The organism is Rhodococcus sp. IEGM1339 (assembly GCF_050321925.1).
Lineage (GTDB): Bacteria > Actinomycetota > Actinomycetes > Mycobacteriales > Mycobacteriaceae > Rhodococcus > Rhodococcus pyridinivorans.
Window position 1 is genome coordinate 1 of record NZ_JBNQFT010000017.1, and the last position, 109,924, is coordinate 109,924.

Consider the following 109,924-nt stretch of genomic DNA (forward strand, 5'->3'; position numbering starts at 1 on the left):
GCGGAACTCTTTCGGATAGGGCTTGGGCACGGGGTCCATCCTTCCAGCAGTGCCTCACGGCACCACAGTTCAGATGTCACCTATCCGTGCAGCAGTCCCGCTGCGGTGATCAGGGTTGCGGTGTCGGTGGGGACCGGGATGATGCGGGTGAGATGTTCCTCGGCGCGGGCGACGGCGGTGATGTCCTGGGCGAGGCGGTCGAGGCGTTGGGTGGCGGCACGCAGGATTTGCAGAGTGTCCTCGTCCAGGCTGCGGACGCCGTCTTCGAGGGCTTCGAGGTAGGAGTCGAAAGTGGCGATCGGGGTGCGCATCTCGTGACCGAGGTCGGCGAGCATCCGGCGCCGGGTGGTTTCGGTGGCTTCGAGGCGGCGGGCGACTTCGTTGACGGTGACGGTGAGATCGTCGAATTCGCGGCCAAGTCCGGGGCTGTGCATGCGGGTGTCGTAGCGGCCGGCGGCGATCTGGGCGGTGGAGGTGGTCACCGCCGTCAGCGACCGTTGAACGCGCCGGGCGATGTACCAGCTCACCGCCAGGGACAGCAGCACCGCGATGGCGATGGCCAGTCCCCAGGCGAGGATGATCGCCCAGGTGAAGGCCTCTTCGACGTGATGGGCCTGGTTGGAGTTGTGGTCGATGCCGGCTTGACCGAGGTGATCGTGGAAGATGCCGGGTGCGAGCGCCGAGGCCACGATCCAGGCGCTGACGGCGCAGCCGAGCACCACCACGGTCAGGGCGAGGAACAGTCGGGTGCCGAAACTCGCGGTGTTGATGGTGCGGCGCAGGGACCCGCCTGGTGTGGACGATCGGGCGGTCATGATCCGGTGCCCATTCGGTAGCCGACACCGCGGATGGTGCGCACGTAGCGGCCGCGGGTGGCGTCGTCGCCGAGTTTGCGGCGCAGGTGCCCGATGTGCACGTCGACCAGGTGTTCGTCACCGACCCAGCTCGGCCCCCATACCGCTTCGATCAGCTGGGTGCGGGTGAGCACCACTCCGGGATCGCGTGCCAGGGCGGCAAGGATGTCGAATTCGGTGCGGGTCAGGGCGATCGGCCGCCCGGCGACGGTGGCCTCGCGGCCGTCGACGTCGAGGGCCAGGTCCCCGAAGCGGTGTGGCTGCGCAACGGTCGCGGCGATGGTGGTGCGGGGACGGCGCAGCATGGCCTGGATGCGCGCTGTCAGCTCGCGGGGGCTGAACGGTTTGGTCATGTAGTCGTCGGCGCCGACGGACAGCCCGATCAGGGTGTCGATCTCCTCGGTGCGGGCGGTGAGCATCACGACGTAGGCGTCGGAGAAGGTCCGCAGTTGCCGGCACACCTCCACCCCGTCCAGGCCCGGCAGTCCGAGGTCGAGGACCACCACATCGGGATCGACCTGCCGGGCGAGGGGAACGGCCTCGGCGCCGTCGCCGGTGACCGCGACCTCGAAACCGTCCCGCTCGAGATAGGAGCCCACCAGATCCGCCAGTGACGGTTCGTCCTCGACGACCATCGCCCGCAAGCCGGTGGAGGGACGCGCCGGCGTCGCCGGGTCGCTGCCGGGTGCGGGTGGTCGAGCAGAGGAGGTCATGGGGTCCATCATCGCCAGCACCGTCGCGGTGCCGGTATCGCGGCGACGCGACAGGGAGTTTCTTGAGCAAATCTTCATACGACCTCCATCGAACCTGTGGGGTGGGAACCCGATGCTGAAGCTACGAAACCGAGGGATGGAGACGATCATGATGGGCTGGGTCGGTGACATCGGTTGGGCGGGATGGACCGTCATGGCCGTGTGCATGCTCGCGTTCTGGACGGTGGTGATCTATCTGGTGGCCGTCATGTTCCGCGCCGACCGTACGAGCGGTCCTGCTGGCATCGAGCATGAGGGTGATCCGCTGCGGATGCTCGAAGAGCGGTTCGCCCGAGGCGACATCGACTCCGATGAGTTCGTCGCCCGGCGGCAGGTATTGACGCAGACCGGCAACCTCGCTGCGATTGCTGATCGGCGAGGGCAGGTCCGTGGGTAGATTGACCCGCCGAGCCTTCCTGATCGGCTCGATGCTGACCGGTGCCGGAGTCCTGGCGGCCTGTTCCGGGGCGGGGGCGGCGACCGGCGTGCCGGTGGCCGCCACGTCACCGGTGGTGCGTCGTCTCGAGCAGCAGCGACGTGTCCCGGGCCAGCAGGTGGTCTCGGCCCGGTTGACGCCGCGTCCGGTCGAGGTGGACCTCGGGGGACGCATCGTGTCCACCTGGGCCTATGACGATCAGGTGCCGGGACCGCTGATCCGTGCCCGAGCCGGGGATCTCCTGCGGGTGGAGGTCGACAACCAGCTACCAGCGGAGACGAGTGTGCACTGGCACGGGCTGGCGTTGAGCAACGACATGGACGGTGTTCCCGGGCTGACCCAGGACCCGATCGCCACCGCAGACCGATTCGTCTACGAGTTCACCGTCCCTCATGCGGGCACGTACTTCTATCACTCGCATTCGGGTCTGCAACTCGACCGCGGGCTCTACGGTGCGCTGATCATCGATGATCCGGCCGAGCCGGGCGACTACGACCACGAATGGATCGTGGTGCTCGACGACTGGCTCGACGGCACCGGCCGCACCCCCGACCAGGTGGCCCGCGAGCTCGGCATCGGCAGCGGAGCAGGAAACGGTGACGGCGCCGCGATGGGCACGATGGACCACGACGCCACGGATATGGACATGGGTGGGGAAACGATGCTCTCCCCGCTGCTCGGGGGCGCCGGGGACGTGCGCTATCCCCACTTCCTGCTCGGCGGGCGCGTGCCCGAAGATCCGATGGTCTGGACCGCCGCACCCGGACAACGAGCACGGATCCGGTTCGTCAACGCCGCCGCCGACACCGCCTTCCGGGTCGCGTTGGGTGGACACCGGATGACGGTCACCCACACCGACGGTTTCCCGGTCGTACCGCAGGACACCGACGCAGTGCTCATCGGCATGGGTGAGCGTGTCGACGTACTCGTCACCCTCGACGACGGGGTGTTCCCGCTGTTCGCTCAGGCCGAGGGCAAGACCGGGCACGGGCAGGCCGTGGTGCGCACCGCCTCTGGCGAGCTGCCACCACAACCCCGTCCCGACGAGCTCGATCGGCGGGTACTGCTCGGCACCGACCTTGCGCCACGGGAGTACGTGCGGCTGACCGAACGTGATCACGATCTGTACCACAGCGTGGACATGGGCGGCACCATGTCGCCGTACCGCTGGACCCTCAACGGTCGCGCCCACCCCGACAGTGCACCGCTGACCGTCAACGAAGGGCAACGGGTGCGCATGCGGATGCGCAACATGTCGGACATGTTCCACCCCATGCACCTGCACGGACACACCTTCGCGCTCACCGATACCGGACTGCGCAAGGACACCGTCACCATCGGGCCCATGCGCACCGTCGAGATCGAATTCGACACCGACAACCCCGGTCAATGGGCGTTGCACTGCCACAACGCCTATCACCAGGAAGCCGGAATGATGACCACCGTGTCCTACCTGGCGTGACCTGGGTCCTGCCGACCGGCGAGGCCGAACTGGGCCATCACGATGCCTGTGCTCGTTCGAGAAAGGAACACACCCTGATGAACAAGAAGACCCTTGCTGCCGGCGTCACCGCCCTGGCGGTGGTGTTCACCGCCGCTGCCTGCAGCGACTCCGACACCGGCACCACGGCCGCGACCTCGACCTCGCCAGCTTCGGCGAGCACGCCCACCGAACAGACCGCGGCACACAACGATGCCGATGTGATGTTCGCGCAGATGATGATCCCGCACCACAGTCAGGCCATCGAGATGAGCGACATGATCTTGGCCAAGGACAACATCCCCGCCGAGGTCAGTGCCTTGGCCGAGCAGATCAAGGCCGCGCAGGGTCCGGAGATCGACCAACTCGAGTCCTGGCTCGATCAGTGGGGTGCACCCACCTCGATGCCCGACGGGGCTCACGACATGCCCAGCATGGACGAGGACATGGGCATGGATGGGATGAGCGACGGCATGAGCGGGATGGACGGGATGATGAGCGACGAGGACATGCAGGCACTATCGGATGCCCAGGGCACCGACGCGGCCCGCCTGTTCCTCAAGCAGATGATCACCCACCACGAAGGCGCCGTCGAGATGGCACGGACCGAGATCGCCGAGGGACAGTTCCCCGAGGCGGTGGTGATGGCCCGCAGCATCGTCGAGACCCAGCAGCAGGAAATCGAGACGATGCGCCAACTGCTCGACACCCTCTAACGCACCCCGCTCACCCCCGTCGGCCGCCCCAGACAGGAGCTTTTCGATGTCGCACCCGGAACACCGACACTCCCATCCGGCGCCGGCCGGACACGATCACGGCACCTCCACACAGAGCCCGCCGCCCGACGCGGAAGATGCGCATGCCGGGCACGGCGAACACCTCGCCCACCTCGGCGGGTCCGCCGAACACACCGGGCACGGCGGCCACGACCGGCACGCCGGGCACGGCGCGCACGGGGAGATGTTCCGCCGCCGCTTCTGGGTGTCGCTGATCCTGTCGATCCCGGTCGTGGGGTTCAGCCACATGGTCGCCGAGCTGCTCGGCTATCCCATGCCGGACTTCCCCGGGGCCATGTGGATTCCGCCGGTGCTGGGCACGGTGATCTTCGCCTACGGCGGCATGCCGTTCCTCACCGGCGGCTGGGCCGAACTGCGTTCGCGCCGCCCGGGAATGATGCTGCTGATCGCGATGGCCATCAGCGTCGCCTTCGCCGCCTCGTGGATCACCACGCTCGGCCTGGGCGGCTTCGACCTGGACTTCTGGTGGGAGCTGGCGCTGCTGATCGTGATCATGCTGCTCGGGCACTGGCTCGAGATGCGTGCCCTCGGTTCGGCCTCGGGAGCGCTCGACGCGCTGGCGGCGATGCTGCCCGACACCGCCGAGAAGATCACCGACGACGGCACCGAGGAGGTGCCGCTGTCGGAGTTGACCCTCGACGACGTGGTGCTCGTGCGGGCCGGGGCCCGCGTCCCGGCCGACGGCACGGTCGTCGACGGGCGCGCAGAGGTCGACGAGTCGATGATCACCGGCGAATCGAAGACCGTTACCCGCGAGAGCGGTGACACGGTGGTCGCCGGCACCGTCGCCACCGACAGCGCCCTGCGCGTACGGATCACTGCCATCGGTGAGGACACCGCCCTGGCCGGCATCCAACGCATGGTCGCCGACGCTCAGGCCTCCTCCTCGCGGGCACAGGCGCTGGCGGACAAGGCCGCGGCGTTCTTGTTCTACTTTGCCGCCATCACCGGGCTGCTCACCTTCGTGGTGTGGGCGTTGCTCGGCAACGTCGACGAAGCGGTGGTGCGCACGGTCACCGTGCTGGTCATCGCCTGTCCCCACGCCCTGGGGTTGGCGATCCCGCTGGTGATCGCGATCTCCACCGAACGCGCCGCCAAGGCCGGGGTGCTGGTCAAGGACCGTCTCGCCCTCGAACGCATGCGCACCGTCGAGGTGGTGCTGTTCGACAAGACCGGCACCCTGACCCAGGGCCAGCACCAGGTCACCGGCGTCGCGACCGCCGATGGGATCGGCGAGTCGTATCTGCTGGCCCGCGCCGCCGCGGTCGAAGCCGACAGTGAACATCCCGTCGCGCGTGCGATCGTGGCCGCAGCGGACACCGGTGTCCCGACGGGCGAGAAGATCACCGCCACCGACTTCCGGTCGTTGCCCGGCCGTGGCGTGCGCGCGGTCGTCGACGGCACCGAGGTCACCGTCGGCGGCCCCGCGATGCTCACCGACCTGGCGTTGTCGGTACCCGAGGAGGTCACCGCCGTCACCGAACAGTGGGTGCAGCGCGGAGCGTCGGTGCTGCACATCGCCGAAGGTGATCGGGTGCTCGGTGCCGTGGCGCTCGAGGACGCGGTCCGGGAGGAGTCCCGCCAGGCGATCGACGCCCTGCACGCCCGCGGAGTCAAGGTCGCGATGATCACCGGTGATGCCCGGCAGGTCGCCGACGCCGTCGCCGCCGATCTCGGCATCGACGAGGTGTTCGCCGAGGTGTTGCCCGAGCACAAGGACGCGAAGGTCACCGAACTGCAGCAGCGCGGGCACAAGGTCGCCATGGTCGGCGACGGGGTGAACGACGCCCCGGCCCTGGCCCGCGCCGACGTGGGGGTGGCGATCGGTGCCGGTACCGATGTGGCGATCGAATCCGCCGGGGTGGTGCTGGCGGCGAACGATCCGCGGGCGGTGCTGTCGATCATCGAGCTCTCCCACGCCAGTTACCGGAAGATGTGGCAGAACCTGGTGTGGGCGACCGGCTACAACATCATCGCTGTGCCCCTGGCCGCCGGTGTGCTCGCCTTCGTCGGGGTGGCGATCTCCCCGGCGGTGGCCGCGGTGCTCATGTCGGTTTCGACCATCGTCGTTGCCCTCAACGCACAACTGTTGCGCCGCCTCGACCTCGACCCCGCCCACTTAGCCCGCACCTGACCTGCGTGGCCCTGCCCCAGAGAGAAAGTTCTTCTGCGTCCATGTGGATATCGTTCGCGCGCCCCTGCCGGGGTGTGCTCGTCGCCGCTGCCCTGACCGTGCTCGTCGGATGCTCGACCCAGCAGCCCGCTACGACACCGACCCGATCGGGGTCTGTCCCGACCGCGGAGGTGCCCGCGGTGGCATTGACCCCCGCCCTCGATCACCTGCACGGGTTACACCTCGGTGCCGACGGCACGATCCTGGCCGGCACTCACACCGGCCTGGTCACCCTCGGCGTCGACGGGCGCACCACCCGGGTCGGCACCTCCGACGACGACTTCATGGGACTGACCGGGGTGCCCGGCACCGATCGGCTCTTCGCCTCCGGACATCCCGGACCGTCGAGTTCGGCACCGAACCCGCTCGGACTGATCGACAGCATCGACGGCGGACGGACATGGACCCCGAAATCCCTGACCGGAGAGGTGGACTTCCACGCCCTGGCCACCGACGGGACGGTGCTCGTCGGCTTCGACGGAACCACCGGACTGCTGGTCTCCACCGACGCCGGCACCACGTGGAGTTCGGGAGCCCCGCTGGCCGCCGCAGCACTGGCTGTCACCGACAGCGGTGTCTGGGCGGCCACCGCCGAGGGGCTGCAGCACAGCACCGATACCGCCCGCACCTTCACCACCATTCCCGAGGCCCCCACACTGGTATTGCTCTCCGCCGCCGGTGACGGATCCCTGTGGGGTGTCGACACCGACGGTGTCGCCTGGCGCAGCCACACCGGTCGAAATTGGGAACAGAAGGCAATGGTCGGTCCGGTCGAGGCGTTGCTGGCCGTCGATGCCGACACCGCCTATGCCGCCACCGCGCACGATCTCTACACCCTCGAGTGACCCGATACTGCCGAGCGCGGTCCCACCACTCGGCGCCGCCGACCGAGGGGACCGGTACCAAGTGCACCTCGCCTCGGCATCGGTCGCGGGAGGGGCTCAGCCGGCGGTTTCGGGTTGATCGGACAATCCCAGGCGCAGGTGCTCGCTGTGGTAGACGGCCTCGTCGAGAAGTTGGGCGACGTGGTTGTCGTAGAGGCTGTAGACGATGGAACGGCCCGCTCGGGTGCCGACAACCAAGCCGAGATTGCGGAGCAGGCGAAGCTGGTGGGAGACCGCGGACTGCTCCATTCCGACGGCCTCGGCCAGTTCGGTGACCGGGCGCGGGCCGTGGCGCAGTTCGGTGAGGATCAACAATCGGCTCGGCGTCGCCAAGGCCTGCAAGGTGGTGGCGACATGGGCGGCGGACTCGGCGTCCAGCCGGGCGGCCGGGCGGTCGCGGCCCTCGATTCCGTGTCCCATGACCGCGGAGCCTACCCCGAAATCAATACATGAAGACCTCTTCATTTGTTCTGTTGTCTGTCGCCCTGGAGGTGACCTGTGGTCGCACCGACCGCCACATCCACCCATCCGCATCCGACGCCCCCGTCGACAGCGGTACGCCGTACGACCCTGTTCGAACTCACCGAGGTCCGCTGGGCCGGCGCAGCCCTCGTCCTGTTCCTCCTCGGTCTGATCGCCCAGTTCGCCGGTGCGCCGACCTGGACATGGTGGGCGCTGTATCTGGCCTGCTACGCCGCCGGCGGCTGGGAACCCGGCGCGGCCGGGATCCGGGCGCTGCGGGACAAGACCTTGGATGTGGATCTGCTGATGGTCCTCGCCGCGATCGGCGCGGCGGCCATCGGGCAGATCACCGACGGCGCACTGCTGATCGTCATCTTCGCTACCTCCGGCGCGTTGGAAGCATGGGCGACCGCCCGCACCGAGGACTCGGTGCGCGGACTACTGGAGCTCGCCCCGGAGACCGCCACCCGCCTCGATGCCGACGGCCGGGAACACTCGGTTGCCGCGGCCGAACTCGAGGTCGACGACCTGGTGCTGGTGCGCCCCGGGGAGCGGATCCCGGCCGATGCGACGGTCATCGGCGGGGGCAGCGAGGTCGATCAGGCCAGCATCACCGGCGAGCCCCTGCCGGTGGACAAGACCGCCGGGGACGAGGTGTTCGCCGGGACCGTCAACGGCACCGGTGTCCTGCGGTTGCGGGTGGTTCGCCGGGCCGCCGATTCGGTGATCGCCCGCATCGCCACTTTGGTCGAGGAGGCCGGCCGCACCAAGGCCACCACGCAGTTGTTCATCGAGAAGATCGAGCAGCGCTACTCGGTGGGCATGGTCGCGGTGACCCTCGCGGTGTTCACCATCCCACTGCTGTTCGGCGAACCGCTCGAACGTGCACTGGTGCGGGCGATGACATTCATGATCGTCGCGTCCCCGTGTGCGGTGGTGCTGGCAACGATGCCACCGCTGCTGGCTGCCATCGCCAACGCCGGCCGCCACGGGGTGCTGGTCAAATCCGCCGTGGTGATGGAACAGCTCGGCACCGCCACCCGCCTCGCATTCGACAAGACCGGCACCCTGACCCACGGCACCCCCGAACTCGTCCGGATCGAGGCGGTGGACCCGCGAGTCGACCCCGACGAAGTGCTGCGGTGGGCGGCCGCTGCCGAACACCCCAGCGAGCATCCGCTCGCCGCGGCGATCATGCGCGCCGCACATACCCGCACCCTGACCTGGCCGGCAGCACAGCAATTCACCGCACTGCCGGGCCGCGGGGTCTCCGCCCTGATCGACGACCACATCGTCACTGTCGGCGCCCCGGCCGCGCTGCTCGAACGACACAGCACCCACACCCCCGCCGTTACCGTGGTCGAGGACTTCCAGAACCAGGGTTACACCGCGGTGGTCGTCACCCGCGACGATCATCCCGTCGGGGTGCTGGGCCTGACCGACACACTGCGCCCGCAGGCAGCGATCGCCGTGGCCGCCACTCGGGCGCTCATCGGCACCGCCCCCACGCTGCTGACCGGCGACAATCCGGTCGTCGCCGCACGGCTCGCCGCCGAGGTCGGCATCAGCGAGGTACAGGCCGGGCTGCTGCCCGACGACAAGGTCGCCGCCGTACGCGCGCTGCAGGCCGACGGAGAAAAAGTTGTCGTCGTCGGCGACGGCATCAACGACGCCCCCGCGCTGGCCGCTGCGCATGTCGGTATCGCCATGGGCGGCGCCGGATCGGACCTGACCTTGCAGACCGCCGACGCGGTCGTCGTCCGCGACGACCTCACCACCATCCCCACGGTGATCCACCTGGCACGGCGGGCCCGACGCGTGGTCATCGCCAACCTCGCCATCGCCGCCTCGGTCATCGCGGCCCTGGTGACCTGGGACCTGGTCGGCACCCTGCCGTTGCCGCTGGCGGTGGCCGGCCATGAAGGCTCCACCATCCTCGTCGGCCTCAACGGACTGCGGCTGCTGCGAGAGACCGCATGGCGCCGTGCTGTCCGCACAGGCTGACACGGTCCCGCGGCACACGTGTGACCTCGCCACCGGTGGTGATCTGGCCGAATCCACCTTCGGCGCTCACCCAACCCGGCCGTGCGGGACAGCACGGTCGAACCCGAACGCCGCGGAACGATCAGCCCTTCGCTGCGTCGGCGCTCGCACAGTTCATTACGGGCGAAGCGTTTCCGCAGGGCGTGACTGCCGGACTGTGGTCACCCCACCTCTACTGCAAATGCCGATACAGCGTCGTACGACCAACCCCAAGAATCTCCGCGATCTCGACCTGACTCATTCCGTTGTCGCGCATCAACTTCGCCTGCTTGATCTTCTTCGCCGTCATCTTCGGCGGCCGGCCCCCGACCCGGCCCCGAGCTCGGGCCGCTGCAAGTCCGGCCGAGGTGCGTTCACGGATGAGGTTGCGCTCGAACTCGGCGAGCGCACCGAAGATCGAGAAGATCAGCTTGCCGCCGGCCGTGGTGGTGTCGATCGACTCGGTCACCGACCGGAACCCGATGCCCCGTTCCTCGAGATCGGTGACCACCTGAAGCAGATGCGGCAGGGAGCGGCCGAGCCGATCGAGCCGCCACACCACCAGGGTGTCGCCAGCCCGCAGGTGCGAGAACAGGTCGTCGAGTTGCGGCCGGGCGGTCGTGGCACCGCTGGCGGTCTCGGTCCAGATCCGCGAACACCCCGCCGCCCTCAGCGCGTCGCTCTGCAGATCGAGGGTCTGATCGGTCGTCGAGACCCTCGCATAGCCCAAAAGTTCGCTCACAAGCTCGCAGTGTTCCATAACTCGCCGACAAGGCTGGTTTTGAACCAGAGGTTTTAGACATGGGTTTCGGAACAGTTGTCGCGCCTAGTCGGTCGATTCGGTCGCGGACGTTTCATATACGTTCGTTTTCGGGACGAGCACGATTCCTCGGGCCGATCCTCAAACAGCACACCCCGACACGGTCCGGCACTCGATCGCGTCCTGCGGAAGACCGTCGTACGACCGTCCTGCTTAACCGTCCTGCATGTCGGTCTCGAATAGCTGACCCAAACAGCACTTTCGTCGCCTCATGGATGGAATCCTGATCGGCTATTCCCGATGCAGCACCGCGGGCCAAGATCTGCGAGCGCAACGCACAGCCCTCAAAGGCCGGAGTCCGCGACGACCGGATCTATACGGACAAGGGCGCTCTATACGGACAAGGGCTACGCGGGAGTCAAGCGACATCGGCCCGGTCTGTGCGAAGCGCTCGCCGTCTGCCGCAGTCGTCAGCGCGGCAAACGCCGCCACATCGCCCGCGGCAGCAGGCGCATCCCGAAGAACACCGGGCGCAGCACCGCCGGCACCCACACCTCCCCGCGCCCGCGGTGCAGCGCCTGCACCGTCGCGCCGGCGACCTGCGGTGGGGTGCTCGACAACGGTGCAGGGCTCATGCCCTCCGTCATCCGGCCGATCACGAAACCGGGGCGCACCAGCAGCAACGACACCCGGCTGCCGTGCAAGGCATCCGCCAGGCCGGACGCGAAACCGTCGAGGCCGGCTTTCGCCGACCCGTACACATAGTTGGCGCGGCGCACCCGCCACCCGGCCACGGAGGAGAACACCACCAGCCGCCCCGAGCCCTGCGCGCGCAGCCGCTGGGCCAGGTCGGTGAGCAGCGCGACCTGCGCGAGATAGTCGGTGTGCACGATCGACACCGCATGGGCCGCATCGGTTTCCGCGTGGGCCTGGTCGCCGAGGATGCCGAAGGCCAGCACCGCCACATCGATCGGCCCGAAGGCGGCGATCCGGTCGAGCACCGCGGTGTGTGTGTCGAGGGCGTCGGCGTCGAACTCGACCGGGTGCACCGCCGTCGCGCCTGCTACCCGCACGGCGGCGCACTCGTCGGCCAGGTCGTCGGCGCGACGGGCGGCGAGGATCACGGTGCGGCCCGGCGCGAGTCGGGTGGCGACCTCGACGCCGATCTCGCTGCGTCCCCCGAAGATGACGACGGTTCCCTGCGCGGTGTGGTTCATGCGGCCAGTGTCCCGGGTCGAGCTCCGGGATGCAGTGGCGGGGTTCTACTCTCTGCGGGATGGACAGTGACCGCACCCCGAGCATCGACGTCTCCCTCGCCGACAAGCTGCTCGCCCTGCTCGACGAGCGGTGAACCCGGCCGGGTGTCAGCCCGGCAGCACCGTCAATCCGTGCGGGCGCAGGTTCATCGACTCGCAGCCGTCCTCGGTGACGACGACGATGTCCTCGATCCGCGCACCCCACTCACCGCGGAAGTAGATGCCCGGTTCGATGCTGAACGCCATGCAGGGCTGCAGGATGTCGTCGTTGCCGGAGACGATGTACGGCTCCTCGTGCACCGACAGGCCGATGCCGTGCCCGGTGCGGTGCACGAACGCCTCCCCGTAGCCGGCGGCGGCAAGCAGGTTGCGGGCGGCGGCGTCGACGTCCTCGGCGCGCACGCCGGGCCGCACCGCATCCACTGCGGTCTGTTGTGCCTTCTCGAGCACCGCAATCTTCGTCGCGATCTCCGGGTCCGGTTCGCCGATGCTGTAGGTGCGGGTCGAATCCGAGTAGTAGCCAGGTTCGACGGGACCACCGATGTCGACGACGACGATGTCGCCGGATTCGATGACCCGCTCGGACACCTCGTGGTGCGGGTCGGCGCCGTGCGGGCCGGAACCGACGATGACGAACGCCGCCGCGGTGTGTCCCTCTTCGAGGATCGCGGCGGTGATGTCCGCGGCCACCTCGGCTTCGGTGCGTCCCGCGCGCAACCATTCACCCATGCGGGCGTGCACCCGGTCGATGGCGGCACCAGCGCGGCGCAACGCCTCGACCTCGTCGGTGTCCTTGACCATCCGCAGCTGCCGGATCACCGACGTCGCAAGCGTCGGGGCGTTGCCGAACCGGGCGGTCAGCGGCACCAGGTGCAGCGCCGGCATCGCCTCGGCCACCGCGAACGCCCCCGCCGTCGCGACGAGTTCGCGCACGAGCGCGTAAGGATCCTGACCGTCCACCCAGTCCCGCACCGGCAGACCGAGCTCACCGATCGCGGAGTCGTTCAGCGACGCCAACTCCAGCCGCGGCACCACCACGGTGGCGCCGGAGCCGTCGGTGGGGATCACCAGGCAGGTCAGGCGCTCGAACGACTCGGCGCGTGAACCGGTGAGATACCGCAGGTCCGGTCCGGGGGTGATGAGCAGCGCGTCGAAGCCGGCGACGGCACCGAGTTCGGCGGCGCGGGCCAGGCGGGCCGCGTAACGGTCGGCGGGGAATCGGGGGGCGGCAGTGGTCATGTCTTCGAGCCTAGTGGCCGCGGCCGGATGGCAGGATGTGGTCCGTGACCGCACCGGAGAACCCCACGCCCGCACCGGACCCCACGCTGATGTTGCTCGACGGCGCGAGCCTGTGGTTCCGCGCCTTCCACGCCATCCCGGAGAAGGTCACCGCCCCCGACGGCAGCCCGGTCAACGCGGTGCGCGGCTTCGTGGACATGGTGGCCTCGCTGATCCGCACCCACCGCCCCACCCGGCTGGTGGTGTGCCTGGATCTGGACTGGCGGCCGGCCTTCCGTGTCGCGGCGATCCCCAGTTACAAGGCGCACCGGGTCGCCACCGGGTCGGACGGCACCGTCGAGGAGGTCCCACCCGCGCTGCTGCCGCAGGTGCCGGTGATCCTCGACGTGCTCGCCGCCGCCGGCATCGCCACCGGCGGGGCGGCCGGTTTCGAGGCCGACGACGTGCTCGGCACCCTCGCCGCCCGCGAGACCATCGACCGGGTGATCGTGGTCAGCGGCGACCGCGACCTGCTGCAGGTCGTCGCCGACAGTCCGGTGCCGGTGCGGGTGCTCTACGCCGGGCGCGGATTGGCCAAGGCCGAGTTGTTCGATCCGGCGTTGGTCGCCGAACGCTACGGGGTGCCCGGCGAGCGGGCCGGCGCCGCCTACGCCGAACTCGCGGTGCTGCGCGGCGACCCGTCGGACGGACTGCCCGGCGTCAAGGGGGTCGGGGAAAAGACCGCCGCGTCGTTGCTGCAGCAGTACGGCTCTCTCGACGCGGTGCGCGCGGCCGCGGTCGACGAGTCGTCGTCGATGGCGAAGGGCATGCGGGTCAAACTCGCCGCTGCGGCGGACTATCTGGATGCGGCGCTGCCGGTGGTGCGGGTCGCCACCGACGCGGACGTGGACCTGTCCCGCTCGGACGTGTTGCCGGCGGCACCGGCCGCTCCGGAGCAGCTCACCGCGCTGGCACAGCGGTGGGGTCTGGAACGGCCGGTGTCCGCGCTGGTCGCGGCCCTGGCCGACCGATGACCGCTTCCGGTCAGTTGGGGCGGCCGACCTCGTAGGTGCCGTTGTCGTCGGTGACGGTGACGGTCACCTCCCGGAACTGGTCGTCCACGGTGACCGCGCAGGTGAAGCTGTGGCCGGCCTCGACCTTCTGATCGCTCGGGCACTGCACGTCGCCGACCTGCCCGGCCCCGTAGGACTCGGTGAGCACCTTCGCGATGCCCGCCTGGGTGGATTCGGTGTCGAGGACCTTCCCACCGAATATCGTCGTGGCGAGGATCCCGACGATGGCGAGCGCCACGACGAGCCCGGCGCCGCCGAGGATCCACGGCAGCTTCGACTTGCTGTTCTGCTGAGGCGCGCCGCCGGGCTGCTGCCAGGTGTTCGCGGGCGCTCCCCAGGGCTGCGCCCCGGCGGGCTGCTGCCCACCCCACCCGGGGACGGGCTGCGTCGGTTGCTGACCGGGCGCGCCCCACGGCTGCTGTGCGCCCGGTTGCTGACCCCAGCCCGGTGCCTGTCCTGGTGCCTGCTGACCGGGTGCCGGCTGCCCCCAGCCGGGGGCGGGCGGCTGCGGGGCCGGACCCCAGCCCTGTTGCGGCGCACCGGTCGGCGCACCCCACGGATTCTGATGCCCGGCACCGGGCTGCGCGGGAGTCTGCTGGCCGGCGGGCGGCGCCCACCCGGGCTGCGGAGCGTTCCCGCCCGCACCGGTGTCGGGTTGCCACGGCGACTGCCCGGCGGTCGACTGTCCCCAGCCGGTGCCGCTGCCCTGCCCCCACTGCTGCTGGCCGGCGGGCGGCGCCCACGGTGATCCGGGCTGCTCACCGCCCCCGGAGGTCGGGTTGGGTGCCCATGGATCCGTCGATTCCGGCGGCTTCTGCCCCGGCGAGTCCTGCGGTTCGTTCGGCCCGGTCATCGTCGTCTCCACTCACCCTTCCCGTTGTGTGCCCATACGGTAGCGTCCACCCGCCGCGCGGGCATCCACGCCTACCGGGCGTCCCGGACACCCCGCAGGGGCCGGGTCATTCGGCGGTGGGATCGACGGCGACGACCCCGCGACGCACCGCCCCGACCGCCTTGCCGGCGGTGCGGGCGAGTTCCGGATCGTCCGCGCAGGTGCGGATCTGGTCGAGCAGATCGATCAGCTGCCGGCACCACCGCACGAAATCTCCGGGTGAAAGTTCCTTGCCGGCGGCCTCCGCGGCGACGAGCGCCTCGGTCAGCGACGCGGTCGACGCCCAGGTGTAGGCGGCGGTGACGAAACCCAGATCCGGTTCGCGGGTCGGGGGCAGCCGGTGCCGGATCTCGTCGGCCCGCAAGCCGTCGCAGATCCGGGTGGTTTCGGCCAGCGCGTGCCGGATCGGGCCGGTCGGCCCGACGACGGTGACCGGTTCGTCGGTGCGCGACTCGTAGATCACCGCCGAGGCGACCGCCGCGAGTTCGGCGGCGGACAGTCCCGCCCAGGCACGGCGACGCACGCATTCGGCGACCAGCAGATCCGATTCGGTGTAGATGCGGGCGAGCCGCTCCCCCGCCTCGGTGGTCGCCGGATCGTCACCCTCGGTGAGATAGCCGCGTTCGGTGAGCAGCGCGACGATCCGCTCGAAGGTGCGCGCCAGCGAATCCGTCGCCGCGGCGGCCTTGCGGCGCTGCTGCTGGGTTTCGCGCAGCAACCGGTGGTAGCGCTCCCCGGCACGCGCCAGCGAGTCCAGATCGGGGTGCTTGCGGGCCGGATGGTGCTTGAGTTCGCGGCGCAACGCGTCGATCTCGCGGGTGTCGCCCTTGGACGTGCTGCGCTTGGGACTGCGCGGCGGCACGAGGCCCTTCGACCGCAACGCCGACGCGATGTCGCGGCGCCCACGGCCGGTGCGGTGATCGACGTGCCGCGGCAGCCGCAGCGTGCCCAGCACCGTCGCCGGGGTCGGGAAGTCCCCGGCGGAGAGGCGACCGGACCACGCGTCGGCGGTGACGACCTGCGGCCGCGGATCGCCGGCGTCGGTGTCCGGCAGCACCACCACGGCCAGGCCGGTGTGTTTACCGGCGGGCACGGCGATGATGTCACCGCGCCGCAGTGTCACCAGCGACGCCACCGCCGCGGCCCGGCGATCCTGCTTGCCGCGCCGCTCGTGGGCGCGTTCGGCGTCGGTCAGTTCGGCGCGCAACCGCAGATAGTCGAGGATCTCGCTGCCCTCACCGCCGAGTTGGTCGCGCAGCTGTGCGAGGGTGGCCTCGTTGCGGTCGATGCCGCGTTTGAGACCGACCACCGACTTGTCGGCCTGGAACTGGGCGAAGGACATCTCCAGCAGCGCCCGCGACCGCTCCACCCCGACGGCGTCGATGAGGTTGACCGCCATGTTGTAGGACGGGCGGAACGAGCTGCGCAGCGGGAAGGTGCGGGTGGAGGCGAGCCCGGCGACCGCCGCCGGTTCGATGCCCGGCTGCCACAGCACCACCGCGTGGCCCTCGACGTCGATGCCGCGCCGCCCGGCCCGGCCGGTCAGCTGCGTGTACTCGCCGGGGGTCAGCTCGGCGTGGGTGTCGCCGTTGAACTTGACGAGCTTTTCGAGCACCACGGTGCGGGCCGGCATGTTGATGCCCAGCGCGAGGGTCTCGGTGGCGAACACCGCCCGCACCAGCCCCCGCACGAAGAGCTCTTCGACGGTGTGCCGGAAAGCCGGCAACATCCCGGCGTGGTGGGCGGCGATGCCGCGTTCGAGGGCGGTGCGCCACGACGCGTAGCCGAGGACCTCGAGGTCGCCGCGCGGCAGATCCCGGGTGTGCTCGTCGACGATCCGGCGGATCTCGGCGGCTTCGGTCTCGTCGGTCAGGTGCAGACCCGAGCGCAGGCACTGCTGCACCGCGGCGTCGCAACCGGCGCGGCTGAACACGAAGGTAATCGCCGGCAACAGACCGTCGCGGTCGAGACGGACGATGACCTCCGGGCGCGGCGGCGGCCGGAAGCGGGGGCCGCGTTCACCCCAGCGGTCCATCCCGGACAGACTCTGCCGTTGCCGCACCGCCGACGCCAGCTCCGGGTTGACGACGATGTCGCGGCGCCGCCGGGTCGGGGCGGTGTCGGTGTCGGCGCGGCGGTCGAACAGGTCGTAGATACGGGAGCCGAGCATCATGTGCTGGTGCAGCGGGATGGGCCGCACCTCGTCGACGACGACGGTGGTGTCGCCGCGCACCGTGGTCATCCAGTCGCCGAACTCCTCGGCGTTCGACACGGTCGCCGACAGCGACGCCAGCCGCACGTCCTCCGGCAGGTGCAGGATCACCTCTTCCCACACGGCGCCGCGGAACCGGTCGGCGAGGAAGTGCACTTCGTCCATCACCACGTGGGTGAGCCCGATCAGGGCGGTGGACGACGCGTAGATCATGTTGCGCAGTACCTCGGTGGTCATCACCACCACCGGCGCATCGGAGTTGATGGACTGGTCGCCGGTGAGCAGACCCACCGAGTCCCGGCCGTGCCGGGCACACAGATCGGCGTACTTCTGGTTGCTCAGCGCCTTGATCGGGGTGGTGTAGAAGCACTTGGAACCGCCCTGCAGCGCCAGATACACCGCGAACTCGCCGACGACGGTCTTGCCGGCGCCGGTGGGGGCGCACACCAGCACCGAATGCCCACCCTCGAGGGCGCGGCACGCCTCGATCTGGAACGGATCGAGCGGGAACCCGAGGCCGGTGGCGAACTCCGCGAGCTGCGGGGTGGGGACGAGCGGCGCGGTGCCGGTCTCGTCGTTACCGGCAGGGCCGGGAGTGGGGTCGCCGGTCACAGGGTGTCGGAGTAGTCGGTGCGGGCCGGATCGGTCCGTACGGTGTCGGTGGGCGCCGTCGGCGCTGCCGGCTCCACCGGGCTCGGGGCCGGGATCGTCGAACCCTCGTCGTCGTCGAGATCGGCCCAGCCCTCGGCGCGGGCCTTGCGGGCGCGGCGCCGGTCGGTCAGCCGGGCGATCTGGATGGCGAACTCCACGAGCAGCGTGAGCGCCAACGCCAGGGCGAGCATGGAGAACGGATCCTGGCCGGGGGTGGCGATGGCGGCGAAGACGAACACCGCCATGATCAGCCCGCGCCGCCACGCCTTGAGCTTGGCGTAGGGCAGCACCCCGACGCCGTTGAGCGCGACGATCACCAGCGGGATCTCGAAGGACACCCCGAAGATCACCAGCAGGTTGATGAGGAACCCGAAGTATTCGGCGCCCGACAGGGCGGTGACCTGCACGTCGTTGCCGACGGACAGCAGGAACGACAACGCGTGGGAGATCACCAGATAGGCCAGTACCGCGCCGGTGACGAACAGCGCCGCCCCGCAGGTGACGAAGCCGATCGCGTAGCGGCGTTCCTTGCGGTACAGGCCGGGGGTGACGAACGCCCACAGTTGGTACAGCCAGATCGGGCACGCCATGACGATGCCGGCGGTCGCGGCGACCTTCAGGCGCAGCATGAACTGCTCGAACGGTCCGGTGGCGAGCAGTCGGCACGAGCCGTCGTTGCTCAGGTCGGCGCGGGCCGAGGCGGGTAGGTCGCAGTAGGGGCCGCGCAGGATCTCCCCGAGGCTGTCGAGGCCGAACAGGCTGCGGCTGTACCAGACGAATCCGAGGATGGTGGTGAGCACGATCGCAGCGAGAGCGATCAGCAGACGCGTGCGCAATTCGTAGAGGTGCTCGACCAGCGACATGGTGCCGTCGGGATTGGTCTTGCGCCGGCTTCGGCGCGGATCGAACGGGATGCGCACGGTGCGGTTCTCAGCTCCTGTCGAGACCACCGGCGTGCAGGCGTGCCGGGGTCAGCGGAACGCCGGGACACCCGTGGTGGGCGCCCCGGCAGGATGAACGTCGGTCAGGCAGACCGCGGTTCGGTGTGCGTGTTCGGCGCGGCGGGATCGGCTGTCGGCTGCGCGGCCGGCAACGGATTCGGCGCCGGCTGCGGCGTGGACGCCCGGGCGTCGTCGTTCTGCATCTCCTTGACCTCGCTCTTGAAGATCCGGAGCGAACGACCGAGACCGCGCGCGGCGTCGGGCAGCTTCTTCGAACCGAAGAGAATCACGACCACCAGCGCCACGATGGCCCAGTGCCAGGGGCTCATTGCACCCATTTACAACAACCTCCACTGATCGGCTCCGATCGATGCTACCGGACCTCGAGCACAGCCCGAGGCTTCGCGCCGGTGTATCCACCCACAATTCGCGGAGGGTTCACACAGATGTTTCACAACGCCACCCTCAGGGTGTCGGACCCGCGCCGCGGGTCGCGTTCTCCCCGTCGAGCTCGGCGTAGGCGGCCAGCGCCGCCTCGGCCCGCGCCCGCACCGCCGCCCGCAACTCCGGTGGGTCGAGCACCTGCACCCCGGCGCCGAGACCGACGAGCAGCCGCGCCATCCACCCCGGCGACGCGTACCGCATCGACGCCTCGCACCTGCCGTCGGAAAGCACCTGCACGTCGGTGAGCGGGTAGTAGTCGAGCAGCCAGGTATACGACGGGGCGATGCGCAACCGCGCGGCGGGCAGCGACGGGTCGCCCTCGAACAGTTCGAGGTGCTCGTCGTCGGTGATCGCCCGGTGCGGCGGTCGCGTCGGCTCGTCGAGCACGGTGGCGGCGTCGATGCGGTCGAAGCGGAAAAGCCGCACTCCTTCGGCGCTGCGGCACCACGCCTGCAGGTAGGCGTGTTCGTCGATGATGACGATGCGGATCGGGTCGACGTCGCGTTCGGAGACGGTGTCGCGGGAAGCCGAATAGTAGGTCAGGTGCACGGCGCGCCCGTCGCGCACCGCGGCCCGCACCTGTCCGGCGGCGTCGGAGTCCCCGGCTGCCTCCGGATCAGGCTCGGCAGTCGCCGCGGTGGCGGTGTCGGTGGTGGCGGTGTCGGCGGGCAGCGCGGCGGTCCCGGCGGCCGCCTCGATCTTCGCGATCGCCGACTGCGCCGCGGACGGGTCGACGACGCCGGGCATCTCCTGCAGCGACCGCAGCGCCACGAGCAGCGCGGTGGCCTCGGTGGAGGTCAGCCGCAGGGGTCGTTCGATGCCGGCGGTGAAGGTCACCACGATGCTGTCCTCGGAGAACGACAGGTCGATCAGATCACCGGGTCCGTAGCCGGGCAGGCCGCACACCCACAGCTGGTTCAGATCGTCCATCACCTGCTTGGGGGTGACCCCGAGATCGCGGGCGGCCTCGGCCGCGCTGATCCCCGGGTGCGCCAGGAAGTAGGGCACGAGATTGAGCAGTCGTCCCAGTCGCGCCGACAGTCGTGTGCTCATCGCTCCTCCTCCCCCGCATCCGTGACCGCCTGTTCGAGGATGCGGTGCACCTCGGCCCGTAACTCCGGTGGGTCGAGCACCAACGCGTCCGCGCCCTGCCCGGCGACGATCCGGGCGATCCATTCCCACGAGCGCACCGGCACCTCGAGTTCCACCCCGTCGCGGTCTCCGATCCGCCGTGCCGCGCCGGTCCGTCCGAGCCGGCGTAGCTCCCACGCGCGTCCATCGGCCACCCACAGGCGTGCCGATCCGCTGACCTCCGCCGGGGAGGTCGCGGCGAGCACCCGCCCCCGCAGATCCACGCCCTCCGGGATCTGCACCGCCCCCTCTGGGCCGATCGCGGTGATCTCGTCGCCGATGCGCGAGAGCCGGAAGGTGCGCACGGCGTCGCGGTCGCGGTCGTGGCCGACGAGATACCAGCGGCCGTGCACGGTGACCACACCCCACGGTTCGACGGTGCGCGTCGACCACGGCTCGGTGGGGGAACTGCGGTGGGTGAACCGCACCGCGCGGCGCGCGTCGATCGCGGCGAGCAACGCCGTCAACGCGGGTTCGGAACCGCGGGCGCGCGGCGGCAGCGGCGCGACGACCTCCCCGCCGTCGGAGTCGACACGGATCCCGGCGGCGCGCAGCTTGAGCACCGCGCCCTGCGCGGCGGCGGTCAGCTCCGGCGATTCCCACAGCGCGGCGGCGACGGCCACGGCGGCGGTCTCCTCGCGGGTGAGGTCGATCTCGGGCAGTTCGTAGGCGTCGCGGTTGATGCGGTAGCCCTCCACCGTCGACGACCGCGACGGCCGGCCCGTCTCGAGGGGCACCCCGAGATCGCGCAGTTCGTTCTTGTCCCGCTCGAACATGCGGCTGAACGCCTCGTCGCTCGCGCATTCGGAGTAGCCGGCCACCGAGGCACGGATCTTCTCCGCGGTCACGAACTGTCGGGTGGACAGCAGCGCGATGACCAGGTTCACCAGCCGTTCGACTTTCGAGATCGCCACGCGCCAACCCTAGTGCCCGCGCGCCGCCGGCACCGCATCACCGTCCATCGGAGCGGACCGGACGGTCCGCTCCGATGGACGGCGGTACTCACATGGAGGCGATGAGCCGTTCGACGCGTTCGTCCACGGACCGGAACGGGTCCTTGCACAACACGGTGCGCTGCGCCTGGTCGTTGAGCTTCAGATGCACCCAGTCGACGGTGAAATCGCGGCCCGCGGCCTGCGCGGCGGCGATGAAATCACCGCGCAGCTTCGCGCGGGTGGTCTGCGGCGGGGTGTTCACCGCGGCGTCGACGGACTCGTCGTCGGTCACCCGCGCCGCCAGTCCCTTGCGTTGCAGCAGGTCGAACACACCGCGTCCGCGTTTGATGTCGTGATAGGCCAGGTCGAGCTGGGCGATCTTCGGGTCGGACAGCTCCATGTTGTAGCGGTCCTGGTAGCGCTGGAACAGCTTGCGCTTGATCACCCAGTCGATCTCGGTGTCGACCTTCGCGAAGTCCTGCGATTCGACGGCGTCGAGGACGCGGCCCCACAGGTCCACCACCTGCGCGACGTGCGGGTCGGGTTCGCGCTGGTGCAGATATTCCACCGCCCGCGCGTGGTATTCGCGCTGGATGTCCAGGGCGCTGGCCTGCCGGCCGCCGGCCAGGCGCACCGGGCGCCGGCCCGTCAGGTCGTGGGAGACCTCGCGGATGGCGCGGATCGGGTTGTCGAGCGCGAAGTCCCGGAACGGCACCCCGGCCTCGATCATCTCGAGCACCAGCGCCGCCGACCCCACCTTGAGCATGGTGGTGGTCTCGGACATGTTCGAGTCCCCGACGATCACGTGCAGGCGCCGGTACTTCTCGGCGTCGGCGTGCGGTTCGTCGCGGGTGTTGATGATCGGCCGCGACCGGGTGGTCGCCGACGAGACGCCCTCCCAGATGTGCTCGGCGCGTTGCGACAGGCAGAAGGTGGCGGCCTTGGGGGTCTGCAGCACCTTCCCGGCGCCGCAGATCAGCTGGCGGGTCACCAGGAAGGGCAGCAGCACATCGGAGATGCGGGAGAACTCGCCGACGCGGGCGACGAGATAGTTCTCGTGGCAGCCGTAGGAGTTGCCCGCCGAGTCGGTGTTGTTCTTGAACAGGAAGATGTCGCCGCCGATGCCTTCCTCGGCCAGACGCTGCTCGGCGTCGATGAGCAGTTCCTCGAGGACCCGCTCACCGGCATGGTCGTGCTCGACGAGCTGGAGCAGGTCGTCGCACTCGGCGGTGGCGTACTCGGGGTGCGAGCCGACATCGAGATACAGTCGCGCCCCGTTCCGCAGGAAGACGTTCGAACTGCGCCCCCAGGACACCACCCGGCGGAACAGATAGCGGGCCACCTCGTCGGGGCTCAACCGACGATGCCCGTGGAAGGTACACGTGACGCCGAACTCCGTCTCGATACCCATGATTCGTCGCTGCACACTTCGACAGTACCGCGCGAACCCGACCCCCATGGGTCGCAACGACATCTACGGTCGAGGTGTGATCGTTCCCGAGCGTTACCGCACCGCCGACCGGGCCCTGTTCGAGCGCTCCGGGGCGCTGCGCGCGTCCCCCGCCGACCCGCTGCTGCGCGACCTCGGACGCGCCGCCAACCACAGTGTGCTGTGGGTGGCGTGCGCCGCGGTGTGCGCCACCGCCGGCGGTCACGCCCGCCGCGGGGCGGTGCGGGGTCTGCTGTCGGTGGCCGGGGCCAGCGCCTTGACCAACGGGCTGCTCAAACCGCTGTTGCCGCGCCGCCGGCCCCCGGCGCGCACCGACCCGAAGTTTCGGCGCCGCACGGTGCCGATCCCCCGCTCGTCGTCGTTCCCGTCCGGGCACGCCGCGTCGGCGGCGGCGTTCGCGACCGGGGTGGTGCTCGAATCCCCTGCGACTGGGGCGGTTCTGGCGCCGCTGGCCGCGGCGGTGGCCTATTCGCGGGTGCACACCGGCGTGCACTGGCCCGGCGACGTCGTCGTCGGCGCCGCGGTCGGGGCGACGGTGGCGTGGTCGACGCGCCGCTGGTGGGCGGTGCGCAGCCGCGAACCGGCGACCGTGCAGGTCGCGGCGGCCGCGCCCGCCCTGCCCGGCGGCGACGGAATGCTGCTGGTGGTCAACCGCGATGCCGGGACCGCCGAGGAGATCGCCGCGCGGGTCACCGCCGCGCTGCCGAGGGTGCGTCGCGTCGATCTGGATCCCGACGGTGATCCGGCGGAGCAGTCGGAACGTCTGCTGACCGAATATCGGCCGCAGGCGGTGGGGGTGTGCGGCGGGGACGGCACCGTCGCGGCGGTGCTCGACGTCGCCGTCGACGCGCGGCTGCCGGTGGCGGTGTTCCCCGGCGGCACCCTCAACCATTTCGCGCTCGATCTCGGCGTGGTGGATCTGGAGGAGACGGTGCGGGCGGTCACCGCCGGGCAGGCGGTGGCCGTCGGGCTCGGGCAGGTGACGGTGACCGGGCCGGACGGGCGCACGGTGCGGCGGTTCGTCAACACCGCCAGCCTCGGTGGCTATCCGGATGCGGTGCGGTTGCGGCAGCACTGGGAACCGCGGATCGGCAAGTGGCCGGCGGCGGGGTTGGCGATGCTCGCGGTGCTGCGCACGGCGAGCCCGATGCCGGTCCGCATCGACGGGGCGGGGCGGGCGGTGTGGTTGCTGTTCGTCGGCAACGGCCGCTACACCCCGGCAGATCAGGTGCCGATGTCCCGGGCGCATCTGGATCCCGGCACCCTCGACGTGCGGTATCTGCCGGCCGAGAGCCGGTTCTCGCGGTTGCGGCTGCTCCTCGCTGCGGCGACCGGCACCCTCGGCGCGTCACCGATGTATCGGCAGCGGCACAGCCCGGGCCTGACGGTGGAGGTCATCGGGGATCCGGTGGCGTTGGCCACCGACGGGGAGGTCCTCGCCGACGGCACCGGTTTCGCGTTCGAGGTGGTGCCGTCGGCGTTGACGGTCTATCGGCTCGCGGTGGATCAGCCCGCGTCGGGACCGGACTCGGTCTCCGAACCGGTCGCGGTGTCGGACCCGGAAGCGGTGTCGGACCCCGACTCGGGCGCCTCCGACGGCGCCGCCTGAGCAGAACTGCTGGGCAGCAGCGCGTCGAGCGCCGCCCCCGAGATGCGCCGGAAGGCACGGCGCGGCCGCTGCTTCTCGAGCACCGCGACCTCGAGTTCCCCGCGGCCGAGCACCCGCGGCGCCGCGTCGGCGGTGGCGGGCTGCTGCAGCGCGGTCACCGCCACGGCGACCGCCTCGTCGAGCGGCAGACCCGGCTTGTACGACGAGCGCAGCGCGGTGATGATCGGTTCGGTGTTGCCGCCCATCACCACGAACTGCGGTTCGTCGACGATCGAGCCGTCGTAGGTGATGCGGTACAGCTGCGGGCCGTCGTCGGTGTCGGCGCGCCCGACCTCGGCGACGCAGATCTCCACCTCGTACGGCTTGGGCTGCTCGGTGAAGATGGTGCCGAGGGTCTGCGCGTAGGCGTTCGCCAGTGCCCGCCCGGTCACGTCCCGCCGGTCGTAGGAGTAGCCGCGCATGTCGGCGTGCATGATCCCGGCGCGCCGCAGATTCTCGAACTCGTTGTACTTGCCGACGGCCGCGAAACCGACCCGGTCGTACAGTTCGCTGATCTTGTGCAGCGCCTTCGACGGATTCTCCGCCACCAGCAGCACACCGTCGGCGTAGGTCAACGCGATCACCGACCGGCCGCGGGCGATGCCCTTACGGGCCAGCTCCGAGCGATCGCGCATGATCTGCTCGGCGGACGCATAGTACGGAAGTGTCACCGGGCATCTCCTGCGGTGCGGTCGGCCACGATGGTGCGGGCCAGCTCGGACAGGGTTTCCTCCGCGACGGCCACGGCCCCGGCCGCGGTGATCACCACTGCCGTCGGGTAGATCCCGCGGGTGGTGTCGGGACCGCCGGTGGCGGTGTCGTCGTCGGCCGCGTCGTACAGCGCCTCGACGGCGCTGCGCAGCGCGCTCTGCTCGTCGGCATCGGCGCGGTAGAGCTTCTTGAGCGACGAGCGGGCGAACAACGATCCGGAGCCGACCGCGTGATAGCCGGCGCGTTCCTCGTAGCGGCCCCCGACCACGTCGTAGGACACGATCCGCCCGGCGCGGTGCGCATCGGACGCGTCGAGGTCGAAACCGACCAGCAACGGCACCACGGCCAAGCCCTGCATGGCCGCACCGAGATTGCCGCGCACCATCGACGACAGCCGATTGGCCTTGCCGTCGAAGGTCAGCGGCACACCTTCGATCTTCTCGTAGTGCTCGAGTTCGACCGCGAACAGTCGCACGAGCTCGATCGCCAGACCCGCGGTGCCGGCGATGCCGGCCGCCGAATAGTTGTCGGTGATGAACACCTTGTCGACATCGCGGGAGGCGATCAGGTTGCCCATGGTCGCGCGCCGGTCGCCGGCGATGAGCACACCCCCGTCGAAGGTCAGCGCCACGATGGTGGTGCCGTGCGGGGCGAGGTCCACGTGGTCACCTCGTTCGAATCGGAACCGGTTCTCCGGCAGCATCTCCGGGGCGTGCATCCGCAGGTGGTCGGAGAACGACGACAAGGGCGACGCGAGGTGCAGCTTCGGCTGCACCTCGCGGTAGGGAAGAGAGGATCGTTCGGCTGTCACTGGCCACCTTTCTGCACATATGCCCGCACGAAGTCCTCTGCGTTCTCCTCGAGCACGTCGTCGATCTCGTCGAGAAGATCGTCGGTGTCCGAGGCGAGCTTCTCGCGACGCTCCTGACCGGCACCGCCGTCACCGACGACCTCGTCGTCGTCTCCGCCGCCACCGCGTGTGGTCTGCTCCTGTGCCATAGCCGCCGACCTCCTCCTGTACTCGGCGCGGAACCGTCACCGGTCGACGATCGGTGTGGTCACCGCTGCTTCGAACTCCTACCCTACCCAGCGAACCAGTCCACCGGTGGCGACACGCGTACTCGCGGCCTGTGATCCGGCCACCGCCCTCCGCCGGGAGGGGTGGTCAGTGAGTGAGCTGATCGACCAGTTCCGCCGCCGACTGCGCAGTCTCGAGCAGCTCCCCGACATGCGCGCGGCTGCCACGCAGCGGCTCGAGCGTCGGGATGCGCACCAACGATTCGCGACCGAGATCGAAGATCACCGAATCCCAGCTCGCCGCCGCGATATCGGCACCGAAACGGCGCAGGCACTCACCGCGGAAGTAGGCGCGGGTGTCCGAAGGCGGGGTGTGCACCGCATCGAGGACCTGCTGCTCGGACACCAGCCGCTGCATCGACCCGCGGGCCACGAGGCGGTTGTACAGGCCCTTGTCCAGGCGCACATCCGAGTACTGCAGGTCGACCATGTGCAGGCGCGGCGCCGACCAGGACAGTCCCTCGCGGTTGCGGAAGCCCTCGAGCAGCCGCAGCTTCGCGGGCCAGTCCAGCAGGTCGGCGCATTCCATCGGGTCGCGTTCGAGCAGATCGAGCACCATCGCCCACTTGTCGAGGATGTCGAGGATCCGCTTGTCCTCGGTGCCGTCGTGGAACTTCGCGACCCGCTCGTGGTAGATCCGCTGCAGCGCCAGACCTGTCAGCTCCCGGCCGTCGGCGAGCGCGACGGTCTTGCGCAGCGACGGGTCGTGGCTGATGTGGTGCACCGCGGTGACCGGGCGGGCGAGCTGCAGATCCGACAGGTCGATGCCGGCCTCGATCAGGTCGAGCACGAGCGCGGTGGTGCCGACCTTGAGGTAGGTGGACATCTCCGCCAGATTCGCATCGCCGATGATCACGTGCAGGCGCCGGTACTTGTCGGCGTCGGCGTGCGGCTCGTCGCGGGTGTTGATGATGCCGCGCTTGAGGGTGGTCTCGAGACCGACCTCGACCTCGATGTAGTCGGCGCGCTGCGAGAGCTGGAAACCGGGCTCGTCACCGGACTGGCCGATCCCGACCCGGCCGGAGCCGGTGATGACCTGCCGGGAGACGAAGAACGGGGTCAGGCCCGCGACCACCGCGGAGAACGGGGTCTCGCGGTCCATCAGGTAGTTCTCGTGGGTGCCGTAGGAGGCGCCCTTGCCGTCGACATTGTTCTTGTACAGCTGCAGTCGCGGCGCGCCGGGCACACTCGACGCGTGCCGGGCGGCGGCCTCCATCACCCGTTCCCCGGCCTTGTCCCAGATCACCGCGTCGAGGGGGTCGGCGACCTCCGGGGCGGAGTATTCGGGGTGGGCGTGGTCGACGTACAGGCGCGCCCCGTTGGTGAGGATCATGTTCGCGGCACCGACCTCGTCGGCGTCGATGACCGGGGCCGGGCCGTTGAACCGCCCCAGATCGAAGCCCCGCGCGTCGCGCAGGGGCGATTCGACCTCGTAGTCCCAGCGGGTGCGGCGGGCGCGCGGCACCCCTTCGGCGGCCGCGTAGGCCAGCACCGCCTGCGTGGAGGTCAGGATCGGGTTCGCCGATGGCTCGTTGGGTGAGGAGATCCCGTACTCGACCTCGATACCGATGATCCGCTGCATGCCCTCGAGCCTAGGCGATCCGGACGCTCACGGTCGTGACCAGCCTCGCCACCGGTCAGCGGTGCGGCTGCGGGGTGCAGTCCAGATAGCCGTGCGCCCCGATCGCCTGCAGCGCCACCCGGCCCGAGCGGCGCCCGCGATGCTCGACCACCGCGGTGCCCGGCAGCAGCTGCGCGAACGGGGTGGTGACCCGGTTGGTGACGATCTTGTTGAACCGGGCCAGGGTGCGCGGCAACGGCACGGTCGGTCCTCCCCCTGGATAGGCCGCGACGGCCGGACCTTCCGGAGGAGGGAAGGCGCGGCCGTCGCGGATCGATTGTCGCGGGTCGATTCCTACAGGTACTGGCCGGTGTTCGACTCGGTGTCGATCGCGCGGCTCGCGCTGGCGTTCTTGCCGGTGACCAGGGTGCGGATGTACACGATCCGCTCGCCCTTCTTCCCCGAGATCCGGGCCCAGTCGTCCGGATTCGTGGTGTTGGGCAGGTCCTCGTTCTCGGCGAACTCGTCGACGATCGAATCGAGCAGGTGCTGCACCCGCAGACCGGGCGCCCCGGTCTCGAGCACCGACTTGATCGCATACTTCTTCGCCCGGTCGACGATGTTCTGGATCATCGCGCCGGAGTTGAAGTCCTTGAAGTACAGGACCTCCTTGTCGCCGTTGGCGTAGGTGACCTCGAGGAAACGGTTGTCCTCGGACTCGGCGTACATCCGCTCGACGACCCGCTCGATCATCGCCCGCACGCACGCGACCCGATCGCCGCCGAATTCGGCGAGATCGTCGGCGTGCACCGGCAGGCTCTCGGTCAGGTACTTCGAGAAGATGTCCTGCGCGGCCTCCGCGTCCGGACGCTCGATCTTGATCTTCACGTCGAGGCGGCCGGGCCGCAGGATCGCCGGGTCGATCATGTCCTCACGGTTCGACGCGCCGATGACGATGACGTTCTCGAGCCCTTCGACACCGTCGATCTCGGCGAGCAGCTGCGGCACCACCGTGGTCTCCACATCGGAGGACACACCGGAACCGCGGGTGCGGAAGATCGAATCCATCTCGTCGAAGAACACGATCACCGGGGTGCCCTCGGACGCCTTCTCCCGGGCCCGCTGGAAGATCAACCGGATGTGCCGTTCGGTCTCACCGACGAACTTGTTCAGCAGCTCCGGGCCCTTGATGTTCAGGAAGAACGACTTCGCTTCCTTCGAATCGTCCCCGCGGGCCTCGGCGATCTTCTTCGCCAGCGAGTTCGCGACCGCCTTCGCGATCAGGGTCTTACCGCAACCGGGCGGGCCGTACAGCAGCACACCCTTCGGCGGGCGCAGCGAGTACTCGCGGAACAGGTCCTTGTGCAGGAAGGGCAGCTCCACCGCGTCGCGGATCTGCTCGATCTGCCGGCCCAGACCGCCGATGTCGCTGTAGCCGACGTCCGGGACCTCCTCGAGCACGAGATCCTCGACCTCGGCCTTGGGGATCCGTTCGAAGGCGTAGCCGGCCTTGCTGTCGACCAGCAACGAATCACCGGGGCGCAGCGTGAACGAGTTCTCGTCGTCGACGAGCAGATCGGTCTTGTCGTCGGCGGCGGCCGCGGCGAGCGGGGCGGCCAGCCACACGATGCGTTCCTCGTCGGCGTGCCCGACCACCAGCGCGCGGGTGCCGTCGGCGAGCACCTCCCGCAGGGTGGTGATCTCGCCGACGCGTTCGAAACCACCGACCTCCACGACGGTCAACGCCTCGTTCAGCCGCACCGTCTGACCGGGCCGGAAGGTGTCGAGTTCGAGATTCGGGGACACCGCGACCCGCATCTTGCGGCCCGAGGTGAACACGTCGACGGTCTGATCGTCGAACGTCTCGAGCAGCACCCCGTAGCCGCTCGGCGGCTGGGCCAGCCGGTCGACCTCCTCGCGCAGCGTGATCAGCTGCTGGCGCGCATCCTTGAGGGTCTCGAGCAGTTTGCCGTTGCGGACCGTGAGGGACTTGAGCCGGGCTTCGAGGTCGCGTACCTGATCGGACGGTTCGCCGAGCCGACGACGCAAGGTCGCCACCTCTGCGCGCAACTCTTCGATTTCGCGTGCCGCCGCAACCGCATCCGGCTTCTCTGACGAGCTCATAGCGACTCCCTCCACTGTCGGTCATTCCACGCTACCGGGACATCGCCCCACATGGGGGAGGACACGAAACAGTCGTGTTCCGAACATGTGTCGCGCGTGGGGCGCGCCATGGCGCCGCACCTCCGGCACGCTGTTAGGCTCCCCTAAATATCGTGCGTCGACCGTTTCTCTCGAAAGGTACTCCTCCGTGACCCCACGTCCAGTTCGCACACTCTGCGCCGCCACCGCGATCGCCGCCCTCACCGCCCTGACCGGCTGCAGCTCCGACGACGCCGGCGACGACACCGCTGCCACGACCAGCGCAACGACGACCACCAGCACCACCGTGACCGCCGCGGTCACCGTCGAGCAACTGCAGGAACAGATCGACGTGTTCTTCGACCCGGCCGCCACCACCGAGGACCGTGCCGCGGTCGTGGAGAACGGCACCGCGCGCACCGCCGTGCTCGATCAGTTCACCGGTGTGCTCGCCGGCTACCCGCTCACCGGCACCGTCGGCGAGATCACCACGGTCGACGCCGACACCGTCACCGCGACCACCGAGGTCGCCGGCCCGCACGGCGGCGCCCCGATGCCGCTGACCTTCGAGCAGATCGACGGCACCTGGGTCATCGCCGACGAGAGCGCCTGCTCGATCCTGGCCGCGGGCACGCTCAGCTGCGAATAACCCCTGTGGGTCGGCGTCGGCTCAGCCCTTGCTGGGCCGGCGCTGCGGCTTCGGGGTCTGCACCCCGTCCTGCAGGCGCCGGGCACTGACCAGGAACGCCGTGTGCCCCTGCATCCGATGCTCCGGCCGCACCGCCAGCCCCACCACGTGCCAGCCGCGCACCATCGACTCCCACGAACGCGGCTCGGTCCAGCAGGTCTGCTCCCGCATCGCCTCGACCACCCGCGACAGCTGCGTCGTCGTCGCCACATAGACGATGAGCACCCCGCCGGGCACCAGCGCCTTCTTCACCGTCTCGAGCACATCCCAGGGGGCGAGCATGTCCAGCACCACCCGGTCGACGCGGCCGTACTTCTCGACGTCGTAGTCCGCCAGATCCCCGAGCACCGTCGCCCAGTTCGCCGGGCGCTGCCCGAAGAAGGTGTCGACATTGCGCTCGGCGTATTCGAGATGGTCCTCGCGCACCTCGTAGGAGATCACCCGGCCGCTCTCGCCGACGGCGCGCAGCAGCGAACACGTCAGCGCGCCGGAACCGGCGCCGGCCTCGAGCACCGTCGCGCCGGGAAAGATGTCGCCCTCCTGCACGATCTGCGCGGCGTCCTTCGGGTAGATCACCTGCGCACCGCGCGGCATCGACATCACATAGTCGACGAGCAGCGGACGCAACGCCAGATAGGGGGTGCCGTTGGTGGAGGTGACCACCACACCCTCGTCGGTGCCGATCAGATCGTCGTGCAGGATCCCGCCGCGATGGGTGTGGAACTCCTTGCCCGGTTCGAGCACCACGGTGTACTTGCGGCCCTTGGCGTCGGTCAACTGCACCCGGTCCCCCACCTGGAAGGGTCCGCTGCGCCCGAGTCCGCCTACTGCCATCGCCGTGTCCACCTTCGTTCCAGCCCGCACCCGGGATCGGGCACGTGGGTCCGGCACCGTGTCGGACCCGCGTCCTAGCCTGCCAGGTGTGACCACAGCTGCGCCCACACCCCCCACCGACACGACGCGGCCGGTCGCCCTGTCCCCCTCCCGGGCCGCCGACTTCACCCGCTGCCCGCTGCTCTACCGCTTCAAGGCCGTCGACCGGCTCACCGCACCCCCGACCCGCGCCCAGGCACGCGGCACCGTCGTGCACGCCGCCCTCGAAGCGTTGTTCGGCCTCGACGGACCGGCCCGCACCGCCACCGCCGCGCAGACCCTGCTGCCCGACGCCCTGGCCCGGGTCCTCGCCGCCACCCCCGATCTGGGCGTGGACACCGACGACGCGGGGTTCCTCGCCGAGGCCGCCGCGCTGCTGGACACCTACTTCACCGTCGAGGACCCCACCGCGGTCACCGCCGACGGCTGCGAACTGCGGGTGGAGACCACCCTCGACGGCGACGTCCCGCTGCGCGGCATCATCGACCGCCTCGATGTCGACGCCACCGGTGCGGTGCATGTCGTCGACTACAAGACCGGCCGCGCCCCGTCCCCGCGCGGCGAGCGGGCGGCGCTGTTCCAGCTGAAGTTCTACGCGCTGATCGTGTGGCGGCAACGCGGCATCGTCCCGGCCTCGCTGCGGCTGCTGTATCTCGGCGACGGTCAGGTGCTGCACTACCGGCCCGACCCCGAGGAACTGCGCCGCTTCGAACGGATCGTGCGGGCGATGTGGGCGACGATCCGGCAGTTGCGCGCCAGCGGCGACTTCCGCCCCAATCCCGGTCCCGGCTGCCGGTGGTGCGATCATCGGGCATTGTGCCCGGCGTTCGGCGGTACCCCACCGCCGTATCCCGCCGACGGCGTTGCGACGCAATCGACACCGGGCGCGCCCCACCGCATCGAGCAGCAGGAGAATCCCGAGTGAGCGACGCCGCCTACTACGTGCCGGTCCCCCGGCCGACCACCCCCACCGGCCCGGTCGACGACGTCGAGATCGCGGTGTTCCGCCCCACCGAACACACCGTCAGCACCTGGGGACCGCACCTGCAGCACGGCGCCCCACCCTCGGCGCTGCTCGCCCGCGCCATCGACCGGCACCGGCCCCGCCCCGACACCCGCCTGAGCCGGCTCACCGTCGAACTGCTAGGCCCCGTCCCCCTCACCGACCTCGAGGTGCGCACCCACATCGAACGACCCGGTCGCCGCATCGAACTGGTCGTCGCCGAATTGTGGACCACCGCCCCCGACGGCACCGACCGCCCGGTGGCGCGCGGCACCGGCTGGCGCCTCGAAACCATCGACCTGCCGCAGGTCGCGCGGACCTCCGAAACCCCGCTGCCCGCCCCCGACCACTTCGAAGCCACCGCCCCGCACGTCTTCTGGAAGGGCGGCTACATCGACACCGTCGAATGGCGCATCATCGTCCCCTTCGGCGCTCCCGGCCTGTCGTCGGCGTGGGTGCGCAGCGAGATCGCCCTCGTGGAAGGCGAAACCCCCAGCGGGCTCGACCGGTTGATGAGCGTCGCCGACGTCGCCAACGGTGTCGGATCCAAACTCGACCCCCGCGAGTACACCTTCCTCAACACCGAACTGACCGTGCACCTGTTCCGCGCCCCCGAGTTCCGCGAACAGGACTGGGTGGGGATCGCCGCGGAGATGTCCGTCGGACCCGACGGGGTCGGCATGACCGCCGGTCTGCTCTACGACGAGACCGGCGCGCTCGGCCGCATCGCCCAGAACGTGCAGGTGCGGTCCCGCTGATCAGCGGGACCGCACCGGAAGATGGCGGGATCGGTGCGCGTCTATTCGGGGGCGCGCATCGCCCGGCACGAGCGGATGTTCGACGCGAGGATCGCGCGGGCACCGATCTCGGCGAGCCGGTCCATCACCGCGTTGTGGCCCTTGCGCGGCACCATCGCCCGCACCGCCACCGAATTCTCGTTCGCCAACGGCGAGATCGTCGGCGACTCGAGACCGGGCGTGACCTGCACGGCCTGCTCGAGCAGGTGCTTCGGGCAGTCGTAATCGATCATCACGTACTGCTGCGCGAAGACCACACCCTCGAGACGGGCGATCAGCTGGTTGCGGGCCCGATCCGAGCGATCCGAATCCTCCCGCTCGATCAGCACACCCTCCGAATCGCACAACGACTCGCCGAAGGCGACGAGATCGTGCTGCCGCAACGTCCGGCCCGAGCCGACCACATCGGCGATCGCGTCGGCGACCCCGAGCTGGATGGAGATTTCCACCGCACCGTCGAGCCGGATCACCTCGGCCTCGATGCCGCGGGCGGCGAGATCACGACGCACCAGATTCGCGTACGAGGTGGCGATGCGCAGACCCTGCAGATCCTCGACCGACCAGTCGCGGCCCTTCGGCGCGGCGTACCGGAAACGCGAGGACCCGAAGCCCAGCGACAACCGCTCGGTGACCGGAGCCCCCGAATCCATCGCCAGGTCGCGGCCGGTGATCCCCAGATCCAGCTCGCCGGAACCGACGTAGATCGCGATGTCCTTCGGCCGCAGGAAGAAGAACTCGACGTCGTTGACCGGGTCGATGACCGTCAGATCCCGCGAGTCGGTGCGCCGACGGTAGCCGGCCTCCTGCAGGATCTCGGCGGCGGACTCGGACAGCGAACCTTTGTTGGGGACTGCGACGCGCAGCATGACGGATTGGGTCCTTTCGAACGACGAGCAGAAGCGAGGAAGGGATCTACAGGGGGCACGGACGGCGGCACCGGCACAGCGGGCCACCGGCCGTCACAGATGCTTGTAGACGTCCTCGAGCTTCAGACCCCGCCCCACCATCAGCACCTGCACCCAGTACAGCAGCTGCGAAATCTCCTCGGACAGTTCCTCGTCGGACTGGTACTCGGCGGCGATCCACACCTCACCGGCCTCTTCGAGTACCTTCTTGCCCTGGAAATGCACGCCGGCGTCCAGGGCGGCGACGGTGCCGGAGCCCTCGGGGCGGGTCGCGGCGCGTTCGGACAGCTCGGCGAACAGGGAATCGAAGGTCTTCACAGGGGTCGATTGTTTCATGCCCCGCCACCGGCCCCACAGCCAGGACACCAACCCTCGCTCAGAACTCGAGTTCCCGCCCGCTGACGAACCGCCGCTCCACCCCGCTGATCGGATCGGTGAACTCCAGCGACCGCGCCAGCAACCGCAGCGGATCGGTGAAATCGTCCGCGGCGCGCCGCCGGAACCACGGATAGAAGTTGTCCCCCACGATCGGCACCCCCAACGACGCCAGATGCAGCCGCAGCTGGTGGGTGCGACCGGTGCGCGGGAACAACCGGTAACGGGCCAGCTCCCCACGCCGCTCGACCAGCTCGATGCGCGTCTCCGAATTCGGTTCGTCGGCGAACTGCTCGGCCGTCGGCTCCCCGTGCCGCTTGACGATCCGCGTGCGCACCACCTGCGGGAACGACAGGTCGGACCGATAACCGGCGACCGCCTCGTACACCTTGCGCACCCGCTGACGCTCGAACAGCTCCTGATAGGGCCGCCGCCATGCCGGATCCGTCGTGCACAGCAGCACCCCGGCGGTCATCCGGTCGAGCCGGTGCACCGGCACCAGATGCGGCAACTCCAGCTCGCGCCGCAACCGCACCACCACCGACTCGCGGATGTGCGCTCCGCGCGGGATCGTCGCCAGGAAATGCGGCTTGTCCACCACCACGAGACCGTCCTCCCGATGCAACACGCGCACCGGGAACGGCACCGGCACCTCCGGCGGCGGATCGCGGTAGAAGTACACGAACCGCGTCGGCTGATACGGCGTGCACGCATCGACGCGGCGGCCGTGCTCGTCGACCAACTCTCCCGCCCCCATGTGCGCCGCCCAGTCCTCCTCGGGGTGGCCGGCCTGCAGGAACTCGACGATCGTGGCCGCGTCGGCATCGGCGGGCATCCGGATGCGGTCGGGGCCGAGCCCGTCGCGCACCGGCAGCGGTGCAGCACGCACCGGTCTACGCCTCCACGAGGTCCGGGACGCAGCCCTCGCACACCAGAGTCAACTCCCGGCCGTGGAGATCCGGATGATTCCGGTACCGCGAGGTCGGCGTCCCGCACAGGGTGCAGCGGCCGATCACCGGCGCCTCGGCGCTGAACTCGACGTTCATCCGCCCGTCGAAGACGTACAGCGAACCCTCCCACAGGCCCTCGTCTCCGAAGGTCTCGCCGTAGCGGACGATGCCTCCGTCGAGCTGGTAGACCTCTTCGAACCCGCGATTGCGCATCAACGCCGACAGCACCTCACAGCGCACCCCACCGGTGCAGTAGGTGACCACCGGGCGGTTCTTGAGATGGTCGTAGCGTCCGCTGTCGAGCTCGGCGACGAAATCGCGGGTCGTGGCGACATCCGGCACGATCGCATCCCGGAACCGGCCGATCTGCGCCTCGAAGCGGTTGCGGCCGTCGAAGAACACCACCTCGTCGCCGCGCTCGGCGACCAGCTCGTGCACGCCGTGCGGCGACAGATGGGTGCCGCCGTCGACGATGCCGTTCTCGTCGACCTTCACCTCGTCGGGCACCCCGAACGTCACGATCTCCGGACGTACCTTCACCGACAGCCGCGGAAAGTCGTCGCCGGTGCCGTCGGACCACTTGATATCGGTGTCCTTGAAGGCCGCATAACCGCGCAAGCCACGCACGTACTTCTTCACGTCGGCGATGTCACCGCCGACGGTGCCGTTGATGCCGTGCTCCGAGATGAGAATCCGCCCGGTCAACCTCAGCGACGACGCGAGGGTGTGCTGCCACAACCGGATCGCCTCCGGGTCGGGCAACGGGGTGAACTTGTAGAACAGCACGATCTTCGGGACCGCCACCTCAGGGCACCCCCGCACCGTGCAGCTCGTGCAGATCCTCGGCGCTCAACCCCTCGAGTGTGGACCGGAACACCCGCCGCTCCGAGCCGGGCACATCCACCAGTGACGGCACCACCAGCACCGTGCACCCGGCCGCATCCGCCGCGGCCGCCCCGGTCGGGGAATCCTCCACCGCCAGACACTGCGCCGGATCCAGACCGAGCAACTCCGCAGCCCGACGGTAGGGCGCCGGATCGGGTTTGCCGGCCGGCACCTCGTCGCCACACACCGAATGATCGAAATGCTCACGGCCCAGGGTCGCGAGGGCCACCTCACACAACGCCCGCTCGGTGTTGGTCACCAGCACCGACCGCAGTCCCGCCTCGCGGACGGTGCGCAGCGCGGCCTGCGCGCCGGGCCGCCACGTGAGCCCGTCGGCGAACAACCGGCCCATGTAGTCGGTCAGCCACGCCGCCGCAGCCGCCGCCTCGTCCGGGGTCGGTTCCAGACCCAACCCGGCGAAGGTGCGCAGCACCGCCAGATCCATCGGCCCCCCGATCGTGGAGATGCGGGTCTCGTCGCTCATCGGCCCACCGAGATGCAACGACAACTCGTGCATCCCGATGTCCCACAAGCGTTCCGATTCGAGCAGGGTGCCGTCCATGTCCCACAGCACCGCCCGCAGCGCACCGGTCTGCACCGCGAGCGGCGCCTCCACCCGATCAGACATTGAAGTACTTCGCCTCCGGGTGGTGCAGCACGAACGCATCGGTGGACTGCTCGGGATGCAACTGCAGCTCCTCCGACAGCTCCACCCCGATCCGCTCGGGTTCGAGCAGCTCGACCAGTTTGATGCGGTCCTCGAGATTCGGGCACGCGCCGTAACCGAACGCGAACCGGGCACCGCGGTAGGCAAGCTTGAAGTACTCCGCGACCTCCTCCGGATCCTCGTCCGCGGCCGTGCCGCCCTCGGCGAACGCCAGCTCCTGCCGCACCCGCCGATGCCAGTACTCGGCCAGCGCCTCGGTCAGCTGCACACCGATGCCGTGCACCTCGAGATAGTCGCGGTACGAATTCGACGCGAACAACTCGTTCGCGAAGTCCGCGATCGGCTGCCCCATCGTCACCAACTGGAACGGCCACACATCCACCTGGCCCGACGCGAGCGCATCCTCCCGCGACCGCACGAAATCGGCGATGCACAGGAACCGCGAACGCTGCTGCCGCGGGAAGGTGAACCGGTAACGCTCGGGAGCATCCGGGCGCGGCTCGGTCAGCACCACCACGTCGTCACCCTCGGACACCGCCGGGAAGTAGCCGTACACCACCGCCGCGTGCTGCAGGATGCCCTCGGTCGCCAACCGGTCCAGCCAGTACCGCAACCGCGGCCGGCCCTCGGTCTCCACGAGCTCCTCGTAGCTCGGGCCGTCGCCACCGCGCTGCCCGCGCAGGCCCCACTGCCCCAGGAACAGCGCACGCTCGTCGACCAGCGCCGCATAGTCGGCCAGCGGGATGCCCTTGATCACCCGGGTGCCCCAGAACGGCGGCGTCGGCACCGGCAGATCCTTCGCGACGTCACTGCGCTCGGGGATCTCCGCCGGCGTTTCCGCGGCCTTGCGCTTCTCCGCGATCCGCTTGCTGCGCTCGTGCCGCTCCTTGCGCTCGGCGGCCTTGCGGGCGGCCTCGATCGCCTCCGGACTGTCCGGCGCCGGACCCTCACCGCGCTTCTCGGCCATGACCCGGTCCATCAGCGACAGACCCTCGAACGCATCGCGCGCGTAGGACACCTTGCCCTCGTAGACCTCCGCCAGATCGTTCTCGACGTAACTGCGGGTCAGCGCCGCACCACCGAGCAACACCGGGAACTGCTCCGCGACCCCGCGGGAGTTGAGCTCCTCGAGGTTCTCCTTCATCACCACCGTCGACTTCACCAGCAGACCCGACATGCCGATCACATCGGCGCGCTTGTCCACCGCCGCGTCGAGGATCGTCGCGATCGGCTGCTTGATGCCGAGGTTGACCACCTCGTAGCCGTTGTTCGACAGGATGATGTCCACGAGGTTCTTGCCGATGTCGTGCACATCGCCCTTGACCGTCGCCAGCACGATCCGGCCCTTGCCCTCGTCGCCCGTCGACTCCATGTGCGGCTCGAGGAACGCCACCGCGGTCTTCATCACTTCGGCGGACTGCAGCACGAACGGCAACTGCATCTGACCCGACCCGAACAGCTCACCGACAGTCTTCATGCCCGACAGCAGCGTGTCGTTGATGATCGCCAGCGGCGGGGTGGTCCTCATCGCCTCGGTCAGATCGTCCTCGAGACCGTTGCGCTCGCCGTCGACGATGCGCCGCTCGAGCCGCTCGAACAGCGGCAACGCCGCCAGCTCCTGCGCCCGCGACTCGCGTGCCGACGCCGCCGACACCCCCTCGAACAGCTCCATCAGCTTCTGCAGCGGGTCGTAACCCTCGCTGCGCCGGTCGTACACCAGATCCAGCGCGACCTGCCGCTGTTCCTCCGGGATCCGCGCCATCGGCAGAATCTTCGACGCGTGCACGATCGCCGTATCCAGACCCGCCGCGGTGCACTCGTTCAGGAACACCGAGTTCAACACCTGCCGCGCCGCCGGATTCAGACCGAACGACACATTCGAGATGCCCAGCGTGAAGTGCACCTCCGGATGCGTCTCGTGGAGGCGGCGGATCGCCTCGATCGTCTCGATCGCATCGCGCCGCACCTCCTCCTGACCCGTCGAGATCGGGAAGGTCAACGCATCGACGATGATGTCCTGCGGCGACAACCCCCACCGACCGGTCAGATCCGCGATCAACCGCTCGGCGATGCGCACCTTGTGCTCGGCGGTGCGGGCCTGGCCCTCCTCGTCGATCGTCAACGCGACCACCGCCGCGCCGTGCTCGACGACGTGCTCCATGATCCGCTCGAACCGCGAACCCGGACCGTCGCCGTCCTCGTAGTTCACCGAGTTCACCGCACACCGACCACCGAGATGCTCGAGACCCGCCTTGATCACGTCCGGCTCCGTCGAGTCGATCATGATCGGCAACGTCGACGACGTCGCGAACCGCGACGCCAGCTCCGCCATGTCCGCCGCCCCGTCACGCCCGACATAGTCGACGTTCAGATCAAGCATGTGCGCACCGTCGCGGATCTGATCCTTCGCGATGTCCAGGCACTTCTGCCAGTCCGCGGCGAGCATCGCCTCCCGGAACGCCTTCGACCCGTTCGTGTTGGTCCGCTCACCGATCATCAGGATCGACGCGTCCTGCTCGAACGGCACCGAGGTATACAGCGACGACACACCCGGCTCCGGCTGCGCGGCGCGCGGCGCCGGCTGCACCCCCCGCACCGCCGCCGCAACCTGCCGGATGTGCTCGGGGGTGGTGCCGCAGCAGCCACCGACGAAGGTCAACCCGTACTCGGAGACGAAACCTGCCAGGGCCTCGGCGAGCTCCTCCGGCTGCAGCGGGTACTCGGCGCCGTTCGCGCCCAGCACCGGCAGACCCGCATTCGGCATCACCGACACCGGGATCGTCGCGTGCTGCGACAGATACCGCAGGTGCTCGCTCATCTCCGCCGGACCGGTCGCGCAGTTCAACCCGATCAGGTCGATGCCGAGCGGCTCGAGGGCGGTCAGCGCGGCACCGATCTCGGAACCGAGCAGCATCGTGCCGGTGGTCTCCACTGTCACGTGGGTAACGATCGGGATCCGGCGACCGGCCTGCTCCATCGCCCGCTTGCTACCGATGATCGCGGCCTTCGCCTGCAACAGGTCCTGACAGGTCTCCACCAGGATCGCGTCGGCACCACCGTCGAGCATGCCCAGCGCCGCCTCACCGTAGGCGTCGCGCAGCGCAGCGAACGGCGCGTGGCCGAGGGTGGGCAGCTTCGTACCCGGACCCATCGACCCGATCACCATCCGGGCCATGCCGTCGGCGCCGGGACCCATCTCGTCGGCGACCTCGCGGGCGAGGCGGGTACCGAGCTCGGACAGCTCACGGATGCGGTCGGCGATGTCGTAGTCGGCGAGGTTGGGCAGGTTGCAGCCGAAGGTGTTCGTCGAGACGACATCGGCGCCGGCCTCGAAGTACGCCCGGTGGATCCCCCGGATCACATCGGGACGAGATTCGTTGAGGATCTCGTTGCACCCCTCCAAACCGCGGAAGTCGTCGAGCGACAGATCCGCGGCCTGCAACATGGTGCCCATCGCCCCGTCTCCGATGACAACGCGCTGGCTCAGCGCATCGAGCAGGACAGAATGAAGTGGGGTGGACATGCCCTTCAGACTAGTGGGCGCCCGGATCGGGCCGGGTCGTAGGCTGGACGAGTGAGTACACCAGAGTTTCCCGAGACCCCGGACCAGGACGTCCCCGTCCTGCGCGATCCGGTGCTCGTCGCCGCCTTCGAAGGGTGGAACGACGCCGGCGACGCCGCCAGCGGCGCCGTCGAACACCTCGAGTTGATCTGGGACGCCGAGCCGTTCGCGGAGCTGGACTCCGAGGAGTACTACGACTACCAGGTCAACCGGCCGCAGGTGCGGCTCGTCGACGGGGTCACCCGCGAGATCGACTGGCCCACCACCCGGCTGTCGCTGTGCTCCCCGCCCGGCAGCGACCGCGACATCGTCCTCCTGCACGGCATCGAGCCGAGCATGCGCTGGCGCAGCTTCTGCGACGCCATCATCGAACTCGTCGACGAGTTCGAGGTCCACACCGTCGTCCTGCTCGGCGCACTACTCGCCGACACCCCGCACACCCGCCCGGTCCCGGTGACCGGCACCGCCTACAGCTCCGAGGCCGCCGAACGCTTCAAGCTGCAGACCTCCCGCTACGAAGGACCCACCGGGATCACCGGCGTGCTGCAGGACGCCTTCGTCCGCGCGGGCATCCCCGCGGTGTCGTTCTGGGCGGCGATCCCCCACTATGTGTCCAACCCGCCGAACCCCAAGGCCACCGTGGCGCTGCTGCGCCGCGTCGAGGACGTCCTCGACCTCGAGGTGCCCCTTGGCGAACTCCCCCTCCTCGCCGAGGAGTGGGAACAGACCGTCACCGACATGATCGAGGACGACGAGGAGATCGCCGAGTACGTGCGCACCCTCGAGGAGCGCGGCGACGCCGAGGCCGAGGAGGACATCTCCGAGGTCATCGCCAAGATCGACGGCGACGCCCTCGCCGCCGAGTTCGAACGCTATCTGCGGCGACGGGGCCCCGGCGGCTTCAACAAGTGAGGGATCTGCGCGAACCGCTGCAGCGCACGGCGCTGTACGCGGGCGGCTTCCTCGGTCCCTTCGGCGGCAGTGTCGTCGTGTCGATGCTGCCGGAGATCGGCGCCGACACCGGTGTGTCCACCGGCACAGCCGCGACGACGGTCACCGCCTATCTCGGTGTGTTCGCCGCCGCGATGCTGTTCTCCGGCACGCTCGGCGCACGGTGGGGACGCGTCCGCACCGTGCGCACCGCCTATCTCGTCTACGCGGCGGTCTCGATCGCCGCGGCGCTGGCGCCGACCTTCTCGGTGCTCATCGGCACCCGCATGCTGCAGGGCGCGGCCAACGCGTTCACCACTCCGCTGCTGCTCGCGGCGCTGGCCGTTATCACCCCGAAGGACAGGCTCGGCCGCGCTCTCGGATTGTTCGGGGCGATGCAGGCCGCCGGCCAAACCGTCGCCCCACTGATCGGCGGTCTCGCCGCCGAGGTGAGCTGGAGATGGGCGTTCGTCGTGCTTGCCGGCGCCGCGCTGCTCCTGGCGCTCGCCGGCCTGCCCGAATCGGTGCGCGACGACCCGTCCGGTACCACTCGGGTCCGACTGCGCGACGCGCTGACCCCGCGCGTCCTGCGTATCGGGCTGGTCGCATTGCTCGGTTGGGGTGCGCTCGGCGGACTCGGATTCCTCCTCGCCTTCCGGGTCGAGGACGACTTCGGGTTGTCCCCGTCCGAACGCGGCGTGGTACTCACCGTGTTCGGACTCGCCGGCATCCTCAGTTCCCGGCCGGTCGGGATGCTCATCGACCGCGTCGGTGCCCGCGCGATCGTGCTCATCGGCACGGTGAGCGGCGCAGCGCTGGTGGTGGTCGTCGGTACCGTCCCGTGGCTCGTCGTGCTCGGCGTCGCGTGGTTCCTGGCAGGTATCGCTTCGCAGTTCATCCTCGTCGGGGTCAACGCCGCGGTGCTCGGTGGGCCGGGCGGCAACCGCGGTGGCGCGGTGTCCGTCGTGCAGGCCTTCCGCTTCGGCGGTGCGGCCTTCTCCCCTCTCCTGCTGACGCCGGTGTACGGCGCCGACCCGGTCCTCGCGTTTCTGCTGCCTGCCGCGCTGCTCGGTGTGCTCGTTCCCCTGGCCATGACTCGACGCCCTGAGGCATCGAGCCGCTGACACCGACGTTCTCCTGGCAAGTTTGGTGGTTGGTAGCTGGTGCCCCGCTGTGTGGTGAGTAGGTCCTGAAGGAGGATAGATTCTGATTTTCTATGATTTCCGTATTACTCAGAATATCTCCAAGAGCTCCCGAACCGGTCCCGCAGTCGCCTCAGACCGAGCGTCTCTCCCATCCTCGCCCACCCGGCGTCCGGCCGGTCCACCGCTGGAACGCCACCGAGAAGCTCGACGCATCGGCGTAGCCCAGACGGTGCGCCACCCTCTCCACCGGCAGGCCCGCATCCAGCAGCTCCCCCGCCATCGTCCCCCAGCGTCTCGGCCACGATCGCCCGGTACGAGGCCCCCCTCCTCCCCCAGCGTCTCGGCCACCTGGTCCTGCGTGGGGCCCTCCGCGGCCCGGCGCAGCAGCACTTCCCGCACGCGGGCGCCGAGCTCGCCGTGGTTCTGTCTGCGCTGCAGCAGCACTTCCCGCACGCGGGCGCCGAGCTCGCCGTGGTTCTGTCTGCGCTGCAGCAGTTCCGCGCACTCCCGCAGCAGTACGGCGGCGGCCTCCGGGCTCGTGGTCGGCATGGGCCGGTCCAACGCCCGCGCGTCCACTACCACCGCATGCGTCGACGCCGTCGTCTTCACCAGGAACCCCCGGTCGCGAAACACCGGCGCGATCCGCTCACCGAGCGATTCGGCCACCTCGATGCGACGGATCTCGGACGGCTGCCCCCACAGCGCACCCCAATGGGCGAGGATCCCCGGGACGTCGCGCTCCAGCAGGAAGCCCCGCAGCTGCGCCGGCACGTGCCGGTCGTCGAGGCAGAAGCGGACTTCGTCGCCCGCATACTCCAGGGCGGCGCGCGAGAAGGCGAAGGTGAGATCGAAGAAACGGGTGCCCACCTCGATGCCGTCGCGCACCGTCGCACAGCTCATCAGGGCGTAACCGAAGATCCCGTGCACCGCCGCCCGGATCGATGCGCGCTTCGGCACCACGGTGTTCCGGTGGCCTCTGGACGTCACCGACCGAGGATCCTTCGACGAATTCCTCAGCCTGGCCCACATGGAGTTCGGCGGGATCGACGTGCTCGTCAACAACGCCGGCATCATGCCCACCGGCGCGTTCCTCGAGGAGACCGACACGGTCACCGACCGGCAGATCGACATCAACGTCCGCGGTGTGATCTTCGGTTCGAAGCCGGCCGCGGCGCGGTTCACCGAACAGGGCTACGGACACATCGTCAATCTCGGCTCCGTCGTGGGCATCGAAGGCGCCCCCGGCCTCACGGTGTACTCCGCGACCGAGCACGCCGTGATCGGCCCGGACGAGGTCGCCGCCGCGATCGTGCAGGTGATCGCGACGGCTCGTCCCGGCCTGCGGTACGTGCCCCGCACGGCGGGCGCGATCCTCGGAGCGCGGAAGGCGGTGCCGGAAGCGACCCGTCACCGCATCACCGCGGCATTCGGTCTGCAGTCGCTGGCACTGAACACCGACGAGACCGCGCGGGCGGCCTACCGTCGGCGCACCGAGGCTCCGAACCAGGCAGCGGCCGGCGAGGACTCGGCGGCGAAGAATCCCTCCGGCAGCGCACGCTGATCCGACGCGCGCTGCCGACCGGGGCTCAGTCTCCGGTCGGCAGCGCGCGCAGCGAGCGCACCGTGGCGTCGACGGCGCGAGCCGCCTCGGCGCCCTTCTTGACGAAGTGCCGCGTGAAGTACTCGACGTGCTCGTCGTGCTCGTGGAAGTTGTGCGGGGTGAGCACGACGGAGAAGACCGGCACATCGGTGTCGAGCTGGACGCGCATCAGGCCGTCGATCACCGCGGTGGCGACGAAGTCGTGCCGGTAGATGCCGCCGTCGACGACCAGCCCCGCCGCGACGATCGCATCGTAGCGCCCGGTCTTCGCCAGTCGCTTGGCGTGCAGCGGGATCTCGAAGGCGCCGGGGACCTCGAAGAAGTCCAGGGCGTCCTGCGAGACGCCGAGGCGGGTGATCTCCTCGGTGAAGCCTGTACGTGCCTGCTCGACGATGGTGCGGTGCCAGGTCGCCTGAACGAACGCGATGCGCCCGGTGATGTCGGTCATGGTCACGAAACTAGCGCATGCCGCGTCATAGTTTGCGGTGCGGGAGAGGGGCTGTTCCGCCCTATGGGATTTCGATTATTTCTCTTTTCCGTCATGCACAGAGTGACTACGGTGATGAATGTGACACAGTCGGCTCCCGCCCCCGAGAACACCATCGGTCCCCGCCCCGAGCGGTACATCGACATCTACCGTCGCGCCACCGCCCGACTCGAGGCGTGCCTGCCGCTCGGCTGGTCGCTGTCGAGCGACCGCCCCCGCTCCCCCGAGGCACCCACCCGGATGCTCGTCTCCGCCCCCGACGGCGACACCGTGTCCTTCTCCGTGGTCGCCTCCCGAGGTGTGCTCTCCGGCGACGTCGCGCGCATCGCCGCCGACCTGTCCGACTCCGACCGCGGCTTCGTGTGCGCCCACTATCTGTCCGATCCGGTGCGCCGCCAGCTCGACCGGCACGGCATCTCCTACGCCGACGCGACCGGCAACCTCTCGCTCGTCGCCGACCGCCCGGCGGTGTGGGTCCGCGACCGCGGCGCCGACGCCGACCCGTGGCGCGGCCCGGGCCGCCCGTCCGGGGTGCTCACCGGCGAACCGTCCGACCGCGTGGTGCGCGCACTCGCCGATCACGTCGGGGAGATCTCCGTCCCGGAACTGATCAAGCTGTCCGGCGCGTCCACCGGCGCGACCTACCGCGTCGTCGAGGTGCTCGTCGAACGTGAGCTCGTGCGCCGGGTCCCGCGCGGCCCGATCGTCGAGGTGCGCTGGGAACCGATGCTGCGGGCCTGGGCCGCCGAACGGAAGGTGTGCGCGGTCCGCCGGTTCACCGCCCCCGAGGGCGTCACCGCGACCCGCGCGCGACTGGCCGAACGCATCGACATCCCCTACGCGCTGACCGGCGTCGGCGCCACCGACTACGCGGCCCCGACGCTGCTCGAGGTCTACGCCGATGACCCCGACGACTTCGCCGACAGTCTCGGACTGCGCCCGGTCGAGCACGGCGGCGACGTCGTGGTGGCGATCCCCTGGTCGCCGGTGGTCTTCGAACGGATGGACCGTCGCAGCGGACTGCGCCGTGCCGCCGTCTCACACGTCTACGCCGACCTGCTGACCGGCCCGTTCCGCAACGACGATGCCGCCGAACACGTCCGCTCCCGGCTCACCGCGGACGAGCACTGGCGACGCCCGGTCCGCTGACCGCTGCATCCGGCCGATCCCCCTCCCCGGATCCACGGCCGAGCCTTTCGATCTTTGTGTACGGTGCGAACCATGACGGGTCGCCGCGACGACAGGAGTACCGATCAGATGACCGCGCCGCGCACCGTGGAGGACCTACCGTCGGCACTCGACGGCGCCGCTCTGTCCGATCGTCTCGCGGGCCGCCGGCCCGCGGTCTTCCTCGACTACGACGGTGTGCTCACCCCGATCGTCGCCCGTCCCGAGGACGCGGTGTGGTCGGATGCCATGCGCCGCACCGTCCGTGAACTCGCCGACCGCGTGTCGGTGTGCATCGTCACCGGCCGCGACCGCGACGTCGTCCAGCAGCTCATGGGGGTCGACGATCTCGTCGTCGCCGGCAGCCACGGTTTCGACATCTGGAGCCCCACCCACGGGCAGATCGCCCACGACGTCCTCACCGACTTCACCGATCTGATCACCGAGACCACCGAGACCCTGCGCACCCGCCTGGACGGTCTCGACGGTGTCGGCATCGAACCGAAGCGCGCGTCGGTTGCCGTGCACTACCGGCAGGCCTCCCCCGAGGTGCACGACCGGGTGGGTGCGATCGTCGAGACGCTGTTGCAGGAGAACCCCGACCGGCTCGCCGTGGTGCCGGGAAAGATGGTCTACGAACTCAAACCGGCCGTGGACTGGAACAAGGGCAAGGCGGTCCTGCACCTGATCGAGGTCCTCGGTCTCGCCTCCGACGACGTCGTGCCGCTCTATCTCGGCGACGACATCACCGACGAGGACGCCTTCCGGGCGTTGCGGGGTCGCGGCATCGGGATCCTCGTCGGCAGCCCCGACGACCCGGAGATGGCCGGACGCCGCACCGACGCCGAGTTCGTCCTCGCGTCGGTCGACGACGTCGAACGTTTCCTGTCGGCCCTGGGCAGATGACAGCGCCGCCGGGTGACAGCACCGCCGGACAGTTCGTGTCGAGTACGACCCGCCAGGAGGTTCGCGTGTACGACCCGGAGTTCACCCTCGACTACGACGGTTTCGATCCAGACGACGAACCCCTGCGCGAAGCCCTGACCTCGACGGGCAACGGCTACTTCTGTTCACGCGGCACCGCCGAGTGGGAAGACATGGGCGAGGTCCATTATCCGGGGACCTACGCGCATCGTTGCTACAACCGCGAGACCACCATCATGGGTGGCAGCCCGGTCCTGAACGAGGATCTGGTCAACCTCCCGAACTGGCTCGTGCTGAAGCTGCGCATCGACGGCGCCGAGGCGATCCGCCTGGCACAGGTGGAGATCCTCGACTACCGGCACGTCTACGACATCCGCACCGCCACCGTGGTCCGCGAACTGCGGTTCCGGGATCGGCACGGCCGCGAGACGTCGCTGTGCAGCAGGCGGTTCGTGAGCATGGAGCATCCGAACCAGGGGGCGCTCGAATGGTCGCTGACCCCGGAGAACTGGTCGGGGCGGGTCGAGATCGTCACCGCCCTCGACGGCCGGGTCTCCAACCGCGCCGTGGCCCGCTACCGCGATCTCGAGGCACGGCACCTCGATCCGGTCTCGCCGCGCACCTACGGCCCCGAGACGATCGCGCTGAAGGTGCAGATCCGCCAGTCCGACACCTACATCGCCCAGGCCGCCCGCACCCGGGTGTTCCGGGAGGGCTCGTGCGGGGCGATGCTCGTCGACCGCGATCTGTACCAGATGGAGGACTACATCCAGCAGGTCCTCTCCTTCGACATCGCCGAGGGCTCGACGGTGCGCATCGAGAAGATGGTGGCGATGTTCACCTCCCGCGACGACGCGATCACCGAGCCCCTCGCGTCGGCGGGCCGGCACGTGTTGCGCTATCCGGATTTCGCCGAGGCGTACGACGAGCACGTCGCGGCCTGGGACGAGTTGTGGGACATCTGCGACATCCGGCTGCCGCGGGAGCCGCGCGCGCAGTTGCTGTTGCGTCTGCACGTCTCGCACGTGCTGCAGGTCTGCTCACGGCACACCGCGCGCCTCGACGCGGGAGTGCCGGCGCGCGGACTCAACGGCGAGGCTTATCGCGGGCACGTGTTCTGGGACGAGATGTTCGTCTATCCCTTCCTGAACATGCGGGTCCCCGAGATCACCAAGGGACTGATCCTCTACCGTTACCGCCGGTTGGGCGAGGCGCAGGCCGCGGCGAGCGAGGCCGGTTACCGCGGCGCGATGTTCCCCTGGCAGAGCGGCAGCGACGGCACGGAGGAGACCCAGACGGTGCATCTCAATCCGATGTCGGGGCAATGGGATCCGGACTTGAGCCGGAACCAGCGTCACGTCAGCGCCGCGATCTTCTACAACGTGTGGCACTACTACCAGGCCACCGACGACGTCGACTTCCTCGCCGACTACGGCGCCGAGATGATGCTCGAGATCGCGCGGTTCTGGGCGTCGATCGCGCACTACAACCCCGACCGGGACCGCTACGAGATCCACGGCGTGATGGGCCCGGACGAATTCCACGAACGGTATCCGGGAGCCACCGAGGGCGGTCTGCGCAACAACGCGTACACCAACGTGATGGTCGCGTGGATCGCGGCGCGCGCCCTGGACGTCTTCGAGGTGCTGTCGAAGAGCCGGCGCACGGCCCTGCGGGCCCGGTTGCGAGTCACGGACGAGGAACTGCGCACCTGGTCGGAGATGAGCCGGAGAATGTTCGTGCCCTACCACGACGGGGTGATCAGCCAGTTCGAGGGCTACGAGGATCTCGAGGAACTCGACTGGGAGCACTACCGCACGAAGTACGGCAACATCGGTCGGATGGACCGCATCCTGCGCGCCGAGGGCCGCGACCCGGATGCCTACAAGGTCGCCAAGCAGGCCGACACGGTGATGCTGTTCTTCCTGTTCGACGATGCCGAGTTGCGCCAGGTGTTCGAGCAGCTCGGTTATCCCTACGATCGCGACCTCGTGCGCCGCACCGTCGACTACTACGACCAGCGCACCTCGCACGGCTCGACGCTCAGTCACGTGACGTTCGCCGGTGTGCTCGCCACCTTCGACCCGCAGTCGTCGTGGCTGCGGTTCAAGCTCGCGCTCGAGAGCGATGTCAGCGACCTGCAGGGCGGCACCACCAAGGAAGGCATCCACATGGGGGTCATGGGCGGCACCCTCGATCTGGTGCAGCGCTACTACGTCGGTGCCCGCGCGTACGGCGACGTGCTCGTCTTCCGGCCCAAGCTCGTCTCGCACCTCGACGGGGTGTCGTTCTCCATGCGGTACCGCGGCACTCCCCTGCGGGTGCGGATCGACGGCGACAAGCTGTCGGTGCGCGCCGAGACCGAGGGCTTCCGGGTGCCGGTGCAGGTCGCGGTGGACGGCGAACTCGTCGAGCTCGGCGCCGGCGAGTCGCACGAGTTCCGGCTCGCCGCCGTCCCTGCCTGACCGCGAGGAGGACATCGTGCCCGAGACGCAGTCGCGGTTCCGTGCGGTGATCTTCGACGTCGACGGGGTGCTCGTCGATTCACCGCACGAGACGGCGTGGCGGGAAGCGCTGGCGGAGTTGATGACCGGCGACTGGCGCGACCTGCAACCCGAGACCTCCTGGACCGACGACGCGTTCACCGCGGCGGTGTACCGGCAGGTGCTGTCGGGTCGGCCGCGGATGGACGGCGCCCGCGCCGCGCTCGAATACTTCGCGGTGCCCGACGCCGAGCGCCGCGCGGTGGACTACGCCCAGCGCAAGCAGGCCCGGTTGCTGCGGTTGATCGACGAGCGCCGGTTCCGCGCCTACGACGACGGGGTGCGCTTCGTCGCGGCGGTGCAGGCGGCGGGGATCGCGGTGGCCGCGGCGTCCTCGTCGAAGAATGCCGGGCTGTTCCTGCGGGCGGTCCCCGCCCACGACCGTCCTGGCGAGACGCTGCTCGACCGGTTCGACGCGGATCTGTCCGGCCGCCCGGTCGCCCACGGCAAACCCGACCCGGAACTGTTCCTCACCGCCGCCGACGAACTCGAGGTGCCCGCCCAGGCGTGCGTGGTCGTCGAGGACGCGATCAGCGGGATCCGGGCGGCGAAGGCCGGCGGCATGTGGGCGCTCGGTGTCGCCCGTTTCGACGACGCCGCCGACCTCGAGGACGCGGGCGCCGATCTGGTGGTGACCTCCCTCAACGAGGTCGACGTCGACGCCTTCACCGCCGGGCGACTGGCCCGCCGCGGATCGGTTTGACGCTCAGTCAATTCCGACGCCCTGCCAGTGCCAGTCGGTGATCACCGGCATGTCCTCGCCGTGGGTACGCACGTAGCGGGTGTGTTCGGCGAGGATGTTCTCGAGTTCCTCGCGGGCGTGCCCGGCGATCGGCCGGATCCGCTCGACGCGGTCGAGGACGTCGAGCGCGAGGTGGTAGCGGTCGATGCGGTTGAGCACGCACATGTCGAACGGTGTGGTGGTCGTGCCCTCCTCGATGTAGCCGTGGACGTGGAAGTTCTCGTGGTTGGTGCGCCGGTAGACGAGACGGTGGATCAGCCACGGATAGCCGTGGTAGGCGAAGACCACCGGCTTGTCGGTGGTGAACAGCGCGTCGAAGTGCGCGCCCGGCAGCCCGTGCGGGTGCGCCCGGTCGTCCTGCAGCCGCATGAGGTCGACGACGTTGACCACCCGGATCCGCAGGTCGGGGAAGCGGCGGTGCAGGATGTCGACGGCTGCGAGGGTTTCCATCGTGGGGATGTCGCCGGCGCAGGCGAGCACCACATCCGGTTCGACGTCGCGGTCGGTCGAGGCCCACTGCCAGATCCCGATGCCCTTGCGGCAGTGGGTCATCGCGTCGTCGATATCGAGGAACTGTACGGCCGGTTGCTTCCCGGCGACGATCACGTTGATGTACTGGCGGGTGCGCAAGCAATGATCGGCCACCGAAAGCAGGGTGTTGGCGTCCGGCGGCAGGTAGACGCGCACGACCTCGGGTTTCTTGTTGACGACGTGGTCGATGAATCCGGGATCCTGGTGCGAGAAGCCGTTGTGGTCCTGCCGCCACACGTGGGAGGTGAGCAGGTAGTTCAGCGACGGGATGGGGCGGCGCCAGCGGATCCGGTTCGTGGTGAGCAGCCATTTGGCGTGCTGGTTCACCATCGAGTCGACCAGGTGCGCGAAAGCCTCGTAGCTGGAGAACAATCCGTGCCGGCCGGTGAGCAGATACCCCTCGAGCCAGCCCTGGCAGGTGTGTTCGGACAGGATCTCCATGACGCGGCCGTCGGGGGCGACCCGGTCGTCACCCGGCTCGATGCGCGCGTTCCAGGTGCGGTCGGTGGCGTCGAGGACCGCGTCGAGGCGGTTGGAGTTGTTCTCGTCGGGCGCGAACATCCGGAAGTTCGTGGCGTTGCGCCGCATGACGTCGCGCAGGAAGGTGCCGAGGATGCGGGTGGCCTCGCCGGTGGCGGTGGCCGGTTCGGGAACGTCGACGGCGTAGTCGCGGAAGTCGGGCAAGATCAGATCCCGCAGCACCGCTCCCCCGTTGGCGTGCGGGTTGGCGCTCATCCGCCGGGTGCCACGGGGCGCGAGGTCGCGCAGGGCCGCGACGGGAACGCCGTCGTCGTCGAACAACTCCTTCGGCCGGTAGCTGCGCAGCCACTCCTCGAGGAGGCGGCGGTGCTCGTCGTTCCTGCGCGGATCACCGATCGGCACCTGGTGGGCGCGCCACGTGCCCTCGACCGGGGCGTCGTCGACCTCCACCGGGCCGGTCCAGCCCTTCGGGGACCGGAGCACGATCATCGGCCACGCCGGGCGGGTCGCGTTTCCCGAGCTGCGGGCGGTCTGCTGGATCTCGGAGATGCGGTCGAGCGCCGCGTCGAGGGCGGCGGCGAAGCGCCGATGCATGTCGGCGGGATGGTCGCCGGCGACGACGATCGGTTCGTGCCCGTAGCCACGCAGCAGCGAGATCAGTTCGTCCTCGCCGATGCGCGCGAGCACCGTCGGGTTGGCGATCTTGAAACCGTTGAGGTGCAGGATCGGCAGTACCGCGCCGTCGCGGCGCGGGTCGACGAATTTCGTCGAATGCCAGCTCGCGGCCAGCGGCCCCGTTTCGGCTTCGCCGTCGCCGACGATCGCGGCGACGATCAGATCGGGATTGTCGAAGGCGGCGCCGTAGGCATGCGAGAGGGAGTAGCCGAGTTCACCGCCCTCGTGGATCGATCCGGGGGTCTCGGGGGCGACGTGGCTGGGAATGCCGCCGGGGAACGAGAACTGGCGGAACAGGCGCCGCATGCCGTCCTCGTCGCGGGAGATATCCGGGTAGACCTCGCTGTAGGTGCCTTCGAGCCACGCCGCGGCCACCGGTCCGGGTCCGCCGTGACCGGGACCCATGACGTACATCATGTCCAGGTCGCGGGTGGTGATGGCGCGGTTGAGGTGCGCGTAGACGAAGTTCAATCCCGGTGTGGTGCCCCAGTGTCCGAGCAGCCGCGGTTTGATGTGTTCGGGCCGCAGCGGTTCGCGCAGCAGCGGATTGTCCATGAGGTAGATTTGGCCGACGGACAGATAGTTCGCGGCCCGCCACCACGCGTCGAGGGTGCCGAAGTCGGTGTCGGTGGTGGGGAGCTGCATCGTTCTCCTCGTCGTCGCTGATATCCGGCGCCGGCCAGGGCTTTCCCGCGAATGCGCATGCGGGGCCCGGCCTGCCGCGTACCCTCGCTCGGAACGGTACCCAATCGGGGAGGTACCCACTCCCGGTACCGACCGGAACGATCCGACACCGGAAGTCGAATGCGAATGCCCTGGGCCAGGACCGCACAGGAACGCACAGTCGATTACGAAGCACCGCAGCGGCGGGTGATCCATCCCGTTCGCAGGCCGCGCGGTGGGGGTGATCGGGCGCTCGTGGCGTTCGCACACCTGGTCACGGCGGTGGCCGGTGGCCGCGGATACTGGTTCGACGAGATGTACATGCTGGCCGTGGGCCGCAATCACCTCGACTGGGGGTCGGCCGACCAGCCGCCGGTCGCGCCGCTGATCGCATGGGTCGCCGAGGTGGTCGTGCCCGGGTCGGTCCTCGTGCTGCGGATACCGGCGATCGTGGCGACGGTGGCTGCGGTCGTGGTCGTCGCGCTGATCGCCCGCGAGCTGGGTGGTGATCGGCGTGGCGCTCGCCGCGCTCGTGCCGTCCGTCTCGGTGCCGATGTCCAACAGCGACGTCGGGGAACGGATCGCCGCGAGCACCGCGGGCGCGTACGAGGATCTGTCGGCGCACAGCCCAACCGCGCGTACGGCTATTTCCCTCTTCCCGACGAGTCGAGCACCGATGTGCTGTTCACCGGTGCCGACCCGTTCGACCTCGAACCGTATTTCACCGAGATCCGTGAGGTGCGCGGACCTGTGAGCGACGACATCGACGCCCGGGTGCGGCTGCTGACGGGAAGGACCACCGGGTGGCACGAGATCCGGCAGCAGATCCGCACACTCGACGTGGCGTGAGCTACGGCTGGGTGGCCTTCGCCTCGTTCTTCCGTTGCACCATCTCGCCGATCCAGGCCGGCGCGTACGGTGACGTGCAGCCCGGTGACGTCGGATAGTCCTTCAGCACCTCGAGGCGTTCGCCGATGTCGAGCGCGCGGGCCCGGTGGTCGGGGTGTTCGATGCCGACCTGCGCCAGGCACGTGTTCATCGCCCACTGCAATCGTTCGGGGGCGTCGCGCATCTGAGCGTCGATGATGTCGAGCAGGCCGGACAGGTCGAGGCCGTCGGCGTTCTTGACGACACGCTCGGCGGTGAGTGCCCAGCCTGCGCTCGCGACGATCGGATCTGGATCGGTCATCCATCGCCCGCGCAGCTCCTCCGCGTGCGGGTTCTTCTTCACGACGTAGTTCACGAACCAGTCGTGCACCTTCGGGGTGCCGGTCTCACGGACCATCGTGTCGAGTTCGTCGGCGGTGAACGCCTTCGGGCGGCAGATCAGCAGCGCGAGCAGCCGGGCGGCGGTGTCGCCGGTGGCCCAGAGTTGCTGCGCGAGCTCGTGCTGCGTCTTCACCCGCTTGGCGACGGCGCGCAGGGCGCTGAGGTTCACGCCGTGGTCGTCGCCGTGTTTCTCGTTCACCGCGCGGATCTTCGGATCGTCGAGTGCAGCGAGTTCGGTGAGCAACTCGTCGATGGTCGGAGCGTCCGTTTTCGTCTGTGCCACCGCGATCTCCTGTCCGTATGTCGGTCGCGCCTCAGCCTACGAGCGTCGGGCAACGGCCTGGGCTGGTTCCATCGTCGATTCGGGTGGGTTCGGCGTCGCTGAGTGGGATCGGATCCACCCGGATCCGTTCACAGGCCGAGTTGGGTGACCGCGTTGCCGACGAGACCGGCGTGGTGGCGGCTGTACAGCGCGACCATCCGTTCGTCCGCGTGTCCGGTCTGCGTCATGATCGTCTGTGTGGTCGCGCCGCCGCGCACCGCCTGGGTGACGAACCCGGCCCGCAGGCTGTGCCCGCCCAGGGTGGCGACGAGGTCGTCGCTGAATCCGGCGCGGCGGGCGCGGCGCTGGATCATCGAGTGCACGGACTGCCCCGACAGCGCGGTCGTCCCCACCGCGCCGCTGTGGTGCACCGGCCGGAACAGGGGCCGGTCGCCGTCCTGCGTGCGCCCGGCCGCCAGACCACGGCAGCAGTGCTCGGCCGGTTCGGCCGCGGCGGTACCGAGCAGGTCGACGACGGCCTCGCGTCCGGACTCGTCCCACGCGTCGAGCACCTCCCGCCAGCGTCGATAGGCACACACCGGACAGGTGTGCGGATCGGACCCGTACGGCAGGGTGACCGTGCGGCCGCGCGCACTGCGGTCGGTCTTGGACCGGCGGACCGTCACGTAGAGCCCGTCGGCGCGGTGCGGGACGACGTCGGAGACGACGAGCCCGGTGAGCTCCGAGCGGCGCAGCGCCCCGGCCAATCCCATGAGCAGCAGCGCCGCGTCGCGACGTTCGGCGACGCGTTCGGCCCACCCGCCGTCGGCCGCCTCGACGCGCATCGCGGAGAGGATGGTGCGGATGTCGTCGGTGAGCAGCGGGGTCCGGCGCGCCGGCGGGGTGGCCCGGTCGCGTCGGATGCCGCGCAGCAGGTCCCGGACCGATTCGTGCCCACCGGGTTTCGGTAGGCCCGCCAGGGCGTGCATCTTGTTGATGGTCGACACCCAGCGCGACAGCGTCGACGGCGCGTACGCCCAGCGTCCATCGGGGCGCACTTCGGCGGCCTTCTCGGTGAGGAACCAGCTCAGTTGCTCGGCGGTGGCCGGCATCGGACTGTGCCCGGTGCGTTCGCACCAGCGGGTGAAGATCGTCCAGTCGCCGATCTGGGCGGCGCGGGTGTTCTCCGAAGTCGCCTTCTCCCGCAGCCGCCGCATCGCGGTGGCGACCGTGTCCGGGACCGCGGGCCCCTCGGGACGGGGCAGATCCGGGCTGGTCACGGCGTGTTGATCCTCTGGACACGCAGGTCGCGGGCGAGATGATCGCGCTGTTCGATGACCAGGCGCCGCAGCGCGGCCGGGGCATCGGTGTGGGCCTCGAGCCAGGTGTCGACGGGTTCGAGGCTGTCGGCCGCGGGAAACAATCCGACGACGATGCGGCGGGCGATCTCGATGCTGCGGCTCGTCCACGTCTCACAGAGCACCGCGAAGTAATCGGTGTCGTAGGCGGAGATCAGGTCGCGGCGCTCCCCGGCGCGGAACCCGGCGATGGTCGCGTCGAGGTGGTCGTTGGTGAGGCTGTGGTCGGCGAGGATCGTCGCCCACGCGTGCGCCTTGACCTCGGCGCGCGGGCGAGAAGCGAGCGCGCGCAGGTGCGCGGTGCGTCCCGAGGCGGTGTCGTCGTTGCGCAGTTCCTCGTCGAGGTCGGCCTCGTCGGCGTCGCCGGTCGTGGTCAGCGCTGCCCACCAGCTCCATCGCAGGTCGGGGTCGAGGCGCAGGCCCTCCGGCGGTGCGAGGTTGCCGCACAGGATCGCTCGCAGGTCGGCGGCGTGCCGGTCGTCCACGCTCGCCGCGACACCGAGCGCGCGGGCGAATGCCAGCTGGGCGTCGCTGCCGGGTGCGACACCGTGCATTCCGTCCCAGACCGCGTCGAGCCAGCGACGCCGCGCATCGGTGCGCGCCGAGTCCGGCACATAGTGTTCGACGGCCTGGGCCGCGTTGGCAAGCACCGCGGTGAGCAGCGCGATGTCCGCCTCGTACGGGGCGAACCCGGCGGCCATCGACAGATAGCGGTCGACGGCGAGTTCCCCGTCGCGGGTCGCGTTCCACAGCGCCGACCACAGCAGTCCGCGCGCGAGCGGTTCGCGGACGCGGTCCAGGGAGGACTCGACCGTGTCGAGCGACCGCGTGTCGAGGCGAACCTTGGCGTAGGTGAGGTCGTCGTCGTTGAGCAGCACCAGCGCCGCCTCGGGCAGGTCGACGGGGGTGCGTTCGTCGGCGAGGTCGACCTCGACGCGGTGGGTGCGGACGAGGTCGCCGGAGTCGTCGGAGTCGTAGCAGCCGACGGCGAGGCGATGCGGGCGCGGATCGCCCTGCACGATCTCGTACCCGGTCCCGGACTCCTCGAGATGCAGGGTTGATACGCCGGTGGTCTGCAGCCACGCCTGCGCCCACGACGTCAGGTCGCGGCCGGAGGTGCTCGACAGTTCGACGAGCAGATCGTCGAGGGTGGTGTTGCCGAAGGCGTGCTTGCGGAAGTACCGGCGGGCACCTTCGAAGAAGGCGTCGCGGCCGACATAGGCCACGAGCTGCTTGAGCACGCTCGCGCCCTTGGCGTAGGTGATGCCGTCGAAGTTCAGCTTCGCGGCCTCGAGGTCGACGATGTCGGCGACGATCGGATGCGTCGTGGGCAGCTGGTCCTGCAGATACGCCCAGGCCTTGCGGCGGTTCGCGAAGGCCACCCACGCGTCGGTGAACTTGGTGGCCTCAGCGCTGGTGAAGGCGCCCATGAAATCGGCGAACGACTCCTTCAGCCACAGGTCGTCCCACCACTTCATGGTCACCAGATCGCCGAACCACATGTGGGCCATCTCGTGGAGGATCGTGTTCGCGCGACCCTGATGCTGGGCGGCGGTGGCGGCACCGCGGAAAACGTACGCCTCGGTGAAGGTGACGCAGCCGGGGTTCTCCATCGCGCCGAGGTTGTATTCGGGCACGAACACCTGGTCGTACTTGCCGAACGGATACGGATAGTCGAAGTGCTCGGTGTAGAAGTCCATGCCCTGCCGGGTGACCTCGACGATCTCGTCGGCGTCGAGATGCTCGGCGAGCGACGCGCGGCACAGCACTCCCAGTGGCACCGTCAGCTCGTCGCGGCTCCACGACGCGTCGACCCGGTGGTACGGGCCGGCGACGATCGCGGTGATGTAGGTGGAGATCGGCTGGGTCGGCGCGAACGTCACGGTCTGGGTGTCGTCGCGCTGCACCGTGCGCTCGGCGGCCTCGTTCGAGAGCACCTGCCAGCGGCGCGGGGCGGTGACCACGAAGGTGAACGGCGCCTTGAGATCCGGCTGTTCGAAGCACGCGAACACGCGACGGGCGTCGGCCGGTTCGTACTGGGTGTAGAGATAGGTTTCGCCGTCGACGGGGTCGACGAAGCGGTGCAGCCCCTCCCCCGACCGGCTGTACCGGCCGGTCGCGACGACGGTGACGACGTTGATCTCCTTCAGACCACCGATGGTGATCCGCGCGCCGTCGTAGACGACGGGCACGAGCTCACCGTTGATCGTCACCGACTCGACGGAGTCGCCGATGAAATCGAGCCAGGCCTCGTCGGTGGAGGCGGTGAATTCGAGCGTCGTGACCGTGGGGAATCCGGTGCGTCGGGCGTCGACGGCACCCCGCAGGTCGAGTTCGACGCGGTAGGAGTGCACGTCGAGTGCGCGGGCGCGCGCGGCGGTTTCGGCACGGGTCAGATTCGCGGAGCTCACGAGTCCCGATCCTGCCATCACGCGCCCGGACCCGACGGGATTAGCGGGTGTCAGGCACCGATCGCTTCGGCTGCCGGCGTGGCGGGGCGCCCGATGAGGCGTTCGAGATCTCCGCTGTCGGTGTCGAGCGCGCCGACGGCGATGCCCGCGTCGGAGTCGGCGAGCACGGCGGCGAACTGTGCGGGCACACCGGCGTTCTCGAGGATCGTCGCGTACCCCTCCTTCGGCAGATCCTTGTAGGTCACGGGTACGCCGACGATGTCGGAGAGGACCTCCGCCAGTTCGGTGTAGGTCAGTCGCTGACCGCCGAGTTCGTAGACGGCACCGGCGTGTCCCTCGGTCGTGAGGACCACGGCGGACGCTTCGGCGAAGTCCTTGCGGGCGGCCCCGGCGACGCGGCCTGTGCCGGCCGAACCGAACAGCGCCCCGGTGGCAGCGGCAGCGGCGACCGAGCTGTCGTAGTTCTCCCAGTACCAGCCGTTGCGCAGCAGGGCGTGGTCGATACCGGAGGCGGCGAGCAGTTCCTCGGTGGCCTTGTGTTCGCCGGCGAGGATCAGCGGGCTCGTCGCCGCGTTCAGGATCGAGGTGTAGGCGATGAACGCGACGCCGGTGGCCTGGGCGGCGTCGATGATGTTGGTGTGCTGGGGCAGTCGCTGCCCCACTTCGCTGCCGGAGACGAGAAGCAGCTTGTCGACACCGGCCAGCGCGTCGCGCAGGGACGCCGCATCGGCGTAGTCCGCAACACGGACCTGCACCCCGTCGGCCGCCAGGTCTGCGGCCTTCGCGGCGTCGCGCACGACGGCGACGATGTCGCCGGCGGCGATACCGCGGGTGCGGAGAGCGGTGATGGTCAGGCGGCCGAGGTGGCCGGCAGCTCCGGTGACAGCGATGGTCATGGGACTCCTCGAAGTGGTCGAGCGGGATCGGGAACGCCACCATTCCATCACTTACTTTTCGTAAGTGCAACCATTGGAGCCGGTACCCATCGTTCGCATAGCCGCCGTATACTCGGCATTCATGAGCACCGATCGCCTCCCCGAAGCCGACGTCTTCGCGCGCGAGTGCCCGTCGCGTCCGGTGCTGCAGAACATCACCGGGCGTTGGGGTGTGCTGGTGCTGGCGGCCCTCGTCGACGACACGCGCCGGTTCTCGGAACTGCGTCGCCGGGTCGACGGCGTGAGCGAACGCATGCTGTCGCAGACCCTGCAGACCCTCGAACGCGACGGCCTGATCCACCGCGCCGTCCTGGGGACGATCCCTCCGCATGTCGAGTACTCGCTCACCGACCTCGGACGCCGCATCACCGCGCCCCTGCTGACGCTCATCGACGTCGTGGAGGAGTCGATGCCCGAGATCGTCGCCGCGCAGGACGAGCACGACCGCACCCACTGATCCGGCGGCGCGAACCACACCCACCGGCATGGATGCGGCTGACAGAATGAAGCGGCCGGTCGCTCCGGCCGATGTCGCCCGCTGGAAGGACATCCACAATGGCGCACATCAATCTCGGTAAGCAGCACCCGGCCGCCTACAAGAACGTTCTGGCGTTGAACAAGGAGGTCGAGGAGGCCGTCTCGCAGGCCGGTCTCGATGCGAAGCTCGCCGAACTGGTGAAGATCCGCACGTCGCAGCTCAACGGATGCGCGTTCTGCCTGCGTATGCATACGCGCGACGCCCTGGAGAAGGGCGAGACCACCGCTCGTCTCGCGGTCGTCGCGGCCTGGTGGGAGTCGCAGTACTTCACCGACCAGGAGCGCGCCGCGCTCGCGCTGGCGGAAGAAGTCACACGCCCCATGGAACCCGGTCGTCACGAGTGGGACAACGGTGCACTCAGTGACGAGCAGGTTTCCGCGGTCACGTGGCTTGCGATCGTCATGAACGCGTGGAACCGCATCGCCGTTCGGAGCCACTACCCCGTCGCCACGTGACCCGCACCGGCCTCACGGCCCCTCTGGTCAGAAGTTGGTGAGGTTCGGGAAGAACAGCACCTGCCCGACGGTGATCCTGTTCGGATCAGCGATGTGATTGGCAGCCGCAATCATCGCGAACATCTCCGCGTTCCCGTAGTGGTCCTCCGCCAGAGCCCGCAGGGTATCGCCAGGGACGACGGTGTGCCGATAGTTGAGCCCCGGACGAATCAGCACGCGGCCGACCTCGACGTGGTCGGGGTCGGTGATGTGGTTCGGGAACGAGATCACCGGATACAGCTGCGCCTCGCCGTACCAGCGGCGTGCAAGCTCCCAGAGGGTCTCTCCCGCGACCACGGTGGTGCCCCACGTCCCCGAGTTCGGGAATCAGCAGTGAGCGGCCGACCTGGATGACATTCGGGTCGGCGATGTGGTTGGCCGCCGCGAGCACCGGGAACAGGGTCCCGTCGCCGTAGAAGTGTTGCGCCAATCCCGACAGTGTCTCGTCCGGTGCAACGGTGTGCCGTTCGGTGATGTACGGGATGAGCAGTTCCTGTCCGACGGTGATCTCGTCCGGATCGGTGATGCCGTTCGGAACGGCGATGACGGGGAACAGCGTCGCGTCACCGTAGAACCTCTGCGCCAACTTCGAGAGCGTGTCGCCTGCGACGACTTCGTATTTCGTAACCATGACCGTACCTCGGTGGTGTCGAGCGTCCGCGATCCGAATCGAATCGACGAAGATCATGGTGGTCACTAACGGCAGCAGGCACACGCGTAGCGCGCTACCCGAAATCACTACCGAGGAGTCCCTTCGACTACGTCGGTGGCAGCAGTGGTCAGCAGAGAGGAGTGCGGCACCAAACCCGCACGAGTGAGCGCGCTCATCACGATGCTCTCGATGTGTCGCCACCGGCTCGGTCGGTAGGTGCGCTCGGGACGGAAGGAGCTGTCGGTCATGGTCTGCCCTCATGCCCGTCGCGTACGGCACTCGGAACGTGTTCGACAAAGTTGGGGCACCGACGTCCGACGTACCCCGGGCTCCCTGAGCCTGGGCAGTGTGGCCGACATGTCCACCTGTGTCCGGTCGGTCGGGCGACCCGTCAGTGCCGGCTGGTGGATTCGTCGGTGACGAGGCGGTACAGCACGTACACCGCGAACCACGCGATGAGCACCGACGCGATCACGAGGGCGATCTCGTAGAAGAGGACCATATGCTCGATGCTACGACCCGCCGCGGCTACCTGCCTGTTATCACCGGAACTGTCCGCCGCGCCAGGTCGGCAGGTCGCGCGTTCCGAGAGCCACTTCGAGGGCCGCCTGTCCGGACAGTCGTGTCGAGTCCAGTACCGGTAACGGCGAGTCGGCCGGGGAGACCAACAGCGGGATCTCGGTGCACACCAGCGCAACCGCGTCGCATCCAGAGTCCGCGAGTCTGCCGATGAGGTCCACGAAGGACGTCCGGGTCTCGTCCCGGAAGATGCCGTGCACCAGTTCGTCGAAGATCGCCGCGTGTACCAGGTCCTGATCGTCGTGAACCGCGTTCCCAGAGATGCCGACGCGCCGGTGCCCGGCACGCTGCGCTGCGTCGGCCACGATGTCGATCAGGTGCAGCCCGGGAATCGTGAGTGGATCACCGGGTGCTTCGAGCGCGAGATGAGCGGTGTTGTCCGGGCACACGAAGAAGTCGCAGCCGGCCCAGGCCAGACGATCGACGCTGGTTGCAAGCATGGCGCGCACCGCTTCGTAATCCCCGCGCTCCCACGCGGGCATGCAGTGCTCGAAGGAGATGCAGTCCATGGTGACATCCGGATGCGCCGGATGCCCGAGACGGTTGCTGTGCTGACAGACCTCGCGCCAGCACAGCGAGGCACCTTCCCAGCTGTGGCCCAGGATTCCGACGTGTTTCATCCTTGTGCCCCCTCTGTCCTGCGCCTGTGGTCGCTCTCCGTGTGACGAGCGGGAGGGCGACCACGGCGGTGATAGATCAGGATCCGGATGACGATCCGGTCTCGATCAGCTGCGTGATGACGGCGACGAGAGCATCCGCAAGGAACATTGCTGCAGAGCCCATTCGATTACCTCTTCTCTTCGGTGTGCCGATACACGCTCAAGCGAGCTCAGACTGCCCAGCGCTGCAATGTGTTTCATTACATCCGCCGGCTGGAGCAGACATTCGACAACTCCCGCCCCGCACAGTCGGTGACCGGCGCCACAGTCGAGGGGCCCCTTCCTCAGCGGGCTTCCCGGTCCCCGATCCGGGGGGTGCACAGTTTTCGACCGTCGCCGGCAGCTGATCGTCATAAGTGGGGATTATGACGATCAGTACGCACACTCGATCACGGATGAGATCAAGCTGTTTCTACTGCGCTCTTCGTTACGAAAAGCCACATCGTGTGGTTTCTACCCAGTTCGCAGCGTTTCATATCGTTTCGTTTCATCACAGTACCGTTTCTTAATTGCGTAACTAAATGCGGTACGATACCTGCGACCCGGGATTTCGACGCGCCACGACGAGGACCTCCATGACCGACGCACACTCCCCCACTCCCGAAGCGACCACCGACGAGGAGGACTCGAGCAAACCCCGGGTGGGACGCCCTCGGAAGTACGCCACGGCAGCCGACCGTGTGCGCGCCTATCGCGAACGCGAACGCGCCAAGAAAGAAGCCGCCGGCACGGCCCCGGCGGTCGTCGAGAGCCCGGACGATGCGGTCTCCGCGCTCACGGCCGCCACCACTGCCCTACGCGCCCTCGCAACCAACAGCGTCGAGCAGTACTCGGCGATCGCCGAACGGATCACCACCGCGGTCGACAAGCTCACCGCCGCCGAGGCCCTCGAGGCGCAGATGACGCGGTCCGCCGCCGAACTCGCGAAGGTCAAAGCCGACGCCGACGCGAAGATCGTCCGTCTACGCGAACAACTCGCCCAGGCACTCGAGGACCGCGACAACGCCGACGCGGCAGTGGCCGCCGTCGACGCCGAACTCGCCGACGCTCGTACCGCACACACCGAACAGGTGCGCCGACTCGAAGAGACGCATCACGCCGAGCTGACGCGCCTCAAGGACGAGCACGCCGCAACACTGCAGCGGTGGAAGGACGAGTTCGAGGCCGCGACCGCCGAGCACACAGGGGTAGTCGGCGACCTGCGTGCGACGATCGTTCAGCAGGACGAATCCCTCACCGCGCAGCGACGCGAACTCGACGAGGCAGCAGCCCAGCGTGAGCGCGCGACCGTCGAGGTCACCGACCTGCGAGCCGAGATCGCGCGCCTGCAGGCCGCACTCGACCGGGAGGTCTCTACCCGCGAGCGCCTCGACACCGAGCTCACCACCGAGCGCGACCGCACCTCCGAGCTACGGAGCCGACTCGAGGAATCGCGCATCACCGCCGCGACGGCCCAGGCAGCCGAGACCGCGGCACGAGCACGCGGCGACGAACTGCGGGCCGAACTGTCGGCACTGCGCGACGAGATCACCGCCTTGCGCGACGAGACGAAGACGCTTCAGACTGAAAATCTGACGCTGAGAACCGAATCGACCTCTCTCCGCGCCGAACTGGATGCAGTGGGGGCCGCCGGGACGAGCTGAGCCGGTCGCCCGATCATCGAGAGGTTCGATGCCGATCTCCGCCGGCGGGGGCGAGCGTCAACCGAGCTGTTCGAACAACGACACGATGATGCCGTCCGGTCCCCGCACGTACGCCATTCGCACGCTGTTCTCGTATTCACCGATACCCCCGACGAGCCCGTAACCCTGCTCGGCTACAGCGTCGACGGCAACTTGGAGGTCGCCGACCTCGAACGACACATTGCGGATCCCGAGCTCGTTCGGCATCGCCGTCGGCGAACCGGGGAGGTGGTCGGGCGCGATGAAGCGCGAAAGCTCGAGCCGGGTCCCTCCGTCCGGGGGTCGGAGCATCACGATCTCGCAGTGCGTGCCGGGGAGTCCGCAGACGGTCGCAGGAAAGTCGCCCTGCACAGAGCCGGTGCCTTCGACCTCGAAACCGAGGCCGGCGAAGAACGCCGTCGCAACGTCGAGGTCGGAGACGGTGAGGCCGACATGGTCGAAACGTCGTACGTGTGTACGTGTGCCATGGGATCCATCCTTCGATGTTGTCTCGTCCGTTTACTGCTGGGACGGAGCCGGTGCTCGGATCTCGGCATTCCGCGGACTCGGTGGGATATCGGATCGTTCCCCACCACCGCATCGATGAGCTACGACGCGCCCCTCTGATCCGAGCAGCCCTGACAAGCATCAGCAGGCACAGCGCGATGCCCCATCCGATCTCCGACAGCATCACACCCGCACCACCGCCCCGTCATATCACACACCTGCTCATCCACATTCAGAGCAGTAGAGCCCGAATTGATTCTGTGAGAAGTTCAATTCTTTTACTGCGACAGGGCATTTCGTTGTTACGACGCGCTGGTTATCTCCGCCGGTTCGGTGCATCCAGGCTTACCGGTAGCTACGGTCAAGGCCACGAACTCGGGGGGATGTCTTCGTCGAAGGTCAAGGCACTCCGCTCGGAGCGACAGACCGGCCGACCCCGCGGCCACCGCTTCGGACTTCGGCGCACCCACCCGCACGGGTGCCGCGCCGCAGACCGGCTCGATCGACTGCGTTCGGTTCCCGAGCAGACTGAACAGTCATGTCAAGGTCCTTACCTCTGACTGTGGAAGGCGTCCGGGTAGAGCCGCTCCGCGATGGTTTCGACCGCCTCGACGTTGCCGATGGTGCCGGGATAGAAGTCGCTCTGTGGGACGCCGATGAGCAGACCGTCCCGAACCGCTGTGACGTTCGGGAATGTGGCGCGCAAGTATTCGAGCACCTGCTGTTCCTGCTTGTCGCTGGTGGTGCCGAACACAATGGCGTCGGGGTTGCGGCTGATGATCTCTTCAGGGTTGATCTCGGCCGAGAAGAAGTCCGCGAACTCCGGGGCGTCCGGGTCGAAGACGTTCTCGCCGCCGGCGGTGCGGATGATGTCGTACTCGATGCCCGCACCGATCGCACCGAGAACGTTCCCCTCGACCCAGACCTGGGCCACGGTCACAGGCTCTTCTCCTCTGATCGACTCTTCGACGGCCTCGAGGCGGTTCTGCGCGCCCTCGGCGAGCGCATCGGCCGCGTCGGCAACTCCGAGGATCTGCCCGAGGTTGGCGATGTCGATGAACAGGTCGGTGACTTGTGCGCTGGAGCGACGGTCCGCGCATCCGCCGGTGGCAACGTAGGCCTGGGCGCCGTTTTCGGAGAGTTGTTCGATGCTGGCGTAGCCCTGCTCGGCGGTGAACTCGTACTCGGTGGGCGAGACCACCAGATCCGGTGAGACGGTCAGGAGGTCCTCACGAGCCGGAGGCGTGTCCGTGCTGAGCACAGGGACGTCGGCAGCACGACCGGCGACGTCGTCAGGGAGTTCTGAGGTGCTGACCTGGGCCTGGCCGACGAGCGTGTCCTGGGCTCCGAGGCGCAGCAGCAGATCGGTCTGGGACGGCATCATGCCGACGACCCGAGTGGGCGGTTGCTCGAAGGTGAGCTCGCGCCCGCAGTTGCTGAACGTCACCGTCTCGCGCGTGCCTTCGGAAATGCCACTGCCGATGGATGTCACGCTCGTGCCGCAGGCAGTGAGCAGAAGTGATGCGAGGACGAGAAGACCGACACCAGCGGTCAGGCCTTTACTCGCTGGTCTCGGGTTGCTGGAAAGAGAGTTCATCGGATGGGGATTTCCTTTCTCAGAGTGATACCGGCTTCGTCGGCGGTGCGTACGCGCTCGTCGAAGACGAAGTGCCGTTGTCCGGTACGCGGGTGGACGACCGAGGTGGACTCGACATGGAAGACCGAACGGATGAGGTCGACGTCGAGCACTTCGTCGGGGGCTCCGTAGGCGATGAGCCCTCCGTCTGCGAGCACACCGATCGCGTCGCAGTTGCGAGCCGCGAGGTTGAGGTCGTGGAGGGCGACAAGTACTGTGCGCTCGGTCGTGCGCACAAGGTCGAGCAGCTCGAGCTGATGGGCAATATCGAGGTGATTCGTCGGCTCGTCGAGAATGAGCACCGGCGTGTCCTGTGTGAGCGCCCGGGCAAACAGCACGCGCTGCCGCTCACCGCCGGACAGCTCCGAGAACGCTCGAGATGCGAGGTGACCGGCGCCGACCTGGGCAAGCGCGCCCAGCGCGAGCGCGATGTCCGAGTCCGAGTCACGTCCGAAGCCCGCCCCGTGCGGGATGCGTCCGAGAAGTACAAGATCGAGGACGGGGATCTCGAATTCTTCGCTGTGCTCCTGCGTCATCACCGCTACCCTCTGCGCGAGCTGGCGGCGGGTGAGGGCGGCCAGCAAGGCATTGTCGTAGCGCACCGTCCCTGCTGATGGGATGTCGATTCCGGAGAGGGCGCGCAGCAGAGTCGATTTCCCGCTGCCGTTCGGCCCGAGCAGGCCCAGAACCGTGCCGGAAGGGACCTCGAAGCTGATGTCGCGGAGGATGTCCCGGTCTCCTCGGCGCGCGCCCAGTTGGTCGACGGTGACTCTCATCGGCTCATACCCAGCCGGTTGGCGCGGTCGCGGCGCAACAACCACAGGAAGAACGGGGCGCCGACCAGTGCGGTGAGTACTCCGAGAGGGACTTCCGCAGGTGCGACCAGCGTGCGTGCCAGCAGGTCGCAGGTCGTGAGGAACACCGCTCCCCCCAGGACTGCGACCGGCAGCATCTTGCGGTGATCGGAGCCGACGATGATGCGGGCCACGTGCGGCACGACCAGGCCCACGAACCCGATGCCACCGGAGACTGCCACCACCGCGCCGGTCAGAAGCGCGGCGGCGATGAGGACCGTGGCGCGCAACCCGTTGACGTTGATGCCGAGTGAGGTGGCCGCGTCGTCGCCGACGAGCAACGCGTTGAGCGCACGCGCACGGGTCGCGGCGAAGATCGCAACCGCGATCAACGCGATCACCGGGAGGAGCAACTGTGGCATCGTCGCCGCCGAGACGGAGCCGAGCAGAAAGAACATGATGCTGTACACGTTCTGTGCATCGGTTGAGATCGTCAGGTAGCTGGTGACTGCGCTGAACAACGATCCGAGAGCAACCCCTGCCAAGATCAGCCGTTGTGGAGCGATTCGACCGCCCTTGCACGCCAGGAGGTACACCGCACCCGTCGCGATCCCCGCCCCGATGAACGCTGATGCCCCGATACCGAGCGAACCGATCCCGATGCCGAGCACGATGTACGACACGGCCCCGACGCCGGCACCCGCCGAGACTCCGAGGATGTACGGCTCGGCGAGCGCATTGTGCGCCACGGCCTGGATGAGCGCTCCCGCCAGCGCGAGCGACGCACCGGTCAATGCCGCGAGAACGGCACGCGGAAGCCGGAACTGCCACACTGCGTTGTCCTGCATCGTCGTCAGCGAGCCGTCCGTCATCCACGGCATACCCGGCACCAGATGTCCGACAAGGATCTTCACCGCGTCCATCGCAGGTACCGCGATCGTCCCCACGCTCACGGACAACACGAACATCACCACTAGGAGCACCGACAACGACGGCACCAGGATCCGCACCGCCAGCGCGCCCCTTCGGCGGGGGACGTGCGCGGCAGCGGCTGTGTCATGACCGGCCGCAGCTGAGAGGGAAACGGGCGGCTGCGGCGTTGCCGCAGCCGTCGAAATATCCGGTGTCATGCGTGTCGTCCTTCGGAAGAGCGGGTGCGTCGGGTGGTGTGTGCAGCGAAGCTGAGAAGCACCGAACCCATCGAGTGCAGACTGTCGAGATGATTGGAGCCGTGACCGGCGTGCGGTGCTTCCCACACGAGTGCTTCTGCTCCCGCTTCTCGGAGAACTGAGGCCAACGCATAGCTGTCATCGGGATTCACGCGCGAGTCCTCGGCGAGCACGATCCCGAGGAATCGCGGCAGCCTGTGCTCCGGGTCGATCATCTTCGCGCGGTGCAGCGGTGATATCGCACGAAGTTCCTGCGTGCCTTCGGGACTGCTCGTATCACCGAACTCGTCGAGCCAGATTCGGCCGAGCGGGTGCTTCTCGAGGGAGAGCAGATCCAAAGGTGCTGCCGTGGTGGCGAAGCCCGTGCATATTCCGCGATGGTCGAGAGCGCAACTCGCCACCACGGTTCCGCCGTGAGAAGCACCGGCGAGCACGAGCAATTCGGGGTTCGTCAAGTCTGCGCCGGCCAGACCACGAGCAGCGTCGGCAAGGTCATCGATCCCTCGCCGCTTCCCGGCGCCGTAACCGGCCCGACGCCACTGCTCACCGTGCTCCCCACCGCCACGGATGTGTGCTGTCGCGTATCTGCCCCCGGACTCCACCCACGCGGGAATCGTCGGTTCGAAGACGGGAAGATCAGGGACTCCGAAGCCGCCGTAACACGTCAAAATGGTCGGGGCCGGGCCGGTGAGCCCTTTCGGAGAGGTGACGACGACCGTCAAAGTCTCCCCATCATCTGCCGCGAACTCGTGTCGCACAGTCTCGAAGTCTCCGGCGACCGTCGCCGCGCCACCGCCGCGGGTGCGCTCGTCGACGGTTACCACGTGCGGAGGCACTGCCGGTGCTTCGATTACGACATACGTTCTGCCGCCGTCGGCGCCCAGATCCGTGATCGATGCGACCGACCCGCCGCTATTCACGGGCCATTCGTCGATCACGGTTCCGTGTGCGAGTCGCAGTAGCACGCTGGCGCCGGCGCGAACCGCGCTCGCATGAACCGTGTCCCCGGTGACGGTGACGGCGGTCAGCCGCACCGCAGGGTCCATCCATCGCCATCGTTCCACCCCCGAATGCGCGTCGAGCACGTGCAATGCATTGCCCCCATACACGAGGACGTCGCCGTCGTTGATTCCGAATACGCCCGTGATCGATGGGAAGGAACCGAGACGCGCACTGTTGTCGAGGCGGATCAATCGGGTCGGGCTCGCTGGTCGACTCTCGGCGAGAAGCATATGGATGCCGGCAGAGAAGAGTCTGCATCGTGCATCACCGGCGACCGGTTCGACGGTGACTTCGTCGTGGACGACATCGACCTGCACGAGCCGTTGAGGGGAACGAGCAACCACTGCCAGCGACCGGGCGTCCGGAGTCCATTGCATCGGTTCGTAGCGGCAATGGATGTCGTTGTAGTGGCGGAGATTTCCGGAGGTGGTATCGAGCACGGCGAGAACCCCGTCTTCGTCTGCCCGCTCCGCGAGCTGAAGGGCGATGCGGCGGCCGTCAGGCGCCGGCGACATCGCCAGGATGTGCGCGTCCGGTTCGAAGATCGGTTGCTCCGATCCGGCGACGTAGATTCCGCGTGTGCGTCTGCCGGGCAAGCGGCTGAGTACGAACCCCGTGTCGGGTGTGCCGGGGCGGCCGTACTGTTCCCAACGTGCGAGCGCGGCATCGAGAGCATCGTTGATCGGGAAAGAGGATGAGGTCACGACTCAGCGGCCCATTCCGTCGTGAGGGCCTCCCGGCCAGAACAGCAGGCCCCCCTCGTCCACGGGGGTGGGAACAGTGACGGTCTCGAACGATCGGTCGGCGATCAGGTGGAGTTCGCCGTCCCCGCCGCGTGTGACGGCAACAGTGTCACCGGCGGGGGCAAGGGCGACGGCCCTGCGTTGCGCCGGTGCGTCACCGACCGGATCCCAGGGCAGGCGTCCCGGTGTCGGAGGGGCACTCATGTCGGGCAGTGACAGCTGCCGGTGAATGCGTAGCTGCGGTCTCTGCCGTTCGAAGATCGTAAGTTGGTCGCCGTCCGGATGGATCGTTGCGACTGCAGCGCGGGTGCGTGCCAGCGCGAAGCGAAAGGCAAGTCCCGGGGGCAGTGATGCGTGAGCGGTTCGGCCGGTGGTGAGATCGATCTCGACGAGGTGGTTCGTCCATTCCGCCCATGCAGTCGGGTTCGCCGGGCCCCCGCGCACAACACCTAGGGCTTTTCCTGCGTCGGAGTCCATGCGCAGGTAGAACGCACGACCGGGTACCGGCCACGGTACGATCCCCAGTGGCACAGGAACGCCCGCTTCCACCGCGAAGCGCTCGAGACCTCGGCTCGTCGCGGTGGCGAAGATTCCGGTCCGCGCATCTGCGACATCGCCATGCCCGTCGTCCGCGACCTCGGTCATCGCTCCGCGCAGGACGGGAACGTGGGGACCGACCCTGAGCGCTGCCGCGAGCGCGAGCGCCTCAATCGCCCCTGGCGAGCGATGCCGGAGGACGATGAACGGTTCACCGGTCGCTCGATCGCGGACGAGGCCCGCGCCGGGTTCGCCGATGCGTGAGCGGAACCGCCTGGATGTATTCGTATCGAGGTCGACGACTGTCACGACGTCACTCCACGGCTCGGAATTGGCACCGAAGCCTGTAGTTGCCACTACGTATCGTCCGCTCGGGTCACTTGCGATGTGTTCCACAGGCGTTGCGACCGGAACCGTCGCTGCGACGCCCTGTCGCACCACAATGAGTTCGCCGCGCAGATCATCGGCGAAGGCGTGCCCGCCCGATGTTCCCCCCAGGGAAAGAACCCCTGCGTGCTCCGCTGCGTGCCCGCGCCCGGGCCCGGGCCCGGGCCCGGGCCCGTGGAGCGTCGCTGTCGTATCGCTGATGCCGTACACGCGATCGGCGCGGTAATCGACGAGCACGAGCTGCGAAGGTCTCATGCGTCCACATACTATTGATTCTGACAATCGTTTTCAATTATGCTCCGGTCGTTCGCCTCGCGGACACGGCCACGCCATCCGGTGCGGCCGACAGAACACACGAAGGAGAAGTCCCATGGACAAGCAGATCCTCGCCGAGATCGAAGAGACCGAGCAGCTGGCCCACCTGTCGGCCACGCACTCGAACGCACTCGTCGAGAACCCGTTCGACTGACCTTCGCAGCACACACTGCACACGCCCGGTCGAGCAGCCACCGGGGCTGCTCGACCGGGCTCGTTCGAAAGGCTGCCGATGTCCTCCAATTCTTCCGTTGTTGCGCTCCCTGGCGCTCCAGGCCATCTGATCGCCTCCAGGGACAACACAGTCACGCTCCGCACCACCGCGGGCACGCTCCTTCAGGTCCAGAACCCGCCGACCGATCTTCTTCCCGCACTGCACGATCCGGCGTCAGCGACCAAGACTGCCTGCACCTACGTGCAGCGCCTGAACGAGGAAGTCGCCGAACGCGACACCGCCGACATGCAGGCACGCTGGCCCGAAGCGCGACGTGCAGTCATCCTTACCGGAACGGGACCGATCGCCGACGACACCGCCGACGCGCTCCGCACGTGGGGAGCCACACCGTCGCGTTTCGCCACCACCCAAGAACTCTCGAGAGATCCGATTCTCCGCGACGAAACCTGCGCCGACGATCCGAGCCTGGTGATCTCATACGCGGACTCGCCGAACGAGCGCCAACATTGGGGCCTGCTGGACGCACAACGTCGCCCGTCCGTCGCCTGGCTCCGCACATACCGAGAAGGCGACGTGTGTTTCGTGGACCCATTGACACTCGCTGCGGGCGACGCAACGGCCGACCACGTGCTACGGCGACGTATCGCCGCCAGCCTCACACCCACTGCGATGACCGAGTGGATCCACAACGCACCCGGTGCCACCACGGTGCCCGACACCTACGCCCGCGCCATGACAGTGAGCAAAGTCCTCACCGTCGCGCTTGCATGGGCGCAACAAGCGGCGACGCTGACACACCACCGCCACACGCTCTGGAAACTCGTCCCCGCCACAGGCAGGACGACCGAACATCCGATCCTCGGATACGAACCGCCATACCTCCCCGACCAACCGCAGGCCACGGCATGACCCCGCCACCACTCCCCCGGTTACACACCATGACGACCTCGGACGACATCCGCCTCGGCGGCCTGTTGTGGGAGATCGACGACGCCGCCGGGATCGTCCTGCTCCGCACCCCGTACGACGCCCGGCGTCACACCGAGACCGGCCGATCCTGGGCAGGCCGCGGATACCACTGCCTGATCCAGGACGTACGCGGACGGTATCTTTCGTCCGGCGAATGGGATCCGTATCAGCATGAGACCATCGACGGCGCCGAGGTCATCGCGCAGCTCCGCGCGCACTTCCCGGGTCTACCGCTCATCGCATTCGGGGCCTCGTACGCTGCACATGCAGCACTCGAAGGCGCGTACGGCGCGATGCGGCACGAGCAATCAGCCCCCGACGGGATCATCGTGCTGGTGCCGGCACTGGGATTGGCAGAGACGGCACGGAATCCCGACGGTGCCCCTCAGATCGACCATCGCATCGCGTGGTGGCACGAGCACGGCATCGGCCCACGATCGCGGAAGCCGCTGCCCCCTGACGAGCTCGCCACCCGCGTTCGCCGAACCGAACAAATCGGCGTGATCTCAGCCGCCCGCGAATGGTCCTGGCCGGCAGCCGTGTTCGAGCGCTGGGAACGTCTCTGGACTGCGACGCACCTCAGCGTGCGCACCCGCTACGCAGAACTGACCTCACCATTGCTCGTCGTCACCGGAGCACACGACTTCTTCGACGCCGATGCCCGCCGCCTGGCCGCTTCCTGGCCGAGCGACAGTCATCTCGTGACCGGCCCGTGGGGGCATCGTCTCGCCGCAGACCTCACTGACCCCCACACGCGCGAACAACTCGACAACAGCGGAGGCATCGGGGGCATCATCGACGGCTGGCTCCGCACCCACACACCCTTCGCTGCACGGCTCGGCCGGCTCGAGCCCGCTCGTTACGTTTCTGCTTTCGATCCGGACAGCGGCAGCTGGCAGCAGAGCAGAACGGCAGCATGAGCAGAAAGGACCGCCCATGAACCCCCGAGACAGCGGCAAGAATTCACACAGCACCGACCTCACCGTCCACGAGCTCCCGACACTGCCGGTCGAGTCACTGGTCGACGCAGAGTGCGGTGTCATCCGATCCGTACGCGCCGTTCCACACCCCGACGGCGCCCCCACCGCCTACCTGGGACTGACCGCGTCGGTAGCGGATGCTCGCCAGCTCGGGGAATGGCCCGCCGATCGCGTCTCGCTCGGCACGTCATTCGACGACCCGGACATTGCGCGGATCGCCGCGATCGCCGAGGGCGTCGAACGGTACTGCGGCAACTGGCTTCCCGCCGAGCTCCCTACCGAACAGTTCAGAATCGCTACATACGCAGACCTGCTGTCCGACGACAACGCCCCACTTCCACTCGACGACCTCCCCACATTTGCGTCGTGGCAGTACCAGCGATCGCGATTTCCCTACGCACCGTTGACGGAAACCACTCCCACGCTGTGGACCCGGTGTCAACGCACGGACGGTGAACACGCCTGGATCCCGGCGTCATTGATCTACCTGAACTGGCGGCAGTCGAGATTCCGACACCTGCCGCGAACGCATCACCTGAACTATGCAGGGATCGCTACCGGTCAAGGCGCCGACGATGCCCGGGACCGAGGTGTTCTCGAAGTCATCGAACGCGACGCACTGGAAGTCTGGTGGCACCTCGACGGGCCGACATACGGCATCGACCCGGACAGTGTTCCTGGCCTGCGTGACGATCTCACCGGGGGCAACTTCGAGGTGTCACTCGTCGCCATGCCTTCCGAGTTCGCTCCCGCTGTCGCGGCTCTCCTCCGCGACACGAAACGAGGGATCTACGCCGCCGGGTTCTCCGCTGCACTCGATCCGGACCGGGCCGCACGCAAGGCCGTCCTCGAAGCCGTGCATACCTGGGTCTACACCCAAGGTTGCACCACAGCCGACGGCTGGGTGTTCCGTGCAGTCGAACAGGGGCTCATGGCTCGCGGCCTCTACCTGGACTTCCGCAGCGACGCGCGCTACCTCGACGATGCCGGGGAACAGTTCGAGCATGTCGTCGACCTCGGCGCTCACGTACAGGTCTGGCTCGATCCGAGGGCCCGCCGCCACGCTCGACGCTTCACAGCCCCCGCACTCGGGATTCGGGCCATCGACGAAATGCCGACGGCCACGATGGCGGATATCTACGAACGGCTCGCCTCGCACGGGCATCAGATCTTCACGCGAGACGTGACCACCGCTGACATCCGGCGTACACCTCTACGCGTCGTTCGTACCTTCATCACCGGTCTCGTCCCGAACGCCCCGGCCGCATTCGCCTACTTCGGCATTCCCAGATTCCGAGCAGCCGCGCAGAATCGCGGCTGGCGCTCGACCTGGGAAGACAACGTCAACGACTTCTCACTCCTACCCCCTCCGCACATGTAGGCCCGCGATGACCACCTCGAATCGACCAGCGCACCCATCCGCACCGAACGAACCCGGTAGCAGCATCGGCCTCCCGCCGACGCTGGCGATGTCATTGACGGCACACACCCCCGGAGCCCCCCTCCCCCCAGGACCGCGGATGAACCCGTGGCGCCGATTCGGTACTCCATGTGTTCCCACAGAAGGACGAATCGAAGAGCTGCTCTGCGCCTTGTGGTACCCGGGCGACTGGCACCTCCGCGACGACGGCAGCGTCACAAGTATCGCGCGCCGGCCCATCCCGTCAGCCGGCGCGACATACGCGGTGCATACTCACGTGATTGTCGGCGGGGATGGAACCGACGGCCTCGATCCAGGCCACTATGCGTACGACCACGACAAAGGACAGCTTCTTCGCAGAGACAACGCCAGGGAAACCGCGGCGGGCTGGGAACTACCGCGCAGCCCTTCCCCGGGCTCGCGGTTGGTGTTCAGTGTGCAGCCAGGCCGTAGCTTCGGCCGATACCGGCACCGCGCGTGGCCGCTGTGGATCGCCGATGCCGCATATGCGCTGGAGGCGGTGCGCTTTCTTCTCGACACGGACTTCCCCACCGTCTTCGGCCCAGGGCCGGAGATCCGTGCACAACTCGGCGTGCCACCTGCTACCGAGACATCCGCCTGGCTCTCTCGGGGCCTCGTACCCGAGATTCCGCTCGTCTCCATCGAACTGCCCAGCAACTGGGACATCGCCTCACAGCGGAGACATGCTCTTGGGCGGCGACGCTCACCGAAACTTGCCGACTTCGTAAGAAATCCGGTCCGCGACACCAACGCCGCACACCTCGCCGAACTCGCAGGCCAGGCCTGGATTGCCCATGCCGACCGCATCGAGACATGGAAGATCATCCCGAGTGCCTCAGCCGAGACCATCTACGACGCCCTCTGGCATGCCCATCGCGCCGCCGCCCGGCTGTGCTACGACGCCGCGCTGTCCCAGAAAGTGAGATGCCGGCCTGTCTCCGGAATCCCTGCTGCGGCAGAGAGCTGGACGATGCACGCAGTGGCAATGCTCGACGGCGTCGAGAATAAGGAGGAGAAGGCCGAATGATGATTGTCCGCGAGCTGTGGCGTGAAGCGAGGCACTTCTCCGGATTGCTCGCCGGGAGCGTGCTGCTTGCTCTGCTGGTGTTCGCCAGTTATGTCGGCCAAGCGGTCGCGATCGCGTGGGCACTGACCGCGACGCTCCAGGGCACCGGCCCTACGGTGATCATCGCGCTGGCATCTGTCACAGGGCTCGCAGTTGCGCGAGTGCTGCTGGTGGTGGCGCAAGATTCGGTCTCGGCGCGTCTCGGAGGCCTGGTTCGTCGAGAATTGCGGCATCGAGCAATCCGGTCGGCGTTGACCGCAGAACGGTTGCACGATGCGGGAACCCGCGACGGCTCCGTTCGCGTCGCGCTCAGCGACGGCATCGATGGGACGGACACGTACGTCTCGAAGTACATCCCTGCCGTTGCTCTGATCCTCATAGCATGCCCGTGCATCGTCGTTGCTCTCGCGGTACTGAACCCCTGGTCGGGTTTGTGGGTCGCGGTCGCCGTGGTCATGGCTCTGGCAGGACCGCTTGCGTGGAAGACGATGATGTCGCGCCGGGGCCTCGAGCATTGGGACTCCTATGAAGCACTGAGCGCGGACCTGCTCGAGTCGCTTCGAGGCATGGCGACATTGCGTGCACTCGGCGACGTGCCCAGCACCCGGCAGCGGATGCACGAGCGATCGGAGGCGCTGCGCACGGCAACCGAACGGGTGATGCGAGTGTCCCTGGCAGAGACCGGCGTAACGGATTTCGCGATCCAGGCAGGTACCGTCGCCGCGGTCATGACGGCGATCGTCCACGCCGCGACCGGGCAACCCCCGGCGTTCGAGGTCTACCTGATTCTTCTGCTGTCCTCGGAAGCGTTCCGCCCGATCCGTGACCTGTCCCGCTACTGGCACGCCGGGTTCCTGGGGCTGACCGCGGTGCCCGGCCTGCACCGCTTGGGCGCGTTCGATTCGCCCGACAACGGTTCGGGTACGTGTGTCGTCGAACACGGAAGGTCCGGCAGGAACATACAGTGCCTGCAAGCTCGAGGACTGCGATACCGCTACCCAGGCTCCGACACCACGGTGTTGGAGAGTTTGGATATGACGGCACATCGGGGCGCACTCACGGCGATCATCGGTCCGTCCGGGGCCGGCAAATCGACGTTGTTCGACGTGCTCCTCGGCTTCCTGACACCCGAGTCGGGCACAGTCGAACTCGACGGCAAGTCCCTGCGCGCCGGAGACATCGCCGTCGTGTCGCAACGCCCCGTCCTGTTCAGCGGAACGATCCGCGACAATCTCACCGTCACAGGCGAAACGACGGACGCCGACCTTGTGGACGCGTGCCGGGCAGCGGGCATCCTCGACGAGATTCTGGCCTTACCGTACGGTTTCGACAGCCGCGTCGCCGAAGCCGGCCTGAGCCTGTCCGGCGGTCAGCGGCAGCGTCTCGCGCTCGCACGCGCCCTGCTGACACGGCGTCCGGTGCTCCTCGTCGACGAGCCCACCAGTGCGCTCGATCCCGCACGCGCCGCTGAGGTAATGGAAACGCTCCGACATGCTGCGGCAGATCGGATCGTCGTGATGATCACGCACCGGCCCGAAAGCCTGTCCGGTGTCAACGAGCAGTTCCGGCTCGAGCACGGCCGGCTGGAAAGGAAACTTCTTTGAGCATCCGCAGCTCCCTCCATGCGTTCCGCGCGCTACTTCCCGCACTGCGCCCCGAATACCGCGGCATGCTCGCCAGCTATCTCACCGGCACAGCCAGCGCCCTCGTCCTTGCTGCGCTGGGCGTTCTCACCGCCTGGGGTATCGGACATACGGTCGTCGAACGCACCGTCCCCGGCGCGACGTGGTGGGTTGCTGTAACCGTTCTGGTGCTGGTCCGCGCTGTTCTGACCTGGCAGGAGATGAACGTCTCGCATGCCGTTGCCTACCGGGTGCTGGCTCGGCTGCGCATGGCGCTGTTCGACTCGTACGCACGCAGCGTGCCCGGACGCCGTCGTGAACACTCGGGCCGCGCGGCCGCGGTCGCGATGGACGACATCGAAAAGCTCGAGTTCTTCTACGCACACACACTCGCCCAAATCGCCACATCACTCACGGTGTTCATCTCTTCATTCGCCACGGCGTTCATCTTCCTGCCGTCCGCCGCGTGGATCATGCTGGCCGGAGCTGTACTCATCGCGGCCACCGCACTGGTCGCGCGACACCGGATCCAGCAGCTGGGTGATGCGGAGCAGCGACTGCGCGCAGACCTTTCGACGCAGATCGTCGATGCACTCGGATCGCTCCGAGAAGTCCTCTCCTACGAACTCGAAAGCAAGGTTGTCGCTGACACCCTTAACACGACGGAGCGGGCTACCGACGTCACCCGGCACCAGGGAAAGCTGACACAATTCGTTACCGGACTCCGCGAAGCGCTCGTCACCACGACCATCATCGGTGTCGTCCTTGTCGGTGCTTATGCGACCGGAGCGCTGGGCGGCGCCGCGACCGGAAACTTGCAGCTTGCGCTGCTCCCCTCGATGGTCGCTCTCACCCTCGCCGGTGTCTCGGCGGTCTCTGACGCTGCGACCACGCTCACGCAGCTCCATCCCCTCACGGCCAGCGCCGGACGCGTCCACGACGTCCTCCGGCGCGAGCCGGTTGTTTCCGAGCCGCCCTGCCCGCGCGCGATCCCCGACGGGCCGCTCGGACTGCGAATCCAGAACCTGTCGTTTACCTACGATGACCGTGCCATGGCGGTATGTGGCTGGTCTGTCGAAGTGCAACCGGGAGAACACGTCGGTCTCACCGGGGCTTCGGGAGCGGGCAAAAGCACGATCATCGCGCTGGCCGCACGGCTCTGGGAACCCCTGTCAGGAACGATCGAGCTGTTCGACGATCACGGCGAGCGCGTTCCGCTCCAGGACGTTGACGATTCTGCGCTCCGGCAGAGCGTCGCGCTGGTGGATCAGGAGACCACACTGTTCCATGGCACCGTGCGAGACAACCTGCTCCGCGGGGCAGGCCCGGTTTCGGATGACGAACTTCTCCGGATACTCGAACGCGTCGAAGCGGACGGGTGGGCCGGTCTCGACAGCGAGATCGGGCAGGGAGGGATCACTCTCTCCGGTGGGCAGCAGGCGCGCCTTGTCCTTGCCCGAGCGCTTGTTCGTCGGCCGCGGATCCTTCTCGTCGACGAAGTCACTGCCAGCCTCGATCCCGAGACCGAACACGCGATCTCCGGTGTTCTTGCCAACTACCCGGGCACCGTTGTAATTGCCTCGCACCGGGACGAAACCCTTCAGCGCATGCACCGGGTAGTCCCGATCCGATCTGCAAGTGAAGCCATCGCGTCACCGGCACGATAGGTAACGATCAGCTCGTGGTTCGGCCGCGCGGCGATGCGCGCCGCGCAGTCGACTCTATGGTCGACCCGGTTCAGCCCCTGATCGCCGGACGGCGGGGTCCCAGATTCCCGTCTCATCACCGCACAGTGCATCGTCATCGAAGTTCCCATTGCGGTTGCCGCAGGATCTGGTCCGGGCGGGGTCAGTTCGCCACCAAGCGCAGATACAGCAATCTGTCATCAGCGACGATGACGCCGAGCTCGGGAGAACCCACCCGGATCAGCCGTCCGTAACGGACGACCCCGAGCACGATGACGGGCAGCTCCCGCGGCGAAAGGCCGAGCACGTGCGGCTCCACACCGCGTTCAGAGACGGCGAACCCATCCTCGGGAGTCAACAGGTCCTCGATCATCTCCATCACCGTGGGAGTGGCAGGGGCCAGGCCCAGCAACCGGCCCGCCCGTCTCAGCGGACACCACGACCGTATCGGCACCAGACTGGCGCAGCACATGGCCCCGGCCAAGTGCAACACATCCGACTTGGTGGCCGAGCCCTGTACGGTCACCAGACCCTGCCGCGATGAGGAAGAACGCTCGCAGCGGCGTGATGACCAGGATGTTTACCAGCCGCGCCTGCGGGGTGAGCGGAGTGATGTCGCCGTAGCCGGTGGTCGACAGCGACACGGTGGCGTAGTAGACGCAATCCAACAGCGGCAACGGGGTTGTCCTGTACGTCGCGGTAGCCGTCCCGACCCAGATACACCACGATCACCGCCGCGGTCAGCGCGGCCAGGGCGTAACCGATGCGGCGCACGATCGCCCGGCCCGGGCTGGTCTGTTCCTCCGGGACCCGCAGCACCCCGACCAGAGCGAAGTCGGACGGTCGGTGAGGGTATCCGAGCGTCGCAGCGGCACCCGCAATCTACTGGGCATCGACGGTCGGATCTGTCGATCGGACGGTGAAAAGCGCTACCCACGGCATGGTCATCAGCGTCTACGTAACCCTGATACTGAACCATCCCGAGTCTCATGCACACATTGTCATTTGTGTGCGACCGGTTGATCGGCACGGTGTTCAGCGTAGTACTTGGCTCCATACTCGGCCGGTGGGATCCGCCCAAGGCGGTGCATGAGCCGGCCGGTGTTGTACCAGTGCACCCACGCCGAGGTGGCTTCCTCGACGTCACTGACAGTGCGCAGCGGGCCCTTGCGGAACGGGGAATCGTCGGCGATGCACTCGGCCTTGTAGAGCCCGATCGTCGTCTCTGCGAGGGCATTATCGTAGGCATCGGCCACCGACCCTATCGACGGCCGAATCCCTTGCAGGAACATGGTTTCCTCGAACCGAAGAGCCGTATACTGGGCGAGTTCAACCGGTCGATGCAACACCGGGCTACTGCAGGGAGCGTAGCTGCTCGGCGAAGACGTCGGCCGGGGTTCGCCAGCCGAGCACCTTGCGTGGCCTGTTGTTGATCGCCGGTCTGCAGGCAGTCAACTACGACGACAAGCTCGACGCTCGGTGGATGTCGCTGGTCACCGATCTCGACGGTCAACTGGCAGCGCAGATGAGCAGGGACTCCGACGCCGGGGCGATCACTTCGCTCTCGGACGACCATGAGGGTCTTGTCACGACGCTGACCGACATGATCGTCATGGCGTTCTCGAGGACCGATCGAACCCGCCGTCGCATCGAGTCGACTGATACGGCGGCGTGCTATCGCCTTCGTGGCGTGATGCGACCGGTCCACGCCCCTCTCTACTACCGGGAGGCAGTTCGCTTTTCAACTACCTCTTCACCTTCGTTTCGTCGCGCGCTCAGAACAGCCCGACTGCTCGGATGATCAGACCGACGGCCACCACCAGGACCACGATCACCACGATCGCGATGGCGATGAGGGCCCCGGCACTGCGGCGCTGCGGCGGTTCGTGTTGCGGACCGCCCACAGCAGTCTCGGCGGGCGGAGTATCTCCGGGCGACACCCCGCCTCCGGGTTCGAGACCAGGAGTGTTCGCGGGATCAGGGTTCTGCGGGTCGAACTCGGACGCGTCGGGATTCTCGTCAGCCATACTCTCCTGTACCCGATTATCGGCGAGCAACGCGTCGACTTTTCTTCTTCGCAGCGCCGCACCTGCGAGTGCGCGGGCTACAACGTCTGGGACAACGGTTCGATGATCCCGGAATCGACGTGGCCGCCGATACGCCGGGATAAGCTGACAACGGCCGAACAATACACCGCTGCAGGCTCCGGGAGCCGGTAACACCGCTGCTCCCAAGCCTTTTGACCTCGGGAGGAATCATGACCGACCCACAGCAGGATCCGAACAAGGACGAAGGTGAGGAGGGCCCGGCGGACGGCGGTGCAGCCGGCGTCCCGGGCGTTCACGATGGCGGAGCTGACGGGGGTTCCGACGGGGGCGCCGACAGCGGTGGCGACGGCGGAGCCGATGAGGGCGCCGACGGCGGGGCTGACGGAGGAGCCGATGGCGGAGCCGACGGAGGCAGCTGAGGGTGAGGACTCCTCGCACCGCACCCAGGACTCCGGCGTCGAAACGGACGCCGGAGTCCTGGAAACCCGCCTGATCGACATCGGTCGGGAGAAGTTCGCGTCCGAGATCTGGGGGCGGGCACCACTGCTGACGCGTCGCGCCGGCACATTCGCCGATCTTTTCTCCGTCGAGGCGGTCGACGAACTCATCTCACGCCGAGGACTTCGCACGCCCTTTCTTCGCGTCGCCAAGGACGGGACGACACTGCCGGACTCGTCGTTCACCTCCCCCGGTGGTGTCGGAGCGACCATCTCCGACCAACTCGACGACACGATGCTCTGGCGTAACCTCGCCGACGGTGCCACCCTCGTCCTGCAGGCACTGCACCGCACATGGGAACCGATCTCGCAGTTCGGCACCGCTCTGAGCGACGAACTCGGACATCCCGTCCAGGTCAACGCGTACATCACTCCACCTCGGAACCAGGGGTTCAGCCACCACTACGACGTCCACGACGTCTTCGTCGTGCAGATCGAGGGAACGAAGAGGTGGGTGATCCACGAGCCCGTCCACCCGGCGCCGCTACGCAATCAACCCTGGACCGATCATCGCCCCGCTGTCGCCCGAGCCGCGACAGAGCCGGCGTGCATCGACACGGTGCTCGAACCCGGCGACTGCCTCTATCTGCCGCGAGGCTGGATCCATGCCGCCGAGGCCCGAGGGGAGATCTCGATCCACCTCACCGTCGGCATCCATACGTGGACGCGCCACGCACTCGCCGAACATCTGACCCGAGCGGCACTCGCTGCGCTCGGCGACGATCCCGGGATGCGCGGCGCACTGCCCATGGGCATCGACGACCCGAATGATGAGGTCACCGCTGTCCGTGAGCATCTCATCGCCGCAATTGCCAACGCGGACGTCACCTCCCTGTTCCATCGTGCCCGGCGGGAGCAGGCGCGTCCGGCACCGCTGGGGCCGCTCGCCCAATTCGCCGCCGTCCACGATCTCGGCCCCGACACCACGGTGAAACTCCGCAGCGCGCTGTATGCGCGTCTGGAAGGTTCACACCTGGTCACGCGCGTCGGCCGCGTCACCGTGGCGGACGATGAAATGCCGTCTGTCACGCGCCTGCTCGACGGCGGATCCCACCCGACGAAAACCCTCGGGACCGACCTGGTCGAACGGCTGTTGCGCGCAGGGATCCTCGTCCCCGCGGAACAGTGACGGTGCACTGTGGCCTCAGCCGAACGCTTCTTCTGCGCAGACAGTGCCCGACAGCGGGGTGATCCGATGGCCGGCACGGCCCCACGCGGATTCGTTTGGATCCTCGTCGAATATCGGGGCAGATGGCCGGTGAACGGGTTCGAGGGGCTCGATCTCGACGCCGCGACCAAGACGGCCGTGTTCTCCGCCGCGCAGGCGGCTCGCGCACGCATACTGCTGGTCAAGCGCCCGGGCCGTCGTCGCCGCGGAGGACACGACCAGTGGGCGGTGCTCCGCCGCGAGACCTCGGGCACGGTGCGTCAGCAATGGGGAACGTGGGATCGCGAGGAGGATCTGACACAGATCGTCACCGCCCTCGAGACTCCCGGCGACCCCGGTGGCCCCTCCGTCCTCTTGGTCTGCGCTCACGGTCACCACGATCCGTGCTGCGCCGTGCGTGGACGGCCGGTCGCGCGCGCTCTGGCCGAGCGCTGGCCCGATCAGGTCTGGGAATGCTCGCACGTAGGCGGAGACCGGTTCGCCGCCAACGTCGTCGTCGTACCCGACGGTGTCTACTACGGCGGTCTCGACGCCGAATCGTCCGTCCTCACGATCGAGGAACACTTCTTCGACCGGATCCATCACCACCATCTACGCGGCTACACCGATATGTCTCCGCCTCAGCAGGCCGCGCTCGCCGCCACGCTCCGACGCTTCGGTCCGGCCGGGCGCAGCGGTTACGTGATCGCCGAGAGTGTGCGCGAGGGTGATCGCTGGCGGGTCCGGCTCGCCGGTCGTGCACCGCACCCGGAGCGTGTCGACGTCGAACTGCAGGCCCACCGCACTCCCCCGTGCCGATTGACCTGCCGTGGAGCGCCGACGGGTTCCGTCATGCTCTACGAACCCACCTCGGTCCGCGCGGTGTGAGCGGACGGCCGCGCAATCGGCCGCAGGTCGTCACCCCAGCTCTTCCTCCGCCTTCGCGAGGGCCGCGAACTCCTCGTCCGGGGAGTTCGCGACGAGGTGGTGGCGGCTGTAGAGACCGAAGTAAGCCATGCATGCAGCGAACGCGGCGAACGTCCACAGAGCCGCAACAGGATCGACGAGGAAGGTGGCCACCACAGCGGCCGCAGCGATCACCAGCGCGAACGATGTCGTGACGATTCCACCGGGTGTGCGGTACGGACGCCGCATCCCGGGCTCGCGGACGCGCAGCACGATGTGGCTGACCATCATGAGTACATAACTCACGGCGGCACCGAAGACCGCCATGTTGAGGAGCATCGCGCCCTCACCGGTCAGCGACAGGACGAAACCGATCACGCCGGGAACGATCAACGCGAGCATGGGTGCCTTGCGGGAATTCGTCACCGACAGGCTCGTCGGCAGGTAGCCGGCCCGGGACAGCGCGAAAGTCTGCCGCGAGTACGCGTACATGATGGAGAAGAAGCTGGCGATCAACCCGGCGAGCCCGATGTAGTTGACGACCTTCGCCGCTGTCCCGTCACCCAGCGCCTCGACGAGCGGGTTGCCCGAGGTCGACAACCCCTCGGCGCCCAACGCACCGGTCGCCAGGAACAGCACGGTCGCTCCGGTCAGCAAGAGCACCAGCATGCTGGAGATGATGCCGCGCGGCACGTTCTTCTCCGGCTCACGAGCTTCCTCCGCAGCGAGAGGAACGCCCTCGATCGCCAGGAAGAACCAGATCGCGAACGGGACCGCGGCCCAGATACCGAAGTAACCGAACGGCAGGAAGCCCGAGGCGCCGACGGCATCGGTCGGCGCGATGTCCGTGAGATTGTCGGACTCGAACAGTCCCACCGCAGAGACTGCGAAGATCACGAGTCCGGCAAGTGCGATGGCGGTGATGACGAACATCGCCTTGAGCGCTTCGCCCGCACCGGTGAGGTGGATGCCGATGAAAATGGCGTAGACAGCGAGGTAGATCCACCATCCGTCGGTGATCCCGAAGATGTTCAACGATTCGACATAGCTGCCGATGAACGTCGCGATGGCCGCCGGTGCGATCGCATACTCGATGAGAATGGCCGTACCGGTGGCGAATCCGCCCCAGGGGCCGAGCGCGCGGCGGGCGAAGGTGTATCCGCCCCCTGCGGCCGGAAGGGCCGACGACAATTCCGCCATCCCGAGCACCATCGCGAAATACATGCCCGCGATGACCACGCCGGCGATGAGCAGACCGCCGAATCCGCCTTCGGCGAGTCCGTTGTTCCATCCGGCGTAGTCACCGGAGATGACATAACTGACACCGAGTCCCGCAAGGAGCACCCACCCGGCGGTTCCTTTACGAAGTGAACGTTTTTCGAGGTATTCGCTCTTCTCGGCGTGGAAGTCGGCGCCGTCGTGGTGCTTGCGGGTCCTCGAACTCTTCGATGGTTCTACGACTGCCATTCCGTCTCCCTGAGGCGATCGGTTCGTACGGCGGCGTCACGCCGAGGTGGAACGTCGCGCGAGCAGCTGCCGGTGTTCATGAGCTACCCCCCGGGGTCGTGGAGAATCGCGCAACGAGATGGAGTGCAGCCGTGTAACTCAGATGATCCAGCATCCTCCCGGGCGAACAGGGTGTCTGTTCGTTTCTCGAGTATCGGAGAAGACTGTTGCAACTCTGTTGCGCGCCTGTAATGGAACGCACGGTTACGTAGCCTGCAAGCGGTCTTCTACCAACCGACGACACGTGGAGGATTCGAAGTGACAGCGCCGCTGGGCGGTAGCGATCGTGGCCGTGGCTGCGTTCGGATGGGGCGCATCGGTGGTGTAGCGGGCTCATCGTAGTGTCGTACGCCGATCCGAAGGTCTGCTCTCGGCAACTGGGCGTACCCGGGTGAAGACAGGGCGCAATGTTGCGGTCGCCGGACTGGGCGTCGGAGCTCCGAGTCTGGCGATCGCGCTCCTGCCGACCATGGACAAGGTGGTCGTGGTGATCGTCGTTGCGCTGCTGATGCCCGGCTTGTTCCATCTGACTCGCGAGACCCTCGCCTACCCCGTGAACGAGCACTGAGACTGCGGATACGACCGTCAGCTGTCGGTGTCCACGTCCGTGGTAGCGAGAATCGATGCCCGCCATCGACCTTCGGTTCGACGACCGAGTGCGATATCGCGTCCGAAAATGCGGTTGCTCGGTCCGGCACTGCTCCCTAGGGTGGCCCGCATGGCATCGGTCAGGCAGGTACAGGTCACGTTCGATTCCACCGAACCCGAGCGACTCGCGCACTTCTGGTGCGCTGTTCTCGGCTACGAGGTGCCCACGCCGCCCGACGGGTTCGCGACATGGACCGACTACGACGCAAGCCTGCCCACAGAGTCGCAGGGACGCGCGTTCGTGTGCGCCGACCCGACCGGTACCGGGCCACGGCTGCACTTCCAGCGAGTACCCGAAGAAAAGGTAGTGAAGAACCGGGTGCATCTCGACGTCCGCGTCGGGACAGGCTTGGAGGGTGACGAACGCCTGTCTGCTCTGCAAGCCGAATCCGACCGGCTGGTCGCGCTCGGCGCTGCGCAGGTGAAGGTTCTGCACGCCGACGGCGTCGACGAGTCCTGCATCGTCATGCAGGACATCGAAGGCAACGAGTTCTGTCTGGACTGAAGGACGCGCGGCAACCGGTGGTGTCGCGATCGAGGAACGGCGCTACACACCTACCGATGGCGTGCCACCGACGATCGGAAGCCGCAGACGAACCTCGGTTCCCCGCGGCTCGTTCGGAGAGAACTCGATGTCGCCGCCGTGACGCTCGACGATGTGCTCCGACACGATCAAGCCGAGCCCGGAGCCGTCCTGCTTCGCGGAGAACGCCCCTGAGACGAGTTGATTTCGCGGGGCTCGTTCCATGCCTCGGCCTTCGTCGGCCACCCGGATGCATGCCCAGTCACCATCACGGCAGGTCGTGACCCTCAATTCCTTCGCCTCCGTTGTGGGCAGGACGATCTCGTCGATCGCGTTGAAGCACAGATTGATGATGACCTGACCGATCAACACGCTCTCCCCCTGCACAGGCAAGCTCTCGACGGTCCGATCGACCACCACCCGCACGCCCCGTTCAGCCGCGCGCAACCGAACGAAATACAGGCTCTCCTCCATCACGTCGTTGAGATCGATGGCCGACGACGTCGATTCGATGCGCCGCACATACCGTTTGACCGACGCCACGATCTCCGCAGCACGGCTCAACTGCTTCTCCGCCATGTCCAGACCGTAGGAGAGTTGATCGCGGTCGAGAGTGCCACCAGCAACGCGCGTTTGGAGACCACGCAGGTAGTTCGACGACGCCGCCAGTGGTTGCCCGAGTTCATGGGCCAGGATCATCGCCATGTCACCCATCGCGTTGTAGCGGCTCAAATACTGCAGGTTCGCTACCTGGTATTCGTGGCGCTGCTCCAACTCGACGCGGTCGGTCACGTCCCGGATCACGAGCACCCGCGAGACCATGCCGTCGTGCACCACGTCCTCGAGCTCACCGGCGAGCCAGGTGACGCGGCCGTCCGGCTTCTCGATCTTCTGCCGGATCTTCACCGATCCGGTGCCCGACGCTAGCTTCGACACCACCTGCTCGGAATCCAGCGAGGGATCGCATCGCCCCAGGTCCTCGAGGTGGGCCCCCATCAACTGTTCGGTGGTCGAGCCGAACAACCGCGCCGCGAGTGGTGAGATGTCGTCGATGCAGTTGCCGTCGTCGAGCACCAGGATGCCGGCCGAGGTGTGCGTCATGATCCGCTGCAACGACTGCGACACCCAGCTGAGTTCCTGCTGGATCTCCACCTCATCGGAAATGTTGCGGAACTCGACCATCACCACCGGACCGTCCTGGAACTGCACCAGGGACGCGTTGGCGTCGGTGAGGAAGTCCATCCCGTCCTTGGTTCGATATTTCCACTGCCGCCGACTCGATCCATGTACGACCGCGGACTGCAGCCACGCCACTCCCAGCGCCCGGCGATACTGACGTTCCTGACTGCTCATGTGGTGCGCTTTGAGCGGCCGCAACTCCTCGAGCGTGAAACCGAACATCCGGCACGCAGCGGGATTGGCCCACAGGATGTTCTTCGACGCAGCCTCGTGGATCAGGATGCCGGTCTGCGTTCGCTCCGCCATCGCCTGGAAGTCACGTCGGGTAGGGAACATCGATCAACACCTCCGGGAGCAGGACGGTCCATCGTCCGACGCGCAACGTCGTCACCGCCATTGGGAATTACTTTATGGCCTCGGGAGAAAGTCCCGATACCGCCGTAACCGGCTCGTCCATAGCGTGTTCATCAGCGCGAACACGTACCGAAACGGAGACGGCATGACCATCCCCAGCACGACCGAACGGATCGAGGCAGCGCCGGCGGGTCCGGCGCGGGATCGCGCGTTCGAGCACGCGCTCGAAGTGCTCCGCGACCGGCGCGACGAGTTCGACCAGCAACGCTTCGTACCCCCCGACTACATCGCATTGCTCAAACAGGCCGGACTGTACCGGGCATCCACGCCGGCACAGTTCGGTGGCGAACCGATGGCGCCGTCGTCCTTCATGCACCTCGTCGAACGGATCTCTGCGATCGATCCAGCCACGGGCTGGGTCGCCAGCTTCGGATCGTCGCTGGTGTACTTCTCCGCTCTCCCGGTCGCGACCCAGGCGAAGATTTACGCTGACGGCCCCGACATCGCCTACGCCGGCGGCTTGTTCCCCATGCAGGAAGCCGAGAAGGTCGACGGTGGCTATCTGTGCAGCGGGCTGTGGCAGTTCGCGAGCGGCTGCCGAGGCGCCGACATCCTCGGGATCGGTCTCGCCGGCGGCCCGGACACCAACGGCATGCCTCTCACCGCGCTGGTGAATCCAGCGGACGTCGAGATCGTCGAGAACTGGGACGTGGCGGGCATGGGAGCCACCGGCTCGCACTCGATACGCGCTGACCAACTCTTCGTGCCCGAAGAGATGACCTTCGTCCGCGGCGGCGCACCGAAAGTCGACGAACCGATCACCCGCTACCCGATGCTTCCCTACGCCGCGCAGGTGCTCGCGGTGGTCACGCTCGGAGCAGCGCGCGGTGCCCTCGACTACGTGCAGGAGGTCGGTGCAGCGCGTTCCAGCATCACCGGCGGTGCCGCCAAGGGCAACCGTCCCGCCTACAAGATCGGTCTGGCCAGGGCTGAGGCCGATCTGCGGTCGGCACGTGCATTCTTCTACGAGGTCACCGACGAAGTGTGGAGTCTTGCGCTTGCGGGCGATCCGATCTCCGACGAACACAGGGCGATGCTCCGCTTGGCAGCGACACATGCCGCGCATGTCGGTCGCACCGTGGTGCTGTCGGCCTTCGATCTCGCCGGCACCGGCGCGATTTACGACAGTCATCCTCTCCAGCGATATCTGCAGGATGCGCTCGTTCCTGCCCAGCACGCCATGTTGCAGACCAACACGTTCGAGGCCGCCGGTTCGATTCTGCTCGGTCTCGACGCCGATATCCCCAGCTTCCCCTGATCGCCTCTCCGACCGTGCGAGCCCGCAAGGCTCACCCGACCGAAAGGACACCTGTCGTGCCCGAACCATTGCGCACCTTGTTCTGCATCGGCAACAACCAGAACTTCTTCGATCTCCCCAAGGCGGAGATCGGTCCGGTCTGGGTCGGCATCTCCACTATGCTCTCCGATCTCAAGCGCATGGACGGCGTCGACGTCATCGGCACCTTCGACGACGACGCCCACATGGTCGGACCGTCCGATGGGTGGCCGTGGACGTGCTACGTCCTCGCCGACGTCAAAGACCAGGAGACAGTGAAGAACGCGTGCAACCTGTTGCGCACCACCATGATCGGTGAGTTTGCATTGTGGAGGTATTTCAAGATCGAAGCTCGTATGGGTCGTGAGCTGACCATTCGGGACGACGTGGACGTGTAGACGTGACCGACATGTCGGACCGACTGTCCGCGCTCGAAGTCAAGGACGCTGCCCGGCTATGCCTGATGCGCTACATGGACCTGTGCAACGTCCCCGGTTCCCTGGAGCATCCCGAACAGATCGGCGCGCTGTTCACCGGCAATGCGACTTGGGAAGGCATCGGATCGGAGTACACAGACAAGTTCGGGATCGCTCACGGGCGCGAGGACATCGTCGCTCTGGTCTCTCGATATCTTCCACCAGCCGAACATTTCGTTCGCAACACGCATCTGCTCGGCAGCGAACGGATCCGGGTCGAGCGCGACAGTGCTCACGGTCGATGGATCATGCAACAACTGTCGCTGTACACGGACGGCACGGCCGAACTGCTGTGTGCCCGACTCGAGATCGATTTCGAGATCTCCCGCTCGGCGGACATCACGGCCCGCATACACCGATTCCGCACCCAGCGCATGTTCGCGGCACCCCTGCCCATCGACGCGATGAGTCATCTGCACTGATGCGGACACCCGCACGTGACGAGTTCGAAGGAAGCAAACACATGACGACGATCGAACATTCGATCCAGAACAATTACGGGGATCTCGTCGGCACCGATCGGGTCGCCGGACGACTCTACACGGACCCGGAGATCTTCCGTGTCGAGATGGAGAAGATCTTCTACCGCACGTGGGTGTGGGTCGCGCACGAGAGCGAGATCCCTGAGCCCGGTTCGTTCAAGACCACTCAGGTCGGGAATCAGCCGGTGATCGTCACTCGTGACCGCAAGGGAAACTTCAACACCCTCCTGAACCGCTGCCGGCACCGCGGCGCGACCGTCTGCGACCAGCGCAGCGGCAAGGCCAACGGCTTCACGTGCCCGTACCACAACTGGTCCTACGCTCTCGACGGTCGATTGCGCGGTATCCCCTATCCGGACGGCTACGAGGGAGTCATCGACAAGAAGGACTTCCCCCTCCAGACGCTGCGCACCGAGAGCTACCTGGGCATGATCTGGGCAACCTTCAACCGGGACGCCGAATCCCTCGAGGATTTCCTCGGTGACGCCAAGCTCTGGATGGAGCGCTTCTTCAAGCAGAGCAACGGACTGCCGACCAAGGTGCTCGGCGTCCACAAGTTCCGCTTCAAGGGCAACTGGAAGATCCAACTGGAGAACACCACGGACGGCTACCACTTCCCGATGGTGCACAAGTCATGGATGGCCTCCGTCGACGCGGAAACCGCCGACATGATGTCGTTCATGGACGATCCGGCCGCCGAGACACATTCGCTCGGCAACGGACACAGCGTCGCGATCATGGCCGCTGCCCACGTCGACCTCGATATTGACGACGGCACCGAGGAGATCCAGCCACGCTTCCAGCATCTCGTCGACGAACTCACCGAGGCCGGGGAGAGTCCGGAGCGGATCCGTCGCTACATGCGCTCGATGCACGGCTGCGGGTTCAACCTCAACACTTTTCCGAATGTGGCGATGTCCTCGTCGTTCTTCCGGGTCTTGATTCCCATCTCCGTCGACGAGACCGAGATCTGGCACATGGCCATCGGCATGGACGGCGGCCCTGAATCCGTCAACCGGGAGCGTCTGCGTATTCACGAGCACTTCCAGGGCCCGTTCGGCTTCGGCAGCCCCGACGATGCGGAGGGTTGGACCCGGGTTCAGATCGGTGCCGGCGGCAATCCCGACATGCCCATCCTCGTCAACCGCGGCGAGGGGCGCGAATACCTCACCGAAGAAGGTTGGCCCACTTCACATGTCACCGACGAGACAGGAATGCGCGAGGCCTACGCAATGTGGAAGAAGCTGATGAGCGATGACTGACCTGAGCCTGACCGATCCCCGCGTGTTGCGTGCCGTAGAACTGGTGTGGAAGGAGGCCGAGGCCCTCGACGCGAAAGACTACAAGTCCTGGGAGCAGATGTACACCGATGATGGCATCTACGTGATCCCCATCGACCCGGACACGGATGACTTCGCGTCCTCGCTCAACATGGTCTACGACGATGCACGGATGCGCCGACTGCGCGTCCAACGCATGCTCCAGGGTTACTCGCCGTCCGCGGTCGCCGCAGCACGCACCGTCCGCGTGATCTCCCGCTTCACCGTGCAGGAACGCACCGATACCTCGGTCACCCTCCGCTCGGCGCAGATCGTCAATGCCTTCAAACGCAACGAGTTCTTGACCCTCGGCGCGGATCTGACGCACACGATCGTGTTCGACGACGAGGGCGACGACAGGATCGCGCTCAAGGTGATCCGTCTGATCGACAGTGAGGACGCGGTCAGCGCGTCCGGCTATCTGCTCTGAGAGGCCGCCATGAATCCTCATGCCCCGGGTATCGCGGTCGTCACCGGAGCCGCCGGCGGAATGGGCACCGCCATCGCCCGTAAACTGCATACCGACGGCCGGCGGGTGCTCCTCGCCGACCTCGACACCGCCGCGGTCGACGCCCTCGCGGCGGAACTGTCCCCCGACGGGTCCACAGCCCGCGGCATCAAGTTGGACGTCGGCCGCAAGGCGGCCTTCGAGGAAGGCCTCGCAGTCTGTGAAGACCTGTGGGGCACGCCCACCATCGTCGTCAACAACGCCGCGGTCACCCGCGCGGCCGACCTGATGACACTCGGTGAAGACGAGTTCACGGACGTGCTCACCACGAACGTCAACAGCGTCTTCTTCGGCTGTCAGGTGTTCGGAGCGGCGATGGCCGACAAGGGATTCGGTCGCATCGTCAACATGGCTTCGCTCGCGGGCCAGAACGGCGGCACCGCCACCGGCGGGCACTACGCGGCGTCGAAGGGTGCGATCCTGACCGCCACCAAGATCTTCGCGCGGGAACTCGCCGCGCGAGGCGTGACGGTCAACGCGATCTCCCCGGGCCCACACGATCTGCCGGTCGTCCGCAAGACGGTTCCGGCCGACAAACTCGACGGCATCGTTGCCGGTATTCCGGTCGGGCGACTCGGCAGTGCATCGTTCGTCGCTGACACCGTCGCGCTGTTGATCTCCGACGACGCTTTCTTCGTCACCGGTGCCTGCTGGGACATCAACGGCGGCCTGTATCTGCGCTGAGCGTTCCATCCCTATCGGCCCGCACCCGTCGCTACACGAGGAGAACCTGACATGACACTCATCGACGTCATCGTCTCCGACATCACCCAGGAAACACCGACCGTCAAGTCGATCACGCTCGTGAAGGCGGACGGGTCACCGCTGGGTCCGTACCTGCCTGGCGCACACATCGACGTCGAGGGCCCGACAGCGATCACACGTCAGTACTCGCTGTGCAGCACCCCGGACGCACCGGACTCGTTCGTCTTCGCCGTCAAGAAGGAGGCGAACTCACGCGGTGGATCCGCTGCCCTGCACGAACTCTCTGTCGGCGACACCCTCCGCATCAGCACGCCTCGGAACCTGATCGCCATCGCCGAAGAGGCACAGCACCACGTGCTCGTCGCCGCCGGCATCGGCATCACTCCGATGCTGAGTATGGCCCGCTACATGGACGTTCACGGCATCAGCTTCGAACTGCACTACTTCGCCCGCACCGAATCCGAAGCGGCATTCCTGCCGCTGCTGAACGATCGCTGCCCGGACAAGCTACATCAGCATCTCGGAGTGACGCGCGAGGCCCAGGAGCATGTCCTGAAGGACGAATTGGCCGAATTGCCTCCACACACTCACATCTATACGTGCGGACCGGCCGGGTTCATGGACAAGGTCTTTGCCGTCGCGCGTGAGCACGTCTCCCCCGACGCCATCCACCTCGAGAACTTCCACGCCTCGGAGCAGCCCGACGCGTCGGCGAACGCCGCATTCGAAGTTGAGCTGGACGGAGAGACCTATCGGATTCCGGCCGATAAGAGCATCGTCGAGGTCCTCCAGGACAACGGTTGCGACGTCGACACCTCCTGCCAGGAAGGCATCTGCGGAACGTGCATCATGCAGGTCCTGGAGGGTTCGCCCGAACACCGCGACAACGTGCTCACCCGTGCCGAGAAGGAATCCGGGGAAGTCATGGCAGTGTGCGTGTCGCGCACGAGAGGGCAGCGACTCGTCCTCGACTACTACTGATCGACCGTGGTCAGGCTTCGTTCGGGACCTCTACGCCGTAGCGGAGGAGGTCCCGAACGAAGGTGCCGATACTGTCGGAGTCGGTCTTGCTCTTGATCCGAGCCCGATGGACATCGACGGTCTTCACGCTCATCCCCAGCTTGCGGGCGATATTCTGGCTCGGCAGGCCTTCGACGACCAAGGCCAGGATCTGCCGCTCACGCGGCGTCAGCCCCTGGAGTTTCTCCCGCAGCGCTACGCGTGCAGCATGCTCCGCGAAACGCGTCCGAGCGCGCTCGACGCCGGACTGGACCGCGTCGAGCAGCCGTTGCGGATCGTACGGCTTCTCCAGGAAATCCATGGCGCCCTTCTGCAGCGTCGAGACGGACATCCTGATGTCGCCGTGCGCCGAAACGAAGATGATCACCACATGCGGCGCGAACTCGTTGATCCGCTCCTGCAACCTCGTGCCGCTCATGCCCGGCATGCGCACATCGAGCACGATGCAAGCGGGATGCGTGCCGTCGTAGACATCGAGGAAGACATCGGCACTGTGGCAGATGACCGGTCGGATGCCGATGCTCTCCAGAATCCAGTCGACGGAATCGCACAACGCTGGATCGTCGTCGACGACGTACACGATGGCCTCGGACGCCGGCGCATCGTTGCCGGTCACATGCTCGGCCATGTCAGCTGTCCGCATCCCACGCTGCTTCGGCAGTCCAGTACGGAGCCCCGACTGCGCTTGTCTTCGGCTCCCAGTCGGTGGTGCGGCGGAGCAGGGGTTCTTCACGACGGGCCGATACGTCGGCCGCTTCCGGTCCATCCGCCTCCACGGTCCAATGCACCCAGTTGACCTCGCGTCCGTACTCGTCGTGGACGAACAGGTCGACGTGATGCCATCCGTAGTTGAAGGTGTCCTCGTAGCAGGTGAGGAACATCCGATGGTGATTGACCGGGCGCGGTTTCAGCATCGAGAATTCTCCAGTCGTCATCAGGGGCATGGTCTTCGAATCACTCGTCCAGCGGGGGACTTTCGCGGAGAATTGCTTCGAGTCTCTCCCCGACCTCGAACAGGTCATCCTCCCTACCCGGCAGGCCGACGAGCTGTATTCCGAGCGGCAGTCCCGCAGTGGTGCGCGCTCCGGGCACAATCACCACGGGTAGGCCCAGCAACTGCCACGGGCGGCTGAGGATCGGCGAACCGGTCGCCGACAATCCCTTCGGTGCAGGTCCGGTCGCGGCAGGACCGACGATGAGGGATGATCCGTCGAGTATCTCGCCCAACAACTCCCGCGAGCGATCCCGTCGGATCAACGCAGCCGTGTGGTCGGAGACCGAGATTGTCTGTCCCTGCTGCAGCAGATCTCGGATCTGCGGGCTCAGATCGTCCCGCTGCCGTTCGAACTCACGAGCTCGGGTGCGTGCGGCCTCGAAGGCCATGATCGTCGCGTGGTCCTCGGCGAGAGTCTGCACGTGGTCGTCCCAGTCGAGCATTTCCGAATGCAGGCCCAGTCCGGCCAGAACAGACGGAAGACGGCCCAGCAGAGCGATCATCGGAGGGTCGAGATATCCGAGATAGCTTCCGCCCCAGACGAACGCACATTCCGGAAGACCGGACTGAACAGCGGCGGCTGAGCCGAGGAACGCATCGTGGACGTAACGCAGATCGGCGACGGTGCGGGTGAGCAGCCCCAGGGAATCGAGGGAGTCGCTCAGGCCGACAATTCCTGCCATCTCGGTACTGCCGTGGGCGAGAACCAGTCCGGCCGTGCCGCAATAGGACGCCGGTCGGGTCAGGGAACCCGCGGTCTGGGTACCGAGCGCCAACGGCACGGTGCCAGCACCGACCGCGGCGGCGGACCCGCTCGACGATCCTCCGGGCGTGTGCTCGGGTGCATGAGGATTGCGTGTGGGACCCGGACGGAAGTAACCGAACTCGGTCGTGACGGTCTTACCTTGGACGACGGCGCCGAGCGAACGCAATCGTTCCACGCAGGGCGCGTCCGCGACAGCTGCCGCGGCGGATGTGACCGGCGATCCCGCACGGGTCGGCATGCCGGCGACGTCGATCAGGTCCTTCACACCGACGGAAATCCCTCGCAAAGGCAGGTCTCGGCGGTCGGCATCGATCGTCGCGACGTCCTCGGCAGTAGTGCTCGACAATTGCACCCACGCCTGCAGTACGGGTTCCTGAGCGTCGATTGCCGTTCTGGCTCGGGACACGAGTTCCGTCGCCGTCGTCGAACCGGTCCGGACCGACCTCACCTGATCTTCGATGGACACGTCAACCACGGGCGCGTTCACATCATCCTCCTGCAGTCGCTGACCTCCCCATTCTGCCCAGGAAAAGGACGTACCGACAGTAAAGGTTTCCCTCCTACCCGAGTGACGCAAGGCGACATAGGTTTTCCACACCGTTGGGCTTCCGATCACCAACGGAGCACTCGCCGCTCACTCCAGCCCCATTCCCAGCCCACAAGAAAGGCGGCCTCTCATGGCTTCGACCGTGGCGCCGGACAAGATCATCGATCCTTCCGATCCGAAGGCATCGAAGAAGATCGACTTCGGCAGAATGAACCGCAAGGCCTGGTTGATCACTGCACTCCTCGTTCTTTTTCAGATCGTCGCGTTCGCCGACAAGGCTGTACTCGGACTCGTTGCGTCAGAGGCGATCCCGGACCTGGGAATCTCGGCCGTCGAGTTCGGTTTCATCGGCAGTGCGTTCTTCTTCCTCTACGCCGTGGTCTCGGTCGTTACCGGATTTCTCGCAGCGCGGTTCTCGGTGCGGTGGATCATCCTGACGATGGGCGTCGTGTGGGCCGTGATGCAGTTCCCCATGCTGCTCGGTGGCGGCGCCGCGATCCTTCTGGTCACCCGCATCGTTCTCGGCGGCGCCGAGGGCCCGGCCACCGCGATGTCACTGACCTCCGCCCACTCCTGGTTCGAACCCCGACGTCGCGCGCTTCCCTCCAATCTTGTCGCTGCGGGCTCGACCCTCGGTCCGGTCCTCGCCGCACCTGCCCTGGCCTGGGTCATCGGTGCTTGGGGATGGCGCTGGGCGTTCGGTGTCCTCGGTATCGTTGGTCTGGTCTGGGTGATCGCCTGGTTGATCCTGGCCGGCGACGGGCCCTACGCGGGCCACGGGAAGAAGGATTCCGCCGGCAAGGATGCCCCCGAGGCGGATGCCGAGTCCGCTCACGAAGTCGCCACGGATGATGTCGACAAACAACCGGCCGTCTCGCTCTGGCGGGCATTCGCGAGCTTGACTTTCCTCGCGGCGGTCATCGGCGGAGGTTCGAACTTCTGGGTGCAGGGGTTCGTGACCACCTGGCTGCCCCAGTACCTGGGGACCGTGGTCGGACTTTCGTTGCCCCAGGTCGGGACGGTCACCACGATTCCCTGGATCCTGGGAGCGCTCGTGCTTCTCTTCCTCGGATTCCTCGGTCACCGACTGATGCAGCGGGGATACAACGCGCATCGGTCCATCGCGATCCCCTTCGGTATCGCAGCACTCGTTGCCGGTGTGTGCTTCATCCTGGTCCAGGCGGCCTCCGGTGTCGCCGCCGTCGCGTTGCTCTGCATCGCCGCAGGTTGCAGCCTCGCCTACCCGATGACCGCCTCAGCGCTGGCATTCGCGGTCGGCGCACGGCAGCGTCCGATCATGATGGCCACGCTGGGCGGTGTCGCGTCGATCGGCGCAATCATCTCCCCCACCCTCGTCGGATGGCTGATGACGCGCGCGGGGTACGTCTCGCCGCCCTCGGGCACGTCCCTCACCCCCGAGATGGCGAACAACATGGCCGTAGGCGTACATCAAGCCTTCACGATCACCGGTGTCGTCCTGCTCGTCGGCGGCGTGCTGTGCATCCTCTTCCTCCGCCCCGAAGCCCTTGGACGCACCCTCCAGGCGCGTCACCGCAAAGGCTGAACCGAGCCGGATCGATCGTCGTTCCGACCAAGGAGTGCTTATGTCCCTCGACACCGTCAGTATCGACAAGGGCCTGTTCCGCGAGGTGATGGGCCACTATCCCACGGGCGTTGCAGTGATCACCGGACGCGCCGCCGACGGCGAACTGCTCGCCCTCGTCGTCGGAACCTTCAGTTCGGTGTCCCTCGATCCTCCCCTGATCTCGTTCATGCCGATGAAGACGTCCCGGACGTTCGACAAACTCCGGCGGTGCGAGTCGATATGCATCAATGTCATCGGGGGCGAGCAGGAGGATCTCGTCGCCACGATCGCCCGGCGCTGGGAGAACAAGTTCGACGGCATCGAGTGGTTCACCTCTCCGTCCGGCAACCCGGTTCTCGATCAATCGGTCGCCTGGATCGACGCACGCGTGACGAACACGGTCGATGCCGGCGACCATTGGATCGTCCTCTGCACCGTGAGCGATCTGGCGGTCACCAACCCCGTGGCGCCTCTGATCTACTTCCAGGGCGGTTACGGCAGCTTCGTGAGTACGTCGCTGATCGCTCGGCTGCAGCACGAGATCACCGATTCGATCAGCGCGGCGGAGGCCCTCCGCCCGGAAGTGGAAGCGCTCGCCCACTCGATCGGTTGCGAGGTCGCGCTGTATACGACGATCGGCCGGGACGAGATGGTCCGAGTGCTGTCGGCCTTCGGCCCCGGCGTGGAACAGACGAACGGACTCGCACGACGTATCCCGATCGTGCCTCCGATCGGCGACAGTATCCTCTTCGACCTGTCCGAGGACGAACAGGAACGCTGGCTGTCCAGGGCCATCGGAATCGACGAGGACACGAAGGGGGTCTACCGCCGGCGACTCGGTTTCGTACGCGCCCACGGATACGCGCTCTCGTTTCTTCCTCGAGAAGGCCGCACCGCATACGAGACGATGTGCGAAGCGACGCGACGCTACGAATCAGGTCTGCTCACACCCATGGAGGAACGTGACATCCGGACCGTGATCCCTGGGTCGGACGTCGACTATCGCGTTCAGGAGCTCGATTCCGACGGTCGCTACGATGTCGGGTCCCTCGTCTTCCCTGTACGCGATCCGGAAGGCCGCTGCACCTCGACCTTGCGTCTGGCTCAACTCCCGCTTCGGAGCACCGGCGCGACGGTCGCTGCATGGGTTTCGCATGCCAGAAGCGTCGTTGCAGCACTCGCGGGCGATAGACACCCCCACGGTTCGTAGGCAGTCGAATGCACCTCTTGTGCCTACATCGCTCTCGAGGGAACCGCTGTGGACCGCCCGACGGACGGACTGTGCATGATCGGACAAACGATCACAGAGAAGCGGTGTGGTCCTCGACGATTCGCTCGGCAATTCGAGCGACGGCGACGTTGAGATCCTGTGACAGCGTCCGCAGCATCACGAAGGCGCGGGCGGCATCGACACCGCAGCGCTGCATCAGAAGACCTTTGGCCTGGCCGATGGTGTCTCGGGTGCCCAACGCCGAGCGCAGATGCAGCTCCGCGCGTGCAGCAGTGAGCTCGGCGGCCGCCTGCGCCGCCAGTGCGATGCCCGGCGCTACCGCGGCACCGTCGAAGGCCTGCGGTTTCGATGCGAACAGGTTCAGCGAACCGGCAATGTCGGTGCGGGTGTGGAGTTGGAAGGACAACACGCTGCCGACCCCGACCATCAGGGCTTCTTCCGTGAACTGCGGCCAGCGCATCTCGGATCGGAGGTCGCTGCGGTAGACCACGCTCGTAACTCCGGCCGCATCGATACAGGGGCCACCGGCGTCGCGTTGGATCCGACCGAGTTCCCGGGACAACGACGAGGTCGCTCCGTGCGCCTCGAATGTGTCCTTGCCGATGAGCACGATGTCGGCGCACTCGACCCCGGCGATCGTCACCGCGGCGGCCGTGGTCACCGCACGCAGTGCTTCACCGAGATCGTGCCGTCCGCTCGGCGGTCTTCATAGATCTCCAAGGGCCTTGATCAAGATCTCGATCGATTCGGCCATGTTGGGAAGCCTCTTCCGCCTGTTTCACGATGCCGCGTGTCAAGGCGAGAAAGTGGCGGGCAAGATGCCCGTACCACCCACGCTACCCGCGATTGCCGGCACGGGAGTGTGAAGAGCACCCTCTGGGCGTTCGGCGGACGCCTCAGGAATGGGGTGGCCGACCGTGGGTCGGAGGTCAGAGGGTGTGGCCGAGGATGTGGGTAAGGGCGATCAGAGCGGCGAACCAGATGAGAGTTCCGCCGAGTGTGGCGAAGTCTGTGTACATGAGTGGTCTCGATCGTACGCCGGTTGAAGCATCAACGAAGATGTCCGCGGTCACAGTCCGTCACGCACGCGTTCGGCTTCCGCACGCTTGTCCCCACCGGGAATAGATAGCCATCGGGTCGCGTTGTGCTGGGCGGATCGGGTGCGTATTCGTGTCCCCCGGGCTCAACCCTTTGCCTTCACGGAAGTTCCGTTCGACTGGAGCCGTGTTGCGCCTTTCGCCGTGAGGCGACCGAACGCACCCGATCCCTTCACATTTCGTAACGCGAGTCGGCGCACTCCGCCACGCGAGCCTTCGCCACCGGATGCGCTTCCCGCACGGATGTGGCCGACCCGCCCCGGCGACCGAATACCACCGGGTTCGGCCACCGCTCCACCGGGTACCTCCGGAAGACACCGACAGGTCCGAAAGAACAGCAAGTGCAGGAGGACATGTGCCCACCAACTTGACCGCCACCGACCTTCGAGAACTCCTCGATTCGACGCTCGATGACCCCGCACTCGTTCTGGAGGAGGGACGCTTCCGCGTGGTCGGAGGTCAGGAGCTCACGGATGAGAACCGAGCGTTCCTCGTGGTCACCAGGGAAGACCTCCGCAAGCAGCTACCGCAGGATCGGGACCACGACGAGAGCGACCTGGAGCTACAGGCGGGCGTGCTCGGCTCGACCGTCGCGAACCTCGGCGGGTGATCGCCTTGTATCGGCTGCCGACCGGAACAGTAGGTGACACACTCGGAGAATGAGCGAAGAACCCACATCCGCGCCGGTCTGGAACTACCTGATGGACATGGATGGTGTTCTCGTGCACGAGGATCACCTGATCCCCGGTGCCGACGCGTTCCTGACGGAGCTCCGCGACACCGGTACGCCGTTCATGGTGCTCACCAACAATTCCATCCGCACACCCCGAGATCTGCGGGCGCGCCTGCTGCGCTCCGGCCTCGACGTGCCCGAGAAATCGATCTGGACCTCCGCGCTGGCGACGGCGACGTTCCTCGCCAATCAACGTCCCGGTGGCAGCGCTTACGTGGTGGGTGAATCCGGATTGACCACCGCGCTGCACGACATCGGCTACGTCCTCACGGACAGCGACCCGGACTACGTCGTCCTCGGTGAGACACGCACGTATTCCTTCGAGGCGATCACCACCGCGATCCGACTGGTCGAACGCGGCGCCCGGTTCATCGCGACCAATCCGGACCCGACCGGCCCGTCACGAGAGGGTTCGCTTCCTGCCACCGGGGCAGTCGCAGCGCTCATCACCCGCGCGACCGGCCGTGAGCCGTATTTCGTGGGCAAGCCGAACGCCCTGATGATGCGGTCGGCCCTGCGTGCGATCGGTGCGCACTCCGCACATACGCTGATGATCGGTGATCGCATGGACACCGACATCGTCTGCGGCCTCGAGGCCGGTCTGCAGACACTGCTGGTCCTGACCGGCATTTCGACCCGCGAGTCCGTCGAGCGGTTCCCCTACCGCCCGACCCGCGTCATCAATTCCGTTGCGGATCTCGTTGGGTCAACGGCAAACCCGTTCTGAAGAGTATCGGGGGTCCGAACTTTCGGCCGGATCCGATGAGGGTGGGCTTTTCATGCACCGAGAGCGAAGGCGACCAGGAATCCCAGCGAAGTGCAGATACCGACCCACCATCCGCCTTCTCGATAGGCTTCCGGCATCAACGAGTCGGCGATCACCGCAATGGTGGCGCCTCCGGCGAATGCCTGGATCAGCGGAATTCCCGCTTCCGGCAGAGAATCGGCGAACGCAGTGGCCACCACAACCACCGCCACCAGCAGAACGGCCGTCACGCCCCAGATGAGCAGAGCAGAGCGATGCGACAGAGCCGACCGCATCGACGCCGCACCCGCCACCGCCTCGGGGATGTTGCCAACCGCCACGGCCACCAGCAACACGATTCCACCGCTGCCGGCTGCGAGAGTGGTCCCCAACGCAGCATTCTCCGGAACGCCGTCGAGGAGGGCCCCGAGCATCAGCGCCCAACCCAGGGCTGCAGGGCCGAGCATGTTCTCGATCACGCGATCGGCAACGACATAGACGACGGTTCCCAGCATCAAGGCCCCGCCGGCCGCCCACAACCCCTGGTCGGCGAAGGCCGGGGCGAACAGTTCTGTGGAGACCGCCGCCACCATGGCACCGGCGCCGAAGGCCATCAACCCCGCGAGCACCGGGCGGGGCAGGTTGTAGAGCAGGCCGATCGCAGCTCCGAGGAACAAGGGCACGGCGGTCCCCAGTCCGTACCACAGGGCCGTCAACATCGAACCGAACCCCCGCGTCGGCACCGTCCTCTACTCGTTACGCTCATGTGTACCTCTTCCGTCCCGGCGACCGGGTACCCAGGGACGTCACCGCCGACCGACTCGGCAGGGTCACCTATAACGCGATGATCGACGATTCCGTCGGCAAGGACACGGTGCCCAGGCATAATTTGCTCGAATCAGCGAGTATCGGCCCACCCCATCGATGAAGCACCGAGTCCGAGCGAAGCATCGTGAAGGGCCGAATCGACCGGTGGAGGATTCGTGCGCATGGGCCGTGCACCGATTATTCCGCGCGCCGCTCATCATGTCGGCGCACACTGGCGTGCTCTGTCCGAGATCAGGGGCACCGGTGACCGGTTCGTCCCGGCCCTGACCGAACCCCTGCCGCCTGCTGCGCGGCGTTGGATCAACCATGCGGTGGCCGAGGGCACGCCGATGGCCGCAGCCGCACGACTCGAGATGTCCGGGCAGATCCGGCTCGGATCCTGGCGACCGTTCACCGCTGTCCAACTCCTCGCCCCGACGTCGGGATTCGTGTGGGCTGCGACCACTCGGATCGGCCCGGTATCAGTGTCGGGGTACGACCGCTTCACCGACGGTTGTGGCGAGATGCGTTGGCGAATAGGGGGAATCATTCCGGTGATGTCCGCGGACGGCCCTGATGTCAGCGACAGCGCGGCCGGCCGCCTGGCCGGGGAGAGCATCTTCGTGCCGACGTCGTTTCCCCTCGCACGGTGGCGCGGCGACGAATTCGTCGCCGCGGCGACCTGGACGGTGGCCGGCCGCAAGGAAACCGTGCGTCTGGATGTCGCCGAGGACGGGGCGTTGTGCGGGGTGCGGATGCTGCGGTGGGGCAACCCCGACAATCACGAGTTCGGCCGGTATCCGTTCATCGTCGCGGTCGAGGCCGAACACCGGTTCGGTGGCATGACCATCGCCTCACGGATCCGCGCGAGCTGGGACACGGGCACCGGCACGGACGGCGAGTTCTTCCGCGCCGAGATCACCTCTGCCGACTTCTTCTGACGGTCCACGAGGCCTGCCGCGTAAACCGACGTCGTCACTGTCTGCCGGGTGTCTGTGTGCGGTCCCGCCGGTCGGCCGTCCACACCGATTGCAGCATGTGCCAGTCGGCGGGATGCGCGGCGATACCGGCGGCGAACCGGTCGGCCAGTAACTGGGTCGTGGCTTCTACGCCGCCTGCGGTATCGATCGGGGCGTCGATGTGGAACCCCCAACCGCCCGGAGTGAACCAGCAGTGCACCGGAAGCAGCGGCGCACCCGTATCGATCGCGAGCTTGGCCGGGCCGGCAGGCATGCAGGCCGGTTCGCCGAAGAAGGTTACCGGCACGCCCGCTCCGGTCAGGTCACGCTCACCGAGGAGTCCGACGAACCGTCCCTCCCGGATCCGGGCGATCAGCTGTTCGAACGGTGGAACTGTGCCACCGGTGAGCGGGATGATCTCGAAACCCAGGCCTTCCCGGAACCGCACGAAGCGGCGGAACAACGATTCCGGTTGCAGCCGCTCGGCGACGACGGTCGGTGTGCCGATCCGCTGTACGATCCACACTCCCGCCAGGTCCCAGTTCCCGCTGTGCGGAAGCGCCAGCACTGCGCCGCGCCCAGGCGCGACGGCCTCGTGGATGTGTTCGAGACCGGTGGCCGCGGAGTCGATGGTCTCGGCCAGCCGTAGCGGATCCATCGACGGCAACCGGAACGCTTCGCACCGATACCGCGCGTACGAACGTAGACTCGCGCGCACGAGTTCGTCGGGCACCTGAGCGGGAGTGGTGGACAACACCCGAGCGAGGTTGCGTCGTAATTGGATCGGCCCGCCGTTTCGGGCCGCTCGATCCGCAGCCATCTCGAACAGGCGCCTCGCCGGTTTTTCCGGTAGCGCGCATACCGTCCACCAGCCGGCGGCGTACGCGAGGTCCCAGGCTCGATCCTTCATGCGCATCGAGTACCCCGAACGCGGAGGTCGACAACGATGACCATCACGACGGGCGCTGCGCGACGTTCATCCGATCGGCCACCCCGGGAGTCGTCCTGCTTCCTGCCACTTACGGTCCCACCGAGACAGTCTCTGCCGGTTCATCTCGACGTGGACGCCGAACAGCGTGAGCGCGCATGCCACGGTGCCGAGGACGAGAATTGCCAGAGCCGCACCGAGGGCCGCGAGCGCGTTCTCGATTCCGGTGCGGGGAACCGGCATGTAGTCACCGGTCTCGTCGACCCAGATGCGTACCGTCTCCCCTGCACGCCCGCGGGCTTCGAGTCCCACGCGGCCGATGTGCTCGACGCCGTCGACCTCCCACCGGGCGAGTGCCGGACCGGGCGACGACGAGGACTCGGCCAACGGGTTGGGGACCGACGCTTCGTCCGGATCGTCGTCGAGAACGAACGCCGGTACCCGCCGTCCTTCGGCCACCTGCTGATGTGACTGTTCGCTGAACTGCGCATACGACACGGTCCCGACGACACCGGCAACGGGCACCACCAGGAGCATCAGACCCACCAGGAGCATGAACGCGACAGCTTCGACGCGGTCGATTCCGCGCAGGAGCGGATTCGCGCTCCATGGCCGCAGACGCCACCACCGCACCGCCAGGGTGTCTTCGCGGATCATCACACTCTCCGGACATCGAGCTCCTGCCCCCGAGTGTCGATCGTGCGCGCCTGTAGATGTAGTGCCGAAGGTCGTATCCCAACCGGGTCCCCCTGCAACGATCGAGGGACCTCGGTAACGAACCACGCCCGCCCGCGAACAGAAGATCCGGCTGCCCGCAGATTCGCTCTGCCGACAGCCGGATTCGGTGTGCCGTATCCAGTTTCACCTATCCCATGGGCTGGGCGGCCGGTGCCTCGCGCGACAGGATCGGAAGCCGCGACGCGAACGGCAGAAGCACCACGACGACCAGCGCGACCATCAACACGCCGAGCGCCATGCCCGACAGCACGTCGTGGACGTAGTGCACCCCCACCGTCACCCGGGAGAAGGCGAGCACCGCGGCGAGCGGAGCGACCAGCCAGATCAGACGCGGAGCCGCGAGGACACACGCCGTGGCGAACGACGCCGCGATGACGGAGTGGTTCGACGGCCAGGACCAGTCACCCACCTCGGGGCATTCCAGCACCGTCTCGATCCCGAGTGCGCGACACGGTCGCGGCTCCGTCACCACGAGCTTGACGAGTTCACTCGACAGGTAGGCACCCACGACACCGATACCGCCGACGGCGAGGGTGCCGAAGCTGCGTCGATCGTTCCGCCACAGCCACGCCGCGAGCACACCGGTGAAGGCGACCAGGACGAGCAGCCCCTTGTCCGCGACGAGACCTGCGAGCGGTCCGAGGAAGGACCCCTCGACGGTCTGAGCGACGGACAGATACAGGCGGTCGCGCATCGGTACCGTCGCCGCCGCGAGAAGAGTCAGCACGAGCGCCACCCCTACGGCAGGGATGAACATCGAGCGGACCAACCGCGGGGATACAGGAGGTGAATTCTCGGTGACGACCATGACCGAAGACGCTATCGCGCCACCTTGCCCGGCGGCAGACCGGCTGGTCGGGCGGGGTTACGGGGAGCTTCGAGCCTGCGACGCGTCCCGTTCCGAGGCGACTGCAGGCCGGCGGACGAAGTGGCTTCTGCCTCCCGCCCGGGCGATAGGCTCGCACGCGTGTGGCGAACCTGGATCCTCTCCGCAGCGATGGTGGCCGTCGCGGCGGTCGTTCTGCTCACTGGCGCATTCGACGTGACCTCGGTGGTGACGGCAGTACTGCTCCTCGTCTTTGCGTGGGTCACCTCTCCCCTGTTCTTCCCCCATCACGTCGACGACGCGACCGCCCGTCGCGACGCCGCAACCCGCGGCGTTCCGGTGGTGTACTGGCGCCCGGGGTGTACGTTCTGCATCCGGTTGCGCGCCACCCTGCGCACTCGCGCGCGTCGCGCGATCTGGGTGAACATCTGGCGGGATCCCGCTGCGGCCGCTCGGGTCCGGGAAGTCAACGGCGGGAACGAGACGGTGCCGACGGTGTTCGTCGGCGACGTGTCGCATACCAATCCCGACCCACGTTGGTTTCGCGATCAACTGGTCTGACGAGCCGACCCCCGACACGAACGAGGTCCCGGATCCGTGTGGATCCGGGACCTCGTTGATGCAGAGCGGTCAGCGGCGCACGCCTCGGCCGGTGACGGCCTTGACGAGGAACAGCAGGATGACCGCGCCGAGGAGGCAGGTCAGGAAGCTGAAGATCAGTCCGCCGCCTTCGACATCCACCCCGAAGACCTTCAGCAGGAAACCACCGATCAAGCCGCCGATGACGCCGACGACGATGTTGAGAAGAATGCCCTGCTGGGCGTCGGTGCCCATGATCTTGCTGCCGATCCAACCGGCGAGACCACCGATGATGATCCAACCGAGGATTCCGAGTCCGAGCATGTGCAGTCCTTTCGTGAACACTGGCTAGTTCGACCCAACTCAGATACCCAGTCGTCCCACCAGTCACACCTCTCACTTCTGACAAGTTCAGAGTGGCACGAATGCGACGCCCGGAAGGTCGGATTCGACGGCTCCGACCGTGACACGTGCCGTCTGCCCGACCGGGACGGCTCGCGCTGGCACACTCGTGCGCATGACCCAGCCTCCCGTCACGATCACCGTCACCGGGCACGCCGAGCGCACCGTCGCACCCAACCGGTGCACGGTGGTGTTGCGGGTGCACGCCGACGGCTCGTCGCGCAAGCCGGCCGCCGAACCGGTGACCGCGGCCGTCGCCACCGTCACCGATCTCGTCACCGAACTGCACAAGCGCACCCCGAACCCGGTGAAGCGGTGGACCTTCGATCGGGTACGCCACAGCCGGCGGCGCCCGTTCAACCGCGAAGGTAAGAACCGGCCGTGGGTGTACAACTCGTCGGCGTCGATCACCGTCACCTTCCACGAGTTCGACGCTGTGGGTGCGTTCGTCGAGCAGGTCGCCGAACTCGAGGTGGTCACCGTCGCCGATCTCCAGTGGTGGATCACCCGCAAGGCGCGAAAGAAGCGACTCGCACAGGTCCGCGACCTCGCCGTCCGCGACGCCCTCGACAAGGCGAAGGCGTACACGACGTCGCTGGGCCTCGACACCGTTCGTGCGGTGGCCATCGCCGATCCGGGCATGCTCGGCTCCCAGCCCTCACCCGTCCACACGGGCGGCGCCCCCATGATGCGCACAGCGATGCTGCGTTCGGATGCGATGAGCGCACCCGAGTCCGCCGAACCCGCGCTGGTCTTCGAACCCGACCGCGTCACCCTCACCGCCGACGTCGAGGCGCGGTTCGAAGCGTCCCCCTAGCGTCGGGGAAACCTCGGTGTTCCGGACCCCGCTCAGCGACGTCGAGAACACCGAAACTCGAGCACCCTCCGCTCGATTCCTTGCGCGCCTTGTACAGACGGTGGCACGATGCCAGCACGCCGCCGATCCGCGCGGCCACAATCGAATAAGGCCCGCCAGGAGTTGCAGCTCCCGACGGGCCGGATGTCCGACTGTAAGGGAGTCGAACGTGGGTCAGAATACCCTGGCCGGCGGCGTGCGTCGTGGACCGCGCCTTGCCGCCAACTTCACCGTCCTCAGCAATGCCGTCATCACCGACGAGCGGCTGTCCTTCCGCGCGCGGGGTGTGCTCGTCTGGTTGCTGTCCAAGCCCGACGACTGGCGCACCCGCGCCGACTCGATCGCGGCACAGTCACCGAAGGAAGGTCGCGACGCGATCCGATCCGCTCTGCGCGAGCTCGCCGACCTCGGCTACCTGGTACGCGAGAAGATCCAGAACGAGCTCGGCCAATGGATCACCATCCAGACCATCTACGAACGTCCCGCCACCGACCCGGCGCCTGAGAATCCGACCGGCGGCAGCGCGGACATCGCAGACCCAGGCGCTCTTTCAAGTACCGATACACCAAGGACGGAAACCAACCGCACACCGCGCGTCGCGAAGACACCGCTCGGTCCGGCGGTGGTCGAGCTTGCGGCAGCCTGCAGGCAGGCCGGGCTCACCGCGACCTTCGTCTACCTCAAACCCGATGCGGCAGCGGCGATCGAAACACTCGTCGCCACACACGGCGTGCCGGCTCTGGTTGCGGCAGCGAAATCCGTGCACAGACCGGGCAATCCGATGCGACTGGCGCACGGATGGTTGCCGTTGTGGCGGTCGCTGTCGACGCCCCGTGTCCTCCACCCGAAGTGCGGCGACTGCGACGAGTACGGGTGGCTTCCCGATGACGAGCAGGGGCGTGCCGTGCGGTGCAGGTGTCGCGCGCCGGCTGCGGCCTGAGATCCGATGCAAAGGCGCTCGGCCGAATTCCGTTGACCGATCGGATGGATCGGTTGTCTCATGAGGGGTAGGTAACGTTCTGCGGTAGACAGTCTCGCCGAGCTATCGACGGCGAGGGATGGTGATGGTGTCGGGAACCCGTATCGAAGTGCCCGTCGACGACGGCGTGCTGTCGGGACTCGATTTCGGTGGCCGTGGGCCGGAAGTGCTGTTGGTCCACGGCAGCGGACACAACGCCGTCACTCGTGATCGCCTGGTGTTCATTCGTGCTCAGCAGAATGGCGTAAATTCCATTGCCCCAGCACTTGTCGAGGAGTACTACTGGACGCTGGCGAATTTCGAGATCCTCGAGGAGAAACACGGCGATGGCCACCACGATCGAACGGCCGGACGGCACGAGCATTCACGGTCCGGGCAAGCTGTCTGCGGAGCGCTTGCAGCACGAGCTGGCGTTGCGTCGACGTGCGCAGCGGATACCGGCAAGGCGACGTCACGACGGAAAAGGCGGGCGTCGGCAGCAGCGACGTGCCGCCGCCGGAGCGTGGTAACTCTGCCCAGCATCGTCGAGGCCGCGGCGTGATCGGTCAGCGGCGCGCCGGCGAGGCGAGAGGAGAATCCCGACGACCTCCGGCGACGGCACTCCCCCACTGGCCGATACAACCGGACGAGCAGGGGGCATCAGCACGATCGCCGACAGTGCGGCGATGGCCAACGAGAGGATGCCGCCGAGGGGAAATCCGACCAGAACGTTGAGCCGGGACTTCGCCAGATCCCGCACCGTCCACTTCTCTTCCACCGCCTCGGAGGAGAAGAACACCTCGTACGGAGTCCTCGCCGCACCGAACAACGCGATCGCGTAATACCGATATGCCGCCAGTTTTTCGCTGTCCGCCAGGGATGGAGTGAACACCTGGTTCGCGCGCTGCCCCCAGTCCGGGCCGAGAAGGAACACCGCCACTGCGAACATGACCAGGCACAGTCCGACCACCCCGGTGACGTTCTCCATCACCGAGAACTTCACCCGCCAGATCACCAGCCACACCGCCAGGGCGGCTACCGGAATCCACATCTTCGGGTTCACACTGCTCGCCAACTGCAACGCCAGCGCGATACCACCGACCTCGGCGGTCCACGTCGACAGGTTGATCAGAAACGACGCGCTCAGATTCGCCACTGCCATGCGCGGCCCGAGACGTTCGCGAATGATCTCGAAAGTGGCTCGGCCGCTGACCGCAGCGACGCGGCCGGACATCTGCGGAAGACACAGATTCCCAGCACGCCTACCGGCACCACCCAGGCCAGGACAACCCGAAACGCGCGCCCACCACGGCATTGGTGACCAGATCACCGATGTCGAGAAATCCCCCGATCGCGGTGAGGATTCTGAGAGCGACGGCGAAGAGACTTTTCATTCAACCGTGTTCGCCGCCTGCAGGACCTCGGCGCGCAGGGTTCCCTGGCCGGGGGTGTCCACCTCTCGATCCGCGGTTGCCGAGACGGCCTGGTCGACCTCTTAGAGCATGTCCGACAGGGCGGTGTCCGTGGCGGCGGTGGTGTTGTGACCGTCGGCGAAACCTGCAGGCTCAGCTGAGCCGAGACCGCCGCCGAACCGATCTGCTGCGCTGCCCGACCGAAATTGCCTTCCACCCCGCCGCGCATCGAAGCGCACCCTGATGCGAAGACACCCAGGAGCAGCGCTGCAGCGACCACAGAAAGCAGCACACCCCTGCTCCGGCGTCCACCCGTCTCATGCGAGACGCGCCGTGAAGACCACGCTTTCCTCAGCAACCTCACGATAGAGGCCGGTTTCCGTCGCCGGTCGGTTTCGACAACCGACACTCGCCGCGCTGTCGACCGGCGCCTATCGTTGTTCCCATGGATCCGCCCGTGACGCGGTACATCCAGCGCGACGGCGCCGCACTGGCGTATCAGATCGTGGGTGAGGGGCCACATCCGATCGCGTGGTTCTTCGAAGACATGATGCATCCGGACCTGATGTGGACCGATCCGCACTTCCACTACAACTTCGAACGTTGGGGGGTTACGTCCATGAGGATGGTGTACGAGCTGGATCCGAATGAGATGGCCGGCGTGTCGTAGCCGAACGAAAGACGGTCACCGCGTGATTCTTCGAGAG

At 67.5% G+C, this 109,924-nt stretch carries 101 protein-coding genes and 8 pseudogenes; 52 read left to right on the forward strand and 57 right to left on the reverse strand.

Annotation, left to right across the window (positions count from 1 at the left end):
* Window positions 1-98 precede the first annotated feature (98 nt).
* Window positions 99-815, reverse strand: a pseudogene (locus ACQR3U_RS15640) (histidine kinase dimerization/phospho-acceptor domain-containing protein); the annotation flags it as partial.
* Window positions 812-1,489 carry a response regulator transcription factor gene (locus ACQR3U_RS15645; RefSeq protein WP_033098383.1) on the reverse strand — a complete coding sequence of 226 codons (678 nt, stop codon included), beginning with the start codon at window positions 1,487-1,489 and terminating at the stop codon, window positions 812-814. The gene ACQR3U_RS15645 and the pseudogene ACQR3U_RS15640, both read right to left, overlap by 4 nt.
* A 76-nt stretch (window positions 1,490-1,565) precedes the next feature.
* Here ACQR3U_RS15645 and ACQR3U_RS15650 point away from each other — a divergent pair, with 76 nt between their 5' ends.
* From ACQR3U_RS15650 to ACQR3U_RS15670, 5 genes are all read left to right on the forward strand, one after another.
* Entirely contained in the window at window positions 1,566-2,003 is a 438-nt protein-coding gene (locus tag ACQR3U_RS15650; protein ID WP_225623907.1) for an SHOCT domain-containing protein, read from the forward strand.
* A complete protein-coding gene (locus ACQR3U_RS15655; protein WP_033098382.1) occupies window positions 1,996-3,504 on the forward strand; it encodes a multicopper oxidase family protein in 1,509 nt (502 codons plus the stop codon). The genes ACQR3U_RS15650 and ACQR3U_RS15655 overlap by 8 nt, the downstream gene beginning before the upstream one ends.
* A 77-nt stretch (window positions 3,505-3,581) precedes the next feature.
* Complete coding sequence (locus ACQR3U_RS15660; RefSeq protein WP_230810838.1) at window positions 3,582-4,238, forward strand: DUF305 domain-containing protein; 657 nt, start codon at window positions 3,582-3,584, stop codon at window positions 4,236-4,238.
* Window positions 4,239-4,284: 46 nt separating this feature from the next.
* Entirely contained in the window at window positions 4,285-6,453 is a 2,169-nt protein-coding gene (locus ACQR3U_RS15665) for a heavy metal translocating P-type ATPase (RefSeq protein WP_082937604.1), read from the forward strand.
* Between the two features lie 41 nt (window positions 6,454-6,494).
* Window positions 6,495-7,337, forward strand: a complete 843-nt coding sequence (locus ACQR3U_RS15670) for a F510_1955 family glycosylhydrolase (RefSeq protein ID WP_006554866.1) — start codon at window positions 6,495-6,497, stop codon at window positions 7,335-7,337.
* A gap of 96 nt (window positions 7,338-7,433) precedes the next feature.
* On the opposite strand, the gene ACQR3U_RS15675 is transcribed toward ACQR3U_RS15670, so the two are convergent.
* Entirely contained in the window at window positions 7,434-7,796 is a 363-nt protein-coding gene (locus ACQR3U_RS15675; protein ID WP_006554865.1) for an ArsR/SmtB family transcription factor, read from the reverse strand.
* Between the two features lie 78 nt (window positions 7,797-7,874).
* Here ACQR3U_RS15675 and ACQR3U_RS15680 point away from each other — a divergent pair, with 78 nt between their 5' ends.
* Window positions 7,875-9,842, forward strand: coding sequence for a heavy metal translocating P-type ATPase (locus tag ACQR3U_RS15680; protein ID WP_052040155.1), 1,968 nt, complete (start codon window positions 7,875-7,877; stop codon window positions 9,840-9,842).
* A gap of 211 nt (window positions 9,843-10,053) precedes the next feature.
* Here ACQR3U_RS15680 and ACQR3U_RS15685 read toward each other — a convergent pair whose 3' ends face one another.
* The 3 genes from ACQR3U_RS15685 to ACQR3U_RS15695 form a co-directional block, all read right to left on the reverse strand.
* The gene (locus ACQR3U_RS15685) at window positions 10,054-10,602 is read right to left on the reverse strand and encodes a recombinase family protein (RefSeq protein ID WP_065996229.1); all 549 of its coding nucleotides are present in this window, start codon (window positions 10,600-10,602) and stop codon (window positions 10,054-10,056) included.
* Between the two features lie 488 nt (window positions 10,603-11,090).
* Complete coding sequence (locus ACQR3U_RS15690) at window positions 11,091-11,837, reverse strand: SDR family NAD(P)-dependent oxidoreductase (RefSeq protein WP_230810839.1); 747 nt, start codon at window positions 11,835-11,837, stop codon at window positions 11,091-11,093.
* 147 nt (window positions 11,838-11,984) lie between these two features.
* Window positions 11,985-13,115 (reverse strand): M24 family metallopeptidase, encoded by a 1,131-nt coding sequence (locus tag ACQR3U_RS15695; RefSeq protein ID WP_230810840.1) that lies wholly within the window; start codon window positions 13,113-13,115, stop codon window positions 11,985-11,987.
* A gap of 35 nt (window positions 13,116-13,150) precedes the next feature.
* On the opposite strand from ACQR3U_RS15695, the gene ACQR3U_RS15700 reads away from it, so the two are divergent.
* Window positions 13,151-14,128, forward strand: a complete 978-nt coding sequence (locus ACQR3U_RS15700; protein ID WP_006552184.1) for a 5'-3' exonuclease — start codon at window positions 13,151-13,153, stop codon at window positions 14,126-14,128.
* Between the two features lie 10 nt (window positions 14,129-14,138).
* Here the strand turns inward: ACQR3U_RS15700 and ACQR3U_RS15705 are convergent, their stop codons facing one another.
* From ACQR3U_RS15705 to pafA, 7 genes are all read right to left on the reverse strand, one after another.
* Entirely contained in the window at window positions 14,139-15,020 is an 882-nt protein-coding gene (locus ACQR3U_RS15705; RefSeq protein ID WP_230810841.1) for a DUF4333 domain-containing protein, read from the reverse strand.
* A gap of 106 nt (window positions 15,021-15,126) precedes the next feature.
* Window positions 15,127-17,883, reverse strand: coding sequence for a DEAD/DEAH box helicase (locus ACQR3U_RS15710; RefSeq protein WP_230810842.1), 2,757 nt, complete (start codon window positions 17,881-17,883; stop codon window positions 15,127-15,129).
* On the reverse strand, window positions 17,880-18,842 hold the full coding sequence (gene tatC / locus ACQR3U_RS15715) for a twin-arginine translocase subunit TatC (RefSeq protein ID WP_019289529.1): 963 nt from the start codon (window positions 18,840-18,842) through the stop codon (window positions 17,880-17,882). The genes ACQR3U_RS15710 and tatC overlap by 4 nt, the downstream gene beginning before the upstream one ends.
* 104 nt (window positions 18,843-18,946) lie before the next feature.
* A complete protein-coding gene (tatA, locus tag ACQR3U_RS15720; protein WP_033098352.1) occupies window positions 18,947-19,201 on the reverse strand; it encodes a Sec-independent protein translocase subunit TatA in 255 nt (84 codons plus the stop codon).
* Window positions 19,202-19,328: 127 nt separating this feature from the next.
* Window positions 19,329-20,360: a helix-turn-helix transcriptional regulator gene (locus ACQR3U_RS15725; protein ID WP_230810843.1), complete on the reverse strand. Its 1,032-nt coding sequence runs from the start codon at window positions 20,358-20,360 to the stop codon at window positions 19,329-19,331.
* Window positions 20,357-21,352 carry a helix-turn-helix transcriptional regulator gene (locus tag ACQR3U_RS15730; protein ID WP_006552178.1) on the reverse strand — a complete coding sequence of 332 codons (996 nt, stop codon included), beginning with the start codon at window positions 21,350-21,352 and terminating at the stop codon, window positions 20,357-20,359. Before ACQR3U_RS15730 ends, ACQR3U_RS15725 begins: the two co-directional genes overlap by 4 nt.
* An 88-nt stretch (window positions 21,353-21,440) precedes the next feature.
* On the reverse strand, window positions 21,441-22,799 hold the full coding sequence (gene pafA / locus ACQR3U_RS15735) for a Pup--protein ligase (protein WP_006552177.1): 1,359 nt from the start codon (window positions 22,797-22,799) through the stop codon (window positions 21,441-21,443).
* A gap of 31 nt (window positions 22,800-22,830) precedes the next feature.
* On the opposite strand from pafA, the gene ACQR3U_RS15740 reads away from it, so the two are divergent.
* On the forward strand, window positions 22,831-24,432 hold the full coding sequence (locus ACQR3U_RS15740; RefSeq protein ID WP_230810844.1) for a bifunctional phosphatase PAP2/diacylglycerol kinase family protein: 1,602 nt from the start codon (window positions 22,831-22,833) through the stop codon (window positions 24,430-24,432).
* On the opposite strand, the gene prcA is transcribed toward ACQR3U_RS15740, so the two are convergent.
* The 6 genes and pseudogenes from prcA to arc form a co-directional block, all read right to left on the reverse strand.
* Window positions 24,330-25,142 (reverse strand): proteasome subunit alpha, encoded by an 813-nt coding sequence (prcA, locus tag ACQR3U_RS15745; RefSeq protein WP_230810845.1) that lies wholly within the window; start codon window positions 25,140-25,142, stop codon window positions 24,330-24,332. The two genes, ACQR3U_RS15740 and prcA, sit on opposite strands and share 103 nt — an antisense overlap.
* Window positions 25,139-25,993: a proteasome subunit beta gene (prcB, locus tag ACQR3U_RS15750; protein ID WP_006552174.1), complete on the reverse strand. Its 855-nt coding sequence runs from the start codon at window positions 25,991-25,993 to the stop codon at window positions 25,139-25,141. Before prcB ends, prcA begins: the two co-directional genes overlap by 4 nt.
* Entirely contained in the window at window positions 25,990-26,181 is a 192-nt protein-coding gene (locus tag ACQR3U_RS15755) for a ubiquitin-like protein Pup (RefSeq protein ID WP_006552173.1), read from the reverse strand. The genes prcB and ACQR3U_RS15755 overlap by 4 nt, the downstream gene beginning before the upstream one ends.
* 166 nt (window positions 26,182-26,347) lie before the next feature.
* Window positions 26,348-27,841 (reverse strand): depupylase/deamidase Dop, encoded by a 1,494-nt coding sequence (gene dop, locus ACQR3U_RS15760; RefSeq protein ID WP_006552172.1) that lies wholly within the window; start codon window positions 27,839-27,841, stop codon window positions 26,348-26,350.
* Window positions 27,842-27,959: 118 nt separating this feature from the next.
* A pseudogene (locus tag ACQR3U_RS15765) lies at window positions 27,960-28,082 on the reverse strand (nitroreductase family deazaflavin-dependent oxidoreductase); the annotation flags it as partial.
* A 92-nt stretch (window positions 28,083-28,174) separates the two neighbouring features.
* Window positions 28,175-29,944 carry a proteasome ATPase gene (arc, locus tag ACQR3U_RS15770; RefSeq protein ID WP_428692129.1) on the reverse strand — a complete coding sequence of 590 codons (1,770 nt, stop codon included), beginning with the start codon at window positions 29,942-29,944 and terminating at the stop codon, window positions 28,175-28,177.
* Between the two features lie 187 nt (window positions 29,945-30,131).
* Here arc and ACQR3U_RS15775 point away from each other — a divergent pair, with 187 nt between their 5' ends.
* Window positions 30,132-30,611 (forward strand): hypothetical protein, encoded by a 480-nt coding sequence (locus ACQR3U_RS15775; RefSeq protein ID WP_033098348.1) that lies wholly within the window; start codon window positions 30,132-30,134, stop codon window positions 30,609-30,611.
* 21 nt (window positions 30,612-30,632) lie between these two features.
* Here the strand turns inward: ACQR3U_RS15775 and ACQR3U_RS15780 are convergent, their stop codons facing one another.
* Window positions 30,633-31,484, reverse strand: a complete 852-nt coding sequence (locus tag ACQR3U_RS15780) for a tRNA (adenine-N1)-methyltransferase (RefSeq protein WP_230810848.1) — start codon at window positions 31,482-31,484, stop codon at window positions 30,633-30,635.
* A gap of 88 nt (window positions 31,485-31,572) precedes the next feature.
* On the opposite strand from ACQR3U_RS15780, the gene ACQR3U_RS15785 reads away from it, so the two are divergent.
* Both ACQR3U_RS15785 and ACQR3U_RS15790 read left to right on the forward strand, forming a co-directional pair.
* Window positions 31,573-32,448: a RecB family exonuclease gene (locus ACQR3U_RS15785; protein ID WP_033098346.1), complete on the forward strand. Its 876-nt coding sequence runs from the start codon at window positions 31,573-31,575 to the stop codon at window positions 32,446-32,448.
* Window positions 32,445-33,284 (forward strand): thioesterase family protein, encoded by an 840-nt coding sequence (locus ACQR3U_RS15790; RefSeq protein WP_019289519.1) that lies wholly within the window; start codon window positions 32,445-32,447, stop codon window positions 33,282-33,284. Before ACQR3U_RS15785 ends, ACQR3U_RS15790 begins: the two co-directional genes overlap by 4 nt.
* Before the next feature lie 41 nt (window positions 33,285-33,325).
* On the opposite strand, the gene hisG is transcribed toward ACQR3U_RS15790, so the two are convergent.
* The 6 genes from hisG to metH all read right to left on the reverse strand — a co-directional run bounded on the left by hisG (window position 33,326) and on the right by metH (window position 40,628).
* The gene (gene hisG, locus ACQR3U_RS15795; protein ID WP_006552165.1) at window positions 33,326-34,189 is read right to left on the reverse strand and encodes an ATP phosphoribosyltransferase; all 864 of its coding nucleotides are present in this window, start codon (window positions 34,187-34,189) and stop codon (window positions 33,326-33,328) included.
* A gap of 93 nt (window positions 34,190-34,282) precedes the next feature.
* Window positions 34,283-34,564, reverse strand: a complete 282-nt coding sequence (locus tag ACQR3U_RS15800) for a phosphoribosyl-ATP diphosphatase (RefSeq protein ID WP_170318512.1) — start codon at window positions 34,562-34,564, stop codon at window positions 34,283-34,285.
* A gap of 40 nt (window positions 34,565-34,604) precedes the next feature.
* The gene (locus tag ACQR3U_RS15805) at window positions 34,605-35,492 is read right to left on the reverse strand and encodes a pseudouridine synthase (protein WP_039586093.1); all 888 of its coding nucleotides are present in this window, start codon (window positions 35,490-35,492) and stop codon (window positions 34,605-34,607) included.
* Window positions 35,493-35,496: 4 nt separating this feature from the next.
* On the reverse strand, window positions 35,497-36,357 hold the full coding sequence (locus tag ACQR3U_RS15810; protein WP_230810849.1) for a rhodanese-related sulfurtransferase: 861 nt from the start codon (window positions 36,355-36,357) through the stop codon (window positions 35,497-35,499).
* A 1-nt stretch (window position 36,358) separates the two neighbouring features.
* Window positions 36,359-37,066 carry an HAD family hydrolase gene (locus ACQR3U_RS15815; protein WP_230810850.1) on the reverse strand — a complete coding sequence of 236 codons (708 nt, stop codon included), beginning with the start codon at window positions 37,064-37,066 and terminating at the stop codon, window positions 36,359-36,361.
* Window positions 37,059-40,628 (reverse strand): methionine synthase, encoded by a 3,570-nt coding sequence (gene metH / locus ACQR3U_RS15820; RefSeq protein WP_033098342.1) that lies wholly within the window; start codon window positions 40,626-40,628, stop codon window positions 37,059-37,061. The genes ACQR3U_RS15815 and metH overlap by 8 nt, the downstream gene beginning before the upstream one ends.
* Before the next feature lie 51 nt (window positions 40,629-40,679).
* Here metH and ACQR3U_RS15825 point away from each other — a divergent pair, with 51 nt between their 5' ends.
* Both ACQR3U_RS15825 and ACQR3U_RS15830 read left to right on the forward strand, forming a co-directional pair.
* On the forward strand, window positions 40,680-41,579 hold the full coding sequence (locus ACQR3U_RS15825; RefSeq protein WP_006552160.1) for a PAC2 family protein: 900 nt from the start codon (window positions 40,680-40,682) through the stop codon (window positions 41,577-41,579).
* On the forward strand, window positions 41,576-42,721 hold the full coding sequence (locus ACQR3U_RS15830; protein ID WP_230810851.1) for an MFS transporter: 1,146 nt from the start codon (window positions 41,576-41,578) through the stop codon (window positions 42,719-42,721). Before ACQR3U_RS15825 ends, ACQR3U_RS15830 begins: the two co-directional genes overlap by 4 nt.
* Before the next feature lie 151 nt (window positions 42,722-42,872).
* On the opposite strand, the gene ACQR3U_RS15835 is transcribed toward ACQR3U_RS15830, so the two are convergent.
* Entirely contained in the window at window positions 42,873-43,022 is a 150-nt protein-coding gene (locus tag ACQR3U_RS15835; RefSeq protein ID WP_112320168.1) for a helix-turn-helix domain-containing protein, read from the reverse strand.
* Window positions 43,023-43,348: 326 nt separating this feature from the next.
* A pseudogene (locus ACQR3U_RS15840) lies at window positions 43,349-43,816 on the reverse strand (AraC family transcriptional regulator ligand-binding domain-containing protein); the annotation flags it as partial.
* On the opposite strand from ACQR3U_RS15840, the gene ACQR3U_RS15845 reads away from it, so the two are divergent.
* On the forward strand, window positions 43,704-44,303 hold the full coding sequence (locus ACQR3U_RS15845; RefSeq protein ID WP_230810852.1) for an SDR family NAD(P)-dependent oxidoreductase: 600 nt from the start codon (window positions 43,704-43,706) through the stop codon (window positions 44,301-44,303). The pseudogene ACQR3U_RS15840 and the gene ACQR3U_RS15845 sit on opposite strands and share 113 nt — an antisense overlap.
* 25 nt (window positions 44,304-44,328) lie before the next feature.
* On the opposite strand, the gene ACQR3U_RS15850 is transcribed toward ACQR3U_RS15845, so the two are convergent.
* A complete protein-coding gene (locus tag ACQR3U_RS15850; RefSeq protein WP_230810853.1) occupies window positions 44,329-44,790 on the reverse strand; it encodes a 6,7-dimethyl-8-ribityllumazine synthase in 462 nt (153 codons plus the stop codon).
* Window positions 44,791-44,904: 114 nt separating this feature from the next.
* Between ACQR3U_RS15850 and ACQR3U_RS15855 the strand changes: the two genes are divergently transcribed.
* The 4 genes from ACQR3U_RS15855 to ACQR3U_RS15870 all read left to right on the forward strand — a co-directional run bounded on the left by ACQR3U_RS15855 (window position 44,905) and on the right by ACQR3U_RS15870 (window position 50,166).
* Window positions 44,905-45,978, forward strand: a complete 1,074-nt coding sequence (locus tag ACQR3U_RS15855; RefSeq protein ID WP_230810887.1) for a helix-turn-helix domain-containing protein — start codon at window positions 44,905-44,907, stop codon at window positions 45,976-45,978.
* A 72-nt stretch (window positions 45,979-46,050) separates the two neighbouring features.
* A complete protein-coding gene (gene otsB / locus ACQR3U_RS15860; RefSeq protein WP_230810854.1) occupies window positions 46,051-46,902 on the forward strand; it encodes a trehalose-phosphatase in 852 nt (283 codons plus the stop codon).
* A gap of 65 nt (window positions 46,903-46,967) precedes the next feature.
* Window positions 46,968-49,385 (forward strand): glycoside hydrolase family 65 protein, encoded by a 2,418-nt coding sequence (locus ACQR3U_RS15865; protein ID WP_230810855.1) that lies wholly within the window; start codon window positions 46,968-46,970, stop codon window positions 49,383-49,385.
* 16 nt (window positions 49,386-49,401) lie between these two features.
* Entirely contained in the window at window positions 49,402-50,166 is a 765-nt protein-coding gene (locus ACQR3U_RS15870; protein WP_230810856.1) for an HAD family hydrolase, read from the forward strand.
* A gap of 3 nt (window positions 50,167-50,169) precedes the next feature.
* On the opposite strand, the gene ACQR3U_RS15875 is transcribed toward ACQR3U_RS15870, so the two are convergent.
* Window positions 50,170-52,536, reverse strand: a complete 2,367-nt coding sequence (locus ACQR3U_RS15875; protein WP_230810857.1) for a phosphoketolase family protein — start codon at window positions 52,534-52,536, stop codon at window positions 50,170-50,172.
* A gap of 273 nt (window positions 52,537-52,809) precedes the next feature.
* Here ACQR3U_RS15875 and ACQR3U_RS15880 point away from each other — a divergent pair, with 273 nt between their 5' ends.
* A complete protein-coding gene (locus ACQR3U_RS15880) occupies window positions 52,810-53,403 on the forward strand; it encodes a hypothetical protein (protein WP_230810858.1) in 594 nt (197 codons plus the stop codon).
* A 1-nt stretch (window position 53,404) separates the two neighbouring features.
* Here ACQR3U_RS15880 and ACQR3U_RS15885 read toward each other — a convergent pair whose 3' ends face one another.
* The 4 genes from ACQR3U_RS15885 to ACQR3U_RS15900 form a co-directional block, all read right to left on the reverse strand.
* The gene (locus tag ACQR3U_RS15885) at window positions 53,405-54,106 is read right to left on the reverse strand and encodes a DNA alkylation repair protein (protein WP_064851800.1); all 702 of its coding nucleotides are present in this window, start codon (window positions 54,104-54,106) and stop codon (window positions 53,405-53,407) included.
* Between the two features lie 128 nt (window positions 54,107-54,234).
* Window positions 54,235-55,365 (reverse strand): tyrosine-type recombinase/integrase, encoded by a 1,131-nt coding sequence (locus ACQR3U_RS15890; RefSeq protein WP_039586108.1) that lies wholly within the window; start codon window positions 55,363-55,365, stop codon window positions 54,235-54,237.
* The gene (gene pepN / locus ACQR3U_RS15895) at window positions 55,362-57,854 is read right to left on the reverse strand and encodes an aminopeptidase N (protein ID WP_230810859.1); all 2,493 of its coding nucleotides are present in this window, start codon (window positions 57,852-57,854) and stop codon (window positions 55,362-55,364) included. Before pepN ends, ACQR3U_RS15890 begins: the two co-directional genes overlap by 4 nt.
* 50 nt (window positions 57,855-57,904) lie before the next feature.
* The gene (locus tag ACQR3U_RS15900) at window positions 57,905-58,750 is read right to left on the reverse strand and encodes an SDR family oxidoreductase (protein ID WP_230810860.1); all 846 of its coding nucleotides are present in this window, start codon (window positions 58,748-58,750) and stop codon (window positions 57,905-57,907) included.
* Window positions 58,751-58,871: 121 nt separating this feature from the next.
* Here ACQR3U_RS15900 and ACQR3U_RS15905 point away from each other — a divergent pair, with 121 nt between their 5' ends.
* Window positions 58,872-59,246 (forward strand): winged helix-turn-helix transcriptional regulator, encoded by a 375-nt coding sequence (locus tag ACQR3U_RS15905; protein WP_230810861.1) that lies wholly within the window; start codon window positions 58,872-58,874, stop codon window positions 59,244-59,246.
* A 98-nt stretch (window positions 59,247-59,344) separates the two neighbouring features.
* Window positions 59,345-59,782 carry a carboxymuconolactone decarboxylase family protein gene (locus ACQR3U_RS15910; RefSeq protein WP_230810862.1) on the forward strand — a complete coding sequence of 146 codons (438 nt, stop codon included), beginning with the start codon at window positions 59,345-59,347 and terminating at the stop codon, window positions 59,780-59,782.
* A 27-nt stretch (window positions 59,783-59,809) separates the two neighbouring features.
* Here ACQR3U_RS15910 and ACQR3U_RS15915 read toward each other — a convergent pair whose 3' ends face one another.
* Window positions 59,810-60,118 (reverse strand): LysM peptidoglycan-binding domain-containing protein, encoded by a 309-nt coding sequence (locus ACQR3U_RS15915; protein WP_230810863.1) that lies wholly within the window; start codon window positions 60,116-60,118, stop codon window positions 59,810-59,812.
* 897 nt (window positions 60,119-61,015) lie between these two features.
* Window positions 61,016-61,672, reverse strand: coding sequence for an aspartate/glutamate racemase family protein (locus ACQR3U_RS15920; protein WP_230810864.1), 657 nt, complete (start codon window positions 61,670-61,672; stop codon window positions 61,016-61,018).
* Window positions 61,673-62,286: 614 nt separating this feature from the next.
* Between ACQR3U_RS15920 and ACQR3U_RS15925 the strand changes: the two genes are divergently transcribed.
* The gene (locus ACQR3U_RS15925) at window positions 62,287-63,354 is read left to right on the forward strand and encodes a hypothetical protein (RefSeq protein WP_230810865.1); all 1,068 of its coding nucleotides are present in this window, start codon (window positions 62,287-62,289) and stop codon (window positions 63,352-63,354) included.
* 57 nt (window positions 63,355-63,411) lie between these two features.
* Here the strand turns inward: ACQR3U_RS15925 and ACQR3U_RS15930 are convergent.
* The 6 genes and pseudogenes from ACQR3U_RS15930 to ACQR3U_RS15955 form a co-directional block, all read right to left on the reverse strand.
* A pseudogene (locus tag ACQR3U_RS15930) lies at window positions 63,412-63,846 on the reverse strand (VOC family protein); the annotation flags it as partial.
* A 583-nt stretch (window positions 63,847-64,429) separates the two neighbouring features.
* The gene (locus ACQR3U_RS15935; RefSeq protein WP_230810866.1) at window positions 64,430-65,326 is read right to left on the reverse strand and encodes an ABC transporter substrate-binding protein; all 897 of its coding nucleotides are present in this window, start codon (window positions 65,324-65,326) and stop codon (window positions 64,430-64,432) included.
* A gap of 146 nt (window positions 65,327-65,472) precedes the next feature.
* A complete protein-coding gene (locus ACQR3U_RS15940; RefSeq protein WP_230810867.1) occupies window positions 65,473-66,291 on the reverse strand; it encodes an ABC transporter ATP-binding protein in 819 nt (272 codons plus the stop codon).
* Window positions 66,288-67,439: a FecCD family ABC transporter permease gene (locus ACQR3U_RS15945; protein WP_230810868.1), complete on the reverse strand. Its 1,152-nt coding sequence runs from the start codon at window positions 67,437-67,439 to the stop codon at window positions 66,288-66,290. The genes ACQR3U_RS15940 and ACQR3U_RS15945 overlap by 4 nt, the downstream gene beginning before the upstream one ends.
* Window positions 67,436-69,184 (reverse strand): prolyl oligopeptidase family serine peptidase, encoded by a 1,749-nt coding sequence (locus ACQR3U_RS15950; RefSeq protein ID WP_019289487.1) that lies wholly within the window; start codon window positions 69,182-69,184, stop codon window positions 67,436-67,438. The genes ACQR3U_RS15945 and ACQR3U_RS15950 overlap by 4 nt, the downstream gene beginning before the upstream one ends.
* Window positions 69,185-69,187: 3 nt before the next feature.
* Entirely contained in the window at window positions 69,188-70,384 is a 1,197-nt protein-coding gene (locus ACQR3U_RS15955) for a hypothetical protein (protein WP_230810869.1), read from the reverse strand.
* A gap of 133 nt (window positions 70,385-70,517) precedes the next feature.
* Between ACQR3U_RS15955 and amiA the strand changes: the two genes are divergently transcribed.
* The 7 genes from amiA (at window position 70,518) to ACQR3U_RS15990 (ending at window position 78,382) form a co-directional block, all read left to right on the forward strand.
* Window positions 70,518-70,616, forward strand: coding sequence for a streptamidine family RiPP (amiA, locus tag ACQR3U_RS15960; protein ID WP_016691944.1), 99 nt, complete (start codon window positions 70,518-70,520; stop codon window positions 70,614-70,616).
* Between the two features lie 261 nt (window positions 70,617-70,877).
* A complete protein-coding gene (locus ACQR3U_RS15965) occupies window positions 70,878-71,546 on the forward strand; it encodes a hypothetical protein (protein WP_230810870.1) in 669 nt (222 codons plus the stop codon).
* A gap of 29 nt (window positions 71,547-71,575) precedes the next feature.
* Window positions 71,576-72,526, forward strand: coding sequence for a CocE/NonD family hydrolase (locus ACQR3U_RS15970; protein WP_230810871.1), 951 nt, complete (start codon window positions 71,576-71,578; stop codon window positions 72,524-72,526).
* 16 nt (window positions 72,527-72,542) lie between these two features.
* Window positions 72,543-73,967: a YcaO-like family protein gene (locus tag ACQR3U_RS15975; RefSeq protein WP_033098197.1), complete on the forward strand. Its 1,425-nt coding sequence runs from the start codon at window positions 72,543-72,545 to the stop codon at window positions 73,965-73,967.
* 139 nt (window positions 73,968-74,106) lie between these two features.
* Window positions 74,107-75,054, forward strand: a complete 948-nt coding sequence (locus ACQR3U_RS15980; protein WP_230810872.1) for a hypothetical protein — start codon at window positions 74,107-74,109, stop codon at window positions 75,052-75,054.
* On the forward strand, window positions 75,051-76,697 hold the full coding sequence (locus ACQR3U_RS15985; RefSeq protein ID WP_230810873.1) for an ABC transporter ATP-binding protein/permease: 1,647 nt from the start codon (window positions 75,051-75,053) through the stop codon (window positions 76,695-76,697). Before ACQR3U_RS15980 ends, ACQR3U_RS15985 begins: the two co-directional genes overlap by 4 nt.
* The gene (locus tag ACQR3U_RS15990) at window positions 76,694-78,382 is read left to right on the forward strand and encodes an ABC transporter ATP-binding protein (RefSeq protein WP_230810874.1); all 1,689 of its coding nucleotides are present in this window, start codon (window positions 76,694-76,696) and stop codon (window positions 78,380-78,382) included. The genes ACQR3U_RS15985 and ACQR3U_RS15990 overlap by 4 nt, the downstream gene beginning before the upstream one ends.
* A gap of 181 nt (window positions 78,383-78,563) precedes the next feature.
* Here ACQR3U_RS15990 and ACQR3U_RS15995 read toward each other — a convergent pair.
* Together ACQR3U_RS15995 and ACQR3U_RS16000 are read right to left on the reverse strand one after the other, a co-directional pair.
* A pseudogene (locus ACQR3U_RS15995) lies at window positions 78,564-79,293 on the reverse strand (potassium channel family protein).
* Window positions 79,294-79,401: 108 nt separating this feature from the next.
* Window positions 79,402-79,725: pseudogene (locus ACQR3U_RS16000) on the reverse strand (integrase core domain-containing protein); the annotation flags it as partial.
* Between the two features lie 101 nt (window positions 79,726-79,826).
* On the opposite strand from ACQR3U_RS16000, the gene ACQR3U_RS16005 reads away from it, so the two are divergent.
* Window positions 79,827-80,201 (forward strand): hypothetical protein, encoded by a 375-nt coding sequence (locus ACQR3U_RS16005; RefSeq protein WP_162483973.1) that lies wholly within the window; start codon window positions 79,827-79,829, stop codon window positions 80,199-80,201.
* Here the strand turns inward: ACQR3U_RS16005 and ACQR3U_RS16010 are convergent.
* Window positions 80,176-80,427, reverse strand: a complete 252-nt coding sequence (locus ACQR3U_RS16010) for a DUF6480 family protein (protein WP_019289476.1) — start codon at window positions 80,425-80,427, stop codon at window positions 80,176-80,178. The genes ACQR3U_RS16005 and ACQR3U_RS16010 overlap by 26 nt on opposite strands.
* A 230-nt stretch (window positions 80,428-80,657) precedes the next feature.
* Between ACQR3U_RS16010 and ACQR3U_RS16015 the strand changes: the two genes are divergently transcribed.
* From ACQR3U_RS16015 to ACQR3U_RS16025, 3 genes are all read left to right on the forward strand, one after another.
* Window positions 80,658-80,867, forward strand: a complete 210-nt coding sequence (locus ACQR3U_RS16015; protein WP_039587332.1) for a hypothetical protein — start codon at window positions 80,658-80,660, stop codon at window positions 80,865-80,867.
* Entirely contained in the window at window positions 80,842-82,074 is a 1,233-nt protein-coding gene (locus tag ACQR3U_RS16020; protein ID WP_200886528.1) for a cupin domain-containing protein, read from the forward strand. Before ACQR3U_RS16015 ends, ACQR3U_RS16020 begins: the two co-directional genes overlap by 26 nt.
* A 129-nt stretch (window positions 82,075-82,203) precedes the next feature.
* Complete coding sequence (locus tag ACQR3U_RS16025) at window positions 82,204-82,980, forward strand: sucrase ferredoxin (protein ID WP_230810875.1); 777 nt, start codon at window positions 82,204-82,206, stop codon at window positions 82,978-82,980.
* A gap of 30 nt (window positions 82,981-83,010) precedes the next feature.
* Here ACQR3U_RS16025 and eat read toward each other — a convergent pair whose 3' ends face one another.
* The gene (gene eat, locus ACQR3U_RS16030; RefSeq protein WP_006552114.1) at window positions 83,011-84,465 is read right to left on the reverse strand and encodes an ethanolamine permease; all 1,455 of its coding nucleotides are present in this window, start codon (window positions 84,463-84,465) and stop codon (window positions 83,011-83,013) included.
* Window positions 84,466-84,895: 430 nt separating this feature from the next.
* On the opposite strand from eat, the gene ACQR3U_RS16035 reads away from it, so the two are divergent.
* The gene (locus tag ACQR3U_RS16035) at window positions 84,896-85,072 is read left to right on the forward strand and encodes a hypothetical protein (protein ID WP_019289471.1); all 177 of its coding nucleotides are present in this window, start codon (window positions 84,896-84,898) and stop codon (window positions 85,070-85,072) included.
* 150 nt (window positions 85,073-85,222) lie between these two features.
* Entirely contained in the window at window positions 85,223-85,657 is a 435-nt protein-coding gene (locus tag ACQR3U_RS16040) for a VOC family protein (protein WP_019289470.1), read from the forward strand.
* A 42-nt stretch (window positions 85,658-85,699) separates the two neighbouring features.
* Here ACQR3U_RS16040 and ACQR3U_RS16045 read toward each other — a convergent pair whose 3' ends face one another.
* A complete protein-coding gene (locus tag ACQR3U_RS16045) occupies window positions 85,700-87,190 on the reverse strand; it encodes a PAS domain S-box protein (protein ID WP_198162505.1) in 1,491 nt (496 codons plus the stop codon).
* Between the two features lie 163 nt (window positions 87,191-87,353).
* On the opposite strand from ACQR3U_RS16045, the gene ACQR3U_RS16050 reads away from it, so the two are divergent.
* Genes ACQR3U_RS16050 through ACQR3U_RS16080 form a run of 7 tightly spaced genes read left to right on the forward strand, consistent with a single transcriptional unit; the run spans window position 87,354 to window position 93,015 of the window.
* Entirely contained in the window at window positions 87,354-88,526 is a 1,173-nt protein-coding gene (locus ACQR3U_RS16050; protein WP_033098224.1) for an acyl-CoA dehydrogenase family protein, read from the forward strand.
* A gap of 56 nt (window positions 88,527-88,582) precedes the next feature.
* The gene (locus tag ACQR3U_RS16055; protein WP_033098189.1) at window positions 88,583-88,942 is read left to right on the forward strand and encodes a hypothetical protein; all 360 of its coding nucleotides are present in this window, start codon (window positions 88,583-88,585) and stop codon (window positions 88,940-88,942) included.
* 11 nt (window positions 88,943-88,953) lie between these two features.
* Window positions 88,954-89,442, forward strand: a complete 489-nt coding sequence (locus tag ACQR3U_RS16060; RefSeq protein ID WP_230810888.1) for a nuclear transport factor 2 family protein — start codon at window positions 88,954-88,956, stop codon at window positions 89,440-89,442.
* Window positions 89,443-89,483: 41 nt separating this feature from the next.
* Window positions 89,484-90,764 carry an aromatic ring-hydroxylating oxygenase subunit alpha gene (locus tag ACQR3U_RS16065; protein WP_033098223.1) on the forward strand — a complete coding sequence of 427 codons (1,281 nt, stop codon included), beginning with the start codon at window positions 89,484-89,486 and terminating at the stop codon, window positions 90,762-90,764.
* A complete protein-coding gene (locus tag ACQR3U_RS16070) occupies window positions 90,757-91,251 on the forward strand; it encodes an aromatic-ring-hydroxylating dioxygenase subunit beta (RefSeq protein ID WP_230810876.1) in 495 nt (164 codons plus the stop codon). The genes ACQR3U_RS16065 and ACQR3U_RS16070 overlap by 8 nt, the downstream gene beginning before the upstream one ends.
* A 9-nt stretch (window positions 91,252-91,260) precedes the next feature.
* On the forward strand, window positions 91,261-92,013 hold the full coding sequence (locus ACQR3U_RS16075; RefSeq protein WP_006552106.1) for an SDR family NAD(P)-dependent oxidoreductase: 753 nt from the start codon (window positions 91,261-91,263) through the stop codon (window positions 92,011-92,013).
* Window positions 92,014-92,064: 51 nt separating this feature from the next.
* A complete protein-coding gene (locus tag ACQR3U_RS16080; protein WP_024100995.1) occupies window positions 92,065-93,015 on the forward strand; it encodes a PDR/VanB family oxidoreductase in 951 nt (316 codons plus the stop codon).
* Between the two features lie 10 nt (window positions 93,016-93,025).
* On the opposite strand, the gene ACQR3U_RS16085 is transcribed toward ACQR3U_RS16080, so the two are convergent.
* The 3 genes from ACQR3U_RS16085 to ACQR3U_RS16095 are packed head-to-tail and all read right to left on the reverse strand — an operon-like array spanning window position 93,026 to window position 95,301.
* A complete protein-coding gene (locus ACQR3U_RS16085) occupies window positions 93,026-93,682 on the reverse strand; it encodes a response regulator transcription factor (RefSeq protein ID WP_033098186.1) in 657 nt (218 codons plus the stop codon).
* Window position 93,683: 1 nt separating this feature from the next.
* The gene (locus ACQR3U_RS16090) at window positions 93,684-93,968 is read right to left on the reverse strand and encodes a hypothetical protein (RefSeq protein WP_230810889.1); all 285 of its coding nucleotides are present in this window, start codon (window positions 93,966-93,968) and stop codon (window positions 93,684-93,686) included.
* 40 nt (window positions 93,969-94,008) lie between these two features.
* A complete protein-coding gene (locus tag ACQR3U_RS16095) occupies window positions 94,009-95,301 on the reverse strand; it encodes an amidase (protein ID WP_019289463.1) in 1,293 nt (430 codons plus the stop codon).
* A gap of 190 nt (window positions 95,302-95,491) precedes the next feature.
* Here ACQR3U_RS16095 and ACQR3U_RS16100 point away from each other — a divergent pair, with 190 nt between their 5' ends.
* Together ACQR3U_RS16100 and ACQR3U_RS16105 are read left to right on the forward strand one after the other, a co-directional pair.
* Window positions 95,492-96,925, forward strand: a complete 1,434-nt coding sequence (locus ACQR3U_RS16100; RefSeq protein WP_230810877.1) for an MFS transporter — start codon at window positions 95,492-95,494, stop codon at window positions 96,923-96,925.
* A 40-nt stretch (window positions 96,926-96,965) separates the two neighbouring features.
* Complete coding sequence (locus tag ACQR3U_RS16105) at window positions 96,966-98,156, forward strand: flavin reductase family protein (protein WP_230810878.1); 1,191 nt, start codon at window positions 96,966-96,968, stop codon at window positions 98,154-98,156.
* A gap of 91 nt (window positions 98,157-98,247) precedes the next feature.
* On the opposite strand, the gene ACQR3U_RS16110 is transcribed toward ACQR3U_RS16105, so the two are convergent.
* The gene (locus ACQR3U_RS16110) at window positions 98,248-98,484 is read right to left on the reverse strand and encodes an ANTAR domain-containing protein (RefSeq protein WP_372477652.1); all 237 of its coding nucleotides are present in this window, start codon (window positions 98,482-98,484) and stop codon (window positions 98,248-98,250) included.
* A 295-nt stretch (window positions 98,485-98,779) separates the two neighbouring features.
* Between ACQR3U_RS16110 and ACQR3U_RS16115 the strand changes: the two genes are divergently transcribed.
* From ACQR3U_RS16115 to ACQR3U_RS16125, 3 genes are all read left to right on the forward strand, one after another.
* Window positions 98,780-99,043: a hypothetical protein gene (locus tag ACQR3U_RS16115; protein ID WP_397517625.1), complete on the forward strand. Its 264-nt coding sequence runs from the start codon at window positions 98,780-98,782 to the stop codon at window positions 99,041-99,043.
* Between the two features lie 598 nt (window positions 99,044-99,641).
* Window positions 99,642-99,884 (forward strand): hypothetical protein, encoded by a 243-nt coding sequence (locus tag ACQR3U_RS16120; protein WP_267496984.1) that lies wholly within the window; start codon window positions 99,642-99,644, stop codon window positions 99,882-99,884.
* 49 nt (window positions 99,885-99,933) lie between these two features.
* Complete coding sequence (locus tag ACQR3U_RS16125) at window positions 99,934-100,734, forward strand: HAD-IIA family hydrolase (RefSeq protein ID WP_006552097.1); 801 nt, start codon at window positions 99,934-99,936, stop codon at window positions 100,732-100,734.
* 50 nt (window positions 100,735-100,784) lie between these two features.
* On the opposite strand, the gene ACQR3U_RS16130 is transcribed toward ACQR3U_RS16125, so the two are convergent.
* Window positions 100,785-101,471 carry a ZIP family metal transporter gene (locus ACQR3U_RS16130; protein WP_039958072.1) on the reverse strand — a complete coding sequence of 229 codons (687 nt, stop codon included), beginning with the start codon at window positions 101,469-101,471 and terminating at the stop codon, window positions 100,785-100,787.
* Between the two features lie 270 nt (window positions 101,472-101,741).
* On the opposite strand from ACQR3U_RS16130, the gene ACQR3U_RS16135 reads away from it, so the two are divergent.
* Window positions 101,742-102,500, forward strand: a complete 759-nt coding sequence (locus ACQR3U_RS16135) for a DUF6920 family protein (protein ID WP_230810880.1) — start codon at window positions 101,742-101,744, stop codon at window positions 102,498-102,500.
* A gap of 34 nt (window positions 102,501-102,534) precedes the next feature.
* On the opposite strand, the gene ACQR3U_RS16140 is transcribed toward ACQR3U_RS16135, so the two are convergent.
* From ACQR3U_RS16140 to ACQR3U_RS16150, 3 genes are all read right to left on the reverse strand, one after another.
* Window positions 102,535-103,434: a phosphatidylinositol mannoside acyltransferase gene (locus ACQR3U_RS16140; RefSeq protein WP_230810881.1), complete on the reverse strand. Its 900-nt coding sequence runs from the start codon at window positions 103,432-103,434 to the stop codon at window positions 102,535-102,537.
* A 60-nt stretch (window positions 103,435-103,494) separates the two neighbouring features.
* Window positions 103,495-104,103, reverse strand: a complete 609-nt coding sequence (locus ACQR3U_RS16145; protein ID WP_230810882.1) for an Rv1733c family protein — start codon at window positions 104,101-104,103, stop codon at window positions 103,495-103,497.
* Between the two features lie 208 nt (window positions 104,104-104,311).
* Window positions 104,312-104,992: a phosphatase PAP2 family protein gene (locus ACQR3U_RS16150; RefSeq protein WP_230810883.1), complete on the reverse strand. Its 681-nt coding sequence runs from the start codon at window positions 104,990-104,992 to the stop codon at window positions 104,312-104,314.
* Between the two features lie 159 nt (window positions 104,993-105,151).
* Between ACQR3U_RS16150 and ACQR3U_RS16155 the strand changes: the two genes are divergently transcribed.
* Window positions 105,152-105,571 carry a glutaredoxin domain-containing protein gene (locus tag ACQR3U_RS16155; protein WP_006552091.1) on the forward strand — a complete coding sequence of 140 codons (420 nt, stop codon included), beginning with the start codon at window positions 105,152-105,154 and terminating at the stop codon, window positions 105,569-105,571.
* A 69-nt stretch (window positions 105,572-105,640) separates the two neighbouring features.
* On the opposite strand, the gene ACQR3U_RS16160 is transcribed toward ACQR3U_RS16155, so the two are convergent.
* Window positions 105,641-105,913 (reverse strand): GlsB/YeaQ/YmgE family stress response membrane protein, encoded by a 273-nt coding sequence (locus ACQR3U_RS16160; RefSeq protein ID WP_019289453.1) that lies wholly within the window; start codon window positions 105,911-105,913, stop codon window positions 105,641-105,643.
* A gap of 193 nt (window positions 105,914-106,106) precedes the next feature.
* Between ACQR3U_RS16160 and ACQR3U_RS16165 the strand changes: the two genes are divergently transcribed.
* Together ACQR3U_RS16165 and ACQR3U_RS16170 are read left to right on the forward strand one after the other, a co-directional pair.
* Window positions 106,107-106,808 (forward strand): SIMPL domain-containing protein, encoded by a 702-nt coding sequence (locus tag ACQR3U_RS16165; RefSeq protein ID WP_230810884.1) that lies wholly within the window; start codon window positions 106,107-106,109, stop codon window positions 106,806-106,808.
* A 208-nt stretch (window positions 106,809-107,016) separates the two neighbouring features.
* Window positions 107,017-107,787 (forward strand): helix-turn-helix domain-containing protein, encoded by a 771-nt coding sequence (locus tag ACQR3U_RS16170; protein WP_230810885.1) that lies wholly within the window; start codon window positions 107,017-107,019, stop codon window positions 107,785-107,787.
* Between the two features lie 646 nt (window positions 107,788-108,433).
* Here ACQR3U_RS16170 and ACQR3U_RS16175 read toward each other — a convergent pair.
* A pseudogene (locus tag ACQR3U_RS16175) lies at window positions 108,434-109,199 on the reverse strand (Nramp family divalent metal transporter); the annotation flags it as partial.
* Between the two features lie 463 nt (window positions 109,200-109,662).
* Here ACQR3U_RS16175 and ACQR3U_RS16180 point away from each other — a divergent pair.
* Window positions 109,663-109,827, forward strand: a pseudogene (locus ACQR3U_RS16180) (adenylate/guanylate cyclase domain-containing protein); the annotation flags it as partial.
* Window positions 109,828-109,924 lie beyond the last annotated feature (97 nt).

What these genes read in the sequence shown, in the direction of transcription:
- ACQR3U_RS15645 (WP_033098383.1), bottom strand. Translation starts at nt 1,489, where the DNA reads ATGGTCGTCGAGGACGAACCGTCACTGGCGGATCTGGTGGGCTCCTAT.
- ACQR3U_RS15650 (WP_225623907.1), top strand. Translation starts at nt 1,566, where the DNA reads ATGGGGTCCATCATCGCCAGCACCGTCGCGGTGCCGGTATCGCGGCGA.
- ACQR3U_RS15660 (WP_230810838.1), top strand. Translation starts at nt 3,582, where the DNA reads ATGAACAAGAAGACCCTTGCTGCCGGCGTCACCGCCCTGGCGGTGGTG.
- ACQR3U_RS15665 (WP_082937604.1), top strand. Translation starts at nt 4,285, where the DNA reads ATGTCGCACCCGGAACACCGACACTCCCATCCGGCGCCGGCCGGACAC.
- ACQR3U_RS15670 (WP_006554866.1), top strand. Translation starts at nt 6,495, where the DNA reads ATGTGGATATCGTTCGCGCGCCCCTGCCGGGGTGTGCTCGTCGCCGCT.
- ACQR3U_RS15675 (WP_006554865.1), bottom strand. Translation starts at nt 7,796, where the DNA reads ATGGGACACGGAATCGAGGGCCGCGACCGCCCGGCCGCCCGGCTGGAC.
- ACQR3U_RS15690 (WP_230810839.1), bottom strand. Translation starts at nt 11,837, where the DNA reads ATGAACCACACCGCGCAGGGAACCGTCGTCATCTTCGGGGGACGCAGC.
- ACQR3U_RS15695 (WP_230810840.1), bottom strand. Translation starts at nt 13,115, where the DNA reads ATGACCACTGCCGCCCCCCGATTCCCCGCCGACCGTTACGCGGCCCGC.
- ACQR3U_RS15700 (WP_006552184.1), top strand. Translation starts at nt 13,151, where the DNA reads ATGTGGTCCGTGACCGCACCGGAGAACCCCACGCCCGCACCGGACCCC.
- ACQR3U_RS15705 (WP_230810841.1), bottom strand. Translation starts at nt 15,020, where the DNA reads ATGACCGGGCCGAACGAACCGCAGGACTCGCCGGGGCAGAAGCCGCCG.
- tatA (WP_033098352.1), bottom strand. Translation starts at nt 19,201, where the DNA reads ATGGGTGCAATGAGCCCCTGGCACTGGGCCATCGTGGCGCTGGTGGTC.
- ACQR3U_RS15725 (WP_230810843.1), bottom strand. Translation starts at nt 20,360, where the DNA reads ATGAGCACACGACTGTCGGCGCGACTGGGACGACTGCTCAATCTCGTG.
- ACQR3U_RS15740 (WP_230810844.1), top strand. Translation starts at nt 22,831, where the DNA reads ATGGGTCGCAACGACATCTACGGTCGAGGTGTGATCGTTCCCGAGCGT.
- ACQR3U_RS15755 (WP_006552173.1), bottom strand. Translation starts at nt 26,181, where the DNA reads ATGGCACAGGAGCAGACCACACGCGGTGGCGGCGGAGACGACGACGAG.
- dop (WP_006552172.1), bottom strand. Translation starts at nt 27,841, where the DNA reads ATGCAGCGGATCATCGGTATCGAGGTCGAGTACGGGATCTCCTCACCC.
- arc (WP_428692129.1), bottom strand. Translation starts at nt 29,944, where the DNA reads ATGAGCTCGTCAGAGAAGCCGGATGCGGTTGCGGCGGCACGCGAAATC.
- ACQR3U_RS15780 (WP_230810848.1), bottom strand. Translation starts at nt 31,484, where the DNA reads ATGGCAGTAGGCGGACTCGGGCGCAGCGGACCCTTCCAGGTGGGGGAC.
- hisG (WP_006552165.1), bottom strand. Translation starts at nt 34,189, where the DNA reads ATGCTGCGCGTCGCAGTCCCCAACAAAGGTTCGCTGTCCGAGTCCGCC.
- ACQR3U_RS15800 (WP_170318512.1), bottom strand. Translation starts at nt 34,564, where the DNA reads ATGAAACAATCGACCCCTGTGAAGACCTTCGATTCCCTGTTCGCCGAG.
- ACQR3U_RS15815 (WP_230810850.1), bottom strand. Translation starts at nt 37,066, where the DNA reads ATGTCTGATCGGGTGGAGGCGCCGCTCGCGGTGCAGACCGGTGCGCTG.
- metH (WP_033098342.1), bottom strand. Translation starts at nt 40,628, where the DNA reads ATGTCCACCCCACTTCATTCTGTCCTGCTCGATGCGCTGAGCCAGCGC.
- ACQR3U_RS15835 (WP_112320168.1), bottom strand. Translation starts at nt 43,022, where the DNA reads ATGGCGGGGGAGCTGCTGGATGCGGGCCTGCCGGTGGAGAGGGTGGCG.
- ACQR3U_RS15850 (WP_230810853.1), bottom strand. Translation starts at nt 44,790, where the DNA reads ATGACCGACATCACCGGGCGCATCGCGTTCGTTCAGGCGACCTGGCAC.
- ACQR3U_RS15855 (WP_230810887.1), top strand. Translation starts at nt 44,905, where the DNA reads ATGAATGTGACACAGTCGGCTCCCGCCCCCGAGAACACCATCGGTCCC.
- otsB (WP_230810854.1), top strand. Translation starts at nt 46,051, where the DNA reads ATGACGGGTCGCCGCGACGACAGGAGTACCGATCAGATGACCGCGCCG.
- ACQR3U_RS15875 (WP_230810857.1), bottom strand. Translation starts at nt 52,536, where the DNA reads ATGCAGCTCCCCACCACCGACACCGACTTCGGCACCCTCGACGCGTGG.
- ACQR3U_RS15900 (WP_230810860.1), bottom strand. Translation starts at nt 58,750, where the DNA reads ATGACCATCGCTGTCACCGGAGCTGCCGGCCACCTCGGCCGCCTGACC.
- ACQR3U_RS15905 (WP_230810861.1), top strand. Translation starts at nt 58,872, where the DNA reads ATGAGCACCGATCGCCTCCCCGAAGCCGACGTCTTCGCGCGCGAGTGC.
- ACQR3U_RS15910 (WP_230810862.1), top strand. Translation starts at nt 59,345, where the DNA reads ATGGCGCACATCAATCTCGGTAAGCAGCACCCGGCCGCCTACAAGAAC.
- ACQR3U_RS15920 (WP_230810864.1), bottom strand. Translation starts at nt 61,672, where the DNA reads ATGAAACACGTCGGAATCCTGGGCCACAGCTGGGAAGGTGCCTCGCTG.
- ACQR3U_RS15925 (WP_230810865.1), top strand. Translation starts at nt 62,287, where the DNA reads ATGACCGACGCACACTCCCCCACTCCCGAAGCGACCACCGACGAGGAG.
- ACQR3U_RS15940 (WP_230810867.1), bottom strand. Translation starts at nt 66,291, where the DNA reads ATGAGAGTCACCGTCGACCAACTGGGCGCGCGCCGAGGAGACCGGGAC.
- ACQR3U_RS15945 (WP_230810868.1), bottom strand. Translation starts at nt 67,439, where the DNA reads ATGACACCGGATATTTCGACGGCTGCGGCAACGCCGCAGCCGCCCGTT.
- amiA (WP_016691944.1), top strand. Translation starts at nt 70,518, where the DNA reads ATGGACAAGCAGATCCTCGCCGAGATCGAAGAGACCGAGCAGCTGGCC.
- ACQR3U_RS15970 (WP_230810871.1), top strand. Translation starts at nt 71,576, where the DNA reads ATGACGACCTCGGACGACATCCGCCTCGGCGGCCTGTTGTGGGAGATC.
- ACQR3U_RS15975 (WP_033098197.1), top strand. Translation starts at nt 72,543, where the DNA reads ATGAACCCCCGAGACAGCGGCAAGAATTCACACAGCACCGACCTCACC.
- ACQR3U_RS15980 (WP_230810872.1), top strand. Translation starts at nt 74,107, where the DNA reads ATGAACCCGTGGCGCCGATTCGGTACTCCATGTGTTCCCACAGAAGGA.
- ACQR3U_RS15985 (WP_230810873.1), top strand. Translation starts at nt 75,051, where the DNA reads ATGATGATTGTCCGCGAGCTGTGGCGTGAAGCGAGGCACTTCTCCGGA.
- ACQR3U_RS16010 (WP_019289476.1), bottom strand. Translation starts at nt 80,427, where the DNA reads ATGGCTGACGAGAATCCCGACGCGTCCGAGTTCGACCCGCAGAACCCT.
- ACQR3U_RS16015 (WP_039587332.1), top strand. Translation starts at nt 80,658, where the DNA reads ATGACCGACCCACAGCAGGATCCGAACAAGGACGAAGGTGAGGAGGGC.
- ACQR3U_RS16020 (WP_200886528.1), top strand. Translation starts at nt 80,842, where the DNA reads ATGGCGGAGCCGACGGAGGCAGCTGAGGGTGAGGACTCCTCGCACCGC.
- eat (WP_006552114.1), bottom strand. Translation starts at nt 84,465, where the DNA reads ATGGCAGTCGTAGAACCATCGAAGAGTTCGAGGACCCGCAAGCACCAC.
- ACQR3U_RS16040 (WP_019289470.1), top strand. Translation starts at nt 85,223, where the DNA reads ATGGCATCGGTCAGGCAGGTACAGGTCACGTTCGATTCCACCGAACCC.
- ACQR3U_RS16045 (WP_198162505.1), bottom strand. Translation starts at nt 87,190, where the DNA reads ATGTTCCCTACCCGACGTGACTTCCAGGCGATGGCGGAGCGAACGCAG.
- ACQR3U_RS16050 (WP_033098224.1), top strand. Translation starts at nt 87,354, where the DNA reads ATGACCATCCCCAGCACGACCGAACGGATCGAGGCAGCGCCGGCGGGT.
- ACQR3U_RS16060 (WP_230810888.1), top strand. Translation starts at nt 88,954, where the DNA reads ATGTCGGACCGACTGTCCGCGCTCGAAGTCAAGGACGCTGCCCGGCTA.
- ACQR3U_RS16065 (WP_033098223.1), top strand. Translation starts at nt 89,484, where the DNA reads ATGACGACGATCGAACATTCGATCCAGAACAATTACGGGGATCTCGTC.
- ACQR3U_RS16070 (WP_230810876.1), top strand. Translation starts at nt 90,757, where the DNA reads ATGACTGACCTGAGCCTGACCGATCCCCGCGTGTTGCGTGCCGTAGAA.
- ACQR3U_RS16075 (WP_006552106.1), top strand. Translation starts at nt 91,261, where the DNA reads ATGAATCCTCATGCCCCGGGTATCGCGGTCGTCACCGGAGCCGCCGGC.
- ACQR3U_RS16080 (WP_024100995.1), top strand. Translation starts at nt 92,065, where the DNA reads ATGACACTCATCGACGTCATCGTCTCCGACATCACCCAGGAAACACCG.
- ACQR3U_RS16085 (WP_033098186.1), bottom strand. Translation starts at nt 93,682, where the DNA reads ATGGCCGAGCATGTGACCGGCAACGATGCGCCGGCGTCCGAGGCCATC.
- ACQR3U_RS16090 (WP_230810889.1), bottom strand. Translation starts at nt 93,968, where the DNA reads ATGCTGAAACCGCGCCCGGTCAATCACCATCGGATGTTCCTCACCTGC.
- ACQR3U_RS16100 (WP_230810877.1), top strand. Translation starts at nt 95,492, where the DNA reads ATGGCTTCGACCGTGGCGCCGGACAAGATCATCGATCCTTCCGATCCG.
- ACQR3U_RS16105 (WP_230810878.1), top strand. Translation starts at nt 96,966, where the DNA reads ATGTCCCTCGACACCGTCAGTATCGACAAGGGCCTGTTCCGCGAGGTG.
- ACQR3U_RS16115 (WP_397517625.1), top strand. Translation starts at nt 98,780, where the DNA reads ATGAGCACGATGTCGGCGCACTCGACCCCGGCGATCGTCACCGCGGCG.
- ACQR3U_RS16125 (WP_006552097.1), top strand. Translation starts at nt 99,934, where the DNA reads ATGAGCGAAGAACCCACATCCGCGCCGGTCTGGAACTACCTGATGGAC.
- ACQR3U_RS16130 (WP_039958072.1), bottom strand. Translation starts at nt 101,471, where the DNA reads ATGTTGACGGCCCTGTGGTACGGACTGGGGACCGCCGTGCCCTTGTTC.
- ACQR3U_RS16135 (WP_230810880.1), top strand. Translation starts at nt 101,742, where the DNA reads ATGGGCCGTGCACCGATTATTCCGCGCGCCGCTCATCATGTCGGCGCA.
- ACQR3U_RS16140 (WP_230810881.1), bottom strand. Translation starts at nt 103,434, where the DNA reads ATGCGCATGAAGGATCGAGCCTGGGACCTCGCGTACGCCGCCGGCTGG.
- ACQR3U_RS16145 (WP_230810882.1), bottom strand. Translation starts at nt 104,103, where the DNA reads ATGATCCGCGAAGACACCCTGGCGGTGCGGTGGTGGCGTCTGCGGCCA.
- ACQR3U_RS16150 (WP_230810883.1), bottom strand. Translation starts at nt 104,992, where the DNA reads ATGGTCGTCACCGAGAATTCACCTCCTGTATCCCCGCGGTTGGTCCGC.
- ACQR3U_RS16160 (WP_019289453.1), bottom strand. Translation starts at nt 105,913, where the DNA reads ATGCTCGGACTCGGAATCCTCGGTTGGATCATCATCGGTGGTCTCGCC.
- ACQR3U_RS16165 (WP_230810884.1), top strand. Translation starts at nt 106,107, where the DNA reads ATGACCCAGCCTCCCGTCACGATCACCGTCACCGGGCACGCCGAGCGC.